Source organism: Skermanella mucosa (assembly GCF_016765655.2).
GTDB lineage: Bacteria > Pseudomonadota > Alphaproteobacteria > Azospirillales > Azospirillaceae > Skermanella > Skermanella mucosa.
The window spans coordinates 5,919,206-6,033,027 of sequence record NZ_CP086106.1; the positions used below are offsets into that span (position 1 = coordinate 5,919,206).

The 113,822-nt window shown below is 63.9% G+C and carries 109 protein-coding genes, 3 pseudogenes and 1 riboswitch (1 of these 113 cut by a window edge); of the genes and pseudogenes, 59 read left to right on the forward strand and 53 right to left on the reverse strand.

Translation table 11 applies throughout. The annotated features are described in order from the left end of the window. Both JL100_RS27435 and JL100_RS27440 read right to left on the reverse strand, forming a co-directional pair. Positions 1–297, reverse strand: partial view of an IS110 family RNA-guided transposase gene (locus JL100_RS27435; RefSeq protein WP_228420933.1) — the 5' end (the start) only. Its footprint begins 939 nt before the window's first position; only the first 297 of its 1,236 coding nucleotides appear in the window; its start codon is at positions 295–297; its stop codon lies off the left edge, out of view. 277 nt (positions 298–574) lie between these two features. Beyond that, the gene (locus JL100_RS27440) at positions 575–1,636 is read right to left on the reverse strand and encodes an IS110 family transposase (protein WP_202685510.1); all 1,062 of its coding nucleotides are present in this window, start codon (positions 1,634–1,636) and stop codon (positions 575–577) included. On the opposite strand from JL100_RS27440, the pseudogene JL100_RS36900 reads away from it, so the two are divergent. The 3 genes and pseudogenes from JL100_RS36900 to JL100_RS27450 form a co-directional block, all read left to right on the forward strand. Then, positions 1,611–1,742, forward strand: a pseudogene (locus tag JL100_RS36900) (IS6 family transposase); the annotation flags it as partial. The gene JL100_RS27440 and the pseudogene JL100_RS36900 sit on opposite strands and share 26 nt — an antisense overlap. A 407-nt stretch (positions 1,743–2,149) precedes the next feature. Continuing rightward, entirely contained in the window at positions 2,150–2,707 is a 558-nt protein-coding gene (locus tag JL100_RS27445) for a hypothetical protein (RefSeq protein WP_202685509.1), read from the forward strand. A gap of 3 nt (positions 2,708–2,710) precedes the next feature. Further along, entirely contained in the window at positions 2,711–4,954 is a 2,244-nt protein-coding gene (locus JL100_RS27450; protein WP_202685508.1) for an AAA family ATPase, read from the forward strand. Positions 4,955–5,713: 759 nt separating this feature from the next. Here JL100_RS27450 and JL100_RS27455 read toward each other — a convergent pair. Beyond that, positions 5,714–6,484, reverse strand: coding sequence for a DDE-type integrase/transposase/recombinase (locus JL100_RS27455; RefSeq protein ID WP_202685507.1), 771 nt, complete (start codon positions 6,482–6,484; stop codon positions 5,714–5,716). Positions 6,485–6,843: 359 nt separating this feature from the next. Then, positions 6,844–7,950: an ISL3 family transposase gene (locus JL100_RS27460; RefSeq protein ID WP_267133594.1), complete on the reverse strand. Its 1,107-nt coding sequence runs from the start codon at positions 7,948–7,950 to the stop codon at positions 6,844–6,846. Between the two features lie 88 nt (positions 7,951–8,038). Between JL100_RS27460 and JL100_RS27465 the strand changes: the two genes are divergently transcribed. From JL100_RS27465 to JL100_RS27485, 5 genes are all read left to right on the forward strand, one after another. Then, positions 8,039–9,643 (forward strand): ISL3 family transposase, encoded by a 1,605-nt coding sequence (locus tag JL100_RS27465; protein WP_228420934.1) that lies wholly within the window; start codon positions 8,039–8,041, stop codon positions 9,641–9,643. A 949-nt stretch (positions 9,644–10,592) separates the two neighbouring features. Then, positions 10,593–11,951, forward strand: coding sequence for an IS66 family transposase (gene tnpC, locus JL100_RS27470; protein WP_202685838.1), 1,359 nt, complete (start codon positions 10,593–10,595; stop codon positions 11,949–11,951). A 144-nt stretch (positions 11,952–12,095) separates the two neighbouring features. Then, complete coding sequence (locus JL100_RS27475; protein ID WP_202684796.1) at positions 12,096–12,341, forward strand: hypothetical protein; 246 nt, start codon at positions 12,096–12,098, stop codon at positions 12,339–12,341. A 124-nt stretch (positions 12,342–12,465) separates the two neighbouring features. Continuing rightward, complete coding sequence (locus JL100_RS27480; RefSeq protein ID WP_202684797.1) at positions 12,466–12,621, forward strand: hypothetical protein; 156 nt, start codon at positions 12,466–12,468, stop codon at positions 12,619–12,621. A 637-nt stretch (positions 12,622–13,258) separates the two neighbouring features. Next, complete coding sequence (locus JL100_RS27485) at positions 13,259–13,858, forward strand: DUF4142 domain-containing protein (RefSeq protein ID WP_202684798.1); 600 nt, start codon at positions 13,259–13,261, stop codon at positions 13,856–13,858. A 28-nt stretch (positions 13,859–13,886) separates the two neighbouring features. On the opposite strand, the gene JL100_RS27490 is transcribed toward JL100_RS27485, so the two are convergent. Genes JL100_RS27490 through JL100_RS36905 form a run of 6 tightly spaced genes read right to left on the reverse strand, consistent with a single transcriptional unit; the run spans position 13,887 to position 18,450 of the window. After that, positions 13,887–14,540, reverse strand: a complete 654-nt coding sequence (locus JL100_RS27490) for a NapC/NirT family cytochrome c (RefSeq protein WP_202684849.1) — start codon at positions 14,538–14,540, stop codon at positions 13,887–13,889. Positions 14,541–14,542: 2 nt separating this feature from the next. Further along, a complete protein-coding gene (locus tag JL100_RS27495) occupies positions 14,543–15,016 on the reverse strand; it encodes a nitrate reductase cytochrome c-type subunit (RefSeq protein WP_202684799.1) in 474 nt (157 codons plus the stop codon). A gap of 12 nt (positions 15,017–15,028) precedes the next feature. Then, positions 15,029–17,524: a periplasmic nitrate reductase subunit alpha gene (napA, locus tag JL100_RS27500; RefSeq protein WP_202684800.1), complete on the reverse strand. Its 2,496-nt coding sequence runs from the start codon at positions 17,522–17,524 to the stop codon at positions 15,029–15,031. A 16-nt stretch (positions 17,525–17,540) separates the two neighbouring features. Continuing rightward, positions 17,541–17,810, reverse strand: a complete 270-nt coding sequence (locus JL100_RS27505) for a chaperone NapD (RefSeq protein ID WP_202684801.1) — start codon at positions 17,808–17,810, stop codon at positions 17,541–17,543. Continuing rightward, positions 17,800–18,321, reverse strand: a complete 522-nt coding sequence (napF, locus tag JL100_RS27510) for a ferredoxin-type protein NapF (protein ID WP_202684802.1) — start codon at positions 18,319–18,321, stop codon at positions 17,800–17,802. The genes JL100_RS27505 and napF overlap by 11 nt, the downstream gene beginning before the upstream one ends. A gap of 6 nt (positions 18,322–18,327) precedes the next feature. Next, positions 18,328–18,450, reverse strand: a complete 123-nt coding sequence (locus JL100_RS36905) for a hypothetical protein (RefSeq protein WP_407696914.1) — start codon at positions 18,448–18,450, stop codon at positions 18,328–18,330. 518 nt (positions 18,451–18,968) lie between these two features. On the opposite strand from JL100_RS36905, the gene JL100_RS27520 reads away from it, so the two are divergent. The 3 genes from JL100_RS27520 to JL100_RS27530 all read left to right on the forward strand — a co-directional run bounded on the left by JL100_RS27520 (position 18,969) and on the right by JL100_RS27530 (position 21,823). After that, the gene (locus tag JL100_RS27520) at positions 18,969–19,604 is read left to right on the forward strand and encodes an NnrU family protein (protein ID WP_202684804.1); all 636 of its coding nucleotides are present in this window, start codon (positions 18,969–18,971) and stop codon (positions 19,602–19,604) included. 114 nt (positions 19,605–19,718) lie between these two features. Then, the gene (locus JL100_RS27525) at positions 19,719–20,546 is read left to right on the forward strand and encodes a DUF2249 domain-containing protein (RefSeq protein ID WP_202684805.1); all 828 of its coding nucleotides are present in this window, start codon (positions 19,719–19,721) and stop codon (positions 20,544–20,546) included. After that, complete coding sequence (locus tag JL100_RS27530; RefSeq protein ID WP_202684806.1) at positions 20,546–21,823, forward strand: hypothetical protein; 1,278 nt, start codon at positions 20,546–20,548, stop codon at positions 21,821–21,823. Before JL100_RS27525 ends, JL100_RS27530 begins: the two co-directional genes overlap by 1 nt. Positions 21,824–21,981: 158 nt before the next feature. Here the strand turns inward: JL100_RS27530 and JL100_RS27535 are convergent, their stop codons facing one another. Together JL100_RS27535 and JL100_RS27540 are read right to left on the reverse strand one after the other, a co-directional pair. Then, on the reverse strand, positions 21,982–22,860 hold the full coding sequence (locus tag JL100_RS27535; RefSeq protein WP_202684807.1) for a universal stress protein: 879 nt from the start codon (positions 22,858–22,860) through the stop codon (positions 21,982–21,984). A 135-nt stretch (positions 22,861–22,995) separates the two neighbouring features. Continuing rightward, a pseudogene (locus JL100_RS27540) lies at positions 22,996–23,585 on the reverse strand (IS630 family transposase); the annotation flags it as partial. Positions 23,586–23,736: 151 nt separating this feature from the next. Between JL100_RS27540 and JL100_RS27545 the strand changes: the two are divergent. Next, positions 23,737–25,238 (forward strand): ISNCY family transposase gene (locus tag JL100_RS27545; protein ID WP_202684850.1). Its coding sequence is split into 2 segments (ribosomal slippage): positions 23,737–24,634 and positions 24,634–25,238, totalling 1,503 coding nucleotides; the frame shifts between segments, so codons are not numbered across the junction. 13 nt (positions 25,239–25,251) lie between these two features. Here JL100_RS27545 and JL100_RS27550 read toward each other — a convergent pair. Next, a pseudogene (locus tag JL100_RS27550) lies at positions 25,252–25,599 on the reverse strand (helix-turn-helix domain-containing protein); the annotation flags it as partial. Positions 25,600–25,822: 223 nt separating this feature from the next. Further along, positions 25,823–25,913: riboswitch (glycine riboswitch) on the forward strand. A gap of 224 nt (positions 25,914–26,137) precedes the next feature. Here JL100_RS27550 and JL100_RS27555 point away from each other — a divergent pair. Next, positions 26,138–26,752, forward strand: coding sequence for a trimeric intracellular cation channel family protein (locus JL100_RS27555; protein WP_202684809.1), 615 nt, complete (start codon positions 26,138–26,140; stop codon positions 26,750–26,752). 160 nt (positions 26,753–26,912) lie between these two features. On the opposite strand, the gene JL100_RS27560 is transcribed toward JL100_RS27555, so the two are convergent. Next, positions 26,913–27,833: a LysR family transcriptional regulator gene (locus JL100_RS27560; protein WP_202684810.1), complete on the reverse strand. Its 921-nt coding sequence runs from the start codon at positions 27,831–27,833 to the stop codon at positions 26,913–26,915. Between the two features lie 102 nt (positions 27,834–27,935). On the opposite strand from JL100_RS27560, the gene JL100_RS27565 reads away from it, so the two are divergent. The 14 genes from JL100_RS27565 to JL100_RS27630 all read left to right on the forward strand — a co-directional run bounded on the left by JL100_RS27565 (position 27,936) and on the right by JL100_RS27630 (position 41,801). After that, positions 27,936–29,090 (forward strand): muconate/chloromuconate family cycloisomerase, encoded by a 1,155-nt coding sequence (locus JL100_RS27565; RefSeq protein ID WP_202684811.1) that lies wholly within the window; start codon positions 27,936–27,938, stop codon positions 29,088–29,090. An 83-nt stretch (positions 29,091–29,173) separates the two neighbouring features. Then, the gene (gene catC, locus JL100_RS27570) at positions 29,174–29,464 is read left to right on the forward strand and encodes a muconolactone Delta-isomerase (protein ID WP_202684812.1); all 291 of its coding nucleotides are present in this window, start codon (positions 29,174–29,176) and stop codon (positions 29,462–29,464) included. Between the two features lie 49 nt (positions 29,465–29,513). Further along, positions 29,514–30,428, forward strand: a complete 915-nt coding sequence (gene catA, locus JL100_RS27575; RefSeq protein WP_202684813.1) for a catechol 1,2-dioxygenase — start codon at positions 29,514–29,516, stop codon at positions 30,426–30,428. Positions 30,429–30,497: 69 nt separating this feature from the next. Continuing rightward, on the forward strand, positions 30,498–31,859 hold the full coding sequence (gene benA, locus JL100_RS27580) for a benzoate 1,2-dioxygenase large subunit (protein ID WP_202684814.1): 1,362 nt from the start codon (positions 30,498–30,500) through the stop codon (positions 31,857–31,859). Between the two features lie 11 nt (positions 31,860–31,870). Beyond that, on the forward strand, positions 31,871–32,362 hold the full coding sequence (benB, locus tag JL100_RS27585; protein ID WP_202684815.1) for a benzoate 1,2-dioxygenase small subunit: 492 nt from the start codon (positions 31,871–31,873) through the stop codon (positions 32,360–32,362). A 67-nt stretch (positions 32,363–32,429) separates the two neighbouring features. Beyond that, positions 32,430–33,449 carry a benzoate 1,2-dioxygenase electron transfer component BenC gene (gene benC, locus JL100_RS27590; protein ID WP_202684816.1) on the forward strand — a complete coding sequence of 340 codons (1,020 nt, stop codon included), beginning with the start codon at positions 32,430–32,432 and terminating at the stop codon, positions 33,447–33,449. After that, a complete protein-coding gene (locus JL100_RS27595; protein WP_202684817.1) occupies positions 33,446–34,255 on the forward strand; it encodes a 1,6-dihydroxycyclohexa-2,4-diene-1-carboxylate dehydrogenase in 810 nt (269 codons plus the stop codon). Before benC ends, JL100_RS27595 begins: the two co-directional genes overlap by 4 nt. Positions 34,256–34,458: 203 nt before the next feature. Next, a complete protein-coding gene (locus JL100_RS27600) occupies positions 34,459–35,838 on the forward strand; it encodes an MFS transporter (protein WP_202684818.1) in 1,380 nt (459 codons plus the stop codon). Positions 35,839–35,856: 18 nt separating this feature from the next. Further along, positions 35,857–36,747 (forward strand): BKACE family enzyme, encoded by an 891-nt coding sequence (locus JL100_RS27605; RefSeq protein WP_228420935.1) that lies wholly within the window; start codon positions 35,857–35,859, stop codon positions 36,745–36,747. Positions 36,748–36,849: 102 nt separating this feature from the next. Beyond that, a complete protein-coding gene (locus tag JL100_RS27610) occupies positions 36,850–37,551 on the forward strand; it encodes a CoA transferase subunit A (RefSeq protein WP_202684819.1) in 702 nt (233 codons plus the stop codon). A gap of 39 nt (positions 37,552–37,590) precedes the next feature. Then, on the forward strand, positions 37,591–38,232 hold the full coding sequence (locus JL100_RS27615; protein WP_202684820.1) for a CoA transferase subunit B: 642 nt from the start codon (positions 37,591–37,593) through the stop codon (positions 38,230–38,232). A 92-nt stretch (positions 38,233–38,324) separates the two neighbouring features. Continuing rightward, positions 38,325–39,119, forward strand: coding sequence for a 3-oxoadipate enol-lactonase (gene pcaD / locus JL100_RS27620; RefSeq protein WP_202684821.1), 795 nt, complete (start codon positions 38,325–38,327; stop codon positions 39,117–39,119). Between the two features lie 40 nt (positions 39,120–39,159). Continuing rightward, on the forward strand, positions 39,160–40,368 hold the full coding sequence (locus JL100_RS27625; protein WP_202684822.1) for a benzoate/H(+) symporter BenE family transporter: 1,209 nt from the start codon (positions 39,160–39,162) through the stop codon (positions 40,366–40,368). A gap of 98 nt (positions 40,369–40,466) precedes the next feature. Then, entirely contained in the window at positions 40,467–41,801 is a 1,335-nt protein-coding gene (locus JL100_RS27630) for an amidohydrolase (RefSeq protein ID WP_202684823.1), read from the forward strand. A 372-nt stretch (positions 41,802–42,173) separates the two neighbouring features. Here the strand turns inward: JL100_RS27630 and JL100_RS27635 are convergent, their stop codons facing one another. Continuing rightward, positions 42,174–42,401, reverse strand: a complete 228-nt coding sequence (locus JL100_RS27635) for a dodecin (protein WP_202684824.1) — start codon at positions 42,399–42,401, stop codon at positions 42,174–42,176. Between the two features lie 795 nt (positions 42,402–43,196). On the opposite strand from JL100_RS27635, the gene JL100_RS36910 reads away from it, so the two are divergent. The 3 genes from JL100_RS36910 to JL100_RS27645 all read left to right on the forward strand — a co-directional run bounded on the left by JL100_RS36910 (position 43,197) and on the right by JL100_RS27645 (position 45,243). After that, positions 43,197–43,421: a (2Fe-2S)-binding protein gene (locus JL100_RS36910; protein ID WP_202684825.1), complete on the forward strand. Its 225-nt coding sequence runs from the start codon at positions 43,197–43,199 to the stop codon at positions 43,419–43,421. A gap of 799 nt (positions 43,422–44,220) precedes the next feature. Continuing rightward, on the forward strand, positions 44,221–44,682 hold the full coding sequence (gene rnk / locus JL100_RS27640; RefSeq protein ID WP_202684826.1) for a nucleoside diphosphate kinase regulator: 462 nt from the start codon (positions 44,221–44,223) through the stop codon (positions 44,680–44,682). Between the two features lie 246 nt (positions 44,683–44,928). Continuing rightward, the gene (locus JL100_RS27645) at positions 44,929–45,243 is read left to right on the forward strand and encodes a metal-sulfur cluster assembly factor (RefSeq protein ID WP_202684827.1); all 315 of its coding nucleotides are present in this window, start codon (positions 44,929–44,931) and stop codon (positions 45,241–45,243) included. A gap of 35 nt (positions 45,244–45,278) precedes the next feature. On the opposite strand, the gene JL100_RS27650 is transcribed toward JL100_RS27645, so the two are convergent. From JL100_RS27650 to JL100_RS27660, 3 genes are all read right to left on the reverse strand, one after another. After that, entirely contained in the window at positions 45,279–45,995 is a 717-nt protein-coding gene (locus tag JL100_RS27650; protein WP_202684828.1) for a Crp/Fnr family transcriptional regulator, read from the reverse strand. Positions 45,996–46,091: 96 nt separating this feature from the next. After that, positions 46,092–47,285: an NnrS family protein gene (locus JL100_RS27655; protein WP_202684829.1), complete on the reverse strand. Its 1,194-nt coding sequence runs from the start codon at positions 47,283–47,285 to the stop codon at positions 46,092–46,094. 203 nt (positions 47,286–47,488) lie between these two features. Then, positions 47,489–47,761, reverse strand: coding sequence for a hypothetical protein (locus tag JL100_RS27660; protein ID WP_202684830.1), 273 nt, complete (start codon positions 47,759–47,761; stop codon positions 47,489–47,491). 624 nt (positions 47,762–48,385) lie between these two features. Between JL100_RS27660 and JL100_RS27665 the strand changes: the two genes are divergently transcribed. From JL100_RS27665 to JL100_RS27695, 7 genes are read left to right on the forward strand one after another with little or no spacing between them, the layout of a single operon-like run. Then, positions 48,386–48,838 carry a c-type cytochrome gene (locus JL100_RS27665; RefSeq protein ID WP_202684831.1) on the forward strand — a complete coding sequence of 151 codons (453 nt, stop codon included), beginning with the start codon at positions 48,386–48,388 and terminating at the stop codon, positions 48,836–48,838. A gap of 57 nt (positions 48,839–48,895) precedes the next feature. Next, positions 48,896–50,245 carry a cbb3-type cytochrome c oxidase subunit I gene (locus JL100_RS27670; protein WP_202684832.1) on the forward strand — a complete coding sequence of 450 codons (1,350 nt, stop codon included), beginning with the start codon at positions 48,896–48,898 and terminating at the stop codon, positions 50,243–50,245. Between the two features lie 23 nt (positions 50,246–50,268). Continuing rightward, entirely contained in the window at positions 50,269–51,066 is a 798-nt protein-coding gene (locus tag JL100_RS27675) for a CbbQ/NirQ/NorQ/GpvN family protein (RefSeq protein WP_228420936.1), read from the forward strand. A gap of 10 nt (positions 51,067–51,076) precedes the next feature. Then, positions 51,077–52,990 (forward strand): nitric oxide reductase activation protein NorD, encoded by a 1,914-nt coding sequence (locus tag JL100_RS27680; RefSeq protein WP_202684834.1) that lies wholly within the window; start codon positions 51,077–51,079, stop codon positions 52,988–52,990. 20 nt (positions 52,991–53,010) lie between these two features. After that, a complete protein-coding gene (locus JL100_RS27685; protein WP_202684835.1) occupies positions 53,011–53,685 on the forward strand; it encodes a DUF4142 domain-containing protein in 675 nt (224 codons plus the stop codon). A 39-nt stretch (positions 53,686–53,724) separates the two neighbouring features. Next, positions 53,725–54,582, forward strand: a complete 858-nt coding sequence (cobA, locus tag JL100_RS27690; protein WP_202684836.1) for a uroporphyrinogen-III C-methyltransferase — start codon at positions 53,725–53,727, stop codon at positions 54,580–54,582. Then, positions 54,558–55,331 (forward strand): CbiX/SirB N-terminal domain-containing protein, encoded by a 774-nt coding sequence (locus JL100_RS27695; RefSeq protein ID WP_202684837.1) that lies wholly within the window; start codon positions 54,558–54,560, stop codon positions 55,329–55,331. The genes cobA and JL100_RS27695 overlap by 25 nt, the downstream gene beginning before the upstream one ends. Before the next feature lie 101 nt (positions 55,332–55,432). Here JL100_RS27695 and JL100_RS27700 read toward each other — a convergent pair whose 3' ends face one another. From JL100_RS27700 to JL100_RS27710, 3 genes are all read right to left on the reverse strand, one after another. Further along, a complete protein-coding gene (locus JL100_RS27700) occupies positions 55,433–56,080 on the reverse strand; it encodes a hypothetical protein (RefSeq protein ID WP_202684838.1) in 648 nt (215 codons plus the stop codon). Positions 56,081–56,187: 107 nt separating this feature from the next. Then, the gene (locus JL100_RS27705) at positions 56,188–57,192 is read right to left on the reverse strand and encodes an FAD:protein FMN transferase (protein ID WP_202684839.1); all 1,005 of its coding nucleotides are present in this window, start codon (positions 57,190–57,192) and stop codon (positions 56,188–56,190) included. After that, positions 57,189–59,258 carry a NosR/NirI family protein gene (locus JL100_RS27710; RefSeq protein WP_202684840.1) on the reverse strand — a complete coding sequence of 690 codons (2,070 nt, stop codon included), beginning with the start codon at positions 59,256–59,258 and terminating at the stop codon, positions 57,189–57,191. Before JL100_RS27710 ends, JL100_RS27705 begins: the two co-directional genes overlap by 4 nt. A 445-nt stretch (positions 59,259–59,703) precedes the next feature. Here JL100_RS27710 and JL100_RS27715 point away from each other — a divergent pair, with 445 nt between their 5' ends. Genes JL100_RS27715 through JL100_RS27750 form a run of 8 tightly spaced genes read left to right on the forward strand, consistent with a single transcriptional unit; the run spans position 59,704 to position 67,729 of the window. Further along, entirely contained in the window at positions 59,704–61,386 is a 1,683-nt protein-coding gene (locus JL100_RS27715) for a cytochrome D1 domain-containing protein (protein WP_456115304.1), read from the forward strand. Between the two features lie 58 nt (positions 61,387–61,444). After that, complete coding sequence (locus JL100_RS27720) at positions 61,445–61,801, forward strand: c-type cytochrome (protein ID WP_228420937.1); 357 nt, start codon at positions 61,445–61,447, stop codon at positions 61,799–61,801. Then, positions 61,798–62,958 carry a cytochrome D1 domain-containing protein gene (locus JL100_RS27725; protein ID WP_323378337.1) on the forward strand — a complete coding sequence of 387 codons (1,161 nt, stop codon included), beginning with the start codon at positions 61,798–61,800 and terminating at the stop codon, positions 62,956–62,958. Before JL100_RS27720 ends, JL100_RS27725 begins: the two co-directional genes overlap by 4 nt. Before the next feature lie 3 nt (positions 62,959–62,961). Beyond that, the gene (ahbB, locus tag JL100_RS27730; RefSeq protein ID WP_228420938.1) at positions 62,962–63,987 is read left to right on the forward strand and encodes a siroheme decarboxylase subunit beta; all 1,026 of its coding nucleotides are present in this window, start codon (positions 62,962–62,964) and stop codon (positions 63,985–63,987) included. Further along, the gene (locus JL100_RS27735) at positions 63,987–64,430 is read left to right on the forward strand and encodes an Lrp/AsnC family transcriptional regulator (RefSeq protein ID WP_202684841.1); all 444 of its coding nucleotides are present in this window, start codon (positions 63,987–63,989) and stop codon (positions 64,428–64,430) included. Before ahbB (JL100_RS27730) ends, JL100_RS27735 begins: the two co-directional genes overlap by 1 nt. After that, positions 64,427–64,918 carry a siroheme decarboxylase subunit beta gene (gene ahbB / locus JL100_RS27740; protein WP_202684842.1) on the forward strand — a complete coding sequence of 164 codons (492 nt, stop codon included), beginning with the start codon at positions 64,427–64,429 and terminating at the stop codon, positions 64,916–64,918. The genes JL100_RS27735 and ahbB (JL100_RS27740) overlap by 4 nt, the downstream gene beginning before the upstream one ends. Before the next feature lie 11 nt (positions 64,919–64,929). Beyond that, the gene (gene nirJ, locus JL100_RS27745) at positions 64,930–66,138 is read left to right on the forward strand and encodes a heme d1 biosynthesis radical SAM protein NirJ (RefSeq protein ID WP_228420939.1); all 1,209 of its coding nucleotides are present in this window, start codon (positions 64,930–64,932) and stop codon (positions 66,136–66,138) included. Next, entirely contained in the window at positions 66,119–67,729 is a 1,611-nt protein-coding gene (locus JL100_RS27750) for a cytochrome D1 domain-containing protein (protein ID WP_202684843.1), read from the forward strand. The genes nirJ and JL100_RS27750 overlap by 20 nt, the downstream gene beginning before the upstream one ends. On the opposite strand, the gene JL100_RS27755 is transcribed toward JL100_RS27750, so the two are convergent. The 3 genes from JL100_RS27755 to JL100_RS27765 all read right to left on the reverse strand — a co-directional run bounded on the left by JL100_RS27755 (position 67,723) and on the right by JL100_RS27765 (position 71,193). After that, positions 67,723–68,466, reverse strand: a complete 744-nt coding sequence (locus JL100_RS27755) for a Crp/Fnr family transcriptional regulator (RefSeq protein WP_202684844.1) — start codon at positions 68,464–68,466, stop codon at positions 67,723–67,725. The genes JL100_RS27750 and JL100_RS27755 overlap by 7 nt on opposite strands. 146 nt (positions 68,467–68,612) lie before the next feature. Then, entirely contained in the window at positions 68,613–70,076 is a 1,464-nt protein-coding gene (ccoG, locus tag JL100_RS27760) for a cytochrome c oxidase accessory protein CcoG (protein WP_202684845.1), read from the reverse strand. A 364-nt stretch (positions 70,077–70,440) separates the two neighbouring features. Further along, the gene (locus tag JL100_RS27765) at positions 70,441–71,193 is read right to left on the reverse strand and encodes an SDR family NAD(P)-dependent oxidoreductase (protein WP_202684846.1); all 753 of its coding nucleotides are present in this window, start codon (positions 71,191–71,193) and stop codon (positions 70,441–70,443) included. Positions 71,194–71,418: 225 nt separating this feature from the next. Here JL100_RS27765 and JL100_RS27770 point away from each other — a divergent pair, with 225 nt between their 5' ends. Genes JL100_RS27770 through JL100_RS27780 form a run of 3 tightly spaced genes read left to right on the forward strand, consistent with a single transcriptional unit; the run spans position 71,419 to position 72,607 of the window. Then, positions 71,419–71,697, forward strand: a complete 279-nt coding sequence (locus JL100_RS27770) for a DUF6522 family protein (RefSeq protein WP_202684847.1) — start codon at positions 71,419–71,421, stop codon at positions 71,695–71,697. Continuing rightward, the gene (locus tag JL100_RS27775) at positions 71,672–72,322 is read left to right on the forward strand and encodes a cytochrome c oxidase subunit 3 family protein (protein WP_228420940.1); all 651 of its coding nucleotides are present in this window, start codon (positions 71,672–71,674) and stop codon (positions 72,320–72,322) included. The genes JL100_RS27770 and JL100_RS27775 overlap by 26 nt, the downstream gene beginning before the upstream one ends. A 3-nt stretch (positions 72,323–72,325) precedes the next feature. Continuing rightward, a complete protein-coding gene (locus JL100_RS27780; protein WP_202684848.1) occupies positions 72,326–72,607 on the forward strand; it encodes a cytochrome C oxidase subunit IV family protein in 282 nt (93 codons plus the stop codon). A gap of 162 nt (positions 72,608–72,769) precedes the next feature. On the opposite strand, the gene JL100_RS27785 is transcribed toward JL100_RS27780, so the two are convergent. The 16 genes from JL100_RS27785 to JL100_RS27860 form a co-directional block, all read right to left on the reverse strand. After that, the gene (locus JL100_RS27785; RefSeq protein ID WP_228420941.1) at positions 72,770–73,339 is read right to left on the reverse strand and encodes a YecA/YgfB family protein; all 570 of its coding nucleotides are present in this window, start codon (positions 73,337–73,339) and stop codon (positions 72,770–72,772) included. Next, the gene (tnpC, locus tag JL100_RS27790) at positions 73,336–74,238 is read right to left on the reverse strand and encodes an IS66 family transposase (RefSeq protein ID WP_407696918.1); all 903 of its coding nucleotides are present in this window, start codon (positions 74,236–74,238) and stop codon (positions 73,336–73,338) included. The genes JL100_RS27785 and tnpC (JL100_RS27790) overlap by 4 nt, the downstream gene beginning before the upstream one ends. Positions 74,239–74,331: 93 nt before the next feature. Further along, positions 74,332–75,165, reverse strand: a complete 834-nt coding sequence (gene istB / locus JL100_RS27795; RefSeq protein WP_202685797.1) for an IS21-like element helper ATPase IstB — start codon at positions 75,163–75,165, stop codon at positions 74,332–74,334. Then, positions 75,162–76,664, reverse strand: a complete 1,503-nt coding sequence (gene istA / locus JL100_RS27800; RefSeq protein ID WP_202685796.1) for an IS21 family transposase — start codon at positions 76,662–76,664, stop codon at positions 75,162–75,164. The genes istB and istA overlap by 4 nt, the downstream gene beginning before the upstream one ends. A 175-nt stretch (positions 76,665–76,839) precedes the next feature. Then, positions 76,840–77,535 (reverse strand): IS66 family transposase zinc-finger binding domain-containing protein, encoded by a 696-nt coding sequence (locus tag JL100_RS27805; protein WP_407696919.1) that lies wholly within the window; start codon positions 77,533–77,535, stop codon positions 76,840–76,842. 51 nt (positions 77,536–77,586) lie between these two features. Continuing rightward, positions 77,587–77,940 (reverse strand): IS66 family insertion sequence element accessory protein TnpB, encoded by a 354-nt coding sequence (gene tnpB, locus JL100_RS27810; RefSeq protein ID WP_228420942.1) that lies wholly within the window; start codon positions 77,938–77,940, stop codon positions 77,587–77,589. Continuing rightward, complete coding sequence (locus tag JL100_RS27815) at positions 77,937–78,257, reverse strand: transposase (RefSeq protein WP_407696921.1); 321 nt, start codon at positions 78,255–78,257, stop codon at positions 77,937–77,939. Before JL100_RS27815 ends, tnpB begins: the two co-directional genes overlap by 4 nt. A gap of 227 nt (positions 78,258–78,484) precedes the next feature. Then, positions 78,485–78,964: a pentapeptide repeat-containing protein gene (locus JL100_RS27820; RefSeq protein WP_202685607.1), complete on the reverse strand. Its 480-nt coding sequence runs from the start codon at positions 78,962–78,964 to the stop codon at positions 78,485–78,487. 672 nt (positions 78,965–79,636) lie between these two features. Next, on the reverse strand, positions 79,637–79,912 hold the full coding sequence (locus tag JL100_RS27825) for a hypothetical protein (RefSeq protein WP_202685606.1): 276 nt from the start codon (positions 79,910–79,912) through the stop codon (positions 79,637–79,639). Then, a complete protein-coding gene (locus JL100_RS27830; protein ID WP_202685605.1) occupies positions 79,909–80,922 on the reverse strand; it encodes an FAD:protein FMN transferase in 1,014 nt (337 codons plus the stop codon). Before JL100_RS27830 ends, JL100_RS27825 begins: the two co-directional genes overlap by 4 nt. Positions 80,923–80,937: 15 nt before the next feature. Next, the gene (locus JL100_RS27835; protein WP_202685604.1) at positions 80,938–81,471 is read right to left on the reverse strand and encodes a nitrous oxide reductase accessory protein NosL; all 534 of its coding nucleotides are present in this window, start codon (positions 81,469–81,471) and stop codon (positions 80,938–80,940) included. After that, positions 81,468–82,298, reverse strand: coding sequence for an ABC transporter permease subunit (locus JL100_RS27840; RefSeq protein ID WP_202685603.1), 831 nt, complete (start codon positions 82,296–82,298; stop codon positions 81,468–81,470). Before JL100_RS27840 ends, JL100_RS27835 begins: the two co-directional genes overlap by 4 nt. After that, entirely contained in the window at positions 82,295–83,233 is a 939-nt protein-coding gene (locus JL100_RS27845; RefSeq protein ID WP_202685602.1) for an ABC transporter ATP-binding protein, read from the reverse strand. Before JL100_RS27845 ends, JL100_RS27840 begins: the two co-directional genes overlap by 4 nt. Continuing rightward, the gene (locus tag JL100_RS27850; RefSeq protein WP_202685601.1) at positions 83,233–84,639 is read right to left on the reverse strand and encodes a nitrous oxide reductase family maturation protein NosD; all 1,407 of its coding nucleotides are present in this window, start codon (positions 84,637–84,639) and stop codon (positions 83,233–83,235) included. Before JL100_RS27850 ends, JL100_RS27845 begins: the two co-directional genes overlap by 1 nt. Further along, complete coding sequence (gene nosZ / locus JL100_RS27855; protein WP_202685600.1) at positions 84,636–86,588, reverse strand: TAT-dependent nitrous-oxide reductase; 1,953 nt, start codon at positions 86,586–86,588, stop codon at positions 84,636–84,638. The genes JL100_RS27850 and nosZ overlap by 4 nt, the downstream gene beginning before the upstream one ends. A gap of 16 nt (positions 86,589–86,604) precedes the next feature. Continuing rightward, the gene (locus tag JL100_RS27860; RefSeq protein ID WP_228420943.1) at positions 86,605–88,911 is read right to left on the reverse strand and encodes a NosR/NirI family protein; all 2,307 of its coding nucleotides are present in this window, start codon (positions 88,909–88,911) and stop codon (positions 86,605–86,607) included. 98 nt (positions 88,912–89,009) lie between these two features. On the opposite strand from JL100_RS27860, the gene JL100_RS27865 reads away from it, so the two are divergent. Next, positions 89,010–89,927, forward strand: a complete 918-nt coding sequence (locus tag JL100_RS27865) for a ferritin family protein (RefSeq protein WP_202685599.1) — start codon at positions 89,010–89,012, stop codon at positions 89,925–89,927. A 126-nt stretch (positions 89,928–90,053) separates the two neighbouring features. Here JL100_RS27865 and JL100_RS27870 read toward each other — a convergent pair whose 3' ends face one another. After that, positions 90,054–90,434, reverse strand: coding sequence for a c-type cytochrome (locus JL100_RS27870; RefSeq protein ID WP_228420944.1), 381 nt, complete (start codon positions 90,432–90,434; stop codon positions 90,054–90,056). 383 nt (positions 90,435–90,817) lie between these two features. On the opposite strand from JL100_RS27870, the gene JL100_RS27875 reads away from it, so the two are divergent. Together JL100_RS27875 and JL100_RS27880 are read left to right on the forward strand one after the other, a co-directional pair. After that, on the forward strand, positions 90,818–91,219 hold the full coding sequence (locus JL100_RS27875; protein WP_228421444.1) for a rhodanese-like domain-containing protein: 402 nt from the start codon (positions 90,818–90,820) through the stop codon (positions 91,217–91,219). Between the two features lie 272 nt (positions 91,220–91,491). Further along, complete coding sequence (locus tag JL100_RS27880; RefSeq protein WP_228420945.1) at positions 91,492–92,760, forward strand: IS256 family transposase; 1,269 nt, start codon at positions 91,492–91,494, stop codon at positions 92,758–92,760. A 425-nt stretch (positions 92,761–93,185) separates the two neighbouring features. Here JL100_RS27880 and JL100_RS27885 read toward each other — a convergent pair whose 3' ends face one another. The 9 genes from JL100_RS27885 to JL100_RS27920 all read right to left on the reverse strand — a co-directional run bounded on the left by JL100_RS27885 (position 93,186) and on the right by JL100_RS27920 (position 100,395). Continuing rightward, positions 93,186–93,683 (reverse strand): hypothetical protein, encoded by a 498-nt coding sequence (locus JL100_RS27885; RefSeq protein WP_202685746.1) that lies wholly within the window; start codon positions 93,681–93,683, stop codon positions 93,186–93,188. Between the two features lie 159 nt (positions 93,684–93,842). Further along, positions 93,843–93,995 carry an antitoxin MazE-like protein gene (locus JL100_RS36915; protein WP_407697033.1) on the reverse strand — a complete coding sequence of 51 codons (153 nt, stop codon included), beginning with the start codon at positions 93,993–93,995 and terminating at the stop codon, positions 93,843–93,845. Positions 93,996–94,182: 187 nt separating this feature from the next. Further along, positions 94,183–94,842: a 3'-5' exonuclease gene (locus JL100_RS27890; protein ID WP_202685748.1), complete on the reverse strand. Its 660-nt coding sequence runs from the start codon at positions 94,840–94,842 to the stop codon at positions 94,183–94,185. Positions 94,843–94,921: 79 nt separating this feature from the next. Continuing rightward, on the reverse strand, positions 94,922–95,287 hold the full coding sequence (locus tag JL100_RS27895) for a hypothetical protein (protein WP_202685749.1): 366 nt from the start codon (positions 95,285–95,287) through the stop codon (positions 94,922–94,924). Further along, positions 95,280–95,675, reverse strand: coding sequence for a hypothetical protein (locus JL100_RS27900; RefSeq protein ID WP_202685750.1), 396 nt, complete (start codon positions 95,673–95,675; stop codon positions 95,280–95,282). The genes JL100_RS27895 and JL100_RS27900 overlap by 8 nt, the downstream gene beginning before the upstream one ends. Then, positions 95,668–96,045 carry a hypothetical protein gene (locus JL100_RS27905; RefSeq protein WP_202685751.1) on the reverse strand — a complete coding sequence of 126 codons (378 nt, stop codon included), beginning with the start codon at positions 96,043–96,045 and terminating at the stop codon, positions 95,668–95,670. The genes JL100_RS27900 and JL100_RS27905 overlap by 8 nt, the downstream gene beginning before the upstream one ends. A gap of 19 nt (positions 96,046–96,064) precedes the next feature. Then, entirely contained in the window at positions 96,065–97,576 is a 1,512-nt protein-coding gene (locus JL100_RS27910) for an AAA family ATPase (protein ID WP_202685752.1), read from the reverse strand. Positions 97,577–98,247: 671 nt separating this feature from the next. Continuing rightward, positions 98,248–98,460 (reverse strand): hypothetical protein, encoded by a 213-nt coding sequence (locus tag JL100_RS27915; protein WP_228420946.1) that lies wholly within the window; start codon positions 98,458–98,460, stop codon positions 98,248–98,250. Between the two features lie 321 nt (positions 98,461–98,781). Further along, on the reverse strand, positions 98,782–100,395 hold the full coding sequence (locus JL100_RS27920) for an ISL3 family transposase (protein WP_202685818.1): 1,614 nt from the start codon (positions 100,393–100,395) through the stop codon (positions 98,782–98,784). Between the two features lie 266 nt (positions 100,396–100,661). Between JL100_RS27920 and JL100_RS27925 the strand changes: the two genes are divergently transcribed. From JL100_RS27925 to JL100_RS27950, 6 genes are all read left to right on the forward strand, one after another. Further along, on the forward strand, positions 100,662–100,835 hold the full coding sequence (locus JL100_RS27925) for an ATP-binding protein (protein WP_407696922.1): 174 nt from the start codon (positions 100,662–100,664) through the stop codon (positions 100,833–100,835). Between the two features lie 289 nt (positions 100,836–101,124). Beyond that, the gene (locus tag JL100_RS27930; protein WP_202685822.1) at positions 101,125–101,283 is read left to right on the forward strand and encodes a hypothetical protein; all 159 of its coding nucleotides are present in this window, start codon (positions 101,125–101,127) and stop codon (positions 101,281–101,283) included. A gap of 12 nt (positions 101,284–101,295) precedes the next feature. Continuing rightward, the gene (locus JL100_RS27935) at positions 101,296–101,469 is read left to right on the forward strand and encodes an IS66 family transposase (RefSeq protein WP_202685823.1); all 174 of its coding nucleotides are present in this window, start codon (positions 101,296–101,298) and stop codon (positions 101,467–101,469) included. Between the two features lie 878 nt (positions 101,470–102,347). Then, on the forward strand, positions 102,348–103,550 hold the full coding sequence (locus JL100_RS27940) for an IS256 family transposase (RefSeq protein WP_202685841.1): 1,203 nt from the start codon (positions 102,348–102,350) through the stop codon (positions 103,548–103,550). Positions 103,551–103,675: 125 nt separating this feature from the next. Beyond that, positions 103,676–104,845 (forward strand): tyrosine-type recombinase/integrase, encoded by a 1,170-nt coding sequence (locus JL100_RS27945; RefSeq protein ID WP_202684902.1) that lies wholly within the window; start codon positions 103,676–103,678, stop codon positions 104,843–104,845. A 543-nt stretch (positions 104,846–105,388) separates the two neighbouring features. Continuing rightward, positions 105,389–106,228, forward strand: a complete 840-nt coding sequence (locus tag JL100_RS27950; RefSeq protein ID WP_202684903.1) for a glutamine amidotransferase-related protein — start codon at positions 105,389–105,391, stop codon at positions 106,226–106,228. 39 nt (positions 106,229–106,267) lie between these two features. On the opposite strand, the gene JL100_RS27955 is transcribed toward JL100_RS27950, so the two are convergent. From JL100_RS27955 to JL100_RS27965, 3 genes are all read right to left on the reverse strand, one after another. Then, complete coding sequence (locus JL100_RS27955) at positions 106,268–107,287, reverse strand: hypothetical protein (RefSeq protein ID WP_202684904.1); 1,020 nt, start codon at positions 107,285–107,287, stop codon at positions 106,268–106,270. A gap of 94 nt (positions 107,288–107,381) precedes the next feature. Then, positions 107,382–108,878, reverse strand: a complete 1,497-nt coding sequence (locus tag JL100_RS27960) for a hypothetical protein (RefSeq protein ID WP_202684905.1) — start codon at positions 108,876–108,878, stop codon at positions 107,382–107,384. A 136-nt stretch (positions 108,879–109,014) separates the two neighbouring features. Next, the gene (locus JL100_RS27965; RefSeq protein WP_202684906.1) at positions 109,015–110,682 is read right to left on the reverse strand and encodes a sensor domain-containing phosphodiesterase; all 1,668 of its coding nucleotides are present in this window, start codon (positions 110,680–110,682) and stop codon (positions 109,015–109,017) included. A gap of 249 nt (positions 110,683–110,931) precedes the next feature. On the opposite strand from JL100_RS27965, the gene JL100_RS36590 reads away from it, so the two are divergent. Then, positions 110,932–112,620, forward strand: a complete 1,689-nt coding sequence (locus tag JL100_RS36590; protein ID WP_202684907.1) for a methyl-accepting chemotaxis protein — start codon at positions 110,932–110,934, stop codon at positions 112,618–112,620. A 150-nt stretch (positions 112,621–112,770) separates the two neighbouring features. After that, complete coding sequence (locus JL100_RS27980) at positions 112,771–113,781, forward strand: zinc-dependent alcohol dehydrogenase family protein (protein ID WP_202684908.1); 1,011 nt, start codon at positions 112,771–112,773, stop codon at positions 113,779–113,781. Positions 113,782–113,822 lie beyond the last annotated feature (41 nt).

Here is a 113,822-nt window from a genome sequence, read left to right on the forward strand (position 1 = left end):
GTCGGTCTTGCGCCCCGGCACGTTCTTGATGTGATGAGCGTTGGCGACAATCAGCTCGAAGTGGCCCTCCAGGATCGTATGGACCGGCTTCCAGTAAATCCCGGTGCTCTCCATGCCGACATGCGTCACGCCGTGGCCCTTCAGCCAATCCCGCATCGCCTCCAGATCCCGCGTCATCGTCGAAAACGTCCGGATCTCCTTGTGCGGCTTGCGGTCGGCCTCGCCGATCAGCACACAGGCGACCACCGTCGCCTGATGGACGTCGAGACCGGCACAGCGTTCGATGATTGCTTCCATCATCGCCTCCGTGAAGCTGTTGCCGTGGCGATCGCCGCACCGCAAGTCAAAGACAGAAGCTGTCCCCCGTGCTGGCCCGAACCGGGTCGCGACTCTCGGTGATGCCTGGATGCGGTGCCGGTCAATCTCCTATGCGGGATGGATCACCTATCAGAATCCAACCTCCCTGCGATCGCCGTCTCATAAATCGACACCGTCGGCGATCATCTCCAGCGGCTTCACCATATTTTCGTGAACCGGTGGTGCGCGCCCGCGCGCAGGGAATCTCCTATATATGTCAACCGGCATTTTGGTCAGATGGAGCGGGTTTGGATGAATGGCACAAATGGCCGAAGATTTCCCGCACCACGAAGCGCTTGAGACAGCGCATGATCTCGGGCTTGCTCTTTCCTTCCGCGATTCGGCGCCGGACGTAATCGATCGTAGGCTGGTGGCCGCGCATGCGCACGACGACCACGCGGTGAAGGGCGGCGTTGGCCTGCCGGTTGCCACCGCGGTTGAGCCTGTAGCGGGTGACCTTGCGGCTGGAGGCTGGGATCGGGCAGGCGCCGCAGAGCTTGGCAAGAGCGCCCTCGGAGTGGATCCGCTCCGAGTTGTCGCCGACCAGGATCAGCATTTCCGCGGCGGTACCTGACTTGATGCCATAGGCCTTCACCAGCGTCGGGGCGCAATGCTCGACCAAGGCCTCGAGGTGAGCGTCGTGGGCCTTGATCTCGGTGTCAAGGTCGAGCCATCGACGCGCGAGGGCGCGCAGGCTGGCCTTGGCCGAAGCGGTTGGGGACGTCATCGCCCCCGGACGCAGCGCGGCGAGATGACGGACCAGCGCCATCGTGCCCGTGATCGTCTCAAGCTTCTCGCGCAGGCCAGCCGGCACGACGATTATGACGGCCTTCAAGGTCAGCATGGCCTGGGTTCGTGCCTTGACGGCCGTGTCTCGGGCGACCTTCAGGTGGCGGATCATCTCGACCCCGCCAGTGGACGCCTTGTGCAGGCCGGTGGCTTGGCCACTGAGCACGGCGCGGGCGGCGCCCTCCACATCGAGATGATCGGTCTTGCCGTGCTGGCGCCGCAGCCGCCGGTCGGGGCGGCTGACCTCGTGAACGGTGTAGCCGCCGTCACGAAGGGCGCGGGCGAGACCGGCGCCGTACGAGCCAGTGCCCTCGATGCCGAAGGCGTGGATGGTTCCGAGCGACGCCGCCCAGGTTTCAAGCTGGCGGTAGCCATGACAGCCGACCTTGATCGTCAGCTCGGCCACCCGGGCGCCGAAGCCGGTAATCGCCACAGCGGCGTGGGTGTGCTTGTGGGTATCGACACGCTTCGTCTCAATGCATGCCGCCACCTACAATACCTTCAACCTGCAGCGCCATCTGATTTCCCGCCGCACCCTGCGCACCTTCCGGGCCCAGGCCATGGCCGATTGGAATGCTGCTGCCACTGCTGCATGAAAGTTGTCAAAGGTTCAGGGCTTCTGCGCGGTGGCCAAGTTCACGTGACAATGCTCCAATATGGTAAAACACTGCTTTGTTAACTTTTTCGAAAAACAACATTTGTCAAACGGATTATTATTTTTTTGAAGAATACCACCGGTTGTCCTTTTGCGAAATATTCTAATCGTTTTAGGAGATAAAGCGAGGCTCCGATCTCAAACCGTAATTAATAAAAAAAGGCCCCGGACTCCAAAAGATTGTACCGGCGCCGCTCTCTCCTGCTTTCCGCGATGCCCGCCACTTCTTAAAAAAACATGAGGTCTAATCACGGCTTAACCGGCCCTGGACATTTTGAGTCGTCCGACCCGCGGGTCTAAGCAGCCTGCGCGGGTGGACGGAGCAAAGCACTTTTCTCGAGGTCTGACATGTCTCTCGTTATTGATACCGGCTACCAGCAGTTCCGCAGCGCCGACGTTGGTCTCTCTTATTTCAGCGATGCCAGCAAGGACGGCGTCATCCCGGCGCAGAGCTATTCCTTGCGTACCCGTGACGGCCGCATCGTTTATGACGCCATCAGAACTGACGGCGTCGTCTTCGACATTTACGACGGCGGTCTAAAAACCGGTTGGTGCCGCAGCACCGGCGAAATCGGCCTACCGCCCGATTGGCGTTTCAATGCCAGCTTGGGCAAGTTCGAGCCGAAGCCCGAAGGCGAGGGCTGGAAGCGCGGCTTCTCGATCCCCGTCGCGATCACGAAAACCAACTTCGCGCTGTGGGAACAGGCCCAGACCGCCAGCTTCCAGGCGGTGTGCGACGTCGCCGTCAAGATCAGCCGCATGGAGAGGCCCGATGGCAAGCTGCCAGTCGTATGCCACACCGGATTCCGCGAGATCCGCCTAGCCAAAGGGCCGCTCCAGGTCCCGGTGCTGGAAGTGGTCAAGTGGACCCAGCGCCCGACTTGCCTGCCCCCGCTCGGCTACTGATCCATGAAGCCGTTCTGGACGATCCAGGCAAAGGAGCCGCGGGAAGCGGCTCCTTTGCTTGCTAAGATGGGTGTCTCGTTCATTCCACTGGGACACAACAAAAAGCCCCTGGGTCCTTGGAAGGAATACCAGAGCCGGCCACCGAGCGTCGCCGAGGCTCTGACCTGGGCAAAAAACCTGAGGTACATGCAGATCGGCCTGGTCACCGGCCGGGTCAACGACATCTCCGTCGTCGATTTCGATCATCCGCAGGCCGAACAGTGGTGGCTCGACCAGGGCTACCCACTGAGCGAGATCCAGCAGCAGACCAGACGCGGCCGGCATCAGATATTCCGTTTTTCCGAAAATACCCGGACCGGCAAGGGTTTTGGCCCGCCGTTCGAGGCCATCGATGAGGAGGGCGAGGTCACTGTCGCCGGCCGGCTCGACATCCGCTCCGAGGGCGGCTACATCGTGTGGGCGCCGTCGCACATCAACGGCCACACTTATAAGGTGATCACGCCGGATGATCTGCCGGAGGATTTCCAGCCGCGCGCGCTTGACTTCCTGCTGAAGGGATTTTTCCAGACGATTGCTCCGGAGCGGGCCCCGCCGCCTCAGGCCAGCCAAACCGCGGCGCCGCGCCAGGCCCATGCCCCCGGCGAGGTCGTCGAGGATGGTCTCGGCCGCGCCACGGAGGGCAGGGAGACCCGCCTGCGTGAGATCGTGCTCAGCCATTTCCGAAATTTTGTCGATCAGCACGGCCGCGCGCCGCTGTCCAACGAAGAGGTCGGGCAGGTCGCCGCCGATGTATGGGACGAGTTCCAGCTGCGCATGAAGCCGCGGCCGGGCGATGGCAACAAGTACACGCTTGACGGTGTCCGCCGAAAAATCCTCAGCACCCGGACACGCTATGAATCCGGTGCTTTGAAGTTCAGCCGCGACAAACAGGAAGTGCCGGCGGATCCGGCCCAGGCCCTGCTGGCCCTGGCCAATACCGTCCAGCAGCAGCCCTTCATTGCTTTCGATCCCGAAGCCGGCGACGACGGTGACGATGGCTGGACCGGCTCCGGCGCGCCTGCCCAGCGGACGGCGACAGCGACAGTGGCGCTGACGGCAAACTGGTTCGATCCAACCTACATCATTCCGCGACGTAGCTGGCTGATCAAAAATCTTGCCGCCAGGAAATACCTGACATTCATCTTGGCGCCTCCCGGCGTCGGAAAAACCACGATTAGCGCCGATCTGCTGGTGACCTACGTTTCCGGCGCCGAAGAGTGGTGTGGCTATGAGATCACGGCAACGCCCGAAGGCCGCAAGGCATGGTTGTATAATGGCGAGGATGAAAAGGACGAGTTGTATCGTCGCGTCGCCGCAGCCGCGCAAGCGCGCAAGGTCAAGCCGGAATATCTGGCCGGCCGGCTCGCGGTGGACAGCGGCGCCGATCGGCCGATCAAGATCGCCAATCTCGCCCAGGACAGCAAGGTCCGCAAGCTGGTCAAGACCGGCGACGTCGAGGCCCTGGTCAAGATCATCACCGATCTTGGCATCGACCTGGCAGTTTTCGATCCGCTCCAGGAGGCTCATGAAGCCAACGAAAATGACAACCTGGAAATGAAGTTTGTTGCAGCAACATTCCGTGAGGTTGCTCAGAAATCGGACTGCGCCATCGTAGTCATTCATCATACGCGCAAGATGAATGACGATGAAGGTGCCGGCAACTTCGATATTGGTCGCGGCGCATCGGCAATATCCGGCGTCGCCCGCTTTATTCTGACCTTGCTCAATGTCGCTCCCGATGCCGCCGCCATGGTCGGCATTCCTCTGGCAGAACAGCATAAATTCGTCAGACTCGATGAGGCCAAGTCAAATTTGTCAATGGTGACCAAGGATACCAGATGGTTCAAGCGCATCGGCATCGATATCGGCAATGGCGCCGACGGCGGCCTGCCGGATGAAGTCGGCTATCTGGAACAGTGGCACCCGCGGCCGGTCGGCGGCGAGCTGACGCCGGAGATCGTCACGCAGATGCTCGACGAGGTCCAAGCGGCGGCCCGGGAAAACGATCCCTACAGCGCACACCCGCAGGCAAAACGGAACATCATTGGCATGATGGTCTACCTGTCAAATGACCTGCTCGACAGCAAGCGGGCCAAGCTTTTGTTCCAGAAGTGGATCAAGGAAAAGGTCCTGCTTTCCGGCGAATCCTACTCGGCATCGAGGAAGTGCCGGGTGCCGGCGATCCTGGTTGGAAAACGCCCCGAGTAGGGGCGTTTTTCATGTCTGCCAGGCGCGGGTCTAGGCGCGGGTCAGGCGCGGACCGCGCGGCCCGCGGGTAGGATATATAGTAAACTATAAGCACCGTACGCAGGCCTTTAGGGCCCCGCGCCCCGTGCACTGGTCGGGGTTGGCAGTGGACGGTGCGGCAGCCAGGGATCGAGGCGGGACAAGCCCGCCACTGGCAGATACAAAAGACGACACCGCCTGTTTCAGCCATTCCATCAAGCGGAACAACCTCAGCGGACCCAACCCGGAAAAACCGATGCCTGTATAACAGGGAATCCGCCGCAAAAACGGGCATTCTATATATGTATGTGCAGGGGTAGCCGCGGAGCCGCCGACAATACTCTCAGAAAAGCCATTTAAAACGATCGGTGATTCCGGCCCTGGGATCTCGCCGGGAGCGATCTCACTACAATCGAGTCTCATCACATCGCACGCGATGATATGGTGCGATCGAATCCGGCTAAAGCGGGGCGAGGCGGGACATTTCCTGGATCAGGGCGAGTCTGCCCTGGCCTGTACCGCCACCAATAGATTGGACACCGGCGAAGGGTTACAGGGTGGTTGGTCTGGGTTGTGGGCTTCCGACCTGAAGGAAGGATGCCACCGTGCTCGGCCCGGTCAAGCACAAGCCGCTGTCGCGGGGGCCTGCGGCCCTGCTTGACCGGTCCTGCGTGCGGCGGCCTGCCGAGTGGCAGGTCGGGACGGCGGGATGGTCAGCCCTCGATCGAACATCGGGATGGATCATGCGGCAAGGCTTTCCGGCTGGCGGTATCGGTTCCGGTAGTCGCGCGGGCTGAGATAGCCCAGCCGCTCCAGCCGCCAGGCGGCGTTGTAGCGGGCCACGAAGTCGCTGACCGCCGCCCGGAACTCGGCGGCGGTGCGGAAGCTCCGGCCCCAGATCGCCTGCTCCTTGAGGGTCCGGAAGAACCGCTCGATGACGCCGTTGCCTTGTGGCTGGTGCGGGAAGGCGTAGCTCAGCGCCATGCCCCAGTGGCCGATCTGCTGGGAAAAGTGGTGGGATGTATACTGCGGCCCGTTGTCCAGCCGCAGCGACACGCCGCGGGCGGCATCGGCCGCGATCCCGCCGAACCGGGATGTCACCGCCTGGCTGATCGGCTCGAGCGCCGAGAAGCGGGAGCCGTCGGTCGAGACATGATGCCCGACGACCTCGGAGTTGAAGTGATCGATGGCGGCGAACACCCAGACCCGGCCCTCCTCGGATGTCTGCACCAGGGTGGCGTCGGTGCCCCACAGGACGTCCGGGGCCTTGGTCAAGATGGTGCCATCATGGTCGTTGGCCGGGCGCGGCGGCCGCCGGAACGGTGAAAGCAGCTGGTTATCGCGCATCAGGCGCAGCACACGGTTGCGGCCAACCGGCAGGCCCAGGCCGTAGTGCAGGCGCGCCCAGACCTTGCGGTGGCCCTCGCCGGAGAACGGCGAGGCGGCGAGGTGGGTGCATATTTCGGCTGAATCCGCCCTCTGAGAGGGTGTTGAGATGAATTTATCGTTCACTTAGCATAAGCTTTTAACCCGTTTTGAGTGAATATATGGCCAGCTAATGCTATGAAACCGAGATCTCTTGATCACGCCTCCACAATTTACATGTTTTGGTCGGATGTGCTGACCGAGAGACTACGCCTTATTCATGTATGATGTCTTTCGTTTTCTTCAGCGAGTTTGTGCCCGACAATGTACGACCACGTTTGCTGCACACATACATGTATGCACAACCGAGCTGTAGGTCGATAGACTTCAGCTCAACACCCTCTGATTTCGGGTTCTTCCGCACTTCCGGTGCACACGTAAAGAATGCAAATCGACCACAGCATTGCTGTGTGTTCTCTGCCGACTTCGTCCAGCAGTCGGCTTGATCATGCAGCGGCAAGGACCCGTTGCCGGAGAAGGTCGTATTTCGCCCGGCCGTACATCTGTCGCTTGATGGTTTTTACCCGGTTGATGTGCCCCTCGACCGGGCTGGTGCTCCATGGGTCGGTGAGCGCCATCCGAACCGCGGCAGCGTCGCGGTCAATTCCCTCAGCGAAGGACCGCAACTCGCCGGCGCGGGCGGCCTCGAGCCACGCCTCGAAGCCGGTGTCGTGGTGGTCGCCCACCATCGTCGTGAAGCTGTTCGCCAGGATGGCCGCCTGGATCAGGCTGGGAGCGGTCTGGCCAAGATGGTCGATGAACCTCCTCTCATTGGCGTCAAGCTTCTCCGGCGCTGTGGTCAGGAGCCGGGCACAGCGCCGGCTCGACGGCGCCTTCCACCGACCGGCTGTCGTGGCGGCAATCACCTCGGGCGTGCCGGCGCCGCGCAGCCGACGGGCCGTCGCCCAGCGTTTCACCGTGGTGACGCTGATTGCAACGCCCTGGTCGCGCAGTTCCCGCCACAGCCGCGTACCATTCCGGCATCCGTCAAGCCATCGCTGCTCCAGGATCCCGGACCAGGCGTCCAGCAGCTTGGGCTGGGCCGGTTTGTCGTGAGTGGCGGGGCCGCCGCTCTTCAGCCACCGCTCGACTTTCTGCCGGCTCACGGCCAGGGCACGGGCGATCGCGCTGATGGTCATGCCGTCGGCATGCAGCCGGCACATCTCATTGTACAGGTCCTGTCGGGTGGTCCGCTTCGCCGTCAACCGGGCCTGTTCGGATGTCGGCTTGATCTTCTGGTCACTCTGGTGCTCGGCCAAGCATCCGGCGACCTGCCGTGCCGCTGACCGAACCGCCCCGCGGTGCCGATCGACGGCGGACCGCATGGCGTCGCCAAGGTTACGAAGCAGATGCCACCGGTCGGCGGCTTGCCGTGCCGCCGGGGCACCCTGGCGGGCGCCGTCGGCATAAAGACCGCTTCGGTCGCGGACAACGATCTCGACGCCGGGGTGCTGGCGCAGCCAGGCCGCGAAGCTCCCGGCGCTGCGGTCGGGCAGGAGATCGACGACGCGGCCCAGTTCAAGGTTGTAAGTGCCGGGTGAATACTGGTCCATCCGCATTCCCGGTGCAGGGCGAGTGCGCCAGAGGGTGAGGATAACCATATGAGGAGAAACGCTTTTCCCCGAGAGTGCCGTCTTCTCCGTGTCCAATTCGTTGCTGTCCCTGCTCCCTGCCGGTCTCGCGGTTGAGCAGGTTGTCGTCCACCCTGATCGTGTCGTCGTCGCCGTTCGTGCTCGCGCCGCCACAGCGTCCTGTCCCTTGTGCCGGCGCCGCTCGCGTCGCGTCCACAGCCGCTACATCCGGCATCTTGGGGATCTCCCCTGGCAAGGCCGGATAGGCCATCTCGATCTTCAGGTCCGGCGCTTTCGCTGCTCCGCCCCCGGATGCCCGCGCCGGATCTTCGCCGAGCGCCTGCCGGAGGTGGCCCTGCCGAGGGTTCGGCGGACCGTCCGCCTCGCCGAGGCGCAGCGCCGCATCGCCCTGCATGCCGGAGGCGAGTCGGGCGCCCGCTTGGCGGACCGGCTCGCCATGCCGGTCAGCGGCGACACCCTGCTGCGCCTGATCCGGGCGGCTCCCCTCCCGGTGGCACCGTCCCCGCGCGTCGTCGGCATCGATGACTGGGCCTGGCGGCGTGGCCGGCGCTACGGCACCCTCATCGTCGATCTGGAGCGCAGCCGCCCCATTGACCTGCTGCCCGATCGCGACGGAGAAACAGTCGCCGCTTGGCTGAAGGCACACCCCGGCGTGGAGATCGTCGCCCGAGACCGGGCCGGTGCCTATGCCGACGGCGCCCGGACCGGCGCCCCGGACGCGGTCCAGGTGGCTGACCGTTGGCATCTTCTGCGCAATCTCGGCGACGCCCTGGCCGGCGTTCTCGACCGGCATCACCGGGCCATCCGCACTGCGACCAAGGCAGCCACGGCGGTGACGACGGTTCCGGTTCCCAACGCTCCGCCGGAGTCCCGGCCTCTGACCCGCAGCCAGCAGCGCACGCTGGACAAGCGGGCGGCGCGGCAGGCCCGTTTCGAGGAAGTTGCAGCACTGAACGCCCGCGGCTGGTCCCAGAGTGCTATCTCCCGCAGCACCGGCCTGGACCGTGCCACGATTCGGACATGGCTGCGGGCGGGCCGGCCTCCGTCGTGGAGCAAACCGGCTTATGGGAGCACAATCGACCGCCATGCCGAGTACCTGCGGCAGCGCTGGGCCGAGGGCTGCACCAACACCGCCCGGCTGTGGCGGGAAATCCGTGACCGGGGCTATTCGGGCCGGCCCAAGACCGTGCAGGAATGGGTTCGGCGCCGGTTGCGGGGCACCGGTGCGGGGTCTGCCGACGCGGCGTCGTCCGCGACCGCCTGGAAAGCACCCTCCGGCCGGCGCGCGGCGTGGCTGGTGGTGGCCGATGCCGACGAGATCGACGACACCGCAGGGAAGTTCGTCGAGGCGCTGCTTGCCGGATCGCCGGACCTGACCGCGGTGATCGCGCTGGCGCGGGAGTTCCGTACGATGGTGCGGGAGAGGCGGGCCGACGGATTAGATCCGTGGCTCGCGGCAGCGCAGGGAACGGCGCTGGCCGGGTTTGCCGGCGGCCTGAAACGGGACTTGGCGGCGGTTCGTGCCGGGCTGTCGCTGTCATGGAGCAGCGGCCCGGTGGAAGGTCAGGTCAGTCGGCTCAAGACGATCAAGCGTACCATGTGCGGGCGGGCTGGCTTCGACCTGTTGCGCTATCGGGTTCTGGAGGCCGCATGACATCGGAGAAAACATGATGTGGAAATGCACTTACCGCTGGTGCACCGGGAATGCGGATGGACCCCATCCTGACGTCGGTTGACAGTAGTCCAGGGCGCGCTGCCGTTCCTGCTGACGCGTCGTCTTCTGGTGCTGACGAATCGACCAAAGGATTGCGGCTAGGGCCGCTGGCACGGCGGCGGCGGTCGCGGTCACAGAGGCTCGGGCGTCTTCCTGCTGAAAAGACAGGACCCACATTCCCAATGCAACGGCAGCAAAGATCCACAGTACCGTATCAGCGCCCCAGCGTAATGCATTCCTGCCTATGCGGTACAGACAGATATTGGCTCTCCTGACCATTCGCTGTACAAGGCGTCGGCGCCGAGAAATCGGAGACGGCATCATCGATTATACACTTTGCTTCCGGGAGGACGATCGACACACTGCATTTCCCGGTGCTGAAACTCGAACTCAAGCATCATCCCTTCCGCATAGTAGCGTCGTTTGAGGTTTTCGCAGGCCCTACCGGATGAGCATGCGGCGTAACCTGGATCGCGGTATCGGGATCAAGACATCCGGAACGATCCCGATTTTCAGGTTCCAAGTCATGATCGGGTCGAAGGGTTCAACATCAATGACGCACGCAGCCCTAAAAAATTTACTAAAATTGGTATAGTCAGTACGCTCATGCTCTCGCGGCAAGCTGCTCGCATAAAGAGCGTACCTTTAGATTTAACCCGCTCACCACCGTCGCGCCGCGCGCGACCATCCGGTCCATGTAGCTTGCAAGCGACTTGGCCGAAAAGTCATCGAGCACGACGAGCCCTCTTATCCGACTGCCCGGGAACGGGGTCACCTCATACCATTGTAAATCCTTTTGACCCAAAGACATAAATCTATAATGGCGTGATTGCTCACGGGGTTGGCGAAAAGGGTTGCGCTGCGGCTTGGAATATGAGTCAAGGATGGGATGGAGAAACCGCCGCGTTACCGTCTGAGTGAGGCTGAGAAGGACGCCCTGCTGGTCGAGCAGGCGGCGCTGATCGAGCGTCTGGCGGCGCGGGTTGCCGAACTGGAAGCGCTGATCGGGAAGCCGCGGAAGACGTCGGCCAATTCGCACATTCCGCCGTCGCAGGACGGCCCCGGCGGTGCGTCGCGTACGGCGGACGCCAAGCGCCGGCGCAAGCCGCGGCCGTCGCGCCCCGGAGTATCGCGCCCGCTGGCCGACGATCCGGACCGGACCGAGCGCCGCCTGGTCGAGGGCTGCCCGCATTGCGGGACGGCGGTGCCCGAGAGCGCCCAGCGGTGCCGGCACCGCTACGACCACATCGACCTTCCGGTGATCCGCCCGGTGGTGACGCGGGTCGAGCTGTTCGGCGGCCGGTGCGGCGATTGCGGGCGGCGCTACCGGGCCGCCCCGCCCGCCGCCATGCCGCCGGGCACCCCGTTCGGACCGGGCATCCGGGCACTGCTGGCCTATCTGCACCACAGCCATCATGTCGGCTTCGAGCGGCTGTCGCGGATGCTGGAGGAGTTGTTCGGACTGACGATCTCAGAGGGCGCCATCGCCAATGCGTTGCGCCGCATGGGCACGGCGTTCGACACGGCCTGCGCGGCGATCAAGGCCAAACTCCTGGGGGCTTCCGTCATCGCCTCGGACGAGACCACGACGCGGGTCAACGGCGTGATCCACTGGCAATGGGTGTTCCATTCCGGGCAAGCCGTGCTGCACACCATCGCCCCCAGCCGCGCCCGGGCGGTGGCCGCCGGGATCCTGGGCGGGCATCGGCCCGAGGTCTGGATCTCCGACCGCTACGCCGGGCAGCAGGAACTGGGACGGGTCCACCAGGTCTGCCTGGCCCACGTTCTCAGGGACGTGCAGTACGCCATCGACTGCGGCGACACCATGGTCGCACCCAGGATCCGCGATCACCTGCTCTGGGCCATCCGCGTCGGCAAACGAAGACCGGGCCTGAAGGACAGCACGCTTGCCGCCTACGCCGCAAAGGCCGAGCGCGGCCTCGATGCCCTGGTCGGTACCCCCGCCGCCCATCCGGCCGGACGCGAGTTGCAGCGGCTGGTCAAGGCATGGCGCGGCAAGTTCTTCGTCTTCCTCGCCGACCGCCGCGTGCCGCCGACCAACAACGCCAGCGAGCAGGAAATTCGCCCGTCCGTGGTCTTCCGCAAGGTCACCAACGGCTTCCGATCCGACTGGGGACCCGGCATCCACGCCGGGTATCGATCCGTGACAGGAACGGCGCGTCGGCAAGGTCAATCCGCCTGGACCGCCGTACGCCACCTCGTCGGTGGAACCTTCGCCGTCACCTGACGGCTCGCGATCCGCCAACCCCGTGAGCAATTACATAATGGCAGCGTTAATCCCGTCGATGAGCTGCTCTCTCCAGAATGGAATAGTAAATTTCCCGAGCTTTTCCATTCATCGGAGAGGGCGTAGGTGAGTGCAGGCGAGCCGATGATCGAAGTAATCGCCCCAGCGGGCATTCGCGACTCCGTCGCCATTCCCATGCCAGGCGAGACCGAGGAGGAGCGCAAGCGCCGCGACGATCTGTTCTTCGCCGTCCTTGACGTGGCCGGCCATCGATGGAGCAGCCGTTCCAGCTCCACCAGTTCGTCTGGAGTCAATTCTCTGGCGGTGCGTGCAGCCAGGCTTCTGGCAGCGCTCGATTACAGCAGCCATGTCGGGATTTGTCGTGGATGATGATGGTCTCCGGGGGAGTTCTGCATGCGCTCGGTGACGCTTCGGGAGCTTCGAAGCCGCTCGACCCACCGCATCCCACCTCAACGAAGTTGATGATCATGGTTCACCAGGAAGGGGCATCGACGTGACAGAGGGGCAGATCGGTATTCTGGTATCGGCTGCTGCGATCCTCGCGGCCGCTGGAGTGCTTTGGCGCCAGCAGGCCCTGAGTTCGGTGCCGCTCGTCGTCGCCGTGGTTTGCGTGCTCGTCGTTGCCGGTTTTCTCTTTCTGAGCTTCTGATCGGCTGGCGCCGTAGCATGTCGGCCTATGGAATTTGTTGTATGTCATGGTCTGTTGAATGGCTCCGCCAACGACCCCGCGAACATCTTGACTATCGCAACGGCATCGGCCGGCACCTCGACTCTGTGGTCTGTCTTTCCCTGTACGGCCAACATGAACCGCTCCGCATTAGCCGGAGACTTGCCGGGACTTTGGGAGCGAGGATCATTCCCATCTCTTCTAGCTTTACCCTGGTCTCAACAGGTTATCCAATCGAAGGCGTCCTCGTCGGCTTCTCGACGACAGGCAAGCCTACCGATGCCCTAACGGAGCTCCTCAGCCATGGCGAGAGTCGCATCTTGCAAGATATCCTGATCTGAGGGTTTGGCGAATCGCTTTTTCTGGGACAGCCAAGGACCAAACGTAACTTTTCATGGTTGCTGGGAGGCATTCTCACTCGCTTCCTTTTCCCGGCGCCTGGGCACGAATTCCCTTCTGTTTATGGTGCACTCACTGATGCAACTCTCTGATGAGCGTGCTGTTACATAAGCAAGGGTGAGGCTTGGAATTTCAGGGGGGATGATATTCAATGTCAAACTCGATGCACCAGGGAAAGTTGAGCGCGTTTGCAGTAGCGATCACCGGTATGGGGCTCGTCATGAACTATCCGGTTCATGCCCAGGAATCCCCGCCTCAAGCGCAGGAGCAGGCCCTTCATCTCGACGAGATGCTGGTCCAGGAAGCCATCCAGCGGGGTCTGGCGGAGATCGAGATGGCCAGGCTCGCCGAGGAGCGCGCCGAGGCGGACGCGGTGCATTCCTTCGCCGAACTCATGCTGGAACACCATGGAAAGCTGAACGAACGGCTGATCCAGGCGGCACGCGAAATCGGCGCGGAGGTCCCCTCTGGCCCGAGCGAGAGCGAAGCGTCGGTCATCGAGCGGCTGAAGACGCTCCGAGGCGCCGCCTTCGACGAGGTCTATGCGGTGGGCGTCGCCCAGGACCACATGCGGCACCATAACCTGCACGCGCGCCTGGCGGGGTACGCTTCCGCCCCGGTCCTGCGGCGGATCGGCACGGAAGCGGTGTCTATGCTGGAAGAGCACCTGGCCGCGGCACAGGCGCTGCGGGTCGAGGTCCGGCCGATCGCCCAGGGTCCGCTCGGGGCGGTGCCCGACCAGGCTGCCGAGCCGAGCGAGGCGACCCCGCAACGGCAGCAGGCCCCCTATTCCGACGAGGCCGAAGGGGCCGAGCCCTGACGGCCGGCACTCGACCGGCGCGGCGGTCCTACCGTTCCGCTTCCGCCAGCCAGTGGCCCAGCGTTCCCTTGCCGGCGTCCACCTCGCTCCAGCCCGGCGGCACGCCGTCCATGTTGGGCAGCTGGTGCGCGATGCCCTTGTGGCAGTCGATGCAGGTGCGCTCGCCCGTGAACAGGTATGCCTGATGGACCCGGGCCGCCCTGGCGCCCTGCTTCGTGATGTCCATGGATTCCGCCGAGTGGCAGTTCCGGCACTCCAGCGAGTTGTTGGCCTTCAGCCTGGCCCACTCGTGCTCGGCCAGTTCGCGCCGCATGGCGACGAACTTGTCGCGCGTGTCGATGGTGCCGAAGATCTTTCCCCAGACCTCCTTGGACGCCTGCATCTTGCGGGCGATCTTGTCCGTCCATTCGTGCGGCACGTGGCAGTCGGGACAAGTCGCCCGCACGCCGGACCGGTTGGAGAAGTGGATCGTCGTCTTCAGCTCCTCGTAGACGTTGGCGTTCATCTCGTGGCAGCCGATGCAGAACGCCTCCCGGTTGGTCGCCTCCAGGGCCGTGTTGAAGCCGCCCCAGAAGATGACGCCGGCGGCGAACCCGCCGAGCGTCAGGAAACCGAGGCTGAGATACCGGCTGGGACTGGAGAAGGTGCGCCACGGATGCACCAGGAATCCCGGCAGCTTCATCCTCATTTGTGCTCACCCCCGCCGGACGGCCTGCTGATCAGGCTGTCGATATCCTTGAACTCGTTCGGCACGAAGGGCTGCGCCGCCGTCTGGGGGACGTGGCACTGCATGCAGAAATACCGGCGCGGCGACACCTGTCCCAGCATCTGGCCGTCGCGGTCCATGTAGTGGGTGATGCTGATCATCGGCGCCTGCACCGCCTCGGTGAACTGCCGGCTGTGGCAGGTCAGGCAGCGGTTGGTGTTCAGGTTGATCTGGTAGTCGCGCACATTGTGCGGGATCACCGGGGGCTGCTCCGGATAGTTCCTTGAAACCCTGCGGTCGTCGGTCACGTCCGCCGGGATCGGGGGTGCCGGCAGCTCGTCGGTGAACGCGACCGGCGGGCGGAACGGGGTCTGGATCGGCTGCTGGGCCGAGATGACGGCCGGCACCAGGACCGGGAGTGCCGCGAGGGCGGCGTAGAAGAGTATTCTCATGAATGCCGCCCCTTACACCGCGGTTATCCTGACCGCGCATTTCTTGAAGTCGGTCTGCTTGGAGATCGGATCGGTGGCATCGAGCGTCACCTTGTTGATCAGGCGGGTGCTGTCGAACCAGGGCACGAAGACCAGGCCGCGCGGCGGCTTGTTGCGTCCCCGGGTCTCGACGCGCAGGCGGACCTCGCCGCGCCGCGACTGGACCAGCACCTCGGAACCCCGGCGCAGCTTGCGGGCCGCGGCGTCGTCCGGGTGCATGTAGACCAGCGCCATGGGCACCGCCTTGTAGAGCTCCGGCACCCGCATGGTCATGGACCCGGAATGCCAGTGCTCCAGCACCCGGCCGGTGACCAGCCACATGTCGTATTCCGCATCCGGCGCCTCGGCCGGCGGCTCGTACGGGAAACCGAAGATGATCGCGCGGCCGTCGGGGTTGCCATAGAAGCGGATGCCCTCCCCCGGCTTCACGTAGGGGTCCAGGCCCTCCCGGTAGCGCCAGCGGGTCTCCTGGTTATCCACCACCGGCCAGCGCATGCCGCGGACCTTGTGGTACTCGTCGAAGTTGGCCAGGTCGTGCCCGTGATGGCGGCCGAACGAGGCGTATTCCTCGAACAGGCCCTTCTGGACATAGAACCCGAAGGCCCGGGCCTCCCGGTTCTCGTACTCGGGGTCCATGTCCTCCAGCGGGAACCTGTTTACCTCACCGTTGGCGAACAGCACGTCGAACAGCGTCTTTCCCCGGTATTCCGGGTTCCGGTCCAGCGTCTCGGCAGGCCACACCTCCTCGGTCGTGAACCTTTTCGAGAACTCCATCATCTGCCACAGGTCGGAGCGGGCCTCGCCCGGTGCCGGGACGAGCTGGTGCCAGAAATGGGTGCGCCGCTCGGCGTTGCCGTAGGCGCCTTCCTTCTCGACCCACATGGCCGCCGGCAGCACCAGGTCCGCCGCCATCGCGGTCACGGTCGGATAGGCGTCCGACACCACGATGAAGTTGTCCGGATTTCGGTAGCCGACATAGGTCTCGTTGTCGGAGTTGGGTGCCGCCTGGAGGTTGTTGTTGACCTGGATCCAGTAGGCGTTGAGCTTGCCGTCCTTCAGCATGCGGTCCTGCTGGACCGCGTGGTATCCCGGCTTGTCCGGCAGCAGCCCCGCCGGCAGCTTCCAGATCTCCTCGGCTTTCTTCCGGTGCTCCGGGTTGGTGACCTGCATGTCGGCCGGCAGGCGGTGCGAGAAGGTCCCGACCTCGCGGGCGGTGCCGCAGGCCGAGGGTTGGCCGGTCAGGGAGAACGGGCTGTTGCCCGGCTCGGAGATCTTCCCGGTCAGGAGATGGATGTTGTAGATCATGTGGTTGGCCCAGACGCCGCGGACGTGCTGGTTGAACCCCATGGTCCAGAACGACATGACCTTGGTCTTGGGATCGGCGTACAGCTCGGCCAGGGCCAGCAGGCGCTCCTTGGGAACGCCGGTCAGCTCCGCCGTGTAGTCCGCCGTATAGGTGCCGACCAGCTTGGCGAAATCGTCGAAGCTGCTGGGCGTCGAGGCGGTGGCCTCCTTGGCGCCGGTCGCCCGCACCTCCAGCACATGCTCCGGCCGCAGGCCGTAGCCGATGTCCGTCTGGCCCATGCGGAAGTTGCAGTGCTTGTCCACGAACTCCCGGTTGACCCGGCCGGTCCGGATGATGTGGTTGGCGATGAAGTTGAGGATCGCCAGGTCGGTGCCCGGCTTGAACACCATGGGCACGTCGGCCAGCTCGTAGCTGCGGTGCTCGAAGGTGGACAGCACGGCGACCTTGACGTGGGGGGCCGAGATCCGGCGGTCCGTCACCCGGGTCCACAGGATCGGATGCATCTCCGCCATGTTGGAGCCCCACAGGACGAAGGCGTCGGCCGACTCGATGTCGTCGTAGCAGCCCATCGGCTCGTCCATGCCGAAGGTCCGGATGAAGGCGACGGCGGCCGAGGCCATGCAGTGGCGGGCGTTGGGGTCCAGGTTGTTGGAACGGAAGCCGGCGCGCATGAACTTGCTCGCGGCATAGCCCTCCCAGATCGTCCACTGTCCCGAACCGAACATGCCGACCGCCGTCGGCCCCTTCTCCTTCAGCACGCGTTTCCACACCTTGGCCATCTCGTCGAAGGCGCGTTCCCAGGAAACCGGCTGGAACTCGCCGTCCTTGTGGTACTCGCCGTTCCGCATGCGCAGCATCGGCGTCGTCAGGCGGTCCTGCCCGTACATGATCTTGGACAGGAAATAACCCTTCACGCAGTTCAGGCCGCGGTTGACCTCGGCCTTGATGTCGCCGTGGGTGGCGACCACGCGGTCGTCCTTGACCGCGACCATGACGCCGCAGCCCGTGCCGCAGAACCGGCAGGGCGCCTTGGACCATTTGAGCTTCGCGTCCTGCCCGGCGACCAGGGACTGCTGGGCTGCGGCCGGAAGGCTGATCTGGGCCGCGGCCGCGGCCGTCGCGGCCGCGTTGGCCTTGATGTAGTCTCTTCTCGTCAGTTTCACGATTTCCCCCTGACTTTCAATCCGCCGCATCCGGCCCGTCCACCTGGTGCCCATCCACCTGATGGAAGACCATGTTGACCGCCATGACCCCGTCCAGCAGGTTGATCTCGCTAATCCGGGCGACGATTTCCCCCTCGTCGGCGGTCTCCAGCGTGACCACCATCTTCCCCGCCTCCGCGGCGTGGACCTCGATCCCGGGCATGGCCGAAACGGCTCCCCTTGCGGCATCCATGAACTCCGGGAGAGCCTGGACGACCAGGCTCGAGATATGGACCTCATCGGACATCGCTTGCTTCCTTATGATTCCCGGCGGAAACGACCGTCACCGCCCCGGCCGGACAGGGGGAAACGCACGCGCCGCATCCGGTGCAGGCATCCGTGTCCACGGCGGGCCGGGACGGGCCGCCGAACCCGATGGTGAAATTGATCGCGCCGGTCGGGCACGCGTCGCGGCAGCTCTGGCAGACGATCCCCATCCTGGCGAAGCAGGTATCGGCGATGGCTGCTGCCTGGAACCAGGGAGCTCCCTGCGTCAGGTCGAACACGGGGGCCGGGCAGGCCTCGGCGCAGTCGCCGCAGAAGGTGCATTCGCCGTTCCGGAAATCGACCTCCGGGTATCCCCCGTCGCCCGCCGCGACGATGCCTTCCGGACAGGCGTCGGCGCACGCTCCGCATCGAACGCAGGCGTCGAGCACGCGCGCATCGGAGGCGTAAGGCGGCCGAACGGGCACCGGCCCGCGCCGCAGCCGCCCTCTCAGCAGGCTGCGCCGCCCGGGATCGATCCTGGTGTCTCGCATGATGCTCTAGACCGGCGGCGGCCCCGGGGGCCCGGCGACCATCTGGTACATCCAGACGATGAAGCCGTAGCCCCCCACGACCGCCACGGCCACGAACGGCCAGATGACGAAGGCGAGAAGCAGGAACATGAGGATCTCCCGGCGCCTTGCCGCAGGATCGACCGATATCTCGACAGGCTGAGACTGTGGCGGCAACGCTGTGCCGGCGAGAGGAGAACCGGGTTGAGTGGAGCTCATGATCTGTTCCCGAACAGTGGAGGTACGTGCTGTCGTCCTAGAGAGACCTTCTTCGAGACAAATTACTCAATTTTTCAATGGCTAACCGGGTGGTTAGTACCTCCGTATATTCACTTCCCAGTATGTCGCGCAAGATATTTCTACGGGAAAAGCAATCATGCTACACGGCGCGGCCCTCCGACATCCCGGGCCAGTTCGATCTACCGCTATATGAAGCATCCCGCCACTCAAGATTGTCGGCTGTCCCGGCCACCTGATCTCAGCATAGCTGTTCTCCGCAGGACGGACATCATCCAATACTCTATCGCCTGCTCCGACTTGACCCAGGTCAATACGGCCTCTTCCGTTTTGGGTCCTTATGATGCCACTCCCTGTCGGTATTGTTGGCCGGCCAGTTCGATGCGATGACAATGGAACCCCTGATCCTCTCCACACTCTTTCTGATAAGCAGTCACGTCGTTCCCGGATTGCCGGGGGTTCGCTCCTCCCTAGTCCATGCGCTCGGACGCCGGCTGTTTCTCGCTTTCTATTCGGCGATCTCGCTGGCAGCTCTGGTCCTGGTAGTCTGGAGCTACCGGGCGGCCAATAGCGGGGAGTGGCTGTATCTTCCTCCCGTCGAGGTGAAGATGATCGCGGTACTTGCGATGCCGCTCGCTCTTTTCCTGCTGGTCGGCCGGCTCACCACGCCGGCCGGAACGCCGGAACCTGTAGGCATCTATCGCATCACCGCCGTTCCTGGCAGCCTGTCGGTCCTGCTCTGGACGCTGCTGCACCTGACGGTGCTGGGGGGAGCGCGACAGGTGATCGTCTTCACCGGGATGGCCATCATCGCCCTGTTTTCCCTGGTCAGGAACTGGCGAGCCGCCTCGGCCGCCCAGCACCGGGCCGGCATCCTGCCATTTTCCGGCATCATTCGGGGTAGCGAGAGGCTGGTCTGGAAGGAGATCGGTTGGGGCCGGCTGCTCCTGCCCCTCGCTTTATGGGCGGCGTTGCTTCTGTTCCATCCTGTTGTGATCGGTCCCGATCCTCTCGCCTATCTGTTCTGATCCATTTCGCAACAGCAATACTGTCTCAGCAAAGAATCTTCGAAAGCTTGATCGGCGTCAAGAATTGGCCCGGCCCCTGCGGCATTATTGCGATCAAATCACTTGGAGATGATGATGAGCTTGCTGCCCCATCCCCTCACCCCAGATATGCTGCTGGTCGATGTGATAACCGAGCACCCTGGGGCAATTGACAGGCTAACCGGCCTCAACCCAGCTTTCGCCGGTCTTCTGGACCAGCCCCGCAGGCACGCCATGACCGGCCAGATTAGGCTGGGCGAGGCGGCGCGGGTCGCCGGCGTATCGTTCGAAGCCCTGTGCAGGGTGTTGCAAGGAGAGCTGCCCACATCCGAAGTTGCTCACCCGCCTGGGACTGACCGTCCTGTTCCGATGGAGCGAAAGACCGTCGGCGACTGGTTCGAGCAGGCCGAGCGCCTGTCCGCACCTCACCTGGATGTGCGGCCTCTCCTGGCATCGGGACAGGATCCGTTCGCCCAGGTGATGTCCATGTCCGCCCGGGTGCCGGCGGGCGGTTTCATGGTGGTCGATGCGCCGTTCGACCCGGCGCCGCTCCGCCGGGTACTTGCCGGCAAGGGATTCACCTCGCAGGGTCGCCAGATCGGCCCCGCCCACTGGCGCATCTGCTGGCGACGCGAAGATCCGACCGAAACCGAGCCGGTGACCGACAAGCCTATGCCGCGGCACGGGTCCGAGCCGTGGAATGCCGCTGACGGTACCCATCTGGACGTACGCGGCCTGCAACCGCCGGAGCCGCTGACCCGGGTACTCGACCTGATTGACCGGGGCGGAATTGACAGGCTGGTGCTCCACCATGACCGCGAACCGGTCTTCCTCTACCCAATGCTGGCCGAGCGGGGATGGTCGTGCCTGTCGGTCGAGCATTTGCAGGGTGAAGTCCGGATTGAACTGGCGCGGGATGCGTGATGATCGCTCCAGGATCCAAGCTGCTGCCGGCATCCATTCCGTTCCGCTTTCTGGCGGCGGCCTTGCTGTTTCACCTCTTGGGCTGGACCGCGCTGGCAGCCGGGGCGCCGGTCGTGGCCGGTGCCGAGGGCGGGCTGGGCCTACCGGTCGCAGCCCTCCACCTGATCACGCTCGGCGTGCTGACCGTCACGGCCGTCGGAGCCGGGTTCCAGCTGCTGCCAGTGGCGATCCAGGCCGATTTGCCCGGCGTGTGGCCGTGCAGGATGACTGGGTGGTTACTGCTCCCGGGGGTCGTGGTGCTGACCTGGGGCATGATGACGGCCGACCTGTGGCTGCTCGGCATAGGAGGAATTTCCGTCGCACTGGCCCTGCTAGTGTTCGCGGTGGTGGTTGGTATGGCTCTGCTCCGCACCGACCAAACCAATCCGCAGGTCCGGCTGGTCGTCCGCCACTTGTGGGCGGCACTGGCCTGCCTGATGGCATTGGCCGTCCTGGGTCTTGCCCTGCTCGGAGACTTCGCGCACGGCTACCTGGATGACCACCGAACCGTGGCCGTAATCCACCTGGTGGTCGCCTGCTACGGCTTCCTGGGCTTGCTGGCCGCCGGGTTCGTACAGGTGCTGGTTCCCATGTTCGCCCTGGTGGCGCCGCAACGTGAACGCCCAGCCACACTCGTACTTGCTCTTGCTGTCGCTGCCCTCATCCTGGCCGGCGCCGGAGCCCTCATCGGCGCGGCTTCCATTGGTCTGGCCGCGGCGTGCCTTCATGTCCATGGCATGGCGGGATTGATGCGCCGGCGAAACCGCCGTGATCTCGGAACCTCATTCCTCCTCGTCCGGCTTTCCTGGGCCATGCTGCCTGCCAGTCTTTTGCTGGGGCTGCTCCTGATTCTGGATCTTCTGCCGGCCTGGGGCCCTGGGCTGTTCGTGCTGACGCTGGTGGGCGGCTGGCTGCTCAGCCTCGTGCTCGGCATGCTCCAGCGGATTCTGCCGTTCCTGAGTGCTATCCACGCGGCAAGGGCCGGCCGACGCATTCCCAAGGTGTCCGAGCTCAGCGACAGTCCGCTCCTGCAGATCCAGGCATCGTGCCACGTCGCCGCACTGGCGGCGGTCGGGATGGGAATGGTGCTCGATCTGGAGGTTTTGATCCGCGGAGGCGCCCTGACAGGAGCAGGGGGAGCCGTCGCCTTCATCATCTATGCGCTCGATCTTTACCTGCGGATCAGGGCTCTGCCCCAGGTCCGCCCCGTCGCGGCGAGAGGAAAAACCGCTCCTTGATCTTCAGCGGGTGATCGTGTTAGTTGTGACTCGGAAGGCTATGGCGTGGCACTCATGCAATCCCTCACTTTTCACGGGATTGGGAGTGTCGCTGGAGGCAGAGCCTGCTGCGAAAATTTTATCGATCCAGCAATGCCATTCGCGAAACCCCTCTCCCGTCAGTGGGCCAGCAGAACTGGGCAGTCGATCGGGTGATTGAGCATGTACCTCGTTGCTCCATCCAGGATGATTTCACGGAGGCGGCTATGACCGTATCCGCCCATTACCAATAATCCAGCATTCATTTCCATGGCTGTCGCGGCCAGCGCCTCGCCGACCGACCGGCCGTCCCGCTTGATGCTCAGAACCGAAGCTTGGACACCATGCCAGGCGAGATGCTTGACGAGACGTTCGGCGCGTGGGTGCTGATGTCGGGCGATTGCCGCAGGTGAAGGCGCCCTGCCCTCTTCCACGATCAGGATGGTGACCACGTCCGCGCGCGCGATGAAGTCCTGAGCGCCTGACACCGCCCGGGCCGCCGCCAAGCTGTCATCCCAGGCGATCACAACGGAACTGCTTAGCCTCGTCAGATCGCCTGCCCTCAGGAGTACGGGGCGCCCGGACTCGAACAGGGCAGCCTCAAATATTTCCAGGTCCGCGGACTTGTCGGTTGGACGGGACAGCAGCGTCAGATCAGCCGCACGGGCTTCCGCAACGAAAGCTCGCACCACTGATTGCGTGATCTGTCGCCATTCAGCCGTCACGCCCCCGGCTTCCGTGAGTCTGGTAGCGACCGGGACCGAAGCAGTGGCCGTGAACTCCTCGAATGTCCTTTTGGCCGCGGAGGCAATCGTGTCAGCTTCGTATTGCGCCTTGCGAAGCATGGTTTCGAGCGTATCTGGAGAAAAGCCCTTGTCATAGAGCGGCATCTCCTGTCTCGGCTCCCATCCCACGTGCAGAACATCGACATGCGCGGAGAGCGGGGTCGCAAGCTTGAAGGCGTCCTCCAGAAGGTTCGCTTCCAGGCCGTTCGACGGAACGAGAACATGCTTTATCATCTGCCCCTCCTTGGTGCTGCCAGGTTGGTAAGGGCAGCTGCTGCAGAGTATCCGAAGCGGCATGAAACCATGTCAAGGCGCTACGGAAAGTCTATCGAGCCGAACCGAGCCTGAGTGAACTAGAGCTGTGCCCGATCAGGTTGGATAGCCTGAATTCCGGATCATGTTTCGGCATTCGTCCGGGCGGAGTAGCGTGAGGGACTGCCCGATGGCGTTCCAGAGGCCGTCTCGGGTGCGCTCGCCGGCCTTTCGCAGCATCGCCTTGAGTTTGGCGAAGGCCTGTTCGATGGGATTGAGGTCGGGGCTGTAGGGCGGCAGGTAGATCAGCCGGGTGCCCCTGCTTTCGATCGCCTGCTGGATCCCGGCGACCTTGTGGCAGGCCAGATTGTCCATGACGACGATGTCGTCGGAGCGAGGATCTGCTCGACGTAGGCGCGGAAGACATCGCCGTTCAGGGCGCCGTCGAGCACATAGGGCGCGGTGATGCCGGTGGTGCGCAGGCCGGCCACGAGAGTGGTGGTCTTCCAATGGCCATGGGGCACCGGGGCCAGCAGGCGCAGGCCGCGGGAGCACCGGCCGAGCCGCCGGGTCATGTTGGTCGTCGCCGAGGTCTCGTCGAGGAACACCAGGCGTTCCGCCTCGAGGGCGGGCTGGCGCCGGATGAAGGCATGACGCGCCTCGGCCACGTCAGGACGCTGCTGCTCGGCGGCGTGGAGGCTTTTTTTCCAGAACGGCAAAGCTGGCTTTCTGTTGAGGACGCAGTGAGGTTGCGAGTGGGGAGGCGGGAGAATGGGCCGGCAGTCGATGCGGCCGCTGCCGACGCGGTGGCGGATCCTGGAGACGGTAACACGACAGTGCCCGGACTGCGGGGGTCGGCTGCACTGTCAATACATCAGCCGACGCGCCGTGGTGACCCTGGACGGGCTGCTCGGCCTGCAGCTCAGGGTCCGGCGCTGCGTCAATCCGGACTGCGCCCGCTTTCACCGGGCGTTCCGACCGGAGGCCGAAGGCGCCCTGGCGCTGCCCCAGCAGGAGTTCGGCCTGGACGTCATCGCCCTGGTCGGCCGGCAGCGCTACGGCGCCCGGGCCAGTGTGCCGGAGATCCATGCCGAGCTGGTCCGGCGCGGCGTGGCGATCTCCCAGCGCAGCGTCACCAACCTGCTCGACCGCTACGACGAACTGGTCGCCACTGCCGCCGGCGATCCCGACCGGCTGCGGGCCCGGTTCAAAGACCAGGGCCGGGTCATCCTGGCGATCGACGGCCTGCAGCCGCAGATGGGCCACGAGGTGCTGTGGGTGATCCGCGACTGCCTGTCCGGCACCGTCGTGCTGGCCAGGGCCCTGCTGTCGGCAACAGCCGCCGACCTGGAGCCGCTGCTGCGCCGGGCCGCCGAGCTCGCCGGCGTGCCGGTGGCCGGGGTGGTCAGCGACGGACAGCTCTCGATCCGCACTGCGGTCGCCCGGGCCCTGCCCGGCGTGCCGCACCAGCTATGCCACTTCCACTATCTGCGCGAGGCGGCGCGTCCGATCTTCGAGGCCGACCGGCACGCCAAAAAGGAGCTGAAGAAGCGGGTCCGCGGCATCCGGCCGATCGAACGCGCGGCCGAGGCCCGCCAGGACGCCGGGGGCGATCTGATCCGCGGCTACTGCGCTGCGGTGCGCAGCGCCCTGGGCGCCGACGGCCGGGCGCCGCTGGAGGCTGCCGGACTGACGCTGAAGGCGCGGCTGGAGGCGGTGTCGGACAGTCTGCAGCGGGTCGCGGCAAAGGGGGGGACGACCGGCAGGTCCAGGCGCTGAGCCGGCTGGTCGGCGGTGCCCTGAGCGACACCGAGCATCTGTGGCCGGACATCGCCCGGGCGTTCGGCTGGGTACACCGGGCGGCGCACATCATCAAGAACACCGGGGCGCTGCCGGCGCCGGCGGTGGCCCGGCGACTGGACGGCCTGTGCGGCGCGATGTCCCGGCACCGCGCGCGGGCCGGCGGGCTGTGCGAGGCGGTCGGTCACTTCCTCAAGGTGACCCGCAGCTATCGCCCCGGCCTGTTCCACTGCCATACCGTCGCTGATCTGCCGGGCACCAACAATGCGCTGGAAGGGCTGTTCGGCTCCTACCGCTACTGTCAGCGGCGCACGACCGGTCGGCGCGCGGCCTCATCGGCCACCGTGGTCAGCGGTCCCGCCCGTCTGGTCGCGTGGGTGGTCTCCCGCCTCGCGCCACTCGAAGCCGCTGATCTGGCCGGGGTCGATCGAACCCGCTGGCTCGCCCTGCGGGCCGATATCAGGGCTCGCCGTCTGCAGCGGACCAGAGGCAGCCGCTTCAGGCGCGATCCCCAGGCCTACCTGCGCAGTCTCGAGGCCCAGTATGCCGCCAAAAAGTGAGCTTTGCCGTTCTGGTTTTTTTGAGGGTGACGTCGTGCGCCTTGAGAAAGCGCGAAACGGTGCTCCGGCCAACGGTGATGCCGTGCCGCTCGACCAGTGCTCCGCGGATCTCCTCCAGCGTCAGGTCCGGCTGGTGGGCGATCAACGTCAGCTCCGCTTCCCGATGTTCCGTCAGCCGCGAGCGATGGTCGCCGCCCATGGCCCGAGCCTCGACATGGCCTTCGGTATGCAGGCGCTGCGCCCATCGGATCGCCGTGCCGATCCCGACCCCGAACCGGTCGGCCGCTTTCCGGGCGGACGAACCGCTCGAGATCGCCCAAGCAACACGGGCGCGAAGATCTTGGGAGTAGGGTGCCGGCATACGTCCTCCAAAATTCAGCTGGGCTTGGACTTGATCATGAAATCCGTCTTGAAAAACCCTCCTCACGAATCAACGCGGTCGGGTACGGCTCTAGGGCCGGCAGAGACCTAGCCGATCTCCATCGGCGCCAAACACAGCAGCAGGCATGCCACCTGTTCGAGCCGCAATTAGTCTCTTTTGAAACCTATTACTTGACAGCGGGCGAGCACTCCCGGATATTCCTGCGTATTCTGCGGGAGAGAGAGGCGATATCCGCCTCCGCCGAAGGCGCAAACTCCCATAATCGCTCAGGCATGCTGAACCGCAGAAACATTGTGCCGACTGGAGAGAGGCCAAGGTGCCGTACCATGCGCGCCCTGGCCCACCGAAGGGGCAGGCTCCGTCCGGAGCCGAAACTCTCAGGTAAAAGGACAGTGGGAGAGGCGTACAGGATCCGCAACAAAGCGTGCCCTGTCTCTATCAGGAGTCTCCCCCAAATGTATCCACTGTTACCCTCAGCATCCATTCCGCCGCCGCTTCCCATGCTCGGGGAATCGACATGCTGATCGTCGTCTACCTGATCGCCATCACCGTCGAGGCGATGTCCGGCGCCCTCGCGGCCGGGCGCCGCAACATGGATATTTTCGGCGTTGCCGTCATCGCCTTCGTCACTGCGCTGGGCGGCGGCACCATCCGTGACCTGATCCTCGGCCACTTCCCCATCCGCTGGACCCAGCACCCGGAATACATTGTCCTGGTGATCTCCGCCGGACTGCTGACCACCGTGCTCGCACGCTGCATGCATCATTTGAAGCGTGTCTTTCTCGTACTCGATGCAATGGGCCTGATCGCGTTCTCGCTGATCGGCTGCAGTGTCGCGCTGGCGATGGATTACTCCATCATCGTCGCCATCATGGCAGGGATGATGACCGGCATCTGCGGCGGCATGCTGCGTGACGTGCTGTGCAACCAGGTACCGCTGGTGCTCCGGCGTGAGCTCTATGCCAGCGTCTCACTGATCGTCTGCGCCCTCTTCATCGGCCTGCGCGAACTCGGCATCGACACCGACCTGAATACCGCAATCAGCTTCATCAGCGGCCTGACGCTCCGCCTGCTGGCCATCTGGGGCGGCTGGAAGCTGCCGACCTTCTCCTACCAGCAGCGCTGGGATTGATAGGCTGACCGGCATGATCGGTACCTCCGGTTGCCTGGCAATCCTGGTATCGGGAAACCGAAGTTCCTGGATCAGCAGCCTCACACAGACCGGAGAAGCCAAGCTACGATGGCACTGCTGCGTGGTTCCCATCCATGTCTGATTTCCGGCGCAGGTAAGATCAGGTCTCCAATCCTTCCGGTATCTTCCACCCCCATTCCCGATATGCCTCGATGATCACCCTCGCCATGACCATCGCTTCGTGCGACCGGTCATCGGCCCGGCGGCTCATGATGATCGGCGACGTGATGGTCTGCTCGATCAGCTCGCGGTAGACCACATCGTCCCGGCGCAGGCGCTGCACCGAAGTCGGGACGATGCAGATGCCGACCTCCGCCGCGACCAGGCCAATTGCCGTCTGAAGCTCGCGGGCCTCGTGGGCGATGTGCGGCTCCAGGCCGCGGTCGCGGAAGATCGAGATCACTTGATCGGCATAGCTCGGTCGCGGCACCCGGGGGTACAGGATCAGCGGCTCCCCGGCCAATTCCCCAAAGCTCAGCGGTCCCTCCCGCTGCAGAAGAGGATGGCTGAGCGGCAGGGCCACCACGAGCCGTTCCTCGCGAAGGACGTCCCGGCGCACCGCCGGATCGTCTAGGCGAATGCGGCCGAAACCGACATTGATCCGGCCATCCTTCAGGGCCGCGATCTGTTCCAGGCTGGCCATCTCGACGAGGCTGACGTCGAGCCCCGGCGTTTCCGCGCGGAAACGCCGGATCAGTTGCGGCAGGGCCGCGTAGATGGTCGAGGCGACGAAGCCGATGACGAACCGAGGTCGCTCCGCCTCGCGAAAGCGCCGCATCATCGTGCGCAGGTCGTCGAAGCGTTCAAGAACCAGGACGGCATGCTCGAAGAAAAGCCGGCCAGCCTCGGTCAGACGCAGCGGCCTGCTATCCCGGTCGAGAAGCATGATACCGACCTCATCCTCGAGCTGCTGGATCTGGCGGCTCAACGGCGGCTGGGCGATATGGAGCTTTTCGGCGGCCCGGGTGAAGTTCCGCTCCCGGGCGACGGTGACGAAGTAACGGAGATGGCGGATCTCCATTTCATACCTCCAGGGTATCGCTCAAGACCAATTTAGTATTTCCTTTTCCATAAGCCAAGACTTAGTTTTCTGGCCATAGGGAGCTCAGGGAGCATCAAAATAATGTTGCAGATCAAAGAGATCGAGACCTTTCTGGTCGATCTTCCGACCATCAGGCCTCATGTTCTCTCGATGGCGACGATGTATCGCCAGACGATCGTGATCGTTCGCCTCCACTGCTCGGACGGTATCGTCGGCATCGGCGAAGGCACGACCATCGGCGGCCTGAGCTACGGCGAGGAAAGCCCGGAGAGCATCAAGCTCGCCATCGATACCTACTTCGAACCCGTTCTCAGGACTTGCGACCCCTCCCGGGTCGGCCAGACCATGGCCAGGATCGGGCGTGTCGTCATCGGCAACCATTTCGCCAAGTCGGCGGTGGAAACGGCGCTGCTGGACGCCATGGGCAAGCGCGTCGGCCTGCCGGTCTCCGAACTGCTGGGCGGACGCCACCGCGATGAGTTGCCGGTCGCCTGGACGCTGGCCAGCGGCGACACCGCCAAGGACATTGAAGAGGCCGAGCATGTCCTGAGCCTGCGCCGCCACAACATCTTCAAGCTGAAGATCGGCAAGCGCGCGGTGGCCGATGACGTCTCTCATGTGGCATCGATCAAGAAGGCGCTCGGCGATAAAGCCAGCGTGCGGGTCGATGTCAACCAGGCCTGGGATGAGGCCAGTGCTTCCCGCGGGTTGGCGATGCTTGAAGATGCCGGTGTGGATCTGGTCGAGCAGCCGATCTCCAGGGCGAACCGCTCCGGGCTGGCGCGGCTTGCTGCCCGCTTCATCATCCCGATCATGGCCGACGAGTCCCTCCACGGACCGGACGACGCCTTCGACCTCGCGATCCAGGCAGCGGCGGATGTTTTCGCGGTTAAGATCGCGCAGTCGGGCGGTTTGCAGGCTGCCGGACGGGTGGGGGCCATCGCGGATGCCGCCAGCATCGGGCTTTATGGCGGCACGATGCTCGAGGCCGGCGTCGGCACGATCGCCTCGGCGCACCTGTTCGCGACGTTTCCCCAGCTTGCCTGGGGTACCGAACTCTTCGGACCACTTCTCCTCACCGAAGAGATTCTGACCGAGCCTTTGGGCTACGGCGATTTCGCCCTGAAGGTACCGGACAAGCCCGGCCTCGGCGTCGAGTTGGATCCGGACCGTATCGACTTCTTCCGCCGCGACCGGGCCGGCACACGGACGCACAGCTTTCCAGGAAAACTTTAAAAATACAGCGTTCTGGAGAAACAATAGAAGCGTATCTGCCCGGTGAAGTGTCAGCAGTCAACTATAACCATGGAGGAACAACAATGCTGTTCCAAGTCGAAATGGAAGTCCGCCTGCCGCACGACATGGCACCCAGCGCGGCGGACGAGTTGAAGCGCGTCGAGCGCGAGCGGGCCCAGCAGCTGATGCGGGACGGCAAGTGGCGCCATCTCTGGCGCGTGGTCGGTCACTACTCGAACACCAGCGTCTTCGACGTCGAGAGCCACGACGAGCTGCACGCGATCCTCACGTCGCTGCCGCTCTTCCCCTTCATGAAGATGAAGGTCACGCCTCTGTGCCGCCACCCCTCGTCCATCCGTGGGGACGACACCTGAGTTCGCAACCGGCGAGCAATCCAACAATCAATGCCAAGGGAGAGAAACCATGCAAAAGGAACAGATCAAGCAGCTCGTTGACCGCATCAGCGGCACCCAGATCAGGGAGCCCAACCCGCGGGTCAAGGCGATCGTCGATCGCATGCTGCTCGACCTCTTCAACGTCATCGACGACTTCGATGTCCAGCCGGAAGAGTTCTGGTCGGCACTGAGCTACCTGACCGAGCTCGGACAGCGCAACGAGTTCGCCCTGCTCTCGGCCGGTCTCGGCATCGATCACTATTTCGATGTCCGGCTCGACGAGAAGGAGGCGCGGGTCGGCATCGAGCCGGGCAGCACGCCGCGCACCATCGAGGGGCCGCTCTACGTCGCCGGCGCTCCGGTTTGCCAGGGCGAGGCCCGACTGGACGACGACACGGACACGGGCGAGATCCTGTTCATGGACGGCCAGGTGACCGACACGCAAGGCGCGCCGATCGCCAGCGCGCTGGTCGAAGTCTGGCACGCCAACTCGCTCGGCAACTACTCATACTTCGACAAGAGCCAGAGCGCCTTCAACCTGCGGCGCACCATCGTGACCGACGCCGAGGGACGCTACCGCTTCCGCAGCATCATGCCGTCCGGCTACGGCTGCCCGCCCGACGGTCCGACGCAGAAGCTCCTGAACCTGCTAGGCCGCCACGGCCAGCGCCCGGCGCACATCCATTTCTTCGTCTCGGCACCGGGATTTCGGCAGCTCACGACCCAGATCAACATCCAGGGCGACAAGTACATCCACGAGGACTTCGCTTTCGCCACGCGGGACGAACTGATCCCCGACGTGACGCACCACACCGACGAAGCGGCACTCCGCGACAAGGGCGTGGATCGCCCGTTCGCCACGATCACCTTCAACTTCGCGTTGCCGCATGCCGTCGAAGGCGTGCCCAGTACCCTGATCGACCGGCCCCGGGCCGCCGCCTGACCCTTGCACTGCCCCTCCCGCTTGTCGGCGAGAGGGGCGGGACTAACAAAGATCAACGGAGGAAGCACCATGGATACCCATCTCATGGAACGGATCGACGCGGCCATCGTCGAGGACAAGGAGAACGGCCTCTACCGCGCCAAGCGCGACATCTTCACCGATCCCGAGCTGTTCGAGCTGGAGATGAAGTACATCTTCGAGGGCAACTGGATCTATCTTGCTCACGAAAGCCAGATCCCCAACAAGAACGACTACTACACGACCCACATGGGCCGGCAACCGATCTTCATCGCCCGCAACAAGAACGGCGAACTGAACGCCTTCATCAACGCCTGCAGCCACCGCGGCGCCATGCTGTGCCGCCACAAGCGAGCCAACAAGGCGACATATACCTGCCCGTTCCACGGTTGGACCTTCAACAACTCCGGCAAGCTGCTGAAAGTGAAGGACCCCGAGGGCGCCGGCTACCCGAAGCAGTTCAACAAGGACGGCTCGCACGACCTGACCAAGGTGCCCCGGTTCGAGTCCTACCGCGGCTTCCTGTTCGGCAGCCTCAACCCAGACGTGCCGCCGCTGGCCGAGTACCTAGATGAATCGGCCAAGATCATCGACCTGATCGTGGACCAGTCGCCGGACGGGCTGGAAGTGTTGCGCGGCTCCTCGTCCTACATCTATGACGGCAACTGGAAGCTCCAGACCGAGAACGGCGCCGACGGCTACCACGTCAGCGCGGTCCACTGGAATTATGCGGCGACCACCAGCCGGCGCAAGACGGCGGTCAACCCGGACATGACCCGCGCCATGGATGCCGGCGGCTGGGCCAAGCAGGGCGGCGGCTTCTACTCGTTCGAGCACGGCCACCTGCTGCTGTGGACCCGCTGGTCTAATCCCGAGGACCGGCCGCTCTACGAGCGCCGTGACGAGCTGGTCGCCCAATACGGGCAGGCGCGGGCGGACTGGATGATCGGCATCTCGCGCAACCTGTGCCTCTACCCCAACGTCTACCTGATGGATCAGTTCGGCTCGCAGATCCGCACGTACCGGCCGATCAGCGTCGATAAGACGGAAGTCACCATCTACTGCATCGCGCCGAAGAACGAGAGCGCCTCGGCCCGGGCCCAGCGTATCCGGCAGTACGAGGATTTCTTCAACGCCAGCGGCATGGCGACCCCGGACGACCTGGAGGAATTCCGCTCCTGTCAGATCGGCTACATGGGCAAGGCGGCCCCCTGGAACGACCTGAGCCGCGGCGCCGAGCACTGGGTTCACGGCGCCGATGAGAACGCCAAGCAGATTGGCCTGCGGCCGCTGATGAGCGGCAAGCTGACCGAGGACGAGGGTTTGTTCGTCGTCCAGCACCAGTACTGGCAAGACACCATGCGGCGCGCCCTTGAGGCCGAAGCCGCTGAAAAGAACGCAAAGAAGTCGTAAGGGAGGCCGACATGACGATCACGTACGAAGACCTGCTGGCCTTCCTTTACCGCGAAGCCCGCCTGCTCGACGACAAGCAGTGGGAGGAGTGGCTTCAGCTCTACGCACCGGACGCCGAGTTCTGGATGCCGGCCTGGGACGACGACGGCACCCTGGTGACCGACCCGCAGCGCGAGATCTCGCTGATCTGGTACGGCAACCGCGGCGGCCTGGAGGACCGGGTATTCCGCATCAAGACCGAGCGATCCAGCGCCACGTCACTGCCGGAGCCGCGGACCTCGCACAACATCACCAATGTCGAGATCCTGGAGCAGCAGGATGGCGTCTGCAAGCTGCGCTTCAACTGGTTCACCCTGAACTTCAGGTACAAACTGACCGACACATATTTCGGAACCTCGTTCTACACGCTTGACACTTCGGGCGGGCGGCCGCTGATCAAGAACAAGAAGGTCGTGCTGAAGAACGACTACATCCATCACGTCATCGACATCTATCACATCTGATCGGGCATATCCGATTGGCCACATCTGATCAGCATTTTTTCGGATGCCGTGATCAGGGAGGATGACCATGAGCTTCAACATCGCGCTCAACTTCGAGGACGGGGTCACCCGCTTCATCGAGAGCAACCCCGGCGAGACGGTGGCGGACGCCGCCTACCGCCAGGGCATCAACATTCCGCTGGACTGCCGCGACGGCGCCTGCGGCACCTGCAAGAGCTTCTGCGAGTCCGGGCGCTACGACGGCGGCTCCTACATCGAGGACGCCCTGACCGACGAGGAGGCGGAAGAGGGCTACTGCCTGACCTGCCAGATGAAGCCACAGACCGATCTGGTCCTTCGCATCGACGCCGCCTCAGAGGTGTGCAAGACCCAGGTCACGGACTTCCAGGCCGAAGTCATCAGCGTTGAGCAACTGTCCGACAGCACGATCAGCCTGTCGCTCAAGGTCGAGGACGCCGGCCGGCTGCATTTCCTGCCGGGCCAGTATGTCAAGATACTGGTGCCGGGCGAGCTGGATAGCCGTTCCTACTCGTTCAGCTCACCGCCGGGCTCGGATGTCGCGACCTTCCTGATCCGCAACGTGCCGGGCGGGATGATGAGCGGCTACCTGACCGGGCGGGCCAAGCCGGGCGACAAGCTGACACTCAAGGGACCCTTGGGAAGCTTCTATCTCCGCGACACGAAGCGCCCGGTGCTGATGCTGGCGGGCGGCACCGGGCTGGCGCCGTTCCTGTCCATGCTGGGCAGGGTGGCGGAGACCGGCTGCGAGCAGCCGATCCACCTGGTCTACGGCGTCACCACCGACGGCGACCTGGTCGAGGTCGAGACGATCGCCGAGTACGTCAAGAAGATCCCGAACCTCACCTTCGCCACCTGCGTCGCCGACAAGGGCAGCAACCATCCGCTCAAGGGCTACGTCACCCATCACCTGGAGGCCAAGCACCTGAATGCCGGCGATGTGGACGTCTATCTCTGCGGTCCGCCGCCGATGGTCGAGGCGGTCCGGACCTTCTTCCGGGAGCAGGGCGTAAACCCGGTGAATTTCCACTACGAGAAGTTCACGCCGAGCGAAGGGGGTGCGTCATGACCGGCACAGGGCAAGTCAGGGGGCGTTCCGGCGGGCGTTTCCAGGGCAAGGTGATGGTCGTGACGGGTGCCGCACAGGGCATCGGTCGCACCGTGGCCCTGGGGGCCGCCCGCGAGGGCGCCTCCGTGGTGCTGGTGGATCGGGCGGAGATCGTCCACGAGGTCCGGGCGGAACTGGAGGGTCTCGGTGCGCCGGCGCTGTCGGTGACGACTGACCTGGAGAACTACTCCGGTGCCGACAGCGCCATGGGCCAGGCGCTGGACCGGTTCGGCCGGATCGACATCCTGGTCAACAATGTCGGCGGCACGATCTGGACCAAGCCCTATGGCGAGTACCGCGAGCCGGAGATCGAGGCCGAGGTCCGGCGCTCCCTGTTCCCGACGCTGTGGTGTTGCCGGGCGGTGCTTCCCGCCCTGCTCAAGCAGGGTGGCGGTGTGATCGTCAACGTCTCCTCGGTCGCCACCCGCGGCGTCAACCGGGTGCCCTATGCGGCGGCCAAGGGCGGCGTCAACGCGCTCACCGCCTCGCTCGCCTTCGAGTATGCCGAGCATGGCATTAGGGTCGTCGGCACGGCCCCCGGCGGCACCGAGGCTCCGCCCCGGCGCATCCCGCGCAACCCGACAGTCCAGGACGAGCGCGAGAAGGTCTGGTACCAGGGCATCGTCGATCAGACGATCTCATCCAGCCTGATGAAGCGCTACGGCACGCTGGAGGAGCAGGCGGCGCCCATCTTGTTCCTGGCCTCCGACGAGGCCTCGTACATCACCGGCACAACCCTGCCGGTCGCCGGCGGCGATCTCGGCTGAAGAAGCTGATCCGACTGTGACCTAAGGGGGCTCTCCAGCCACACGGATAAGAAGATCTACTAGAATAATAAAAACAAATATTGGATGGCGTCTGAGAATTCATCACGCCAGACAACGTCCAGGGTGAACAGAACCTTGGCGCACCGCCCGAGGTGCGCTCGCCCCCAAACTCACGACAACAAACACTTGCAGGGAGAAGGGATATGGCGCCAACACGCCCCATTGACGTCCAGGACTTCATGAACCACCACAAGCTGTCGTCCTACCAGATCAGGATCATCGCACTCTGCTTCCTGATCGTGGCGATCGACGGCTTCGACACCGCCGCAATCGGGTTCATTGCCCCGGCTCTCAGAGCTGAATGGGGTGTCACGGCGGCCCAGTTGGCGCCGCTGTTCGGCGCCGGGCTGTTCGGCCTGATGGTTGGAGCCTTCATCTTTGGCCCACTGGCCGACAAGATCGGGCGCAAGTACTCGCTCATCCTCACCGTGATCTTCTTCGGCGGCGCCAGCCTGGCTTCGGCCTGGTCCACCTCGATCACCGAGCTGACCATCCTGCGCTTCCTGACCGGCATGGGCCTGGGCGGTGCGATGCCCAACGCGATCACGCTGACCTCGGAGTTCTGCCCCGAGAAGCGTCGCTCGTTCCTGACCACCCTGATGTTCTGCGGCTTCACGCTGGGATCGGCATTCGGAGGCCTCGCCGCCGCCCAGCTGGTGGCGGGATATGGCTGGGAGTCGGTCCTGCTGATCGGCGGCATCCTGCCGCTGGCGCTGGCTCCGGTCCTGTGGCTGACGCTGCCTGAGTCAGTGCGCTTCCTGGTGCTGAAGAATGCGCCCGCCGAGCAGATCACGGCGGTGCTGCACAGGATAGCCCCCGAGGCCGATCTCACTGGTGTCGCCTATACCGGCGTTACCAAGCCCAAGGGCTCACCGGTGCGGCAGCTGTTCCAGCCGGGCCTGGTGACTGGCACTCTGCTGATCTGGCTCACCTTCTTCATGAGCCTGCTGGTCTTCTATCTCCTGGCGAGCTGGCTGCCGACCGTGATCAGCAGCGCCGGCATGACCCTCAAGGAAGCAGCACTGATGTCGATGATGCTGCAGCTCGGCGGCACCGCGGGGGCCCTACTGATCGGCGCCCTGATGGACCGGGTCAACCCGCACACCGTGCTCGGCTCCTTCTACGCCCTGGCTGCCCTGTTCATCGCGTTGATCGGAAGCTCGACGGCGTCGCCGTGGTTGCTGTCCTTTGCCGTCTTCGGGGCGGGGTTCTGCCTGGCGGGCTCGCAGGTCGGGGTCAATGCGCTGGCGGCCGGATACTACCCGACGGCCAGCCGCGCCACCGGTGTTGCCTGGGCGAACGCGGTCGGCCGCAGCGGCTCGGTGCTGGGCTCGATGTTCGGCGGCGCCGTCCTGGCCAGCGGCCTGGGCCTGCCCGTTGCCTTCGCGATCGTCGGCATCCCGGTCATCATCGCCGGCCTGTCCATGTTCCTCAAGGGCCAGCTGGCGCCGCAGCCGGTGCACCACACGGCACCAGGGGCTTCCGATGGCCTCGACACCGGGAAAGTCGCTTTGCAGCATTAAGGCGGTCCCCAGGAGGAAGTGCCGGGCACCTTCAAGGTGCCCGGGAATCCAGGGTTTCAATCAAGAAAGTGGAGGAAGATCATGAGGCCAGCCGTCATCACCGTCGCGATTACCGGATCGGTTCCGCGCAAGAAAGATAATCCCGCCTTGCCGGTGACCGTGTCCGAGCAGATCGAGTCAACCCACGAGGCCTTCGAGGCAGGCGCCTCGCTCGTTCATATCCACGTCCGTAATCCGGATGAAAGCTCTTCTTCGGACCCTGCCCTGTTCGCCCAAGTGCAGGATGGGATCTGCAAGCACTGCCCCGGCATGATCGTGCAATTCTCGACAGGCGGCCGGGGTCGCGATCAGGCGGCACGCGGCAGTGCGCTTTACCTGAAGCCCGACATGGCGTCGCTCTCGACCGGCTCGGTCAATTTCCCGACCATCGTGTACGAGAACTCGCCGGCCCTGGTGGTCGATCTGGCGACCCGCATGAAGGAGCATGCCATCCTGCCGGAGATCGAGGTCTTCGACCTGTCGCATCTCCATGGTGCTCGCCGGCTGGTCGATGCCGGGCTGATGAGTGAGCGTCCGCACGTCCAGTTCGTCATGGGCGTCAAGAACGCCATGCCGGCGGAGGAACATCTGCTGGACATCCTGCTCGCCGAACTGAAGCGCGTCCTTCCCAAGGCAACATGGACTGCCGCCGGCATCGGGCGCCATCAGAGCCAAGTCATGCGCTGGGTGCTGGAGCGCGGCGGTGATGGCGTCCGCACCGGTCTGGAAGACAACATCCGCATCACCAAGGACCGGCTGGCCGGCAGCAATGCCGAACTGGTCAGGATGGCCGTCGATCTCTGCGCCGAGTACGATGCCCGCCCGGCGACAGTCGCTGAAGCGCGGTCGATGCTGGGACTCGCAGCCTGACGGTGAGGTTGATAGCTGCGGATGAAGGGCAGGTGAGTTCGGAATCCGACCCCACCTGCCCTATCCTCCCAACCAAAAACGTAATCACGGGAGAAACCGGGAATGAAAAAAGTATGTCCTGACGCGGCCTCGGCACTGGCCGGGTTCCTGAAAGACGACATGACGATCATGGCCGGCGGCTTCGGCCTGTGCGGCATTCCGGAAACTCTGATCGAGGCGATCCGCGATTCTGGGGTGAAGGGCCTGACCGTGATCTCCAACAACGCGGGCATCGACAATGTCGGCCTGGGCATGCTGCTGGAAACCCGCCAGATCGCCAAAATGATCTCGTCCTATGTCGGCGAGAACAAGACCTTCGCCAGGCAGTACCTGGCCGGCGAACTGGAGATCGAGTTCAATCCCCAGGGCACCCTGGCCGAGCGCATCCGCGCAGGCGGCGCCGGCATCCCCGCCTTCTTCACCAGGACCGGCGTCGGCACCTCGGTCGCGGACGGCAAGGAAGTCCGCGAGTTCGACGGCGAGCAGTACGTGATGGAGACCGGGCTGGTCGCCGATCTGGCCGTGGTCCATGCCTGGAAGGGCGACACCGAAGGCAACCTCGTCTACCGCAAGACCGCGCGCAACTTCAACCCAATGATGGCGACCGCGGGCAAGGTCACCGTGGCCGAGGTCGAGCACCTCGTGCAGCCCGGCGAGATCGATCCGGATCACATCATCACCCCCGGCATCTTCGTCAAGCGCATCGTCCACGTGCCCGATGCCGAGAAGCGCATCGAGCAGCGCACCGTCCGCAAGCGCGCCTGAAGAGCCGAGCAACTGAAAATCAAGAAGAGGATAGAGATCATGGCATGGACACGTGAGGAAATGGCGGCGCGCGCTGCCAAGGAACTGCAGGACGGCTTCTATGTAAACTTAGGCATCGGCATCCCGACGCTGGTCGCCAACTACATCCCCGAAGGGATCGAGGTGACGCTGCAGAGCGAGAACGGCATGCTCGGCATGGGCCCGTTCCCCTACGAGGGGGAGGAGGACCCCGACCTGATCAACGCCGGCAAGCAGACGATCACGGAACTGTCGAAGACCAGCTACTTCAGCAGCGCGGACAGCTTCGGCATGATCCGCGGCGGCCATATCGACCTGTCGATCCTGGGCGCCATGCAGGTGGCGGCCAACGGCGACCTCGCGAACTGGATGATCCCGGGCAAGATGGTCAAGGGCATGGGCGGCGCCATGGACCTGGTCGCCGGGGTCAAGAAGGTGGTCGTGGTGATGGAGCACGCCTCCAAGGACGGCGAGCCGAAGATCCTGAACAAGTGCACCCTACCGCTGACCGGGGCCGGCGTGGTCGATCTGATCATCACCGACATGGGCGTATTCCAGGTCAATGAGACCGGCGGCGGCCTGACCCTGATCGAGATCGCTCCCGGCGTCACCGTGGACGACATCAAGGCCAGGACCGAGGCGGAGTTCAAGGTCGTGGTCTGACACCCGGTAGTTTTTTGAGAAGGCAGACCAACGGATCATCCAAGGTCTGTCCTTGCCGATATCCAGCAAATGCACCCGGGAAAGGTGGTTCCATGCCTTCGATCACCGTCAACGACGTCGATCTGCACTATGCGCTGAGTGGTCCCGAGGGAGCGCCCGTCGTGGCCTTTTCCAACTCGATCGGCACCACGCTGGAAATGTGGGATGCGCAGGCACAAGCGCTGTCCGGGCACTACCGCTGCCTGCGCTACGACACCCGCGGCCATGGCCGGTCCACGGCCGTTGACCGTTCCACCACCATCAACGATCTCGCCGATGATCTGGCCGGTCTGCTCGATGCTCTCGGTCTGCCCAAGGCGCACATCGTCGGCCTGTCGCTCGGTGGCATGACGGCGCAGGCCTTCACGCTGGGCTATCCGGAACGGACCACAAGTCTCACCCTGATGGCGACCGCGGCTTACCTGCCGCCGGCCGAGGCCTGGGAACAGCGTGCCGTGACGGTGTGCCGGGATGGCATGGCGGCGATCAGCGATGCCGTCATTGCCCGCTGGTTCACGCCTCCATACCCGCAGGCCTTCCCGCAAAAGGTGGCATCGGTGCGCGAGCGCTTCCTGCACATGGATCCGGGCGGCTACGCGGCCTGCTGCCGGGTCATCCGGGACATGGACCTGCGGCAGGATATCGGGCTGATCACCACACCGACCCTTATCATCGCCGGGGCCGATGACCTGGCAACGCCGGTCGCACTGATGGAGGATATCCGCGCGCGCATCGCTGGCTCGGAACTTGTGATCCTGCCGGATGCGGCGCACATCCTGGCGATCCAGCAGGCCGACCGTGTCAACCGGCACCTGCTCGGCTTCCTCGGTGCCGCCGTGTCAGCCTGATGCTTCCCGCGCCAGCGCGAACTCCTGCCAGAGGATGGTCATGCAAAAATCCGCCGCCGGTACCGAAAATACGGAAACTCCCGGAAAACCGACGCTGAGCCGGGACTGGTCGGTGTCCGCCATCGCGGCCGGGTTTCTCGCCGTGCTGATCTCATACTCAGGCCCGGCGGTGATCTTCTTCCAGGCGGCGGACGTCGCCCATGTGTCCGGCGACATGATTGCCTCCTGGATATGGGGCATCTCGATCGGAGCCGGAGTGTCGGGCATCCTCCTGAGCTGGGCCTTGAGGGTGCCGGTCATCACGGCGTGGTCGGCTCCGGGCACGGCATTGCTGATCACACTGTTTCCCGCCATCACGCTCAATCAGGCGGTCGGCGCCTATATCACCGCCGCGGTGATCATCTTCCTGATCGGCATCTCCGGCTCCTTCGACAGGATCATGCGGCGTATTCCGCCGGGCATCGCCGCGGGCATGATGGCCGGCATTCTGTTCCAGTTCGGGGTCAACGCCTTCAAGTCGGCGACCACCATGCCGACGCTGACATTTGGCATGGTGGTCGCCTATGTCGTGTTCCGCCGCCTGGTGCCGCGCTACTCCATCGTTCTGGTGCTCGCATCCGGCGTCATCCTGGCAATGCTGCTGGGCACCACCAACATCGGGGTCCTCGAACTGCAGCTGACGACACCGGTGTTCATCAATCCGGAATGGGCCTGGGGCACCACTCTGAGCCTCGCCCTTCCTCTGGTGCTGGTGAGTTTGACGGGGCAGTTTCTGCCCGGCATGGCGATCCTGCACCTTTCCGGCTACCGCACGCCGGCGCGGCCGATCATCACCGCCACCAGCCTGGCATCACTTGGAGTGGCGCTTTTCGGCGGCATCACCATCGTCGTTGCGGCCATCACCGCCGCGCTGTGTACAGGGAGGGATGCCCATGAGGACCCTGCCAGGCGCTATGTCGCGGGGATCGCCAATGGCGTGTTCTACCTGATCGGCGGGACCTTCGCCGGCACGATCGTGATGGTCTTCACCGCACTGCCCAGAGAGTTCATAGCCGTCCTCGCCGGGCTCGCTCTCACCGGCGCGATCGCCGCCAACTTCACCGCGGTGGTGCGGGAGGAGGACCATCGCGAGGCCTCCGTCATCACCTTCCTGGCAACGGCATCGGGCATGAGCTTTCTGGGCCTAGGTTCCGCTTTCTGGGGGGTAGTAATCGGCGGTTTTGCTTACTTGGTGCTCAATAAAGCTTAGCATTGCCGGCCACGGCACTTTGACCTTCGCGGACATCGGCTCCGGCATGTCATGGCGAACCTGTTCTTCAAAAACTACGAGCGAGGAGGAAACTTAATATGTACTGCGCGCAATATATCTCGACCTTCGCCCTGGCGGCGGCAGTGTTGCTCGTCTGCCCGCACGCCGGAAAGGCGGATTCCGTCTCCCTGGAGGCGGCTGTCAGGGACAAGACCGCCTCGATAGAGGGAAAGCTGATCGCTTGGCGCCGGGATATCCACCAGCATCCCGAACTCGGGGACCAGGAGACCAGGACCTCAGGTATCGTAGCCGATCACCTGCGGAGCCTCGGGCTTGATGTGCGGACCGGCGTCGCCCGGACCGGCGTGGTCGCCGTCCTGAAAGGGGCAAAGCCCGGCCCGACAGTGTCCCTGCGCGCCGACATGGATGCCCTGCCCGTCAAGGAGCCCGAAGGACTGCCTTTCGCCTCCCGGGCCAGGTCCCGATACCTGGGCAAGGAGGTCGATGTGATGCACGCCTGCGGGCACGACGCCCATACCGCCATGCTGATGGCGACGGCCGAGGTGCTTGCAAGTCTCAAAGACCAGCTTCCCGGCACCGTGCAGTTCATCTTCCAGCCGGCCGAGGAGGGCTCGAGCCTGCATCCACCTGGGTCGGACCAGATCTCGGGCGCCAAGCTGATGGTAAAGGAAGGGATATTCGCTGACACCAGACCGGATGCGGTTTTCGGTCTGCATGTCATGCTCGGAAAGTCAGGCGAGATCGCCTACCGCGCCGGTGCAGTCCTGGCCAGCAGCGACAATCTCGAAATCAAGGTGACCGGCAAACAGGGCCATGGCGGCATGCCCTGGCAGACGATAGACCCGATCACGACCTCGGCGCAGATCGTCAACGGCCTGCAGACCATCGTCAGCCGGAAGGTCGATCTGACGACTTCCCCTGCCGTGGTCACGATCGGCACCATCAATGGAGGGACCCGCGCCAATATCGTGCCTGAGACGGTGGCGATGACGGGCACGATCCGGACCTACGACGAAGCGATCCGCGATCAGGTGCACCGCGACATCACCACTGTCGCTGAAAAGATCGCCGAGAGCGCCGGCGCCACGGCGGAAGTGTCGATCAGCCGCGGTTACGACACCACCGTCAACAACGATGAGCTGACCGGGCGCATGCTGCCGGCGCTGGAACGTGCGGCCGATGGCAGGATCCGTCGCTCCCTGCCGGTTGGCGCGTCGGAGGATTTCTCGGTGTATGCGAGCGAGGCGCCCGGCCTCTTCGTCTTCCTGGGAGTAACGCCGGACGGTCAGGATCCCACAAAGGCCGCTCCCAACCACAGCCCCAACTTCTTCGTCGATGAGGCAGCGCTCGTGGTCGGCGCCCGGACTATGGCCTCACTGGCCGTCAACTATCTTGCATCACCGACCAAGTGACGACGACCTCAAAACAACAAAGCTGACAGGCAGACTTCCTTGACGCGATCATCGGTTTCCCGGCCGAACCTCGGCCGAGGAGGTCACCTTGTTCAAGAACGGCGGCGCCTATCCCGACCTGATAAGTCGCCGTCCCGGTTTTTGAGATCAGCAGGAGGGGCTGATTGCAGCCTTATGCAGCGGGCGCCGACTGTTTGGCGTCCAGTGACAGACTCCCGCCAGCTTCTGATGTTGGACTTCTAATGTTGGACGGGGTTTATGGTGACGGGCGTGCTAAAGAGACAGCATTGCCAGAGACAGCGCTGCCGAAGTCCAGAACCCCTGAGGAGTTTGGCCGAATGCCGCCAAATCGTAAATCGTCGTCTAGGACCTTCAGGCGCCAGGGTCAAGGGTGTCATCCAAGGTGAAACCGACCTTGAGAGTTACTTGATAGTGCGTCACCTTCCCTCCCTTGATCTGCCCGCGGGTTTCGAGAACTTCAAACCAGCGAAGATGTTTCAGATTCTTTGATGCCCGTGCGATCGCGTTCTGTATCGCGTCCTCTACGCTGCTCGGCGATGAACCAACGAGCTGAATGATCTTGTAGATGTGGTCGCTCAAATTGGACCTCCTGTTAATGAAGATTTCTTCAGGATGTTCTGGCTAATCCGCGCGTCAACCTGGGTAAAGTCAGAGGGGGATCGTGGGCAACGACCAGTAAATCCACACGCCGGGCACTGCCGTTCGACATACAGACTTGGGGGCCAGGAACTGTCACAAGGATAAATCCAGCCTGTAGACTTGGGGTAACTATAAGTTCGGTGTGAGAACAAGTCCGGAGAGAGCGGTGGTGGGCTCCCGCCTCACTGCCTATGAACCCTTTGGCTCTCTCCGGGCCGTATCCGTGTCATGCCGCTATTCCGTGATCCGGATCTGTATCGCGGAAGTCGAGGCGGCCTCCTGCTGGGGCTTATCCACCTAACCTCCTATGGGCTACGCTCATCCCGATTGCCGCTCCCCGGCCGGTCGGATGTTTGCCGACGGGATCTACGCGGCGTTCTGTCCGGGTGGGATCATCGAACCTCCTGCCACGGCGGACTGCTTCGGCAAGAAAACGTCCTGGGGATACGTGCCTGCGAGGGTCATGCCGCAGCCGTCAGGAATTATGTTTCCTATACCTACTGAAGTTTATAGTAGTATTTCTGATGTGGCCGTCAAGAGGATAGTTTCCACTGATTGCCGGCTTTCGGCCCTGCTGCGGGCTATACTGCGCTTCTGCAAAAGACCCTCAGCCTGCATACCTGGTAGGTATAAAGTTAAACGTATAAAGTATTGGCGTCTACTGGATACGAACTGCGATAGTTCCCTCAGGATACGAATAGATCTATCCAAGAAAAAAAGCTGAGGGAGAGAGCAGTGTACGTCTGCATCTGCAACGCTTTCACGGAAAAGCAAGTTTGCACGGCGATCCGCAAAGGAATATCAACACCGTCCGGCCTGTTTCGCCATCTCGGTTGCGTTCCGCAATGCGGGAAGTGCGTACCCACCGTGCGGCACATGGTCAAAGGTCCCGAAAGTCTTTTGAGCCCGCCGGCGCGTCATGACAATATCTATCATGTCGAGCTGCAGGCTACTGGATGATGGGGGCAGTCTCCTGGCAACTATCCCAGGCGCCGACGACACTCCCCGGGATGACTTAATTGGCTGGAGCGCTAGGCTCGATAATCATCCATACTTCCCCAATCTGAAACGGCTTAGCTGTAAGCGGTGATGACTCATTGAATACCTCCCTGTCCTGGACGGCTTCTGGACGGGCAACAAACCAAGATTTGCAAGGCGCCTCGGTATCGAAGGCGCTCCATTCCTTCATCACCGAGGATACACCATGTCTCAAGCGGCTCGTCGAGCCCACGGTGACGCAAAAAGTCCGGAGTCGGTTTTCAAGGTTTGACAAAACATGAAGATGAACTAAGATGATCGGTATGTTTATCATCGTGTCCTTTGATCGTCTCCTGCATCGCGCAGGTCACCTCATCGCGGGCAACTAGCCCCGGGCTCGACGCGTGCCGCCGGGTCGCGGGCCCGGGGGCACTTTCAGGACACTACAACTCATCCAGTCTTTTGGAAAAGCGGACGTTTAAGGCGTCCGAAGCGGCGGCGTTTCAAAATATTGTGTCTGTTCCGTCTGGCGGAGAGACGCCTTGCAGGCTGCTGAGCGCCTGCAAGTTCGGCATGCAATCGCGTATCGTCGAGAGGAGATCCCCGATGGCGTTGAAACCGAAGACCCCTGCTAGCGAGTGCAATTCCGACCCTGGAGTGGAGTTGCCCGATGCAAAGGTGGTGAGATTGGCGCCGAAACTTCGCCCCCGCTCGCAGGGCCAGCAGATTGCTCCACAGGGCAGTGGGGACGACCCGGGTCCTGCCGCTGCTTGATATTGAAATGCCGGAAAACCGCACGACGATGGAGGATAAATTGAGGAAGAACATACAGGTCGGATCGCCAGCTGGTCGAAAGCAGCCCCGCATCACGCTCACGGCGGATGACCATGACCGCCTTTCGGCCCTGGTGCGCGCCGCCACGGGAACGATGCCGGAAGTCGCCTCCTGCCTGGCCGAGGAACTGGATCGCGCTTCCATTCTCCCGAGGGGGCAGGCTGCCGAAGACATCGTGTGTATAGGCAGCCAATTGGAGTACCGGGACGAGGCGGCGGGAACCGTACGGACGGTGACGCTGGTTTATCCCGGAGAGGCCGACATCTCGCAGGGGAAAGTTTCAGTGCTCACGCCGATCGGGATCGCCCTGATCGGTCTCAAGGCAGGACAATCGATCACTTGGGAGACGCGGAACGGGACTGTGAGAGAACTGACCTTGCTTGGGGTGCGGCAGCCCCAGGACGCCTGACCGCCATAGGCCAGGGACGCTGCGGCGGATATTGTCTCTTTCGGGAACTCTCGCCGATCCGGGGCGGGTGGCTTATTGAGGTCACGCGCGGCGAAAGGATCCTGCCGATGAAACAGCTGGAAGCCTTGGCTGCAGCCACGCGAGCGGCTGCAGCCAAGGCTGCGTTCTTGTGCGGATGGTCCGCCGCAGTTATCTGTTGGATCTATTCAGGTCCAAACTGCTGAGGTGAAAGGAAAAAACCGCCCCATGAATTCCGAACAAGCCATTTCTGCCGCATGGGAAGCCCTGGGCCAAGTCCTCGATCCCGAAACCGAGCTTAGTGTGGTCGATATGGGCCTGGTGTATGGTATCGAGGAAACGGCCGATGGGTTGCGCGTCCTCCTGAGCCTGACGCATCCGAGCTGCCCGATGGGCGACCTGATCGTGGAGCAGGCCGAGGCCGCGCTGGCCGAGGTTGCTGATCCCGATTGCCCGATGCGGGTCGAATTGACTTTCGACCCGCCCTGGACCCCGGACCGGATTACCGCCGAGGGTCGCCGCCAGTTAGGCAGATCAGGATGAGTCTACCGCAAATTTACGTCAGCCCATACTCCTGATCAGTCCTCCTCGAGGTCCTCGTCCTCCAGGCAGAACTCCCGCAAGACATCGATGTTAGCGATTGACACCACGGAGCCATGAACCTCGACGCCGACCGGGCGCAATTTCGCGAGCGCGCGGGAGAAGGTTTCGGGCTGGATGCCGAGCCGCCTGGCGACCAGTGATTTTTCCAGCGGCAGCTTGAAGGAAGCGTTGCCCCCGCCGGGCGGGCACAGCTTCAGCAGGAAGCTGCCGACTCGCTGGGGAGCGGACTGGACCTGAAGTTGCTCGACCTGCTGGACCAGCATGCGCAGGCGCGTGGACAGGGAACCCAGCATCGCGAACGCCGTCCTGACGTCCGCCTGGACGCAGCGGGCGAATGCCTTGGATGTGATCGACAGCACGCGCAGGTCCGTCACCGCCTGGGCGCTGACAGGGAAATGGCCCCCCGCAAACATGGCCGCTTCGGCAAAGCTCTCGCCAGCATTCACCATCCGGATCACGGCCTCGGCCCCGTCACGGTTGACCCGGTACAGCTTCGCCCAGCCTTCCAGCACGACAAAGAACCGATCAGCCGGATCTCCCTGCAAGAACAGGTCGGCTCCCCGCTCCACCGTCCGCACCGTCGCGGTCGCCAGCAGCGAGGCGAGATCCTGTTCGGCGAGTTGTTCGAACATTGGCAATCCGCGCACGAGATCAGCATCCTGCGGGGACAGACCGGCAAGTAATGTGGACATGATCGGGCTGCTCCTTAATGGCCGACAATCGACATGGTCGGAACATCAATAAGCGGAATTTTGATAAAATGCGATCCAGAGGTCACGAAACTTACCTTATCCCGGCCGGCCATCGATCCGGGCGCCTATAAGGATTGGAACATACTCGACAAGGTAGAGCAGAAAAGCGACTGCCCACAGCAACCCGGACAATCCAATCACGGGGGCCTGGAACTCCGGCGCTGCGATCGGGCCGAAGACCCGGACCAGGGCGGCGAGGTTGATGATGGTGAAGGCGGCGGTCATGAGACGGGTCGCCTCAAGCGGGCGTCCGGTATGGCCGCGGGCGGTGCGGGCCATCATGCCCAGGGTCAGGACGCCGATGCCGCCGATGGTGAAGGCATGATCGGGCGTGCTGACCGGCAGATCGAGTCCGAGATCCAGCGCCGCGCGCAGGAACAGCGCCACCGCGATCCAGGCGTGGCCGGCGTGCAGCACCCAGAGCATTGGAACACTGCGCGTCGCCCACGGTTTCCAGGGCAGCGCGCGGACGACCAGCAGTGACGCCGAAGCGAGGGCCGCGACACCGCTCGCCGGTGTTAGCGGCGCCAGGACGGAAAGCACCGCGGCCAGTGCGGTCGCCGCCGTGGCGAGGGTATCCAGCCGCTCGCTGCGGTCGGCGCCTGCCACAGGCAGACGGTTCTTGGTGAAGAACGGGATCACCCGCCCGCCCATGATCACCAGGATCACCAGCAGGGCCGCGAGCACCGCGCGCGTGGCTTCCGCCCCGAGCGGGGCGATGCCGGCCGCGTCCAGATGCAGGGTGAGGTTCGCCAATGCCAGGAAGATCAGGACGAACGGAAAAGCGATGTTGCGCCGGTTCCGGGTCGCCACCAGGGGCGGCAGCATGGATGCGGCCGCCAGCGGCAGGAAGGCGATATCCACCGCGGCGACCACCTGCCAGGGCAGGCCAGCACCTGCCAGCATGACCATGCGGCCAGCCAACCAGAGGCCGGCCAGCCCGGCCAGCGGTAAACCGGCGACTGTCGGCCTTCCGGTCCAGTTGGGGATCGCGGTCAGCAGGAACCCCACCAGGACGGCCGAGGTGAACCCGAACAGCATCTCGTGGGTATGCCAGCCGACCGTGCTGAAGCCACTTGGGATGGTGAAATGCCCGTGCCAGACCATCACCCACAGCGGGATCCAGGCAGCGGCGAGGCCGGCTGCAAGCAGGTAGAATGGCCGGAAGCCCAGAGCGAATAGAACGTAGGGCCGGTGCTGAGCGGACGCGTTGGCGGTCGGATTGGTCACGGGTGGGGCCTCGGAAACGGTGACGGATGCGCGGCCGCATCATCTCCCGAGGCAGGAGCGCGGTGCTTGATCCTAGTCAAAACAGGAGGGCGGAGACGCAGACATGCCGGAACCCTCAGCCAGAGCCAACCAGAAGAACTCCTGTTGTCCGGTTCCGCAGGCCGACATGGTACTACTTGGCTGCTTCGGATATGCGGAGTCGCTCAGGCCTCAGAACTATCCCGGAGCAGGCAATGCTCGATATAGTGCTCCAAAGCCTGCACCGTGACCGCCGCCTCACGCCCCTCCCCGAGGATATGCCGCTGCGACTCTCCGGCGTCGGCGGGCTGGAAAGTCATGGTGTAAACGACGGTATTCTTGTGGGGGTGATCGGTCTGGCGTACATCCCGACGGCCGGTGGAGGAAGCGATGTAAGTTCCGATTTCGGTCAAGCCGACGAAGGTGTCGCGGTCCGGATCGTAAGTGAAATCAATCATACTCCGTTCCAATGTTCATCGACTTTGTACGTCGGCGGACCATAAACCACGCCCTCGCTCATGGACAATATTTTTCCGTCAGCGGATCAGCAGGGCCTGATAATCAGCAGCATTAGGCACATAACCGCCTCAGAAACCCGATAATTGGTTGAGACATGAGGCAAGCGAAGCCACGACGCGGAACAGTCCTATTTACTAGAACTTTAGTACCGGCTCGGTGGATGTCCCGAGGCACCAGCTATGACAGGCGATCTGCGGCCACCACCACTCTCTCCGCAAATAAGTATGAGATCGATCACCTCGGCATGATTGTAATCGCCTGCCCAGGGAAGAATCTGCGGAAATCTTTGGCAAAAAAGTGAAACCTTGCGTTGGAGCAAGGTTTCACATCCACGATGGTGGTTATGTACTCCCCTGAAGTTCATCAAAGGAGAACGGATATGCATCCGACGGGACGCGGATCACGTACATAAGAAGCAAGCAGGGTTCCTGCGGCACGCGAAACCAATCTGCCCTCACAAGAGCACAGCGAGCAGGCAATGCCCTGGGTGCGTGTTCAAAATCCCCATCCGGTGATAATCATCCCCGAGAAAGTGCCGGAGGGCGCTCAACTGAGGTTAGGTGATGACCGAACGGTTCACAAAATCAGCCGTCCGCAACATTTTCTACGGCGGTTCCGCATTCTTCTTCGTCACCTTCGTGGCGCTCACGCTCCACAGCCACTACTACATGGTGACGGTCAGCACTGATGAATCGACGCTGACCGAGGGCGTCGTGCGCGGTAAACATGTCTGGGAAAAGCACTCCTGCATCAACTGCCACTCGCTGCTTGGCGAGGGCGCCTACTTCGCGCCCGAACTCGGCAATGTCTGGGTCCGCTATGGCGGCCGGGAAGACCCGGAGGGTGCCCGGGCGGCCCTGGTCGCCTGGATGCAGTCCCAGCCCAGCGGCATCGAGGGCCGCCGCCAAATGCCGCAGTTCAACCTCACCGACCAGGAACTGAACGACCTTTCCGACTTCCTGGAGTGGACCAGCCGCATCAACACGCAGGGCTGGCCGCCGAACGACGCGGGCTGAGGTACGACTGGATATGAACCTGCGGAAAAACGACGCTGGCCGGAGGGGAGCCACCGAATGAAGTACGATACCCAACGAATCGCCTACTGGTATTTCGCCTGCGCGATGACGCTGTTCGTCGTCCAGGTGCTGGTCGGGGCGCTCGCGGCAACCGTCTACGCCGTACCCAATTTCCTGGCCGAGATCCTGCCTTTCAATATTTTGCGCATGATCCACACCAATGCGCTGATCGTCTGGCTCCTGCTGGGCTTCTTCGGCTCGGCCTACTACCTGATCCCGGAGGAGGCGGAGCGCGACATCGAGAGCCCGATGCTGGCCTATGTCCAGCTGGCGATCCTGATGGTGGGCGCCCTGGGTGCCGTGATCGGCTACACTTTCGGCATTCACGGCGGGCGTGAGTTCCTCGAGCAGCCGCTCTGGGTCAAGATCGGCATCGTCGTGGCAGCCCTGATCTTCCTCTACAACGTCTCCCTGACCGTGCTGAAGGGCCGCAAGACGGCGGTCGCCAATGTTCTGCTGCTGGGCCTGTGGGGGCTCGCGCTGTTTTTCCTGTTCGCCTTCTACAACCCGTCGAACCTTGCCGTTGACAAGATGTACTGGTGGTACGTCGTCCACCTCTGGGTCGAGGGCGTGTGGGAGCTCATCATGGCCTCCATCCTCGCCTTCCTGGTCATCAAGCTGACCGGCGTCGATCGCGAGGTGGTGGAGAAGTGGCTCTACGCCATCGTCGGCCTGGCGCTGTTCTCCGGCCTGCTCGGCACCGGCCACCACTACTACTGGATCGGCGCCCCGGGTTACTGGCAGTGGATCGGCTCGATCTTCTCGACGCTGGAAGTCGCCCCGTTCTTCGTCATGGTGCTGTTCGCCTTCACCATGGCCTGGAAAGGACGGCGCGACCACCCGAACAGGGCGGCCTTCCTGTGGACGCTGGGCACGCCGGTCTTCGCCTTCTTCGGCGCCGGCGTGTGGGGCTTCATGCACACCCTGTCCTTCGTCAACTACTACAGCCACGGCACCCAGGTTACCGCGGCGCACGGCCATCTCGCCTTCTTCGGCGCCTACGTGATGCTGGTCCTGTCGATCATCAGCTACGCCATGCCGCACCTGCGGGGCCGCGCACCCTACAACCAGGTGCTCAACATGTGGACGTTCTGGATCATGACCTCGGCGATGGCCTTCATGACCTTCGTGCTCACTTTCGGTGGCGTCGTGCAGATCCACCTCCAGCGCGTCATGGGGCTGACCTACATGGAGGTCCAGGAGCAGCTGGCGCTGTTCTACTGGATGCGCCTCGGGTCCGGCGTCTTCGTCGTGATCTCCGTGCTCCTGTTCGTCTATGCCATGTTTGGTCCGGCCCGCGAACAGGCGCCGGCGCGCATGCAGTCCTCCGTGGCGCCGGCCGAGTGATGGCCGCGGCTATGGACAATCCGATGGGAGGAACGGCGGCATCCGCCGCCGTTCCCTTCTACACGCCGACCGGCAACGAGGTGGCGCTGTTCGAGCATGCCTACCGCAACCGGCTGCCTCTGCTGCTCAAGGGGCCAACCGGCTGCGGCAAGACCCGCTTCGTGAGCCACATGGCGGCGCGACTCGGGCGCCCGATCCACACCGTCTCCTGCCACGACGATCTGACGGCCGCCGACCTGACCGGGCGTTACCTGCTCAAGGGCGGCGACACGGTCTGGACCGATGGGCCGCTGACCCGGGCCGTGCGCGAGGGCGCCGTCTGCTACCTGGACGAGGTCGTCGAGGCACGCAAGGACGTGACCGTCGTGCTGCACCCTTTGACCGACGACCGCCGCCTGCTGCCGCTGGAGCGCACCGGGGAGCTGCTGGAGGCCCCGCCCGAGTTCATGCTGATCGTCTCCTATAATCCGGGCTACCAAAACATCCTCAAATCGCTGAAGCCCTCGACTCGCCAACGATTCGTCGCCATCGAGTTCGGCTTTCCGCCTCCCGAGGCCGAGATCACGATCGTCGCCCAGGAGAGCGGCTTGCCGCGGGACCGGGTGACGCCGCTGGTTCGCCTCGGCAACGCGTTCCGGGATCTCAAGGGGCAGGATCTCGAGGAAGGGGTCTCGACCCGCCTGCTTGTCTATTGCGCGACGCTGATCCACTCCGGCATGAAGTCTGAGGAGGCCATCCTGGCCGCCATGATCGAGCCGCTGACCGACGACCCGGAAGTCAAGAAAGCCCTGTTGAGGGTCGTTGAGCTCACGTTGGGCTGAGGAGTGCTTCATGGCATCGTTCTGGGAGCCGGAAGAGTTCGTCGGCGGCATATGGCACCGTCTGGTGGGCAGTGTCTCGTCATACCAACGCCATCCCGAGGCGGCCATTCGCCTGGAAGAGATGCGCACCCAGCTCGGCGTGCTGTTCCGTGCACTGGGCGGCCCCGGTGCGGTCCGCCTCGCCGGTGGTGCGGCGGAGGTCTCAGAGCATCGCCTGGGCCTCATCCAGAGGCTCGGCCTGGGCACCGAGAAAGTGGAACGCGCCCGCTACGACGGCGCCACGCTCCAGCTCCCGGATCGTATCGACGTCTTCCCCGACCGCGCGGACAACGCAGCACTCTTCGAGTGGCTCGCCGCCTTCTTTGCCCATGCCGAGGCTGCGCCAGACGTTCCACCTGATGCACTGCAGGCCGACCTCGCGCGATTGCGCGCCGCCCGTCGAACGACAGAGCTTGCAATCGCTCAGTGGCCGGGCCTGCGTGCGCTTCACCAGCGCCTCTGCCGGGTACTCCTCATGGCCAGGCCCAGCCGCAGCCTGTCCGGGCAGGAAGCGGCCGTGGAAGCTCTGGTCATTAAGTTGATTGGTGGCGACGCCAGCCCGGATCCCGAGATGCTGGCCGCAGTGATGGACGCAACAGCCTCGCTCGACCGTTTCCGGGCAAAGGTGGGATACCACCCGTTCCTGCCGGTCCCGCTGTGGGGCGAGATCATCGAACCCCGGCCGGGAACCGCACCGGCAGAGGGTGACGAGGACGGCGGCGCCGGATCCGAGGGTGACGGCAAGCGCCGCAAAGCATCGCGCCGGGAGAACGACCAAACCCGACGCGACGACCCGCTGATGCTGAACCGCTTCGAGAAGATCCTGGGCCTTGCGGAGATGGTCAACCTGAACCGCAAGACGGAGGAGGACGACGAAGAAGATGCAAAGAAGGCAGCCGAGGATCTCGATGAGATCGCCCTCGGGCAGCACGAGCGCAAGGTCTCGACGCGGCTGAAGCTGGACCTGGATCTGAGTGCCGGCGAGGTTGATATCGAACCGATCCGGGCCGAGTTCACATATCCGGAGTGGGACTGGAAACGTCGCCGCCATCATCTCCACCACTGCCGGGTGATCGCCGAACCAGCATCTTTGGAAGGTAACGAGTGGCGACCCGATGAGGATGCGCTGCGCCGTATCCGCCTGGTGCGCCGCCAGTTCGAGGCGATGCGCCCGCGCCGGCAGGTGATGACCGGCCAACCCGATGGCGACGATCTGGATCTTTCGGCCCTGGTCCGCTCGGTCGCCGACCGGCGGGCCGGCGGCATCGGCTCGGAGCGGGTCTACACGGCCGTGCGCAACGTCGCCCGCGACCTCTCGGTCTGTGTCCTGGTGGATGTCTCCCTGTCCACCGATTCTTACGTTGAGGAGCGCCGGGTCCTCGACGTCGAGAAAGAGGCGCTGCTGGCGCTGACGCACGGTCTTTCCGCCTGCGGTGACGAGCACGCAATCCTGACCTTCACGTCCCACCGGCGCCAGCGCGTCGATATCAGGACCGTCAAGGATTTCGAGGAGCACCTCGGTGCGCGCGTGGTCCGCCGCATCCAGGCGCTGAAGCCCGGCAGCTACACCCGCATGGGGACCGCGATCCGCCACGCCACGGCACTGCTGGACAGGCGGCCGCACTCGCACCGGCTGCTGCTGGTCCTGACCGACGGCAAGCCGAACGACATCGACCACTACGAGGGCCGCTACGCCATCGAGGACACCCGCGTGGCCGTCCAGGAGGCACGGCGCGCCGGTCTCCGACTGTTCGGCGTCACCGTGGATGCCCAGGGCCGTGATTACCTGCCCTACATCTTCGGGCCGGGATCCTACGCCATCTTCCCGCATGTCGCCCGTCTTCCCGCGGCGCTGCCCGCAATCTACCGCCAGCTGACGGGGTGACAGGCCCCGGAGGAGTCATCATGCGCAAAATCATTACTTTAGCCCTGCTCGGCCTCACCGCGCTCTCCGGGCCGGCCTGGTCCCAGGCCAACATCAAGCCCGACCCCGACCCGCGGGTTCCGCCGCAGCAGGGCCAGTCACTCCCGCGCGAGGACGCCCTGTTCCTCAGGCAAGCGACCGCGGCCAGCCAGGGTCAGGTTGAACTGGGGCGCCTCGCGGCGGAGAAGGCGCCGGACGGCGAGCTTCGTTCGCTTGCCCAGCGAATCGCGGAAACCCACGTCAAGCTAACCGGCGACCTGACGCGCCTGACCGATACCCGCACTCTGCCGCCAGCCGATCAGCTGCAGCCCGAACGCACCGATGCCTTCGGCGCTGCGGGTGCTGTCAGCAACCCTGAGAACGCCCGCGAGGGCATGGCCCAGCAAGCCGTCCAGGCGCTGTCCAGCAAGAGCGGCGAAGAGTTCGGCAAGGGCTATGTCGAGGCCCAGCTGCGCCTTCACGACCGCCTGGTTGACCTGTACCAGACCCAGGCCTCGCACACGCCGGACCGCGAACTCGCCACCTTCGCGATCACCAGCCTGGTCGGGATACAGAAGGACCGGGATGCGCTTCGGCAGGCGGCCGACCGGTTTGGGATCGAGACCTCTCCGGGAGGCCAGGCGATCCAGTACGGCGATCCGACCAAGGCCCGTTGAGATTGAACGCAGGTATATGTCGTCCGGTGGAGATGTTGAATGGCAGTTGGAGCAGCAGCGGCGCCGTGCATTCATCTGGTCGGTGCCGGACCGGGAGATCCAGACCTGCTTACGGTCAAAGCATGGCGCCTGATCCACGATGCGGAAGTCGTCGTGCATGACCGGCTGGTATCCCGGGCCATTCTCGACGGCATACCGAGCCATGCGGCGCTGATCGACGTGGGCAAGACCCCGGGGCATCACCCGTTTTCCCAGGACAGGATCAATGAGATGCTGGTGGACCTGGCGCGGTCCGGCCGGCGTGTCGTGCGTCTCAAGGGCGGTGATCCGTTCATCTTCGGCCGCGGCGGCGAAGAGGTGGAGTATTTGGCGCGGCACGGGATCATTTGCGAGGTCGTGCCGGGCATCACGGCAGCCTCGGCCTGCGCCAGTTCGCTCGGGATCCCGCTGACCCACAGAGGGCTCGCCACCGGTGTCCGGTTCATCACCGGCCACTGCCAGAACGACGAATTGGACCACGACTGGCGGGGCCTGGCGGATCCCAACACCACCCTGGCCGTCTACATGGGTCTTGCGAACATCAGGGGCATCGCGGACCGGCTGATCGGGGCGGGATTGCCGGGATCAACCCCCGTGGCGATGATCTGCGACGGTACCCTGCCCAGCCAGACAAACCTGACCGCTTCGCTGGCGACGATCGGAGAGCTTGCGGCCGCGCAGCACCGGACCGGGCGGGCGCTGTTCGTCATCGGGAAGGTGGTCAGCCTCGCATGCCCCGCAAATCTTGCCGAAGACAACACCGCCTTGGCGCAACAAAGCTCTATCGAAAACTATGCGGCAATGAATTTAAGTGTAGCAAGGGGGCATGCTCCATGGAACAGCAACCCAGCATCCTGATCATCGGTCATGGATCGGAGCACAGCCCTGGCCCTCTCGTCTCCGCCTGCGGCCACGCTGACCGCCTGATGGCTAGCGGGCGTTTCGCGGAAGCCCGCGTCGCCTTCCTGATGGCGGGAGAGGATCCCCGCGACCAGCTGGAGGCGATGCGTGCGCGGACGATCCATGTCATCCCCCTGTTCATGTGCGACGGCTACTACACGCGCACCGTCATCCCGAAGACGCTGGGGCTCCAGGGACCCCGAACCTCTCGCGACGGCAGTCTCCTGATCTACCGGACGCCGATCGGCATGCATCCCGGCATGGCGGAGATCCTGAGGCTCAGAACTCTGGAAACATGTCACGCAGCCGGCTGGGAGCCGTTGGGTACGCGACTGATGGTGATCGGCCACGGCTCGCCGAAAAGCTCCGCATCCGCCGAAATCACCCGTCGCCACGCGGGCGAGATCAGGCGCCGGTCGGAGTTCCTCTCTATCGAGTGTGCCTTCATCGACGAGGCACCCAGGATTGAGGACTGGCTGCGCGACCTTCCTACGGAAGGACCGCCAGTAGCCCTAGCGGGTTTCTTCGCGGCTGACGGGCTGCACTCCTCCCTCGATATCCCTGGCTGGATCGAGGCATGGGAAAACCGGACTGGATCCCGGCCAGGTGCCCGGGTGCGGTATACTGGAGCCGTGGGCGCCGACAAAAGGGTAACGGCGCTGATAGCGGAAAGCATCGCGACCGAAATCGCCCTGCAGCTTCCATAGGTTCGAGCCTTGAGCGCAAGCAGGGTGCCAGATCCGCCGTTCCAATGACATATCCAAGCTCCACATGCCGGTCGGATCATCTCCGGAGATGCTGCCTGCCGTCAGTTCTGTTCGGAAGTACTTGGCAGAACTAACCTTTCGATGATGATTCCGGTCGATGGATGCTCCAGATGCCAGCGCAGAAAGACGAGCCTCTCTGAGCCGGGCGCCATCATTCCGCTGTCGCGTGCCGTATCCAGCATCTTTTCTATGCCCTCGGTCAGATCCGCCAAGCTGGGATTGTCTTCACTCAGGAGTCCGAACCCAACCACCAGTCGGTAGTATTGGGACGGCGGCAGATTATCGGCTAAACCGGCATAAACCTCGTCCAGTCCGAGTGTCGTTCCGAGAACATCGACTCTGATGGGCCGCTTGCTTCGAGCGCTGGCATACTGGTTCAGCGACGACCAACCCGGAGATCCTGAACTCTCTCGCGATAAATCGGCCTGCGGAACCATGAGGTGAAGGTGAGGCTCCAGGGGATGCGCCGTGATGCGAGGAAGAGTAGTCCTGAGATCAGCTAGCGCCGCCATATCTATGTGCTCGGCAATAACGACGGCCAGCACAGGGTCGGCACCGTTTATGACGAGCAGATCGGCCTTGACTCCTTCGTCGATGTGAACACCCTCGGCAACCGTGTAGCCCTTCCCGGCGCAGGCAGGGCTGATCAGTCGGCGGACATTCCCTACCAAGCAATCCCGGTGTCTCATGACTCGCTCTCCTCCCGTTATCTTGCTGTCCGAATCAACAGGAAGTTCGAAACTATTGATCCAACAGATGCGATGCTCTCCCGACACCCCGACCAAATGTCTGTCCGTCAATGAATACCCGGGCCATGTTCCACGAGGCGTATCCAGTCATTGCCGGCCAGCAGTACCGTGGCAGGGCCGACTTTTGCCACCAGCACCTCCACTTCGTCCTGCGGCGTCAAGCATAAGGCGGTTGACAGGGCATCGGCCGCTGTCGCACTCCCGATCACGACTGTGACGCTGGAGTATAGCGCTCCTCCCTTTCCTTTCCGGGGGTCGAGGATGTTGAGGTCGGCGCTTCCAGCCGATGTAGCAACCGCCCGGTTGATGACATCGAATTCCCGCAGCACATGGTCCGACTTACCGGGATCACGCACGCCGATGCGCCACGGCCGGCCGTCCGGCTTGGGCCCCAGGGCTCTCATCTCGCCGAGGTCCAGCAGGACATGCTCGATGCCTCTGGCGCGGAGAAGCTCGGCCACCCGGTCGGTCACATAACCCTGGGCTATGCCGTTCAAGGTTACCCCCATGCCGGGCTGACCGAAGCGGATCCGCCGGGAAGTGATTTCGATCCGGTGATAATCGATTAAAGCCAATGCTGCCCGAAGATCCTCACGCCGAGGTACGGTCCCCGCCTCCCTGTGCGTCGCCAGCAATCGCCAGAGCGGCTGGACCGTCACGTCGAAACGTCCGTCGCTGAGGTCGCCGAATCGCGCCGCTTCGGTCAACAGCCGGCGCATATCCAGGCTGGGTCTGAGCAGTTCGCCGTCACGGTTCAGCCGGCACAGGGCAGAGCCCGGCCGGAACAGGCTGAACTCACTCTCAAGACGATCGATCTCGGTAAGACAGGCCCCGATGATCGACCGGGCCTCTGCAGGATCGGGATGGAAAAGGGTGATGTTCGCCACCGCCCCCAGGGCAGTGCCTGTCCATTCATGGCGCAGAATGCCGGCATCCGCACCGCTGGCGACAGACTGGGGAACAAGCAGGCAGCCGGCCGCGGCGCCGAGGAGCTGAAGAACACGGCGCCGTGGCATCACGTCCCCTCTGGTCGTGTCCGAAACCGGGGTCATGGCTTCACCTCCGCAGTATCCTGGGTCGCCTTTGCGGGATTTTCACCGGAAGCGACGCCGCGCGCCGCCCCGGCGCCTGCCCTGCTCTCGCGCCGTCTGCGCCGGATGATCATGGGCGGGCAAGTATGGGTGTCGTAGTAGAGGGTCTGGCATTTCAGGCAGTAGATGCATTCGTTGGGATTGATCTCCCCGGTCGGGTGGATCGCCTCGACCGGGCAACGCTGCTCGCAGATCCGGCATTCCCGGCCGCACTGGGGATGCCGTTTCAGCCATCGGAACATGCGCAGCCGGGCCGGGATCGCCAGGGCAGCTCCGAGGGCGCAGAGATAGCGGCAGTAGAAGCGCTCGATGAACAGGCCGGCGGTCAGGAGGGCCACGGGATAAGCCACCCAAACCCAGTCGCGCATGAACCGCAGTGTGATCGCCGTCTTGAACGGCTCGACCTCCGCGTAGACGGCGGCACGCTCCATCGACGTGAGGGAGACGGCGAACAGCGAGATGAACAGGATGTACTTGATCGGCCAGAGCCGCTCGTGCAGCCCGAAGGGAACCCGGACCTGCGGTACCCGCAGCGCCCGGGCCGCCCGGTTGGTCAGTTCCTGCAGCGCCCCGAACGGGCAGAGCCAGCCGCAGAACACGCCGCGCGCCCAGAACAGCAGCGCCACCGCGACGAAGCTCCAGAGGATAAACAGCAGCGGATCGAGCAGGAAGAACGTCCAGTCGAATTCGGTGCGCAGGGCATTGGTGAAGGTCAGGACATTGATCACCGACAGCTGGGCGTGGGCGTACCAGCCGATCCAGACCAACGTGATCGTGAGCATCACGATGCGCAGGCGGTTCCACAGCAGCGGGCGCTTGGCGAGCGCGTCCTGGAATACCAGGATCCCGGTCAGCGTAACAAGAATGGAGGCCAGGATCCCGATATCTCCCCGGCGGCTCCACCAGACCTCGCGCCAATCGACGCTGACCAAATCGGCCTGCGCCACTGTCGGCTGCGCTGGAGCCGGTAGATAGCGCGCAGGCAGATCATATGGCAGGTTGAACACCTCCAAGACGGTTCCACGATCGGGGGAGGTTCGAGTCACCAGCAGCTCAAGGCGCCAGGGGGCTGCGGGATCGAAGCCGCTGTCCTCGGGCATCACGAACAGGGCCGTTTCGCGGAACTCCGGCGCACCCTGCAGCGGCATTTTCTCGATGATGCGCTGCTGATCGGGAGACAGCGTGAAGGTCCTGCTGCCCTGGACGATCTGCAACCGCTCGAACACGCCACTCCGCCGGTACTCGGTTCCCTTGAAGGAATAGAGGCCGGTAGCACCGACGAAGATCAGGGAACTTCCGGCACCGAGATTGGTGATCAGGTCCGCGTAAACACGGTCGCCGAGGAGATTGCGACCGATGCGGGCCGGCGATGCCAGTCCGGCATAGAGCGTGATGAAGTTGCTCTCCGCCGGACCGTCCAGGCCGGGCAGGTTCTCGGCTCCCTGCCGGCGAAAGGCTTCACGCACGACGCCGGTGGTGAGCGCCAGCTCGGCGATTGAGCCGTCGGTGCGCAGGTCGGCCCAGCTGGCCGATTGGAACTCATCCCGAAGCGCCGCCGCGGAACCAGGTCTATGGTCCCCGAGCAGTCCGAGCGCGTCCGCCACGATGCGGCTCGTTCCGACGATCAGGCTGTTCAGCGTCAGGGACGTTACCGTGGCGCCGCTGATGCCATCGACTACCCGTGAGACGCTGTCCGATCCCGAGACGGAGCGGAGCTTGACCGCTTCCCGGATGTCCGCATTGCGGTACTGCGCCACGAAGGCTCGGAGGTGCTCGTCGGTGATTCCGAGGATCAGGATCGGCTCATGATGCTCGACCAGATGGGCTCCGACAATCCGCCCCTGCAGGTCGATCCCGATCGCGACATTCATCGGCTTGGCCGAGTAGCCGGCACTGTCCATAATGTCGGCGCTGAAAAAGACATAACCCGCTATCGAGCCATTCCGGTAGGCCGGATACACAGGGATCTGCGGCATCCTTTCGCCGAAACCGTCCGCGTCGGCAAACACATGCACCAGTTCGCTCACGCGAGGTTCAGCCGCCTGGACAGCTGAACCGACAAAGATAAACCCCAGAAGCAGAAGCAGCAGCGGGAGCGTGGATAGCAGCGGGAGCGTCCTCGCAATTGCGGATATCTGGAGCAAAGCAATACCGGCTTTCACGTTCATTTGCAGCAGCCTGTGAATGGCCGAAAGTACGCTCCGAATTTACGGAGAAATCGGTTGATCCTGTTTCTTTTCCCAAAAAGCATTCTGGGCGTTTTTTCCCTTACATACCTTGCTCCCGAGCAAGTTCCCCCTCGAAAATTTGTGCTCTACTCAGACCGCTCGAACCTTATCGGGAGGATAGAGGATGCAGACCATGGTCAGGCAGCTTATGGCCGGAGCGGCAGTCACCACGATAATCGCGCTCGGGCCGACTGGCCTCATGGCGCAACAGCAGCAGGACAGACAGCATTCTGTCGATGAGCCGGTGCAGGGATCCAATACGGCGGAGAAGCCGAAGCCTGAAGATGTCCACAGGACCCAGCCGGGTGACCAGTACCAGCCGGAACACAATATCCTGTCGGACATCCCCACCGAGCAGCCCGGGGCGAAGCCCGGCGTGCCGCAGCTCAGTCAGGCGGAATTCGAGAAAGCCAAGAAAATCTACTTCGAGCGCTGCGCCGGGTGCCACGGCGTGCTGCGCGGCGGAGCAACCGGCAAGGCGCTGACACCCGACCTGACGCGTGAACTGGGCTTCGATTACCTGCGCGATTTCATCACCTACGGCTCGCCGGGCGGCATGCCGAACTGGGGCACCTCGGGAGATCTCTCGAAGGAAGACGTCGAGCTGATGGCGAAATACCTGCTCAACGATCCTCCGACGCCGCCCGAGTTCGGCATGAAGGAGATGCGGGAGACCTGGAAGGTTCTGGTTCCACCGGACCAGCGGCCGACCCGCAAGATGAACGACATCAACGTCGAGAACCTGTTCTCGGTGACGCTCCGCGACACCGGCGAGATCGCCCTGATCGACGGCGGATCCTACAAGATCGTCAGCGTTCTGCCGACCGGCTACGCTGTGCACATCTCGCGTATTTCGGCGTCGGGCCGCTATCTCTTCGTGATCGGCCGCGACGGCAAAATCAACCTGATCGACCTCTGGATGGAGAAGCCGGACACCGTCGCCGAAGTCAAGATCGGCCTCGAGGCGCGCTCGGTCGAAACCTCCAAGTTCAAGGGGTTCGAGGACAAGTACGCGATCGCCGGCGCCTACTGGCCGCCGCAGTTCGTGATCATGAACGGCGACACCCTCGAGCCGATGAAGATCACCTCGACCCGGGGCATGATCGTCGATACCCAGGACTACCATCCCGAGCCGCGGGTCGCCGCGATCGTGGCGTCGCACCACAACCCGAGCTTCATCGTCAACGTCAAGGAAACGGGCAAGATCATGGTCGTCAACTACGACGACCTGACCAACCTCAAGATCACCAACATCGAGGCCGAACGCTTCCTCCACGACGGCGGATTCGACCGCACCGGCCGGTACTTCCTGGTCGCGGCCAACGCCCGCAACAAGGTCGGCGTGATCGACACCAAGGAAAACAAGCTCGTGTCCCTGGTCGAGACCAGCACGACGCCGCATCCCGGCCGCGGCGCCAATTTCGTCCATCCCAAGTTCGGCCCGGTGTGGTCAACCAGCCATCTCGGCAGCGAGGCGATCAGCCTGATCGGCACCGATCCGGAAAAGCACCCCGACCAGGCCTGGAAAGTGGTGCAGGAGTTGGAGGGCCAGGGCGGCGGCTCGCTGTTCATCAAGACCCATCCCAAGTCCAAGAACCTTTGGGTTGACACTCCTCTCAATCCCGAAGCCGAGATCGCCGCTAGCGTGGCTGTGTTCGACATCGACAACCTCGACAAGGGATACGAGGTGCTGCCGATCGGCGAGTGGTCCGGCATCACCGAGGGCATGCGCCGGGTCGTGCAGCCGGAGTACAACAAGGACGGCACCGAGGTCTGGTTCTCGGTCTGGAACGCCAAGGACCAGCAGTCGGCCATCGTCATAGTCGATGATAAGACGCGCAAGCTGAAGCACGTCATCAAGGACCCGAGGCTGGTCACGCCGACCGGCAAGTTCAACGTCTACAATACCCAGAAGGACGTCTACTGAACCTGACCTCCTCCGGCGGGCGGCATCGCCCGCCGGCTGCCCCGACCAAAGGTGAGCCGTGGGTAAATTCCGGTATTTCCGATTTTTTCAGCCTAAATCGGCTCTTCTCGTGATGGTTTCCTCGGCGCTGTTAGCGTCCAGTGTGGTGTCGGGCGCCGAGCGCCCGACACCTGCCCGTCAAGTCGAGCTGATGACGCTTCTCAGGCATGACTGCGGCTCCTGTCATGGACTGACCATGAAGGGCGGCCTGGGCCCGCCCCTGCTACCCGACACCCTGGCGGGCAAAGACAAACCGACATTGGTCGGGATCATCCTCGACGGCGTGCCCGGAAAACCAATGCCGCCGTGGCGCTTCGAATTGCAGCCGGAAGAGGCCCGATGGCTGGTTGATCGACTGCGCGAGGGATTGAAATGAAGCATTTAGGCGTCCTGATGGGAGCCATCCTCCTGGCCGTTCCAGTATACGCTACGGCTGCGGATCAGCGCGGAACCGGCGATCTCGGCATCGTCGTGGAGCGCGCCGCGGGTCGTGTCCAGGTCATCGATTCAAGTCTCCGTACGAAACTCGCGAGCGTTCCCGAGCTTGGTGACCTCAGTCATGCCTCGGCCGTATTCTCGCGCGATGCGCGGTACGCCTACGTCTTCGGGCGTGATGGCGGCCTCAGCAAGGTTGATCTGCTTACCGGAAACCTGGAAAACCGCGTGGTTCAGGCCGGCAACAGCATCGGCGGTGCGATCTCTCAGGATGGAAGGCTGGTTGCCGTTTCCAATTACGAGCCGGGTGGCGTGCGGGTATTCGATGCCGGAACGCTGGAGCCGCTGGCCGACATTCCGACCGGATCCAAGGTGGTCGGCCTGGTCGATGCCCCGGACCAGCGATTCGTGTTCAGCCTGTACGATCTGGGGGAGATTTGGCTGGTGGACATGAGCGATCCGGCAGTCCCGGAAATCACGAAATACCCGAATGTGGGGCAGAATCCCTACGACGCCCTGATCACGCCGGATGGCCGCTACTACGTGGCGGGTCTGTTCGGCGAGGACGGGCTGGCGCTGCTCGATCTATGGCATCCCGAGAAGGGCGTACGGCGCATTCTCGACGGTTACGGTCGCGGCGAGGACCCCCTGCCCGTCTACAAGATGCCGCACCTCGAGGGTGTCGCGATTGCAGGGAAAAATGCCTTCCTCCCCGCCGTCGGTCGGCACGAAATCCTGGTCGTTGACATGGACAAGGATTGGCAGGAAATCGGCCGGATCCCGGTCCACGGCCAGCCGGTCTTCGCCGTGTCCCGGCCAGACGGCCGGCAGATCTGGGTCAACTTCGCTTATCCCCACAACGACACGGTCCAGGTGATCGACGCGGCCAGCCTGGAAGTGGTGCACAGCATCAAACCCGGCCCGGGGGTGCTTCACCTGGAGTTCACTCCGCGCGGCGAGCAGGTCTGGGTATCGGTGCGCGATGCCGATCGGGTTGATGTCTACGATACCCGCAGCTTCACGCTGCTCGGCTCCCTGCCGGCGGACAAGCCCAGCGGCATCTTCATGACCGCCCGCGCCCACCGCATCGGGTACTAAGCCATGGATCTGGACAATATTTGCGACGTGCCGCTACGACCACTCGAGCGCCGTCTGCTGGACGCATTCCAGCGCGATCTGCCCCTGGTTGAGCATCCCTATCAGGTCATGGCCGACGCGACAGGGAGCCGCGAGGGTGACGTTCTGGAGGCACTTGATCGGCTGCGTGAAACTGGCGTGCTGAGTCGCGTCGGGCTCGTCATCCGGCCCAATATGGCGGGCGCCAGCACCCTGGCGGCCATGGCCGTTCCAGATGGCGATTTGGCTGCGGTGGCGGCCAGGGTCAGCGCCCGGCCGGAGGTCAACCACAACTACGAGCGCGAGCACCGGCTGAACCTCTGGTTCGTCGTCGCGGCGGCGGATGCGCAGGCACTGCAGCAGACTCTGCGAGAGATCGAGCGGGAAACCGGGTACGCGGTGCTCAACCTGCCGCTGGAGGCTGCGTACCACATCGATCTTGGTTTTTCGCTGTCTCGCGATAGCGCGAGGAACCAGAGAAAATCAAAGAAGATGGACCCGGCAGGTGGTTGGGCAGTGCGTGTGACGGATCAGGATCGTCATATACTTGCGGCCTTACAGGATGGGCTGCCCCTGGTTCCCCGCCCCTTCGCCCAGCCGTCAGCTCGACTCGGCATCACGGAAGCGGAGTTGCTCAGCGAGCTCCGATGGCTTCTCGTCTGCGGCGTGATCAAACGGTGCGGCCTTATCGTCCGTCACCACGAACTGGGTTACCGGGCCAATGCCATGGTGGTCTGGAACGTTCCGGACCACTCGGTCGATGAGGTCGGTGCCAGGCTGGCCACCCTGCCCTTCGTCACCCTCTGCTACCGGCGCCCGCGCCGCCTGCCGGACTGGCCCTACAATCTGTTCTGCATGATCCATGGACGCGACCGCAACACCGTCGTGGAGCAAGTGGCCACCATTCGCGCCCTGCCCGGCCTTGCCGGGGTCCAACACACGATGTTGTTCAGCCGCCGGCGCTTCAAGCAGCGAGGCGCCACCCTTTCCCGGACCCCGGAGGCTGCCTGATGGACGATCTCGATCGCCGCATCATCAATAATCTGCAGGGCGGCTTTCCAGTTTCCGAGCGCCCGTTCCTCGATGCGGCCCAAACCCTGGGCATCGGGGAGCGAGATCTGATCAGCCGCATCGAGGACATGCTGGAGACGGGCGTGTTGTCCCGGTTCGGACCGATGTACCACGCCGAACGGCTGGGCGGCGGCCTGACGCTGGCAGCACTGGCAGCGCCGCCCGGACGCTTCGACGAAGTGGCGGCTCTGGTCAACGCCCATGCGGAAGTGGCGCACAATTACGAGCGCGATCACGAACTGAACATGTGGTTCGTCCTTGCTACGGAGCGGCCCGGCGACATCGACCGCATGCTCGCCGAGATATCTTCCGAAACCGGACTGGTGGTCCACGACATGCGCAAGTTGGAGGAATTCTTCGTCGGCCTGAGGTTTGAGGCATGAGCGACGATCCGCCCATCGATGCCCTTGACCGGCGTCTGATCCAAGCGACTCAGGCCGGACTGCCGCTTGTCGAACAGCCTTATCATCACCTAGCAGGCGAACTCGGCATTCCAGCCGAGGACGTGATTCGCCGGCTGAACCGGATGCTGAGTGCCGGGATCATCCGCCGGATCGGCGTCGTGCCGAACCACTATGCCCTGGGCTACCGCGCCAACGGCATGTCAGTCTGGGATGTGCCGGACGACGCTGTCAGTGCGATCGGCCGCCGGGTCGGCGCCCTGGATTTCGTCAGCCACGCCTACCACCGACCCCGCCACCTGCCGATGTGGCCCTTCAACCTCTTCGCCATGGTCCATGGCCGCACACGGGCCGAAGTCGAGGACAAGGTGGCGGCGATCGCAGACTTGATCGGCCCTGCCGACCGCGGCCATTCCATTCTCTACAGCACGCGCATCCTCAAGAAGACCGGATTGCGGATCGTCGGATAGGAGATCTCCCCTTGCTGCGAATCACCCAGTGCATGCACGAAATCCTGGACCCGACGCCGGTTCGCCCGAAGCGGAACCCGCCCGGCCCGGTCGTGATCTGGAACCTGATCCGACGCTGCAACCTGCGCTGCAAGCACTGCTACTCGATCTCGACGGACGTCGATTTTCCGGGCGAACTGAGCACGGCCGAGGTCTTCAAGGTCATGGACGACCTCAAGCACTTCCGGGTTCCGGTACTCATCCTGTCCGGCGGCGAGCCCCTGCTGCGCCCCGACATCTTCGAGGTCTCGCGCCGCGCCAAGTCCATGGGCTTCTATGTCGGCCTCTCCACCAACGGCACGCCGATCGACGAGACCAACATCGCCTCCATAGCCGAGGTCGGCTACAACTATGTCGGCATCAGCCTCGACGGGATCGGGCCGACGCACGACCGGTTCCGCCGGCGCGACGGTGCGTTCGACGCCTCGTTGCGCGGCATCCGTCTATGCCTCGAGAACGGCATCAAGGTCGGCCTGCGCTTCACCCTGACCCAGGACAATTTCCATGAACTGCCCGCCGTGCTGGATCTGATGGACCGGGAGGGTGCCGACAAATTCTACCTGTCGCACCTGAACTACGCCGGCCGCGGCAACAAGCATCGCACGGATGACGCCCATTTCGGGATGACCCGGGCGGCCATGGACTTGCTGTTCGAGAGAGCTTGGCGCAGCGTCGAAAGCGGTGACGGAAAAGAGTTCGTCACCGGTAACAATGATGCCGACGGCGTTTATCTACTGATGTGGGCGGCCGAGCGCTTCCCGGAGCGGCTGGATCACCTGCGTGCCAAACTCGTGCAGTGGGGCGGGAACTCGTCTGGTGTCAACGTCGCCAACATCGACAATCTCGGCAACGTCCATCCCGACACCTTTTGGTGGCACTACAATCTCGGCAATGTCCGCGACCGGCCGTTCTCGGAAATCTGGCCGGACGTATCCGACCCGATCATGGCCGGATTGAAGGCGGCATCTCGTCCGGTGGAAGGGCGCTGCGCCTCTTGCCGGCACCTCAAGATCTGCGGCGGCAACACACGGGTCAGGGCGCTTCAGCTCACCGGCAATGCCTGGGCCGAGGACCCCGGATGCTATCTTACCGATCAAGAAATCGGGGTCACGGACAGCCAGCCCCGCGTACAGCTGACACCCTACCGGAGCAGGAAGTCCCATGAAGTCGCGGCGAATTAGTCTCTGCGCCATCGCGGCGCTTCTGGTCGGAACCGGCGGACCGCTCCACGCTGCGGAACAGACCCCTGCTCCCGTCTTACGGGAGCGGCAGGCCGACAATCATGCGGCTGCCCTCTACCAGGAGCACTGCTCCTCGTGTCACGGCGCTGGGCGGCTGGGCGGCCAGGGACCTGCCCTCCTGCCGGAAAATCTCGGCCGACTCGGCAAGAAAGCGGCCGAGGATATCATAGCCCAGGGCCGGGCCGCCACCCAGATGCCAGGCTTTGCCGACCGGCTGAGCGCGGAACAGATCACCGCCCTGGCGGAACTGGTCTATACGCCGCTTCCATCCCTGCCCGATTGGACCCTGGCCGACATCGAGGCGTCACGCGCCTTCGATGCCGCCAAAGCGGCTTTGCCAAACAAGCCGGTCTTCTCGGCGGACCCGCTGAACCTGTTCGTCGTCGTCGAGAGCGGCGACCACCACGTCACCATCCTCGACGGCGACCGGTTCGAGCCGATCCACCGCTTCCCCAGCCGCTTCGCCCTGCATGGCGGCCCGAAGTTTTCGGCGAACGGCCGCTACGTGTTCTTCGGATCTCGGGACGGCTGGATCACCAAGTACGACCTCTACAACCTGGCGACCGTCGCCGAAGTGCGCGCCGGCATCAATCTGCGCAACATCGCGCTGTCCAGCGACGGACGCTACGTCGCCGCGGCCAACTACCTGCCGCACAGCCTGGTCATCCTGGATGCCGCCGACCTGAAACCATTGAAGGTGATCCCGACCACGGACCGTGCGGGCAAGGCAACCTCACGGGTCAGCGCCGTCTACGATGCCCGTCCCCGCGGCAGCTTCATCGTCGCCCTCAAGGACATCCCGGAGCTCTGGGAGGTCGCTTACCGGGACGATGCCAAGCCGATCTACCGCGGCTTCGTCCACAGCTACGAGACCGGCATGGTCGAGGGAGTGGCCGAGCCCGGCAAGTTCGGCGCCCGCCGCATCGCCCTTGACCAGCCGCTCGACGACTTCTTCTTCGACCCGGACTACCGCCACCTGCTGGGATCGGGACGCGATGCCGGCAAGGCGGTGGTCGTTCACCTCGATGTCGGCCGGCCGATCGCGACGATCGACATTCCGGGATTGCCCCACCTCGGCTCCGGCATTACCTGGACCTGGCAGGATCGCCCCGTCATGGCGACGCCGAACCTGAAGGAAGGATCTCTCAGCATCATCGACATGAAGGACTGGAGCGTCATCAAGCGGATAGAAACGGCGGGTCCGGGGTTCTTCCTGCGCAGCCACGAGAACACCCCCTATGCCTGGGCCGACGTGTTCTTCGGCCCGAACAAAGATGTCATGCATGTGATCGACAAGGGCACGCTGGAGGTAGTGGCGACACTCAAGCCCGAACCCGGAAAGACTTTCGCCCATGCCGAGTTCACCCGCGACGGCCGCTTCGTCCTGGTCAGCCTGTGGGAGAATGATGGCGCCGTGATCGTTTACGACGCCTCGACGTTCGAGGAAGTCAAGCGCCTGCCCATGGTCAAGCCTTCCGGAAAATACAACGTCTACAACAAAATCAATCTGTCGGATGGAACCAGTCACTGAAGCCGGGAGTCAGGATAATCGATAGGTAGTCTCGGGCGCGACTTTAGCTCCCCGGTCTTCTCCGCAATGGCGACAAGCGCATGCAACTGCCGGACGATGATCCGGCGGCGGCTCGCATCGACGATGCCCCGGGCCTCCCAATCGTTCAGGACCCGGCTGACCGTGAACATCGACGTCCCTGCCAGTTCAGCCATGTCCTGGCGCAGCAGCGGGATCTCGATTTCGATATAGTGACCCACGCGGCGCCCGGCATACTGCACAAGCCGCAACACTGCGTGCGCGATGCGGCGTTCGACCGACTGATGAGCTATTTCCCGCAGGCGGTGCTGGGCATCCTGGTAGCGGGCAGCGACGATACCGAGAGCGTTGAGGCCGACACGCGGATGCGCCAACATCAGCTCCTTGATCGTCCTGGCCGGCCATCGCAGGTCCGTGCAGTCGGTGATCGCGAAGGCATCGGCTGGATATCCTGTGCTCAGGAACACCGCCGCGATGCCGTACATCTCGCCCGGGCCTACGAGATGGATCAGCACCTGTTCGCCATCGGGGCCAGATTGAACGATCTTTGTCCGGCCCTCGATCAGAAGATGGCAATTTCTGGCGGGCGCTCCCTGGTTGAAGATGCGTGTTCTCTTTTTTATCTGCCGAATCTGTCCGGCGTTGAAGATCGTATCCAGTGCGTCCGGTTCCAGGCCTTGGAACAGTTCCGCGTCTTTGAGAATCGAGGAGCCAATCACTGCTTACATTCCCCCAGGAGGGCGGCGGGCCAGTATTGGTTCTTTGTGGCCTGCCGCTTCGGTTCTTGTTCAGGGTGATGCTGGAGCCGGCGCGATACGGTCTTGGACATCCTTGAAGGGCACATATCTGCCGATCGCACTGCAGCTCATTGCATCGATTCAGGTGCCAGGAAGACGCTGTCGTAGACCGCCTTCTCGCCGGGGGTTTGCCCTGCCAGATTGAAGGCTATGTCGGTGGAAGCGGCCTTAAGCGCGTCACGCGGAGCCCTGATGGTGACGCGGAATGTGGCGATGGAGTCGGAACGGACCTCGAGTTCAACCGGTCCCTCCTGTTCGTCCCGCCCGACCACGTGCACGACAGCCTCCGGGATACCCGTGACGCTCAAGGCGTAGTTATGGGCGTGGCGGGTCATGTTGCTGATCTTGACCGTGTAGCCGTTGCGGATCGCACCGTCGGAAAGCTCGACGTAGAGCGGTGCGCGGTCTCGCTCGACCGAGACGTCGAGCCTAGGCCGGAGCAGCAGCGTGCCGGCCATGATTGCTCCCACTACCAGCAGGATCAGCGCGTAGACGATCGTCCGCGGGCGGATGGCGGTCCAGTGCGTGGGCCGATCCTCGGCGCGTGCCGCCGAGTTGGCGAGCGTGTCGTAGGAGATCAGCCCGCGCGGACGGCCGACCGTGTCCATGATCGGTGCGCAGGCGTCCACGCACAGGCCGCAATTGATGCAGTCGCCGTTCCAGCCATCCCGGATGTCAATCCCCATCGGACAGACCTGGACGCACTGCGAACAGTCGATGCAGTCGCCGAGACCCTTGACAGTCCGATCGTCCCAGCTCTCTGACTTGCGCTTGGCCCCGCGCCGGTCGCCGCGCCAAGCCTGGTAGGTCACCACAAGGCTGTGCTCGTCGAGCATGGCCGACTGGATGCGCGGCCAGGGACACATATAGGCGCACACCTGCTCGCGCGCCCAGCCGGCCAGCAGATAGGTCGTCGCGGTGAACAGGCCGACGAAGGTCAGGACCGTGACCGACACGTCGAACCTGAGCGCGTCGGACAGGAGCGTCGGCGCGTCCGTGAAGTACATGACCCAGGCGCCGCCGGTCACGAGGCTGATCAGAACCCAGGCAGTGTGCTTGGCGGTCCGGCGGGCCAGCTTGGCCAGAGTCCAGGGGGCCTTGTCGAGACGGATCCGCTCGGCCCGGTCGCCCTCGATCCGGCGCTCGACCCAGATGAAGAGGTCGGTCCACACCGTCTGCGGGCAGGCATACCCGCACCAGACACGCCCTGCCAGCGAGGTCGCGAGGAACAGGCCGATCGCGGCCATGATCAGCAATCCGGTCAGGTAATAGACTTCCTGCGGCCAGATCTCGATCATGAAGAAGTACAGCCGGCCCTGCCCGGCATCGACCAGGATGGCTTGGTCCGGCGCCCCGGGCCCACGGTCCCAGCGAAGCCACGGCGCCACGTAGTAGATGGCCAGGAGAAGCCACAACATCTGCCACTTGAGCCGCCGGTAGAAACCGGAAACTGACTTGGGGAAGACCTTGATTCGGCTGGCATAGAGCTGGGGCTTGGCCTCGGCCTTCAGCGTCGGCGATCCGTCCGGCATGTCACCGGCCTCCCGTGAAATATGCGGGGCTGCCTTTGTCTGTGAAGCTCATCCCGAAGTAGGTCTCTACACACCGAACCTTCCGGCAGGCAGCAGGTCTACGGCCAGACTGCCCCTCGCCGTCCTGTGCCGTATAGCTGACCGATTCTAAGCGGACAGGGGTGTCCATAGGCGTCACTTTCTTCAGGCGGTACGGAACGCATCCCGCAGCCTGTAAAGGCCACGGGTTTGCACAAGAAAATTGCAATCGATAGTTAACGCTGGGCTGGTTAACGTAATATTAACCTAGGCGAGGATCAGGATCGATGTTTAAGACGGCCGGCTCCAGGGCTGCGAAGCTGCCGGGACCGACCGCTATTGCCGATCATCCGACGGTGTAGCCGCCGTCGATCACGATCTCCTGGCCGTAGATGTTGCGGGCAGCGTCGGAGGCCAGGAAGACGGCCATCTCGGCGATATCCTCGGGCTTGCCGAACTGGCCGGGCATCAGCCTGGCGTTGATCTGTTCCGCAACAGCCTGCAGCGTGTCCGGCTGAAGTCCGACCTTGCCCCACAGAGGGGTGGCGATCGGGCCGGGTGCGATCGCGTTGACGCGGATACCCTGCGGCGCCAGTTCGGCCGCCAGCGTCTGGGTAACCGATTTCAGAGCCGCCTTGCTGGCGCTGTAGATGGCGAGCCCGGGAAAGCCGACCTGGGTCAGGAAGCTGGTGTTGAACAGGATCGAGCCGCCCCGGTTGATATGCGGCAGGAAGAGCCGGGCGGTCTGCACGGCGCCTACGAAGTTGACGCTGAATTGCTCCTGGATCGCCTCCTCCGTGCTGTCCGCGAAGGACACCACTTTGGCCATACCGGCGTTCGGGACGACGATATCGACACTGCCGTAGTGTAGAGCGGTGTCCTCCACTAACCTCTGCAGGTCGGCAGATTTTGTGACGTCGCCGGCGACAGCGAGTACGGCATCCGGGGCGGACGCGCGGATCACCTCCAACCCTTCCCGGTCCCGGGCAAAGACAACCAGACGCGCGCCAGCATCCAGGTAACGCTCGGAAACTGCCCGGCCTATCCCGGTACTGGCACCGGTGATGACGGCGACTTTTCCCTCGAGCACCCTCGGCATTTCCAGACTCCTGTCCTTCGATGATAGGTTCGGTTGAACCAACTTCGGAGCCGAATTCATAGCAGGTATAGCGGCCTGGGATTTGACTACGGTCAAATCTACCAATCAAATTCCAGTTTATTGTTCCGGTCAGCCCAAAGAGCGGTGTGAATTATCATTCATCAAGTGGAAGACCGCCTGAATGAGGGATCCCCAGACCATCCCATGTCTATCGAGGAGCATCACATGACAATTCTGCGCACCAGCCCGATTGGCATTATCGGCAGCAAGGTGGCCGAAGTGCACGCGGCCGGGGATCTCGTCTTCGACGCGGAGGCTGTTGCTCCTCTCCTGGGGCTGACAGCCAAAACCTTCATGGATGACCTCAGGAAAGGCATCCTCTACCAGATGTTCGAGCGGGGAACGGAGGAGGATCTGGGTAAAAGCAGGGTGACGTTTCGCCACAGGGCGCGGCAAGCCATTCTGACCATAGACGATCATGGACGTGTGCTCGATGTCACCTGAGGAGAACCCAGACACCTGGCCGCGGGAGCAGATCACATCCTTCGAAGACACCGATTCGCCTGACCGGAACGGGCCAGCCGAGGGCGCGGACTGGGGTCCGCTGTCCAGCCTGCCCGGCAATCCCATGATGTGGATCCTAATCCTGGGCGAACTGGCGGTTTTCGGGGCATTGTTCGTCGGGTTCGCAACGGCGCGCGCTCTCGATCCCAACACCTTCAACACCTCGCAGGCCCATCTCGACGGCCTCCTCGGCGGGCTGAACACCATGGTCCTCGTAACCAGCGGCTGGCTCGTCGCCGTCGCCGTCCAGCGCAAGGCGTCGAACCGCAGCCACCGGGCGGCCATGCTGGGCGCCATGGCATTTGGCTGGATGTTCCTCGCGATCAAGGTCGTTGAATACGCCGATAAGATCGGCCAGGGCTTCACGCCCGAAACAGACATGTTTTTCCAACTCTACTACCTGATGACCGGTTTCCATGCACTGCACGTCGTCATGGGCCTGATCATCCTGGGCATCGTCACTTGGCATGACAGCTTGGAGAACATGGAAACCGGTGCGGCGTTCTGGCACATGGTTGACCTGATCTGGGTGCTGCTTTACCCCATCGTCTATCTGCTGCGGTGAGACATGACTGTCCTGACACGCACCTGGATCCTTCTGATAGCGCTAACCTCGCTTTCCCTTCTGGCGGGTAGACCCGGCGGCGAGGGCAGCATCGGCCTGTTTGGTGTCGGCCTAGTGCTGATGGCTGCCAACTTCAAGGCCGACCAGATCCTCACCCATTTCCTAGGCCTCCAGCGCGCCGGATCGGGCTGGCGCATGCTGTTCCGGGTCATGCTCACGTTGCTGGGAGTGACGATATTCGCGATCTATGCGCTCACGCCCATGATCACGGATGCCTCCCGCTGAGGTCGATCCGGGCTGTAGCTTTTGAGGACAATAGCTGGATTCGCCCAGCTCCAGTTACTATCGGCGCTGGCATTGGACGGCAAATGTAGGAAACGGACTCTCGCCCCCTCACCTGATCAATCGTAAGCGATGCGAGCGGACCCTTGGCCTTTGGCTGCGCGATCACCGCATGGATCTGTTGCGGCGGGCCTTGAAGTGTTCGCGCAAGTCCAGGATGGCCTTGGCTACGGCCGGGACGTCGGCCTCGGCGATGGCCGCCGTGCCGAACAGCACGGGGCCCAGGGCCTGGAACGGAGCGTGTTCCGGTTTGCCCGGGTTGGTCACGCTCTTCCACGCGCGCGGCGCCAGCCGGGTGGCCACCAGGAACCCAAGCGACCAGAAGATCGGGTCCAGCCCTCCTGCGTGGTGCGGCGCCAGGTGCGGCCGGTACAGGCCGGGGAACTGCGCCATCGTCTCCGACAGGCGGTTATGGTGGTCCGCCACGGCCTGGACGGCCCGGTGTTCCCGAGTGCTCTCCGCGGCGAGCAGGGCGTGGTCGCCCAGCAGGTCGCCGAGCCAGATCCGCGGATCGAGGAACTTCGGCCCGATCAGCACGGCGGTCAGGTAGCCGTCGAGGCCGTCCAGGCGCGACACCGGCGCCGCCCGGCCCCGCAGGTACGCTTCGAGCTCCTCCGCGTCCAGCATCGTCCTGGGCGCCGCCGGCCCGGTCTGCGCAGCGGGCTCGGCCGTCATGCCGCCCGGACCGTCCCGGCATCGGCGTCCCGCTCGGCTTTCCATGCCCACGGCAGCAGGCGGTCGAGGTCGTTGGCCTTCACGGCACCCGACACGATGCGCTCCAGCACGTCGGCCAGGTAGGAGAACGGGTCGAGGCCGTTCAGCCTGGCGCTGTTGATCAGCGAGGCGAGGATCGCCCAGTCCCGGCCGCCCGCCGCGGAGCCGGCGAACAGGGCGTTCTTGCGGCCCAACCCGATCGGGCGCATCAGTCTCTCCACGGTGTTGGTGTCCACCTCGATGCGGCCGTCCTCGAGGAAGGCGACCAGCCCGTCCCAGTGACCCAGGGTGTAGGCGATCGCCTTGGCCAGGCTCGACTGGCCGGAGATCTCCGCCCGCACCGCCATCAGCCGGACCTTCAGCGCCTCCAGGATCGGCCGGGACCGGTCCTGCCGGACCCGCAGGCGGGTCTCCGCCGTCGTGCCGCGGATGCGTGCCTCGATGGCGTAGACCTCGCCGATGCGCCCGATCACCTCCCGCGCCACCTCCGACCGGGTCGTCCTGAACACCGCCACGAACTTGCGGCGGGCATGGCTCAGGCAGAAGACGAGCCGGATCGTCGCCCGCTTCCGGCGGCGGACGAGCGCCTTGTAGGCCGCATAGCCGTCCACCTGGAGAAGCCCGTCGAAGCCCGCCAGCTGGTCCTGGATCGCCGCCGTGTCCCGCCCCTCGGCGAACACGTAGCCGACTGCGGGCCGGGCCGGTCCCTGCCAGGGGCGGTCATCCACCGCCTGGGCCCACAGCTGGCAGATCCTGGTGCGGCCCCGTCCGGGATCCAGCCGGGGCAACGGCGTCTCGTCGCAGAACACCCGCTCCTGGGATCGGATGTAGAGCAGCAGCCGCTCGTACAGTGGCTTCATGTAGCGCGACAATCTGGATGGAGAGAGCGGCGATCAGGATAAGAATGCCTAAGGTCGCGGCGTCAGGATGATTGACGCTGATCGGGCTGGATTTCAAGTGTCCTGTCGTGGAGCGTCAATCAAGTTCGCGTTGATTGTCGCTCGGGACGGCGGCCGTCCAGGTCCGCGTTTTCGTTCCAGTGCGACCCTTCGACGATAGCTCTCCACGTTCATCTCGAAGATGGTGGCGTGGTGGACGAGCCGGTCGATGGCGGCCAGGGTCATGGCTTGGTTGGGGAAGATGCCGCCCCAGTCGCCGAACGGCTGGTTCGCCGTGATCAGCAATGACCGCCGCTCGTACCGGGTTCCAATCAGTTCAAACAGGACGCTTGTTTCCGCCTGGTCCTTGGCAACGTAGGCGAAGTCATCGAGGATCAGGAGGTGATACTTGTCCAGCTTGGCGAGGGCGGACTCCAGAGCCAGATCCCGCCTGGCGACCTGAAGCTTCTGGACCAGGTCGGTGGTTCGGGCGAACAGGACGCGCCAGCCATTCTCCACCAGGGCGTAGCCGATCGCGGCCGCCAAGTGCGACTTGCCGCCGCCGGCCGGACCGAACAGGATCAGGTTGGCGCCTTTTTCCAGCCAGCTGTCGCCGGCGACGAGGGCCATCACCTGGGCCTTGCCGACCATGGGGACCGCCTCGAACTCGAAGCTCTCCAGGGTCTTGCCCGGAGGCAGCCTGGCCTCGTCGAGATGACGCTCGATCCGGCGGCGGGAGCGCTCGGCGATCTCGTGCTCGGTCAGGGCGGCCAGGAACCGGGCGGCGGGCCAGCCTTCCTTGTCGGCCCGGTCGGCGAAGTCCGGCCAGATCACCTTGATGGCCGGCAGGCGCAGGTCGCCCAGGGCCAGCGACAGGCGGGCGGTGTCGATGGGATCGGTCGCACTCATGCCGCGGCTCCATGCACGAGTTCGTCGTAGACGCTCAGCGGCACGAGATCGACGACGACACCGGTGACCGGCGCCCCGGTGCGCTGGAAGCGTTCGCGCAGGGCCGGAAGGTCGGGCAGCCGTCCCGCTTCCAGGTCGGCATCGAGGACTTCGGCCAGTTCGGCCTCGCAGCCGCGCTCGTGGGCCAGCGACAGCAGGGCGACGGCCGTGGTGCAGGCCTGGCGGTCACTGCCGGCGGCGAGCAGCGCCTCGAAGGTGCGCTCGAAGGCCCGGCGGGGGAACAGCTGGTCCCGGTAGACGAGGTTGAGCAGGGCCATCGGCTTGCGTCGCAGGGCATGGATGACGTGACGGTAATCGACGACATGGCCGTGCCGGCCGTTGCCGCGCGGACGGCCGCGGGCCAGGGTGAGGACGCGCGTGCCGCCCAGGAAGCAGTCCAGGCGATCGTCGAACAGGTGGACCCGCAGGCGGTGGCCGATCAGCCGGGAGGGCACGGTGTAGAACACCTTGCGCAGGGTGAAGCCGCCACTGGAGGTGACGTGGACGAGGGTCTGCTCGAAGTCGGCGGTCCTGTCGGGCGGCAATGGCTTGAGGGTGCCGCGCTCCACCTCGATCGCCTTGGCCCGGCGGGCGTTCTGCTGGCCGACCACCTCGTCGATGAAGCGGCGGTAGTCCGGCAGGTCGGGGAAGTCCCGGCTGCCGCGGAGCAGCAGCGCATCGTCGATGGCGCGCTTGAGATGGCCGTGCGGGCTCTCGATGGAGCCGTTCTCGTGGGCGAGGCCGCGGTTGTTGCGGCTCGGCACCATGCCGTAATGGCGGCACAGGTCCTCATAGCGGCGGGTCAGATCCTCGGCGGCATCGCGGTCCAGGTTGCGGAACGCCGCCGACAGGCTGTCGCTGCGATGGTCCGCCGGCGCCCCGCCGAGCGACCAGAGCGCGTTCTGCAGCCCTTCGGCCAGGGCGACGAAGCTCTCGCCGCCCAGGATGACATGGGCGTGCTGCCAGCCGGAATAGGCCAGGCGGAAGTGGAAGAGACGGTGATCGAGCGGCTGCCCGGCAACGGACACGGCGGCGTCGCCCATGTCCGTGAAGTCCGACAAGCCCATCTTGCCCGGCTCATGATGCTGCCGGAAGATGACGTCCTGGTCCGGACCGTTGACGGCTCGCCAGGCCCGGATGCGGCGCTCCAGCGTTCGGCGGACCTTCTCGCTCAGGTCCGGATGCCGCCGGCGCATCTCGGCGAACACGGCGATCGAGCGCAGGCCCGGAGCGGCTTTGAGCATCGGCACCACCTCGCTGTCCCAGATCCCGGCCAGCGGATCCGGGCGGCGCCGGCCGCGGGGTAGGATCTTCTGCGAGGGTGGTCGGGGGTCCTGCTCGATGCGGTAGGCGGTTGACGTGCTGAACCCGGCTTTGGCCGCAGCGACGGCGGGAGTGTTGGTTTGTCGGTTTTTCATGTAAAGGCTCACTTGGCGGTCGGTGATGTGTGTGCCCGGCAAGATCGCGGTTCCTCATTGGCGTGAAGATCCTCGATCCTGGCCGCATTCACCGCTTCCGTCAGCGACGTCCTTTTCCAGGAAAGGATGTCGGTGTCGCGGTCGTGACTACGGTCAGGCTACGCCCGCCCTCCGTCACGACCGCGACATTCCATTCCGACCCTGATTGACGCTCTTCCTATCCTGATTGTCGGGCCATAGGCTTCAGCCACCACGCCGCCCGGCGGACCCAGAACACCAGCGTTGTCCGGTCCAGCGCGATGCCCTGGCCGGCGAACATCTGGGCCTGCCGGTACAGCGGCAGGTGCCAGGCGAACTTCGCCACCACCACGTGGGCGACCAGCGCGGTGGTGGCCATGCCGCCGTCCACCACGCGCGGCCTGGCGGCGGCCTGGACCAGGGTGCCGTGGCAGCATCGGCAGGCATACTTCGGCCGGATGGTGCGCAGGACGCGCACAAGGGCCGGGATCACGTCCAACGCCTCGGCGACGTCCTCGCCGATCCGGTGCATCGGCCCGGCGCAGCACGGGCACGCGGTGCTCTCCGGCTCGATGGTCGTCTCGACCCGCGGCAGATGCCGGGGCAGAGCGCCGACATTCCGGTTCGCCGGACGGCGCGGGTGTCGCCCCGGCTTACCGGACGTGCGGTCCGCGTTGTCGTTGGCGGCTGGGGTCGCCTCGACGGCGAGGTCGCCGAGATCGAGGACGCCCTGGTCCGGGTCGATCACCGCGGTCCTCTCCGACTTCGCCCCGAAGATCAGCGCCTTCAGGGTCTTCACCTGCGCTTGCAGGTCCGCGTTCCTGGCCTCCAGATCACGGATGCTCCGGACCAGTTCGGCGGGGTCTGCGGAGAGCGGGTCGGGAGGCTCGGCCATGCCCCGGAGCATACCGCAAAAGCCGACAACACCCCAGACGGATCAACGCCTTCAGCCCATCCACCGGGGCGTCTTCACGGGTGGCGGTGCGGCCGCGCGCCACTCCAGTCCGTCGAGTAGCAGCGCGAACTGGACCGCGCTCAGCCGGACCGCGCCGTCCTGGACCGGCGGCCAGGGGAATCCGCCGTCCTCCAGCCACTTTGTTGCGAGGATCAATCCGCTGCCGTCCCAGATCAAAAGTTTAAGCCGGTCCTTGCGCTTGGAGCGGAAGACGAAGACGTCGCCGCAGTAGGGATCCGCCTTCAGCGCCTCGGCCACCAGGGCGACCAGGCCGTGGACCCCTTTGCGGAAATCGATCGGCTGCGTGGCGAGCACGACCTTGAGGCCGGGACGCGGCGTGATCATCCCCGCCCTCGGGCGGCCGCGACGACCGCCGCGGCGAGGCCGGGATCGACGGCGCCGTGGAACACCAGCCGCCCGCTGCGCAGATCCATCTCGATCCGGCCCGGCACCGTCTCCCGGGATGCTTGACGCCGGTCCCGCGGAGGAGCGGGCGCAGGCTCCTCGACCACGGTGACCGGGACGAACAGCGGCGTCTGCGCCGGCATCGCTTCCGGGACGGCACCTGCCTCCCGGCGCCAGACCGTGAGCAGGCCGCGGTTCACTCCGTTCCGCCGCGCGATCTCGGAGATGTTGGCGCCCGGTACCGCGCTCTCCGCCACGATGCGCGCCTTCTCCTGCGCCGTCCCACGCGCCGTTGACGCCGTCCCGTGATCACCTCGACCCGCCGATACGGCCTGTCTTCATCCTTGGCTTCAAGCCTGGGATGAAGCCTGACGCCATCCTCCATCGCCCCCTCCGTGCCCCGTGAACCCGCGCGTAATCTCGCTCACAGACCCGGTTCCGGGAAGAAGGGTGCACTCGCATCGCTTACGATCAATCTACTGAATCACTTGCAATCACCGCTTGATCCTTCCGCGCAGGTGCGTCCATCAACCCAAGTGACACCTGCCAGGTTGGTATAAGTCAACTCGATGCGCTTGAGATCGGCGCCGGTGAGGTTTGCCCGACCCATATCGGCGGCGCGGATCTGAGCTGCGGTAAGATCAGCGCCCGAAAGGTTCGCGCCGGACAAGTCAGAGCGATTGAGTATCGCATTGGACAGGTTCGCATTCGAAAGATCGGCACCTGACAAGTCCGCCCGGTACAGATCCGCCCCGCGGAGATCGGCTCCAGATAAGTTCGCATTCGACAAATCGGCGCCGGCCAAGTCGGCATTCAACAGATTTTGGCCAGACAGATCGGCTCCCGCACAACCTGTGCGAGGCTTTATTTCACAGCCTCGTATGGTCTGCTGCGCCGAAGCGGTTCCGGCGCTGAAAACCACGAAGGCGGAAAGGCCAAAGCCCAGGTAAGTCGATGCTCGCATCTCTTTCAGCTCCTTCAGCTACGCGGGGCTTATCATTGACACCTCCATCAAACAGCTGGAGGCACGAATGCAACTGTCCAGCCTTGCAGATTCGTTTTTGAAGAATCATGCATGAGGCGCTGACTTCAGGGAAGCCTGCCCAGTCTCAGCAATTCATGGTTGCATGGCAGTGAAGTGGTTCCGTCTATGTACAACTTCGCCTGGAACAGAGATGGTCATTCTACTTCGGCATGATACCGGACACTGTTCGCAAGCCTCCGGATCGTCGCAAGTCCTGTCGCGGACTGCACTGAGCCGGAGGATCAAGTCACGCAACCCTGGTGAGCTTAAGTCAGCAAGCGAACTCAGGTGGAAGATGGCTTCATCGAGACGATCGCGATAACCAAGCATGACGCCAGTTTGTCTTTCCGGAAGCAATAAGTTGAGTGACATAGCCTGTCACGGTTAATGCCGGTCGCCTCGCGCTTCTGAGCGCTTCATACGCGGCCGCGAGAAGATACAGCCTTAAGTCCTGGAGCTCTTGACCAGGGTCAAGGCATCGGTTTTTTCTATTTTTCTGAAGTATCAACGGCTTCATCCGGCCAGAGGAGACGGCGGGATGAAGCTGCACGCGGCGGACGAATCAGGCGAACTTCCAGGGATCAGCGGACCGGTGTTGCCCGTTCTACAGCGTCACTCTTCTCCAGCGAGTTTCTCATGAGCGGCTCGGGGAGCGTCCTGGAGATCCGCATTGACCTCGTTGAGGCGGGCGGCGAAGCGGTTGATGTCGGGATCCGTTCCCTTGCCCGAGGCGAGAACGCCTAGCCGGTGCGAGGCCAAGACCTGTCGCGCCGCCTCTCCGGTGAACTGTTTGTCGGGCGGCATGTTCGAATCGGCCGTTACCTGGTTCTGCTGGGCCGAGGCTGCGCCGGTTGCTCCGAACACGGTCAGCAGATCGGCTACGATCAAGTATTTCCTGACAGGTCTCCTTTGCGGATTTGTGTTGTTCCGACGGGGTCGGTGAACAGAGCCATAGAGCCGCCGGCAGCACTCAGCACCCTGTCAGCCTCAGTCATGGGCATCAGGGTCAGGGCCGTCGAAAGGGCATCGGCCGTGGTGGCATCGCGCGCGACCACGGAAACGCCGGCATACCGCCCGGCGCTTGTTCCGGTCGCGGGGTCGAGGAGATGGTGAAAGCGCCCGGAGGAGCCGAACTGGAACCCGGTTGCCGCTGATGTCGCAACCGCCTGGTTCCTTATGTCCAGCGTGCGTGCGATCTGGTCGGTCGCCCGCGGGTCGGCCAGACCGATCTGCCACGCCCGCCCATTCGGATGAGTGCCGAAAGCCCGGATCTCGCCGAGATCGGCCAACACGCTGTCGCATCCGCCCGACTGAAGGATTTCAGCAATACGATCGGTGATGAAACCCTGAGCGATGCCGTTGAGTGTGATAGCCATGCCTTTTTTCGCGAAGGCCACGCGGTCCGCTTCGATCAGCAATCCGTCATATCCGACTAGGTCAAGGACGCGTTCGACGGCATCCCGGCCAGGACCTTCGGCAGGCGCGTCGGTCCTGGAAAAATGGTCGGCATAGAGGCGCCACAGCGGCTGAACCGTGACATCGAAAGCGCCGCCGGTTAGCTGGCTGAACCGGACGCAGTCGCTCAGCAGCACCACCAGATCCGACGGCGGACCGTCCAGATGTCCGTCACGGTTCAGCCTGCACAATGCCGAGCCCGGGCGGTAAAGGCTGAAGATGCTTTCCAGACGGCCGATCTCGGCGAGGCACCGCTCGATCAGGTGGGCGGCAGTGCCCGGGTCGGGATGGTGGATCGCGATCGACGCCGGCCCGCCGAGTGCTGCGCCGCTCCAGCGGTGCAGCAGAGGGGATGCGGCCGATGCCGGCAGCGGCATCAGGCCCATCGTGGTGACGCCCGCGGCGAGGTTCAGAAAGCGGCGGCGCGAGAGGATCCGTCCCATCGGTGGCATCTCCGCTCAATGACCCGAATGATCCGAACTGCCCAGCACATAGCTCTCGGGCACCGCGTCGAAGGCGACGACCTGACCGCCATGGATCTCGGCAAACTGCCGGGCGGCCTGCTCCTGGCCGAAGGGAACCGCCTCGTCGCCGCCCATGCCGCCCTTCCTGGTGCTGCCGATCACGTACCAGGCATGGCGCGCATCGACCCAGGTCCCGGGTTCGGGATGATCCCAGTCCTTCACCGCGGCCATGTCCGTCACGTAGATCGCGGCGATGTCCTTAGGCTCCTCGGGCAGTTTAGTGAAGGCGATGGCATCACGGGCGGAGGAGAACCAGACCGGCTCGTCCCGGCTGCGCAGGATCGCCTGCCCCTTGGGGCCGGGATGCTCGGCGAGCGCCATCCCGCAATAGTGCCCTATTGCCTCGTCTGTCACCTCGTACGGAGTTGGGGGAGCCGACGCCTGCTGTTCCTCCCCGCAGGCCCCGAGCAGCAGGAGCACTGCTCCCAGGATGGTCGATACCAGGAAGGTTGGTGCAGGGCGCGTCATACTTGCCTCTTCTGAAAAAGCAGGGTCGCCAGGACCAGCGGTACGGCGATCCAGGCCGCCAGCGCGGTCAGCAGGAGTGCCGGCGGCAGACGCAGGGTCTCGGCCAGGCCGGCCACGCCTGCGAAGACGCTGACATTGGCGAAACCAGTAAGATTGAACAGGCGATACGCATCCGCCGGGTTCAGCAGCAGCAGCACGTTGACGATCTCGGGGGTCATGATCCGCCCACCGTCCGCGACGAGAACACCCAGAAGCGCCATGTCGTAGAGCAGGACGAACAACAGCCAGGCTCCGACCGCAAGCCCCGCCGCCGTGCCGCGGTTGCCAACCGCGGCGCTGATCAGGTAGCCGAGGGCTACGAATGCGGCGCCGAGCAGGACGGAGGATCCGATCATGGCAACGAACGGCCGCCAGACGGCGAGATTGCCCCCACTCCCCCCTGCCGCCAGTGCCAGGCCGGCGGCCCCGTAGCCGAGCACCGTGGCAAAGGCGAGGATCGACACGTGCCCCAGGAACTTGCCGATGATGATCTGCAGGCGGGAAACCGGATATGTCAGCAGCAGCAGCATCGTGCCGCGCTCGAATTCCCCGACCAGCGCATCGTAGGACAGCAGCAGGGCTATCAATGGCAGCAGGAAGATCGTCAGGCTGGACAGGCTGACGACGGTCACCTCGACCGGGCCGACACCGACGGTTCCTGTCGGAGCACTACCGAGGAAGGACAGGGTCAGGGCGAGGGCCGCCATCAGCACCGTAATCGCCAGAACCCAGCGATTGCGGAGACCGTCACGGATCTCCCGGCCGGCAAGGGTCAGGATGTGCCTCATCCCGCGTGCCCTCCATCGAGGAACTGCGCATACAACTCATCGAGCGTCGGTGGAAAAATCTCGATGTCGCGGACGGCCGGCCCGAAGGCGGCGGCCCGCCGAACGACCTCCATCTTGCTGTCGCCGCCGCAGGTGAGATCCACAGCGAAGCCGTTCATTTCCCCGCCGCTGATGCTGGGGGTGTTGAGGGCGGTGCCATTGAGCTGTCGGATCAGGTCCTCTGCAGAACCCGCAACCGAGATCCGCATGCGCACCGGCAGGCGCGCGATGGAGCGAAGCTTCTCGATGGTCCCGAGCGCGATCAGGCGGCCCCGGTCCATGATCGCGACGCGATCAGTCTGTCCTTCGAGTTCAGTCAAGGCGTGGGAGGACAGAAGGACGGTAGCGCCCGCATCACGCAGATCCGACACGATGGCATAGAAGTGCTGGCGAAGCTGCGGGTCGAGGCCGGTCGTCGGCTCGTCGAGCAGCAGCACGCGGGGCGAGCCGAGCAGTGCCTGGGCAAGGCCGAGACGCTGGCGCATGCCCTTGGAATAACTCCCGACCCGTTTCCCTGCCGCATCGGCGAGACCGACCCGTGCCAGCAGATCACGTCCTTCTACCCTCGTCACGCCCTTCAACTTGGCGAAGAAGGTGATCACTTCCGCGCCGGTCATCGACGCGTTGAAGGCGATGGTTTCGGGCAGGAAGCCGACGCCGTTGCGGGCCCGCACCGCGGAAGATGCCGCGGGATCCTCGCCCAGCACGCGCACGATTCCGGCCGAGGGACGGATCAGCCCCAGCATCAGCTTCATCAGCGTGGTCTTGCCGGCGCCGTTGTGGCCGACCAGGGCCACGCTCTCACCCGGATTGAGATCGAGATCAACGCCCTGGACTGCCATTTGGGATCCATAGCACTTCTCGATTCCCAGCATTTTGATCGACGGGTTGGTCATCAGCCCGCCTTCGCGCTCTGAAGCGACAAGCTCAACTCCTCCGGAGGTGCTGGCATGACCGGCCGTGGGGTCGGCGGCCGGATCAGGGGGCGGGTATCGACGACGCCGCCCGGCGTGAGAGCGGGAAACTGCTTCTGGACCCACCGGATGACCTGGATGCCGGGGCTGTTCAGGAGCAGCTTGGCGGCAGGATAGGTCCAGACAATGCGGTCGATGATGTCGTTGGGGCGGTATGCCTCGTCCGCGATACCGTCGCCGCTCAGGTCGAACGCGGCGTTGTCGCTCCAGTAGTTTCCCCGGCCCTCGGCCGACCAGTCCAGGGAGCGCGTTCCGACGTACTTGACCTGGGTGCGGTTGTTGACGAAAGCGTTTTCGGAGAGCTGGTTACGTTCAGAGCCGGCGGTGAAGTGAATGCCGATCGCGCAATCCTCGAACCAGTTGTCCCGGAAGAAATTCCGGTTGGCGTTGTAGATAAAAACGCACTTTCCGGTCCCGCTGCCTGGATCCACTGAACCAGACATTTCCTTCGGAACATGGGATTCCGTATCTGATCCGTTGTCGGCAACCGCACCTGGGTCTTCCGTCCGCCGGCCCAGGACCACGTTGCCCTCTATCCGGGAGTTGTTGGCTGCGTTGAACAGGAGGCCGTGATCGCGGCTGCCGATCGACCAATTGTCCAGGACCCTCAGGCGATCCGAGAACATGATGGCCAGGGCCGCGTGACTGCCGACCGACACGTTGCCGGACACCTCGCTGTCGTTGGTGTACATGTAGTGGACCGCAAAGCGCACCCCCTCGAACCAGTTGCCCTGGAACAGATTGCGCCGGCTGGTCACAACGTAAATGCCGTCGCGGCCATATCGGATGCGGTTGCCCACCACCTTGGCGTCAGGCGCATTCCAGACCGAGATACCATTGCCGGCTTCGGCGGTCCGGACATCCCGCAGGCCGGTGATCAGATTGTGCCGGACCTCGGAGCCCACAGCTCCATGCAGGTAGACACCGTAGAGATTGTTCTCGAGACGGTTGGCCTCGATAACCGACCGGGTCGCCGTCCGTTCAATGAAAATGCCGGCATCCATGGCCTGGAGGTCGCGTCCGGAGCCGCGAACCTCCAGTCCTGAAACGACTGTCCCGGCGGCCTGGATCGTCACGACGCTGCCGGTACCGTTTCCTTCCACAACAGCACCCGGCATGCCCTGCAGGGTGATGCGCTTGTCCAGCCTGACCGGCCCGGCATGAATGCCGGGCCGGAGAACCAGGACATCGCCCTCGGCCGCTTCCGCGACCGCGGTCTGAAGATCGCCACCGGCCGGCACCGACCTCTCAGCCGCTGGTGCGGGACTCGCCGCGGCGAGAGCCACGGCGAGTCCGACCCATACCCGGCAGGTCACGCGGGCGATCATGTTGACCGCGGTTCAACAAGCAGGCGACCGCGCATTTCCATGTGCATGGCGTGGCAGAACCAGGTGCAGAAATACCAGTGAACCCCCGGACGCTGGGCGATGAAGGTGACCGACGCCGTCGCCTGGGGCGCTATCTCCATGTTGATGCCGTAGTTGATCAGGCAGAAGCCGTGGGTGAGGTCCTCCACCTCGTCCATGTTGGTGATGAAGATCGTCACCTCGTCGCCCTGCTTGACCTCGATCTTCTCCATGCTGAATGCGGGTGCGACCGAGTGCATGTAAACCCGCACCTTGTTGCCGTCGCGCACGATCTCGTTCGCGTATTCCAGTTCGATGCCGTCCTGGGCGGCTTGCCTGCGGGCATCCTCCCAGAACGGATCCTGGCGATTCCAGATGTGCACCGGGTTGATCTTGGACGCGTGGACGATGGTGGCGTCGTGCGGTTCGGCGAAGCTGGGGCTGTCGTGAACGAGGCGCATCTGCTCGCCCGAGATGTCGATCAGCTGATCGCATTCCGGCTTCATGGGGCCGACATTGATGAAGCGGTCCTTGGAGAACTTGTTCAGGGACAGCAGCCACTTGCCGTCGGCCTCCTTGGTCTGGCCCATGGAGGTGTGGTTGTGGCCCGGCTGGTAATGGACGTCGATCTTCTGGATGATAGGATCGACCCTCTCGCCCTTGTAGGCGCGGATCGCCCGGTCGATGTTCCACTTGACCACCTGGCTGTCGATGAACAGGGTGGTGAAGGCGTTGCCCTTGCCGTCATAGGCGGTGTGGAGCGGCCCGAGACCCAGCTCCGGCTCGGCCACGATGCAGGCGCGCGGGTCGATTTTGTCATCGAACAGGGCGTCGAACTGGCGGACGTCAAGCACCGAAACGGTCGGCGCCAGCTTTCCATTGACCACGACATGGACGCCGTCGGGCGCCGTGTTGATGCCGTGCGGGCTGTTCGAGATCGGGATGTACCGGGTGTAGCGCGAGCCATGCCGGCCGTCGATCACCGGCACGCCATTGATTTCCTTGTAATCCTTGTTGCGGACGGCTTCCTCGATCCTGGCCAGGTTGAAGACCACCGCCCAGTCCTGCTCCTTCGCCATCATGTCGGCGAGGACCACGCCTTTTTCCGAATTGTAGCAGGTCGAGAAGGCGTACTTGCCCTGGTAGTCGGCATCGGTGTTGTCGAGGTTGCCATCGACCATCACCTGCCAGGCGACCTTCATGGTATCGCCGTCGATCGCGGAGAAAATTGACCAGTACTTGTCCGGTTCGTCCAGGATCTTGCCGTCGTTGGGGACCGGCACTTCGTACTCGCCGTTGCAGAAGACATAGCCAGTCCGCGGGAATTTCTGCACCCGCATGCCATGGACCGTGTTCTGGTTCGGCAGCTCGATGATTTTGTCGCAGCGCATGACGTCCAGGCGGATCCGGGCGACGCGGGTGTTGGCCTTGTCGTTGATGAAGAGGTATCGACCGTCATAGGTCCCGTCGGTGAACGACAGGTGCGGATGGTGGGTGTCGCCGTTCGTGTAGATGCCTCCCTTGTCCGCAAGAAACTCCCGGGATTCGGGGCGCAGCCCCTCGGTCAGGATCTTGCGGCTCTCGTTTGTCTGTCCCCATCCCGTGGCGCTGCAGCGGTTGAACACCGGGATCCGGGTCATCTCACGCATGGACGGCAGGCCGAACACACGGATTTCGCCGCTCTGGCCACCGCTGAAGAAAACGTAGTAATCGTCGAGCTGGCCAGGTTCCAGGTGTGAGGTGGCACCGCCCTGCTCCGCGGCGGCGACCGGGGTTGGCGCCAGGAGGGACTGGCCGACCAGGGTTGCCGCGGCCCCCCCTCCGGCGCCGGTCAGCCCAGCCAGGGTCGCCAGCCTCGCGGTGCCGCCGAGCAGTTCGCGCCGATCGATCGACATTGCCTGTTCGACAGTTTTCTTCGTTTCGTCGGACATTTTCCCATTCCTTCGTTTATTTTAGGGGGTCAGCGCCCCTCGCGGGAACCGCCTGCAGCCGGCCGTCCGGAAGGTCGGTGATTTCCGCCTTCCGGCCGCCCGACCGCATCGTCGGAGATGACATTGCCTGGCGTTTCTCACGTTTGAGGCGCTTCTGGATCACCACCGGGCATTTATGATCATGGTGATAGAGCATCTGGCAGTGCATGCAGTAGATGCACTCGTTGACATTGATGTGCCCTTCCGGGTGGATGGACTGGACCGGGCACTCGGTTGCGCATCGCTGGCAGGGGCTGCCGCATTCGCGATAGCGGCGCAGCCAGTCGAACATGCGCAGGCGCGCGGGGATCGCCAGTGCGGCCCCGAGCGGGCACAGGTAGCGGCAGAAGAAGCGCTCGATGAACAGGTTCGCGACCAGCAGCGCGATTGCGAAGGTGACAAACGGCCACTCTCGCACGAAGCGCAGCACGATCGCCGTTTTGAACGGCTCCACCTCGGATACCTGCTCGGCGAGCGTGAGCGAGTAGAGCGACAGGCCGAACAGCGCCAGGAAAATGACGTACTTGATCGGCCACAGCCGCTCGTGCAGGCCCCACGGCACCCGGATCTGAGGCACCCTGAAGAAGGTGCGCCCGATGCGGTTGGTCAATTCCTGCAGCGCCCCGAACGGGCAGAGCCAGCCGCAGAATGCGCCGCGCGCCCAGAACAGCATCGCCGCGGCGACCGCGGTCCACAGGATGAAGACCAGTGGGGACAGCAGGAAATAGTCCCAGCTGAAGCCGGTGATCAGCGCATTCGTGAAGGTCAGGACGTTGACCACGGAAAGCTGCGCCGTCACCCACCAGCCGAGCCAGAGCAGCGTGAAGGACAGGAACGCCAACCGGACGCGGTCATACAGTTTGGGCCGCCTCACCAGCTGATGCTGGAAAAAGAAGATGCCGGTCAGGATGCCAAGCGACGTCCCGAGGATCGCGATATCGACAGTTGAGCTCCGCCAGATCCGTTGCCATAGGGGCTCCTCAGGGAGTCCTGCAGTCTCTATGTTGCGCGGACGTTCCTGAGCGGCTGTCCCTTCCGGAGATGAAATTTCCTCGGCGAGGACGTCCGGCGTGTCTGCCACCACGGCGCGCTGCTCGGTCCGGACATAACGCTCGGGAAGCTCGTAAGCGACATCGAAGGTCAGGAATGCCTTGTCCCGTGCGCCGATGGAACGCTGAACCAGCAGCTGAAGACGCCACGATTCGACGGGGTTCAGTTCAGTCCCCTCCGGGACGGCAAAAATGGAGATTTCCCGGAAACGGGGGGCACCGTCGGCGCCGAGCTGGTTGATCCGCTCGTGGTTGCGATCCCGGAAGCGGATCGTCTCCTGGTCCTGGATGATCTCTATCCGATCGAAGATACCGCCCCGGACGTAGCCTGATCCCTTGAAGCTGTAAGTGCCATTGCCGGCGACCAGGATTGCCTGCTGACCCGACTTGAGACGTTGCCGCAGACGGTCGTAAGCCGCCTCGCCCAGGAGTGAGCGTCCGATCGTCGGCACGCTCACCGGGGCCGTGTAGAGATCGATGAAGGTGTCGTCCGCCTGGCCCGGCTCCGGGCGCGCGGCCGCGGCCTCGTTGCCGGATCGAACGAAGGCTTCGTTGATGTCGCCGACGGTCAGGTGAAGGCGGCGGATCGAGCCGTCCCCGACCAGGCTTTCCCAGTCGCGGTTTTCCGCTGCAGTCATGTCGATGGTTCGCATGGCCGGCGGAATGGCGGCTGTGACCTCCGGCTGCGCACTGCCAAGGCCGCGCATCTGGGCGACACGGCCGGCGGAGCGCATGATGCTGTCGCCCATCACCATCACGGTGACAGTGGCGCCGCTCACGATGTCAACCGACGTTCCAGACTCGGTCACGGAAGCGGGACGCAGCACGTTCCGGCCGACATATCCTCCGATGAAAGCGGTGATCTTCTCCTCGGGTATGCCGATCAGGACGATCGGCTCCTTGTGCTCGACAAGCCTGGCCCCCGCGATCGTGCCGTCCAGCGCGAGGCCGACGACGATGTGGATCGGCTTGCCCGAGTAACCGACGGCGTTGACGAAGTCGGAGTTCAGAAAGGCGTAGCCGAGCAGACGGTCACGCTGGTAGGCCGGCGCCACGGGCGGCGATCCCTGCAGCGGACCGAACCGATCGGCCTCGGGAAAAACCTGTGCCGGTTCCACCATCCCGAGGAAGTTTGCCAAGCCGGCCGCCTGCTGCGCCGATGGCGGTGTCGGCGATAGGCAGACCGCGGCGATCACCGCTGACATGAACAGGAGAAACCTGATTGCCTTCGTCATGCCGTCACCTTGAGGTGGGGCAATACTGCAGACACGCGGCCCTTGCGGAGAGTCTGCCGGTTGATCAGTATCGACGCACCGAACGGGGAGACTTCGTCATGGCATCGTCCTTCAACCCGAATTCCTGGCATATTTCCTCGGTGGAGGAACTCATGGCGCTGGCCGAAGCGCAGGAGCATCGGGCTGCCGCGCGCTACGATCAGCTTGCCGCGCGCATGGACCGCTTCGGCAGCCTGGAGACGGCCGCCCTGTTCCGGCGGTTGGCGGCCATGGAGCGGGAGCACGTCGAGGCCCTGTCCGACTGGGGTGGATCCGCAGCCCCTCACGGGAAGCTCCCGGACGAACTGGGAGAGGGAACGGCCACTGACACGGACGAGGTTCCTGCGTCGCTGACCCCTTACCGGGCGCTGGCGATCGCGGTCCGGAATGAGGAGCGGGCCTTCAGCCTGCTGACCTATATCGCCGCCCATGCGCAGACATCCGAGATAAGCGCACGGGCCGAGGCGCTGGCTATCGAGGAACTCCACCATGTGGCGCTTCTGCGCGCCCAACGGCGCAAGGCATACCACGCAGAGCGCCACGGCGCGCGGGATCATGAGCGCGAGATCGACATCGCCACACGGTCCGTTGCCGACCTGCGGATTGTCGCCGGGAGGCTGCTGTCCCGCGCGCTCGAAACCCATCAAGCCCTTGCCCAGGAACTGCGGGCTGCCGGCGACCAGGAAGGAGCGAATCTTCTGTTCCACCTCATTGCCAAGGAACTGGCCGAAGCCCGGCGGCTTGGTATCCGTGGCTTCGGAAACTCCGGAGAGGAAGCTGCCGAAGCGCACGGTTCGGCAACATCGGCCGGCCTGGATTCCGGCGCTATGTGGCCGGTCGAAAACATGGTTGATATTTTCCTGGCTGCCGCGGAGCGGAGCCGGGACGAGAAGGTGGTGCTTGAAGCGCAGCGGCTGGGGGGCGTGGCAATCACCTGGCTGGCGGAGTTGCGCGCCGACCTGGAAGCGACTGCTTGATGCCCGAAAGGTGATCATTCTTCACTCATTCAATCCCGTCGGGATTGCCTGCACATACTGGGCACGCTCCTTCGATGGGAGGCAGATGCGCCTCCCATCGAAGGAGCGTGCCGTGACCGCGGAGGCTCAGGAATTCTGTTTCAGGTAGGCAATGATGTTTTGCCGCTCCGATTCGTTCTTGATGCCCGGGAAGGCCATTTTATTGCCCGGGATGAAGCCTTTGGGATCGGCGAGGTACTTGTCGAGATTGTCCTCGGTCCACGACACATCAGTCTCCTGGATCGGCTTGGAGTATGAGAAACCTTGCACAGCACCGGCTTCGCGGCCAACGACGCCATGGAGGTTGGGACCTACCCGGTTCGCTCCCCCCTGCTCGATCGTGTGACAAGCTTTGCACTTGTTGAAAGCCTTTTCTCCGGCTGCCGCATCGCCTTGAGCCGACGCGATGGAAACCGGTGTCATTGCGAGTGCTGCTGCGATAGCCAACAGAGTCTTATAGATCGTCATTCCCACTCTCCTCCTGACACTCTTCGGCATGATCAGCGTTGTCTTCTGTACCTAGACAGGTTCTTTCATTGAGTTTTTGGTTGGCATTGCAATGGACTCATTTTTCTAAAAAATAAATAATATTTATTTGACTTGTAGAAGAAATAATCAACGCTAGCTCAAGGATTTTTGACATTCCGTTACTCCAATAGTAGAAATAACCGATGCTAACAGCTTCCTTATAGGGGCCAGCTGAGTAGCTGTCCTTGCGCTAGAGCAAACTTTCCGGAAAAAATACAGGCGGGTTATTGGGTGTTAACATAGGTCCATGGCCTGTTGCCCGACACCGTGGTCCTGCCCAACGACGCGGGGCAGTTCGCCGTCGGACGTTACGCCATGTGCTGATGTATCGGCTTGGCACTGGGCCGGTCCTCGAGGTCTTGGCGGCGTTCCGGCGGCTGGCCGAGCACAACGTCGCCGAGGTGCGTGAGATCGTGGCGAACTGCTTTACCCGGCTCGATAGCCTGGAGGCGGTCTCGCGCGAGGAGTTGTCCCAACGCCCCCAGGAGAGCAGCGTTACCGTGCTCGATGTCCGCTCCGAGGACGAGTTCGCGTTGGGTCAACTGCCAGGCGCCGTGAATATCCCGCTGGCCGACCTCGAGCGGCGCCTCGCCGATCTCTCGTCCAATCACGGAGTGGCCGCCTACCGTCGCGGGCTGTACTGCGTGTTGTCCTTCGAGGCAGTCGCCGAGTTCCGGCGTCACGTTTACCGGGTCTGCCGCCCCAAGGACGGCTATCCGGAGTAAAAGGCTGCCGGCTTGCCAGTCGAAGCCCTTTTCTGAGCGCTCCTCTGACCTGGGTGTCCGAGGACGCAATATGACGGCGACCGCACATCGCCCATCCTGCGCGACAAGTCCTGCGACAGCGTTTTTGGTGACAATCCCTATCAGGCTCTGTGAGCAGAGCCCGAAGGATCAAGGAGCTATGGGGGAAACTGGGTGATGACGAGGTGAGGAAGGTGGCGTAACGAGGTAGGTGCTTGACGCCTGCCAGAACCTCCACGAGGGAGCGCTACGCCATGAACGAAGATACCAGCATTGTCCGGCTTCGCCAGCCCGAAGAGATCGATGATCCCCTGACGGCCCTTCTCCGATCGGGAGCCCGCCAGTTGTTGGAGCAGGCCATCGAAGCCGAGGTGGCGGCTTTCCTGGCTGCCAGCAAAGACCTGAAGCTGGCCGACGGCCGGGACCGGTTGGTCCGGCATGGCCATGGACCGGAGCGCATGATCCAGACCGGGATTGGGCCGGTCGAGGTCCAGCGGATCAAGGTCCGTGATCGCGCTCCCGGTCCGGCAGCCGAGCGCATCCGGTTCAGCTCAGCCTTGCTGCCGCGCTGGGCGCGCCGGACGACCAGTCTCGACGCCCTGCTGCCAATCCTGTATCTGCGCGGCGTTTCAGCCGGTGATTTCCAGGAGGCGCTGAGCGTTCTGCTCGGCAAGGACGCGCCCAACCTGTCACCGGCGGTCATCGCGCGGCTGAAGGAGAGCTGGGCGGACGACTACGCGCGCTGGCAGCGGCGGGACCTGTCGGCCCGGCGCTACGTCTATGTCTGGGCCGACGGCGTCTACCTCCAGGCCCGCATGGAGCCTGCCGCCGAGTGCATGCTGGTGATGATCGGCGCCACGCCGGAGGGTAAAAAGGAACTGCTCGGCTTCCAGGTCGGCGTCCGCGAAAGCGCCCAGAGCTGGCGCGAACTGCTGATCGACCTGAAGGCCCGCGGGCTGGGAATCGCCCCGGAACTGGCGGTCGCCGATGGTGCTTTGGGCTTCTGGAAGGCGCTCGACGAGGTCTTCCCCGGCACGCGTCATCAGCGCTGCTGGTTTCATAAAAGTTCTAATGTTCTCAACAAGGTGGCGAAATCGCTCCAGCCCGCGGTCAAGCAGGACCTGCGGGAGATCTGGATGGCGCCCGACCTCAAGGCGGCGGAGCATGCCCTTGATACCTTCGAGAAGAAGTACGGCGCCAAGTACTCCGGTGCCGTCGAATGCCTGACCAAAGATCGTGATGCCCTGCTGGCCTTCTACAGCTTCCCGGCCGAGCATTGGGATCACGTGCGGACCACAAACCCTATAGAAAGCGTCTTCGCCACAGTCCGGCACCGGACGGTCCGCACCAAGGGGGCGCTTTCCCAGGACACTGCCAAGCTCATGGTCTTCAAGCTGATCTCGGCAGCATCCAGAACTTGGCGGCGACTTCAGGGCGAAAACCAGTTGCCCAAGATCATCCAAGGCGTCAAATTCCGCGACGGCATCGAGGTCAGCGTGCCGACATCACACAGCGCCGCCTGAACACCTCGTCACCCAAATTCCGCTATAGCTCAGGATCAAGGCTGATCGGTCGTGTTCTATATCACATGCCGGATCCAGGGTTCTGAAAACATAATCTTAATGATCCAAAAATCCTTCGCATCTGCGACCACTCTGGCCAATCGTTCCTCGTCAACAATATTATATGCGGCCTTCAGCTTCGCCCAATCGTCTGGTGGATTGCCGTCATACACGACGGCTTATTGTCGCCCGGCCACAAAGGCCCGTTACGAGGCATGGGGCAGCTGGACGGCGAATCCGAGCAGGGCATCGAGATGCAACGCCGGTGTGGTGGCTGCGGTTCCAGCGGAACATGAGTTCCTGGAGATAGCGCTCCCGGCACGCCTTGCGGAAGCTGTGGAAGACGCCAGTCCCTCAGCACTTGAGTTCGCGAAGAAGCTGTAAATTCACGGCAGCAGGTGTACCGGGGGTTTACGGGACGCCACCGCGACGATACCGGGATCCAGGTTCGGCGGAACCGGCAGAGGCTCCTCCGGGTCGGGCTCGGGAATGGGTTGTTCGGGCTCAGGTTTGGACTCGGGTTCGTCCTCCGGGGGCAGCCCTGATGCCCTGATGATCGCCGTGGACGCCTCTTTATCGATCTCGGCGAGAGCCTCAGCGGCTTCGGTAACACCCACCCTGGTCCGCTCGTGAGCCGTCGGCCATCTCGCAGATTTGAGGTCGCTCTCGCAGAGCGGGACCTCCGGCCGCTTCCACGGAGGGATACGCGTCGGGCTATATTCAAACATTTCGATGATTTCCTTTTCCGCGCAGCCTCTCTGCCGCACCAGGTCGGCGAGCGCCCAGTCCTCGATGATTTGGTCGCCGGGCTGCTTGCGGCAGTCATGCTCTTCAAAATCATGAAGCAGATCTTCGCTGATATCGATGTGGCGTTCGTCCGTCATTTCGACCTCCACCCCCTGAACATGCCCCCTATAAGACACATTAGACAGAACAATGATCCTTGAAGGGGTCAGGCGGATCACCAAATTGCTCGCACGATCCGCTCAGTCACGTAGATCCGGGACTGATCTTCCAGGATAGTCTGATAGCGACGATCATGATCAGACCCACCCCTCTGTGTCCGCCACGCCTTCATCAAGTCGTTCCTGAGTTTCACTCTCCGACGGATCGTCCCGCAGCAGGAGCGACTGTCGCCTGCATTCGTCAGACAGACGAGCAGATGCTTCCAGCTCGACACTCACGACGCCCGCCACCGCCCGCAGCGCCGGGATCAATGCCGGATCCGCTTGACCACCAACGATGCCAGCGCGGGGAAGAACGCGGCTGATCCTCAGCCCCGTCGCCCGCAGATCCTATGCGATCTGGTTGATCCGCCCTAGCGCGGCTTCTTCGATGATCACGATGAGGGACTGCACTTAAGCTCTCCGAAACGGGTGGGAGTTAACATCTCCCCTTGGGATCGGTCAGCGCAAGAATGACATGTACCCATCTGGCCGAGTCTGACCATGCCCGGTGACGAACCGGATGCACGCGTTCCGCATCGTCGAGCGCCTCGGCAATAGCAGCGTCATTGCCGCCGGCGAGCAGCTCGACGATGTTCCAAACGCTCCAAACCCTGAATCCAAGCGCTTCCTGGCCTGCCGCACGGAACAGCGCCGTCAGCCAGACTTCGTCTGCCGGTGAGTCCGTGAGGACCTCGTGACCTGCAATTGCTCCAACCAGTTCATGATAAACCTGGACGGAGGGAAGGCCGCTCTTCTCAATTTCGTCGAGCGAAATGCCGTGGATTGCTTCCGCCGCAGGATCCCACCGCCAGGAGCGCCATTCCTCGGACGGCCGGATCAGCCAGGTCCTGGTTTCGCCGGTCTCAACGAACGTGATCCCGATCTCGATCGGAAACGTGTTCGGCGGCAGGCCGGAGGCTTCGACATCGAGCACGACAAGAGGTCGAACTTCCTCCTGCAAGAAAGGCGAGCAGTTCTCGCTCAGCTTGGACGGACTGTTCCCGTGCCGCCACCAGCCGACGATGCACACAGCAATGATCGTCGCCAGCGTCGCGACGATCACTTCTCTTAATAGATCTTCAGAGAAAAGCACCATTATCGTATTTCTGACTTTACAAAGGGAAATCCCATTGGGAATTTACGGCATCGAGCAAAGCCTCAAGATATGATCCTGCCTACCAGTCGAAATCATGTTCGGAGCCGAGCTCGCCATGGCTGTCGCGCATCACGTCGGCAACCGGGTCCGTCTTCTGAACGTCCATCGGTTTCATTCCGAGGAGCTCCCTCAAGACCCAGTACGTCGGAGCATCTTCCTGCCGCACATTGAGCGACTGTTGGAACATCGCCAGGGCTTCTCCGATAATCTCCGGCTGCTTGGAGGCGTCCAGGATAGTCCAGCCTACTACCCGGCCCATCTCGTCAAGATCGATGGAATGATTGCCCTGGGAATGGCATATCAGCGTGTAGCTCCGCACGACCGGCCTGATCCGAATTTTCAGGATGTCGAGCGAGACATCATATTGAACGCAGTCATTACTCATCCCGCACAGTCCTTCTCCTGAGTGCCCGAAGCTCATCCTCCGTCGCGGCGCAGCAGGGATGGGCAAGGGCGACGATCTCGATGAGCGAAGTCACGGCTTCAGCCGGCGATCCGAATACCGTATTCCCGGTGATGCACTGGATCATCACGGCGTCGATGGCTGCCGGGTGCATGTAATCGTCGGTTGGCCAAGGCGTCATGATCCGGTAGCGTGCCCCATACACCGTCTCGATCATTCGACCCTCTATGCGGGCGATCCGGGATGACATGTGCCACTCACCGTCAGGTACGCCGTCGATGCCGTAACCCCGCCCCACGACCACGAAGCCGATCGTCGGGACACCGATCATGCGATATTCGTCGATGCGCGGTACATCACCATCAATCATCGCTCGCCGCCCTGCGCCTCAAAGCAGCCAGCTCCTCTTCGGTCGCAATGTATATCGGGTTTGTCAGTGAGACGGTATCGATGATCGTCGCGATGCTGTGCGCTGCGGATCCGAACCCGGTCTGCTTGAACAGGTCCTCGGCGGCTTCGGCGAGCGCATCGTCGGCGTGGAACCGATTGCTCGGGCAAGGCTCGAGCGTTCGATAAACCTCGCCGGTCACCGTGTGGATATGGGTATCAGTCAACCCGGAGAGCAGCGGGGTTATGTGCCATATGCCGTCAGGCACGCCCTCCAGGCCGTAGATGCGACCGAGAGCGGCGCAGCCCGTCAGCGGAATATGGATGATGCGGTACTCGTCGATCACTGCCATTTCCATTCCCTCCGCACGGTCAATTGCGCGTAAGCTTCTCCGCCCGCGTGGCGGCAATGAGGGCGCGCCGGTGCAGTGCTGCGAGTTGCCGGGCATTGAGTTCGCCGGCGGCAAAACCCGAACGCATCGCCTCGACGACCTCTCCCGGCAGCTCCGGCAGATCCGAGACTGCAACGCCGAACTCGTCGGCGACATCCTCGGTCAGTCCGGCCATGATCACGCCGAAATGCTCCGGCCGCGGGCGCGGCACCTGAAGAACGCGGCAGCGGGCTCGAAGCAGCGGATCGACGCGGTCGGCATGGTTGGCCGTCAGGACCCAGGACACCGCAGACAGGTCCGCCGGCATTTGCAGGCATTCGTCGTAGTATTGCCGCGCCGTCGCGGGTTCCACCATTGTCAGAAGCACGTCGGAAATCCGGCCGTTGTGCCGGCTGTCTGCCGCCTTGTCGATCTCCTCGACGCAGAGCAAGGGGTTTGCGACGCCATGCGTCCACATGACCATCAGGGGAAGGCACGGATGAGCCGAGGCCCACCCCCTGGAAGTTCCGGCAAGAGCGCGGCTGTCGGAAGCACCTCCGGCACTGACCTGGGTGAACGGCACTCCGGCATAGCCGGCGATGGAGCGCGCAAGCCTCGACTTGCCTACGCCGGAGTGCCCGGTAAGAAGAAGCGGCGGCAGGGCGAAATACGGACGGCCGAGACGTGCGGCCAGCGCCAACTCGCCCGTGATAATGTCGATGATCTCTATGCACCACGGAAACGATGATACCAGATCGCTGCGGTACTCGTCCGGGTCAGGCATAGCGGCAAGGTAAGTCAGACCGGACAGCGCCTCGTAGCCCTCGAATTCCTTCCATGTCTTCTTTGCCCCGGCCTCGTCGGCCCGCAATGAAGGGCGCAGCACGATCATCGACGGCGGCGGCTTCGGCGGGGCGAGCAGCAGCGAATCGATCACCTCGGCCGGTTCGGGCGGCAACCAGCCGGCATCCTCCAGCTTCGCGACCACGGCCGCGTTCTCGGGATTCAGCGGATCCGCGATGGCCTGTATGAGGTCCAGCTCAATGGCGACCCTGGCCGGCGTATCCGCCCGGAGAATCAAAGCGAACAGCGTGCGGAACCGTCCGATTCGGATGCGGAGATCATACTCGTTCACGGTACAGGGATGGGCCAGCCACCAATCGAGGTGCGCGCATGCGAGACGCAGTTCGACGATATCCTCGTCCTTGTTTTCCAGGAAATACAGAAAAAGACATGTTGCCCGGAGATCGCGCACGAGATCGCCCCCGGACTGGCCGAACAGGTCGCCGACCTTGCCCGCGATCCGCAGAAGCGGCAGATCACCATGCTCATCCGCCAGCCTGCTCCGTCCGAGATCCAGGACGTCCGGGAAGTCCGGCACATCCTCGACTGTTATCCTGATCGCGGCGCGCGCTCCGGCCAAATGCTCGGGCGTCATCTCTGCCGGGGGAAGTCGCCAAACGGACAGGAATGCGCGCACATCTTCCGGCGATAGAGCGTCGTCCCCGGACATCCGTTCCCCCTGAGAGTCGATGACTTTGATTCTTCTGCCGGAACAAAGCGGGAACGTCAAGTGAAAAGAAGCCTATTGTGTGGTCTAATTTCCACGCATTTCAGGCAAGCCGGAGATCCTCCAAGACCTGTCTGTTGATAGGGGTAGATCCTGGAGTATATGGGAGATGGATTAGCCGTTGACCGCATTCGCGGTCCGACGACAACATGGGCATTGCGCGCCCCAGGTAACTACTCACCCCCCTGGCTTTAGCCGGTAACATGCTGAAACTATGCTGGTTTTCGGGTTCTGCAGCCATACCCCATAGTGAAGTAACGGCTCGCGGCTGGTCTCGCCACAAGTATTTGTTTTACTTGATCAGCTGATCCGCCGAAGAGCAGGGCAAATCGTTATTTGATACCGCTTATGCGGAGCGTCGCCCAAATCCAGCGGTATCAATGCGTTACCGGTTGTCAGGGAGGTGAGCAATCACCGCCCCAGAGGAGCGTCGGGGATTATGGACTTGGACTTTCCATCTTTGGTCGCGTTAGTACTTGGCATCCCCATGATTACCTTGGGTGGGGCCGGCTGTGTGTACTACGGCATCGGCTGCTGGCGCATGGCTCGGATCCTTCGGGAGCAGAACCGGCGCTGACCTGCCGGCAGCCCGTGTTGCCGCAGGAACAGCCACTTCAGGCGGGATTGTCGCGTTCGCGTTGTTGTCTGGACGCGACCCGAGTTTGAGCATGGGGGTCAATACGCTCTCCCCGCTGAGCAATTTCACATATCGCCACCTGTTCACCGCACAAGTCATCGCGCTGATCGGCACCAGGCTCCTGACCGTGGCGCTTGGGAACCAGGGCAAAGACCTCCCACACCTGAAAAGCTCGGTGGCGGTCGATCATCAATCTTCCACCATCTGTCCTGGAGCCGATACTTTCCCAATGCGACCTCATAGCCTTGCCTGAATGCGCCTCATTGGGTAGTTGATTGTCCGTGCATTGGTATTCTACTCGAGCGATATGCAGTGCGTGACGTGAGTGGCGCCACCTAAGTTAAACCAGGGAGGAGATCGTGCGGTATTTCTTGATTGGCATCACCCTTGTGCTTGTATCTGGCTGCGCATCGGACGCGCCACCCAACACGCCCAAAGAGTGTCAGGCGACGTGAGAAAGTGGTCCATCCGCATTCCCGGTGCAGCAGTATCGGGCTGGAGCACGACCATTTCAGGCCGCTTCGAGAACACGGTGGCGCAGTAGATCGAACTTGGCACGACCGGACATGGTCCGCTTGATCGTCTTCAGGTAGCTGATCTGCCCCTCGACAGGACCGGTACTCCACGGCAGCGACAGAGCTGCCCGGATTGCCGCAAGATCGCGGACAAGACCATCGGCGAACCCGGCCAGGGCAGTGTCCTTCGCCGCTGCCAGCCAGGAATCCAGCCGCTCCGCTTGTTGGTATCGCACCATGCCGTTGAACGCGCGCGCCAGTGCGATGATCCGGCCAAGTTCCGGCGACGCGGCAATCAGGGCTTCGACAAACCGCTGCTCCGTCGTGTCGATCGTCTCGTAATCGGCCACCACGAACCACGCGGCCCGGCGTTTCGACGGCATCTTCCACAGCCTCCCGCAAGGCTCCGTTCCGGATGATGACGGGTCGGCACCCCGGAGGCGTCTGACCCAGCGCTGCACTGTCCGGAGCTGCCCTCGAAAGCCGCGCCTGCGGATTTCTTCCCACAGCTGTGCCGCGTTGCGGCAGCCCTCGTTCCAGCGTTGGTGCAGATACTCGGCGTGAACATCGACCGCACTGCCGCGGGACCGCTGGTCCCAGGTCGGCAGCTGACCCGATCGCAGCCATCGGCGCACCGTCTTCGGATTGAGGCCGAGCGTTCGGGCGATGCGTTTGATCGGCCAGTTCCTCTGATGCAGCGCCATCACCTCGTCAAAGCGAGCTCGCCGGATGGCATGCCGATCCGGGTGCGACGGCTCGGGAACGGGCATGACGGACGGCTCGGACGCCGACGGTGTCGATGGCGGCACGTCCGAAGCCTTGCTTGTTGCGGTCGCTGCCGCCGTTGCCGCACGCAGGTCACGATGATGCCGATCGAGAACTCGGGCCACGGCATCGTTGAGGTTGCGCAGGAGATGCCACCGATCGCTGACCTGGAGGGCATCCGGAGCGCCGGTTCGGATGCCGTCGGCATAGCTGCCGGCGCGATCACGGGCAACGATCTCGGTGCCGGGATGATCCTTCAGCCAGGCCGCGACCGTGTCACCTTGGCGGTCGGGCAGCAGGTCGATCGGTCGGTTGCGCTCCAGATCGACGATGATCGTGCCGTAGCGCTGGCCCCGCCGCCACGCCCAGTCATCGATGCCGATGACGCGTGCCGGCGGGGCTGGTTCGATCGGCACGGCCCGGATCAGGCGTAGCAGCGTGTCGCCGCTGACCGGCATGGCGAGCCGATCCGCCAGGCGGGCGCCCGACTCCCCTCCCGCATGCAGGGCGATGCGGCGTTGCGCCTCGGCGAGGCGGACGGTCCGCCGAACCCTCGGTAGGACCACCTCCGGCAGGCGCTCGGCGAAGATCCGGCGCGGGCACCTGGGGGTCGAGCAGCGAAAGCGACGGACTCGGAGATCGAGCCGACCGATCCTCCCCTGCCAGGGGAGATCCCCAAGGTGCCGGGTGTAGCGGCTGTGGACGCGATGCGAGCGGCGCTTGCACAAGGGACAGGGCGCCGTGGCGGCGCGAGCGCGGACGGCGAAGACGACACGATCCGGGTGGACGACGACCCGCTCAACCGCGAGACCGGCGGGGAGCAGGGACAACAGCGAATTGGACACGGAGAAGGCGGCACTCTCGGAGAAAAAGCGTTTCTCCTCATATAATTACTTCCACCATTCGGCGCACTCGCCCTGCACCGGGAATGCGGATGGACCCCATCCTGACGTCGGTTGACACCGTCCATCGGGCAGGATCACCGTTACCCAGTCCGGACCGCGGCACGACGCTTCGGGAGCGACATCAAGCCGCTGACCGAAAAGGGAATGGCGTCGCTCGGTGATCGAGACTTCAGTGATCAGCCGTTCGAAAACAGCGGCAGTCTGTGATGATCGGGGATTCCACTTACTCCGAGGCGATACTGGACCGCATTGTTCACGCCGCCTACCGGGTTGAACTTCAGGGCGACTCCCTGCGCAAACCCGCTCGTGGTGGCACCGCCCCTTCCGCCAGCGCCATCGATCAACCCGCTTCCAACCTCGAGAAAACAACCGTAAAGTGAACTTACGTCAAACGCCCACGGCTGGCCCCGCCCCATGGGGCGGGGCCAGCCGTCGCCCTCGCGAAGTGCCTGCCATGGTTGAAGCGCAGGTGGCCGGATTGATGAAAATGCCGTTCGGATTCGTGAACATATGCACTGGAGGGGCACCGGCCGCGCTGCTGGATATCAAATCGCTGGGGCGCTCAGCAGGAGCGCGCCGAAACCCATCAAGTTCGCTTGGCGCAGGTCATGCTCGACGTCCAGTATCGAGCCGTGCTTCGCGCCTTCCCTGCACCGCCTGCTGTGTTGGGTGATCGTCGTCGCTCGGCGGCGGAAGACCTTGAAGGACGGCACCCTGGCCCAGTACCGCGCCACGGCAGACCGCCGCCTCGACCGTCTGCTGGCGATGCCGGCGGTGACCGCGGCCAACGCAGAACTGCAGCAGCGGGCCAAACGCTGGCGCGCCTAGTTCTTCGCCTTCATGACCGACCGCGACGTGCCGCCAACCAATAACACGGCCGAGCGGGCACTCCGCCACAGCGTCATCTTCCGAAAGGTGACCAACGGCTTCCGCTCGATCTGGGGTGCCGACATCCACGCCCTAGTCCGATCGGTCATCGGAATCAACCACCTCAACGGCTTCTCGGCCCATTAAGCAATCGCTGCCACTTGATAGGCCAGAACATCCTCGCTGTCTGACCAGCCCCGTTAGCAATAGTAACCGGTATACAAATTGTCCAATTTGAAATTCTAAAATGTTTATTATTCCAAATATTTCAGATTTGGAAATTTGATATATATAATTTCGGGAGCAATAAATAAAGCAGCCCAATTGTTGATTACAATTTTTGCCATTACTGTCAAGACTTTCTTTTGTACAAGACCGGTTAACAGTTTTTTAACAGGTTTTTGGTCACATCGCTTAACACGTTACCATGAACCTTGAATGAGTCTTCAGTGAGTGCAAAAAATCGTGTCCCAATGACCTTCGGCACCGGCCTTGTTCACACGTGAGCAGCCGTCGGCCTATAGTGGCCTTTCACCCAAACTTCTGATGATTGAGCGGAGAATACAATGTGGACACAGCCGTCCGACATTAAGGTCAAAACAGACCGATCGGAATGCGATTTAAGAAGCTGCTCGCTGTATGAAGGCATCGAGATCAATCCTCATATCATGAGCAACCTCAAAGCACGTCTTATAGTGGTAGGGGAGATGTCCTGATGGCTACGCAGATTGATCCGGATCGTATCTACAGCCTAGCCGAAGCAGCGCCTTTGATTCACTCCAGCATCAAAACGCGCTCTTTGCGGGAGGCTATCGCCACAGGCAGACTCAGGGGGCATGGTAACGTCCAACGGAGTGGTGGAAATTGGCCCTTGAAGGGTTGAGGCGGCCCGGGTGGAGCTCGCAGAGCGGAGCCCGGGCCGCCTCAACCCTCCGCCGCTGGGGCCGCAACGACGTGGAGGTGGTCATCACGCTCTTCAGGTAAGGTCGAGTTGCGACACGAGACCAGACCCCGAGAGAGGCATGATGACCAAGGATACGATGACACTTCTGCTCGACCAGATCCAGGCCAGTACCGATGGCGACTTCCTGCGCGCCATCGCCGCTCACACGCTCCAGCGACTGATGGAGTTCGAGGTCGACGGCCTGATCGGCGCCGGGCGCCATGAGCGGTCCGACGAGCGCACCACATACCGCAACGGACATCGGGATCGTCAGCTGGAAACCCGGCTCGGCACGCTCGACCTGAAGATCCCGAAGCTGCGCCAGGGCACCTACTTTCCGGCCTTCCTGGAGCCCCGCAAGACCGCCGAGAAGGCGCTGACGGCCGTGATCCAGGAAGCGTGGATCCAGGGCGTGTCCACCCGCAAGGTCGATGACCTGGTCCAGGCGCTGGGCATGACCGGCATCTCCAAGTCGCAGGTCTCGGCCCTGTGCCAGGACATCGACACCCGCGTGCTGTCCTTCCTCGAGCGGCCGCTGGACGGCGAGTGGCCCTACCTCTGGCTCGATGCGACCTACATCAAGGTCCGCCAGAATGGCCGCATCGTGTCGATCGCGGCGATAATCGCCACCGGTGTCAACCAGGACGGCCGCCGCGAGATCCTCGGGCTCGGCCTGGGCCAGTCGGAAGCCGCCACCTTCTGGATCGAGTTTCTGCGGGGGCTGGTCCGTCGCGGTCTGAAGGGCGTGAAGCTGGTGATCTCCGACGCCCACGAAGGTCTCAAGGCGGCTATCACCCAGGTCCTGAGCGCCACTTGGCAGAGGTGCCGGGTTCATTTCATGAGATCGCTCTTGGCCCATGTGCCGAAAAGCCAGCAGTCGGTCGTCTCGGCCGCTGTCCGGCAGGTCTTCGTCCAGCCCGATCGCGAGACTGCCGGACAAGCCTGGCGCCACGTCGCCGATCAGCTCCGCCCACGCTTTCCCAAGGTCGCCGCCCTGCTTGACGATGCCGAACACGACGTGCTCGCCTACATGGACTATCCTGAACCCCATCGTAGCAAATTGCACTCGACCAATCCGATCGAACGCCTGAACAAGGAAGTAAAGCGCCGGACCAATGTCGTCGGGATCTTCCCGAACGAGGCCAGTGTTCGCAGGCTTGTTGGTGCTGTACTTCTCGAGCAAAACGACGAGTGGCAACTACAACATCGTTACCTGACGCTTGAGACCATGACCGGCATGGTCGCCAGTGATGAAGCAGCCCTCGCCGCGCTGACCAAGACCTGACCTACGGTGCTGATGGCCTCCTCCCAATTTACACCAGCTTGACGGACGCAATCCAGGGCATCCAAGATCGGTCGTACTGTGCTGGTGACTGGCGCTGATATCATCACTTATCTGGAGCGAGCAAAATGCCCCGCGCCTACAAGGGCCCGCGTCTCGAACTTTACGGCCCAGACACCCGGTTCGGTGCCAAAGCCAAACGTGGCTTCACCGAATACCGTTTCTACATCGTCTGGTCAGACGCCGGCAGAAAGTGCGAGCGCAGCACGGGCACGTCAGACATCGGCGTTGCTGAAAGGTGTTTCCGCACCTTCCTCGAAGCACGCGCCGACGCTGCCAGAGTCGCCAACCAAATTGATGGCCCCCGCCGTCCTGACCAAATGAGTGTTGCCGATGTGCTCGACATTTACGGCCGCGAGCATGCTCCGCAAACGGCGGCCCCAGCCCGCATCGGCTATGCAATCGACGCGCTTCTGCCATTCTGGGCGGAGCTAGCGGTCAGCGACATCAAAGGTGAGACCGTGCGCCGGTACATGCAATTCCGCCGCGACCGGTTTGCGGCGCGTGAGGCCGAACGTGTCACCGAGCAGACCGCTCGCGGTAGGCTCCCACCACCTGCCCGCACCCTTTCGGACAATACTGTACGGCGCGAGCTAGTGATGCTTAGTGCCGCCTTGAAGTATTGCAATGAAGAAGGTTATCTGATCAACCCGCCGACGGTCTGGCTGCCGGAGAAGGGCGTGCCACGTGACAGACATCTATCCCGATCGGACATAGCTCGGCTTCTGTGGGCAGCTCGGAAATCCGCGCGCAGCCGCACGCATCTGACGCTCTATATCTTAGTCGCGTTCTACACGGGTGCACGCCGGAGTGCGATCTTGGAACTACAGTGGCAGCCGAACTCCTTAGGCGGGTGGGTAGACTTGGAGCGCGGCATAATTGACTTCCAAGGGAGCGCGCGGCGCACCAAGAAGCGCCGGAGTGCGATCCCAATTCCGGGTCGGCTGATGACGTTTCTGAAGCTGGCGCGGCGTAGGACCATGCGATACGTGATCGAGTTTGAAGGTCGTCCGGTGCGCGATCCGAAAAAGGCTTTGGCGACGGCCGGCCGTGCCGCCGGGCTCGGAAACGTGTTCAGCCACCTGCTGAAGCATTCGGCCATCACGTACCTTTTGGGCGCTGGAGTGCCGCTGTGGGAAGTCGCCGGCTGGACCGGGACCAGCGAGGAGACAATCAGGCGCGTCTACGGCCATCACTCGCCAGACTATCTGTCGAGTGTAGTGAAGGCGCTAAGATAGCACCCGTCAATCCCCGTAACATCCCGCAACGAACGCAATTTAATCATTCCGAACTTCATCCATCCACGAACAGAAAGTGAAAATTTGCAGAATGCCATGCGAACATCAACATGCATCCTGCCCTCCGAAGGCAGAGGTCGTACGTTCGAATCGTATCGGGTCCGCCATCGAATTCAAGGGCTTAGCTGGCAACCAGCTAAGCCCTTTTGATTTTCAGCAAGCGCATGATCATTTATGGATACGCGCGACCAGCGGTGTCGCGGGTCGCGTGGAACCGAGGCTGAGGACACCTCAGCCCAAAGCGCGACATTGATTTGAGTTTCATGCCCGCCGCTCCAGATCGTTAGCCGAGACGCCTGTCCGGCATTCCGGGGAAACAAACCCGCTTGTCCAGCATCCGAACCACGGCCTCCCGCAGGATCATCCGGAAGGCCGCCACGGATAGCCCGGTTCAGCGTTCCGTAACAACCAGTGCCGGCGCACCTTTTGGCATGGCGTCTGTTTGCTGTTCAAAAGTCCGCCGTAGCCAGAGATTGGATATCCGTGTCCCTTCACCTCCTGATCGTCGCCAGCGAAACGCCGGATCAAGCCGAAGCGCGCCGCCAATCCGTTGGGGCTGCGTCGCACGAGACCTATGCATCGACCGTGCGCTCGCTCGCCGAGGACGCTTCCATCGATTTCGCGTCCTGTGTCGACGGATCGAGAACGCCTTCGATCCCCGAGTTTCGTCGATATGATGGAATCTTCTTCGCCGGCTCTCCGATCCAGATGCACGAGGATACCGGGGAAAGCCGTTCGGCCGCCCGTTTCGCGGCTGATGTGTTCGAGTCCGGAACGGCCGCGTTCGGATCATGCGCCGGTCTGCAGATCGCGGCCGTCGCGGCGGGAGGGACGTGCAAGCCGCGCGAATCGATGATGGAGGCCGGATTCGCGCGAGGGATCACGGCGACGGAAGCCGGGCGTGATCATCCGCTCCTGCAGGGGCGGCCGATCGTCTGGGACGCCCCGGCCATGCATTTCAGCGTCATCGATACGATGCCGGAAGGCGGTGTCGTCCTGGCAAGGACGAAGAGCACGCCGATCGAAGCCGCGGAGATCAGGTCGCAGAACGGGATTTTCTGGGGCGTGCAGTATCATCCCGAGCTGACGATCGCCGAGATCGCCGCATCCCTTCGCCGGCAGACGGACGATCTCATCGCGCAGGACATGGCAAGGGATCGCGTGGCCATCGAGTATTACGCAGCTTTGCTCGACGACCTTCACTGCGACGCTACGCGCAGGGACATTGCCTGGCGGATCGGAATCGACGACGAGATCATCGATGAGAAAAAGCGCACGAGCGAGCTGCGCAGCTTTCTGCGTCTGCTGGAGCGGCGAGCGTGAACCCGCTTCCGCTCAGGACATCGTCCGCCACCTCTCCCTTCACCCCTCCTCCTGCAAGGCGTTGAAGACGGTGGTCTGGCGGCGGTAGAGGCTGGCGGCGTCGGCGTGGAAGCGGCCGCATTCGTCCCTCGGCACCAGGGGGAGGATGCGGAGCGTGGTCAGCGCCAGCGTGGGGTCGGCGGTGCTGCCCGGCCAGTTGCCCCAGAGATCGCATACCGGCTGCCAGCCGTCGAGCAGCCAAGCAAGGCGGTCGACCGCCTGCTTGAGGGTCGGGCCGCGGGAGTCCCAGTCTTCCAGGAGGGGGCCGGGTTCCGCCATCGCGGCATCGACCTGACGGACAAGGTCGTCGCCGATCGCCACGGTCAGCCGGGCCACGTCGGCGATCAACGCGGTCGCGTCGCCGCCGGCGCCCTCGACGCGGGCGGCGAAACCGCGGACCCGGGCGAACAGGGTGCGCAGCGGCCCCCGGCCGTCGTCGGCGTCGACGCCGAGCGGGAGGGCGACGGACGCGGCCTTCTGGATCCGGTCGAACAGGTTCTCCGGCTGCAGCGCGGCGCGGGCGGCGGCCTTGCCCGCCGGCGTCGCCAGCAGCAGCGGCGTCATGGGATAGCCGTTGACGGTCAGGCCGGGGGACGGGATCAGGCGGCGCAGCAGGTGGAACGCGGTCACCGTGGCGACCTGGGCGCGGTCGGCCAGCAGGTCGTCGGCATCCTGGAGCATGGCTTCGCCGGCGAGGCCGCTGCGGGCGACACGGTAAGCCGCGACCTGGATGCGCTCGGGCGTGACCGCCAGGGTCGTCAGGACTTCGGCATGCAGCGTCAGGTCGTGCAGGTTCAGGCGCAGCATGTCGGGAAGCGCGCGCCACGGCAGGATATAGACGCCGCGTCCGCCCGAGAACCCGTAGACCAGCGCTTCCAGCTCGCCCTGGGCCGCCCGCCTGACGCGGGCATTGGCGAGGTCGGGCTTCTGGAACGGCACCGTGGCGCCGCGCTCCTCGAAGGTGGCGGGCACATGGTCGCCGGACAGGCGGGTCGCGAACGGCGGCAGGGTCTCGTTCATGGTGGGCGACTCTTGGGAAAGGGATGCCGGACGATGATGCGCCCGAGGAATTGAAGAATTGCTTGCCGACGGGCAACCCCACGTGGAAGGCCGCTCACCCGCCCCGGGCCGGGGCGCAGCAGGACCGGACGATCTCCGACAGGAAGGCCTCCCGGGTCTTGGGGGCCGGCCGGCCGGTCGCGTCGACGAAGGCGGTCTGGAGGAAAGTCAGGACGCTTTCCTGCGGGCAGAGCTGCTCGAAGGCGTGTGCCGCCCGCGCCGCGACGCGCAGCGCGCGGTCGGCCAGCGCCGGGTCGGGAGCAGGGTCGGGCGGCGATCCGGGCGCAGGCGCGGCGCCGGCGAGGATACCTGATCCGGTATCGGGGTCGGGACGCGCCAGGGCGGCGATCCGCCGCCGGGTCGCGGCCATCAGGCGCTCGACCGAGGCGGCGGTCATGTCCGCGAAACCGGCTCCGGCGCAGACCTCGCGGCCGACCGACAGCATCTCGACCGCCGCCGACAGGGCGGCGACGAACTCCGATTCGTCCCGGGTCCGGGGCATCGCGGGGAGGCGTTCGATCATCCCGTCCACGTTGGGCATCAGCCGGTCGCGGACCGTCGCCTTGAGGTCTTCGCCCAGGCGCTCGGCGGCGGCCGTCCCGGCGCGGCCCATGGGCTGGGCGCGCAGCACGGCCAGCCGTTCGGCGGCCGGGCGGAGCCCGCGCGCCAGCGACGGGGGGTCCAGGTCGCGCGCCGCTTCCTCGGCGGTCTCCAGCCCGATGTCCTGGCGGGCGTCGTCGGCGGTGCAGCGCACGATGTCGGACAGGATGCGGACGACCTCCTTGGACCGGTGGCGGCCGAGTGCCGTGGCGAAGTCGGGGAAGGCGCCGCGCGACAGGGGGGAACGCGCCAGGGAGAGCAGCAGGACATGCATGGCGAGGGCATCGTCCGCGGCGGCGCGCAGGAATTCCGACACCGCCGGGTCGGTCCGGCCCCGGGCGAGGTCCTGGCGGATGCGCCAGAGATCGAAGCGCAGTCCGATCGCCAGGTCCATTTCCGGAACGATGTCCCAGATGTCGGGATGGATGCGCTTGCCCACGTTGGCGATGGCGGGGTTTCCCACCGCCGCGGAGCGCATGGCCGACAGGGTCCCCCGGCCCGCCTCGAACAGGGGATGGTCGAGGGCGTCGCGGTCCGGCCGGAGCGGCAGCGGAAACTCCTCGGTCGGGCCGCGCAGCAGGCCGGGCACGGTCGCGGGCCTGGTCAGCAGCCGCCAGAACGGCATCAGGATACGGCGGGGGATCAGCCCAGCCGGCCGCACCCGGGGGTTCCGGTCGGTAAGAAGGTCCTCGAACGGCAGGCAGAACAGCCGCATGGGCGTGAGCACCTTGGGCGGCCGGGTCGCCCGCAGGCGGGGACGAAGCGCGTCCTCCAGCGCCGCGCGGGCGGGGGATGGCGGCAGTTCCGCCGAATAGCGGTGGATCCGCTCGATGGTCCGAGCCGGCAGGGTCGCGATCTCCTCCGCCGTCGGCAGCACCATGCCGGGGGCCATCCCGGCAACCACGTCCGCGGACCCGGCGTGCATCTTCAGGTCAAGGGCGGGGGCCGGCATGGAACCGCCCTTTCGACTGGACTCGGATCATTCCCCGCCGGCTCCCCCTCTCAGCATGGTCTTGCGCAGCATTTCCTTAGAAACCGTAGCTTGCATATTATTATATTCAGGTTAAGGGAAATGCCGCCGTTCGCCTTCAGCTCCAGCTTTCCACGGCGCCCTGGCGCCGGCCGCGCAGCCGGGACGGCGCCACCGGCTCCAGTTGCTTCGGCGTCGAGACCGGCGTCCAGACCGGAACCGGCGTGGCCTTGCCGAACAGCCATCCCTGGCCCAGGGTGACGCCGATTCCGCGGAGGAAATCGCTTTGGGCGGCGGTTTCCACCATTTCACCGACGGTCCTGATCTCCAGGTCGCCGCACAGCCGGGCGAGCCCGCGCAGCAGGGTGTCGTCCCGCCGCGATCCGCCGATCCGCCTGATGTAGGAACCGTCGATCTTCACCCCGTCTATGGCCAACGCCTGGAGATATTGGAAAGACGCCGCACCGGCCCCGAAATCGTCGAGATACACGGCGAAGCCGCGCCGCCTCACCTGCTGGATCACCTGGTCGGCCCGGGCCAAGTCGCGCAGCCGGGCGCTTTCGGTGATCTCCAGCGACAGCCGGCCGGCAAGGTCCCGGTTCTCGTCCAGCAGCGCCAGCAGCAGCCGGATGAACACGGCGTTCTCCAGCGACTGGCCGGAAAGGTTGACCGCGAGGCGGAGCGGCCCGGCCCCGCGCTCCCGGTCCCGGGACCGCATCGCCGAGATCGACCGCGTGCAGACGGCGAAGTCGAACTTCTCGATGACGCCGATCTCCTCCGCGAACTGGACCTTCTCGAAGGGGCTGCTGCCGTCCTTGAAGCGGGCCAGGACCTCGAAATGGTGAAGCGCCCCGGTCGCGAGCTCAACGATCGGCTGGAAGGACAGGTCGAACTTCTCTTCCCGAATGACCTCCGCGAAGTCGTTCATGCGCCGGATCGCGGTATCGACCATCTGCTCGAACGCCTGGGTCATCGATCCGGGCAGCGCCGCCGCCGGACCCTGGGTGGAGAACCGGTTGACCGCGAAGCGGACCGCCTGCAGCAGTTCGTCCTGTCCCAGCCCGCCGGAGTCGAGCGCCATGTCGTGGGCGCTGAGCCCGAGGTCGATGCCGTTGCGGGCTCCCTCCTCCGTGATGTCGGCCAGGCCCTGGCGCAGGATGGAGTCGCCGCCCCTGTGGGTGACGCCGAAGCGCGCCTCGCCCAGCCGGGCAGCGGCGTTGCCGTCGACCGCCGAATTCCGCAGCAGGGTACTGATCCGCTGCACCAGGGTGTTGCACATGGCCGGATCGCTTTGCGCCAGGCCGAGCAGCCCCGGCGCCTCGACGAGCGTCATGTTGGCGCCGGCCCCGCCCGCCCGGCTCGCGGCCTCGACGAAGTCCTCGATGCCGACGAGTCCGGCCCCGGGATCGGCCCCGGTCTCGCCGGCGGCGGGAAGGGCCGTCAGCACGCAGGACAGCCACTCCTGCGGTCCCGCCAGCCGGCAGGCGCTGAGCGACGCGCGCCGGGCCGGTTCGCCGATGCCCAAGCCGGCGGGCGCCATGCGAACCTCCAGCGGCCCGGATCGCCCCTGCGGCCCGAGGGTCGCCGCAAGGCCGCGGACCGCCTTCCGGTCCGCCGGGTCGAACAGGTCGAGCCAATCCCTGCCGATCAACTCATCGTCGCGCCGATCCGTCAGCGTCGAGGCCGCGCCGATGGCAAACCGGATTTCGCCGCCAGGACCGACCTCGATCAGCAGATCGGCTGCCGCGAAGGCGAAGGAGATGAACCTCTGAAGTTGGCTTTTCATTGATCGGTCTCGATGAAACGATTTTAGCTTTCCCCTTCCCAATCCTACTTGGAGGTTACTTCGAAAGGTAAAAACCTTAGTTATACATTTGGTTATAGGCAGATCCGGAGCATTGAAATAATCAACTTATGAATCCCGGCATAAATCCAAATTTTGCAACATAAAGTAATCATATCAAGAAATAATTCATTGCTTGAACATATCCTGGCTTCGGCAGGGGAAAGCTTCTCATCGATTCCAGAGGACTTTATGAGTGTAGACGACAATAATCCTTCATGGCTCGCGTCGGACAGCCAGTCGCGGCGCCTGGCCGTGTTCCGCCTGACCGACGCCGACATCGACCTGGTCCGAGAGCAGAGATCCTTTGCCGAACAGCGTCTCCCGGCTCTGCTGGAACAGTGGCAGTCCCGTTTCGCCGCCTGGCCCGAGATCCAGTCGGCGCTGGCCAACCCCGCCGTCCATGCCGTCCGGGTGCGGCACTGGGTCCGTGCCGTGTCCGGCCGGATCGACGACGATTTCATGCGGTCGGCGACCCAGCTCGCCCGGACCTTCTATGAGAACGGCGTGCCCGGCTATGCGGTCGCGGTCTGCCACAACGTCGTGGTCACCGGCATCGTCGAGGAGTTGGGGCTGGAGGCCGGGGGGAACGGTCTCGGCTCGCTGCTCCGGTCCGGCGACGCGGCCCGGAAGCTGGCGCTGCGCAACGCGCTGACCAAGCTGGCCTGGCTCGACCTGGAGCTGCTGCTGGAGACCTACGCCGAGGCCGAGGCGGAAACCAGGACCGCGGCGCTCCAGGCGATGGCGGAGACGGTGGAGCGGGAAGCCCGCTCGGCGGTCGAACGGGTCGCCGTCCATACCGACGGCATGGCCCGTGAAGCCGAGGGCATGGCGGAGTCGGCGGAGCGGGTCGGCGCCAGCTCCCGCACCGTGGCCGCTGCGGCCAACCAGGCGCTCGCCAATGCCCAGACGGTCGCGGCCGCGACCGAGCAGCTGGCGGCCTCGATCCGCGAGATCACCGCCCAGGTGGCCCATTCGGGCGCGGTGACCCGCCGCGCCGTGGAGAGCGGCGAGCGCACCCAGGCGACCATCGGCTCGCTGTCCCTGGCGGTCGGCAAGATCGACGAGGTCGCCAAGCTGATCAGCGCCATCGCGGGCCAGACCAACCTGCTGGCGCTGAACGCGACGATCGAGGCGGCACGGGCCGGGGAGGCCGGCAAGGGCTTCGCCGTGGTGGCCCAGGAGGTCAAGAACCTGGCCAACCAGACGGCTCGCTCGACCGAGGAGATCACCCGCCAGATCAGCGAGATCCAGAGCGTGACCGCGACCGCCGTCGGCGCCGTCGCGGAGATCGGCCAGACCATCGGCGAGATCGACCGGGTGTCCGGGGCGATCGCCGCGGCCATGGAGGAACAGGCCGCCGCGACCCACGAGATCAGCCGCAACGTCGCCGAGACCACGGTGGCCGCGCAGGAGGTTTCGATCCGCATCTCCGAGGTGTCGAGCGAGGCGGTCCAGACCGGCGAGCAGGCGGCCCAGGTGAAGGCCGGCTCCAGCGGGGTGGCGGTCAGCATCGACGAGCTCCGCCGGGTCCTGGTCCGGGTCGTCCGCACCTCCACCGCCGAGGCGAACCGGCGGCGCGACGAACGCTTCGAAGTGGACGAACCCTGCTCGGTCGAGTTCGGGTCGGACCGGCGGACCGCCAGGATCGCGAACCTGTCGGAAGGCGGGGCGATGATCACCGGCGTTTCCGGCATCCGCGTCGGCGCCCAGGGGGTCCTGGCGCTGGACCGCCGCGGCGTCCGGGTACGCTTCGACGTGCTGGACGGCGACGGCGGCGCGCTGCATGTCCGTTTCACCGCGCAGGACATGGAGAATCCGCGTTTCGCGGCGGCGTTCGACGCGATCACGGGCGGGCTGCGGCCGGCGGTGGCCGCGTAGGGGGGCGGCACGGGGGGGCGGCACGGGGGGACGGTACCGGGGGGACGGTGCCGGGGGAACGGGGGGCCGTCTTGACGCAGGTTAAGGGACGGTCCCCGGCGATCGGGCAGGATCGCGTCCGACAGGACACGAGCCACGAAAGCACCCCCCATGAAGGCAATGGTTCTGCAGCGCCCCGGCGGCCTGCTGGTTCCGACGGATCGGCCCGACCCTATCCCCGGGCCGGGCCGGATCCTGATCCGGGTGCATGCCTGCGCGGTCTGCCGCACGGACCTGCACGTGATCGACGGGGAGCTGCCCGACCCCGTCCTGCCCCTCATCCCCGGCCATGAGATCATCGGCTCCGTGGTGGAGGCCGGGCCCGGAGCGGAGCGGTTCGCCCCGGGCGACCGGGTCGGGGTGCCGTGGCTCGGCTGGAGCTGCGGCACCTGCGCCTGGTGCCTGTCCGGCCGCGAGAACCTGTGCGACCGGGCCCGCTACACCGGATACCAGATCGACGGCGGCTATGCCGAGCTGACGGTGGCCGACGCCCGCTACTGCTTCCCGATCGACCCCTCCTATACGGACGCGGAGGCGGCGCCGCTGATGTGCGCCGGCCTGATCGGCTACCGGGCTCTCCGCATGGCCGGCGATGCGGCCCGCCTGGGGCTCTACGGTTTCGGCGCCGCGGCCCACATCGTGGCGCAGGTCGCCCGCCACCAGGGGCGAGAGGTCTTCGCCTTCACCCGGCCGGGCGACCGGGGCGCCCAGGACCTCGCCCGCGAGCTGGGGGCGGCCTGGGCCGGCGGGTCCGACGAGCCGGCGCCCGAGCCGCTCGACGCCGCGATCCTGTTCGCCCCCGCCGGGCCACTGGTGCCGCTGGCGCTTCGGGCCGTGACCAAGGGCGGGACGGTGGTGTGCGCCGGCATCCACATGAGCGACATCCCGTCGTTTCCCTACGAGATCCTGTGGGGCGAACGGGTCGTCCGGTCCGTCGCCAACCTGACCCGGCGCGACGGCGAGGAGTTCCTGGCGCTGGCCCCCCGGGTGCCGGTCCGGACGCGGGTGACGGAGTATCCGCTGGAGCGGGCCAACGAGGCCGTGGCGGCGCTCCGGTCCGGCGCCATCACGGGGGCCGCCGTGCTGACGGTGGGGAAAACAGGCAGTCTTGATCCAGGTTAAGGCACGCCGGCCGGCGCCGCGGCAGTCTTTTCCGTGCGGCG

Excerpts from the sequence above, each read along its gene's own strand:
- JL100_RS27445 (WP_202685509.1), top strand. The coding sequence starts at position 2,150 with ATGTCTCTCGTTATTGATACCGGCTACCAGCAGTTCCGCAGCGCCGAC.
- JL100_RS27450 (WP_202685508.1), top strand. The coding sequence starts at position 2,711 with ATGAAGCCGTTCTGGACGATCCAGGCAAAGGAGCCGCGGGAAGCGGCT.
- JL100_RS27460 (WP_267133594.1), bottom strand. The coding sequence starts at position 7,950 with ATGGACCAGTATTCACCCGGCACTTACAACCTTGAACTGGGCCGCGTC.
- tnpC (WP_202685838.1), top strand. The coding sequence starts at position 10,593 with ATGGAGAAACCGCCGCGTTACCGTCTGAGTGAGGCTGAGAAGGACGCC.
- JL100_RS27475 (WP_202684796.1), top strand. The coding sequence starts at position 12,096 with ATGATCGAAGTAATCGCCCCAGCGGGCATTCGCGACTCCGTCGCCATT.
- JL100_RS27485 (WP_202684798.1), top strand. The coding sequence starts at position 13,259 with ATGAACTATCCGGTTCATGCCCAGGAATCCCCGCCTCAAGCGCAGGAG.
- JL100_RS27490 (WP_202684849.1), bottom strand. The coding sequence starts at position 14,540 with ATGAAGCTGCCGGGATTCCTGGTGCATCCGTGGCGCACCTTCTCCAGT.
- JL100_RS27495 (WP_202684799.1), bottom strand. The coding sequence starts at position 15,016 with ATGAGAATACTCTTCTACGCCGCCCTCGCGGCACTCCCGGTCCTGGTG.
- JL100_RS27505 (WP_202684801.1), bottom strand. The coding sequence starts at position 17,810 with ATGTCCGATGAGGTCCATATCTCGAGCCTGGTCGTCCAGGCTCTCCCG.
- napF (WP_202684802.1), bottom strand. The coding sequence starts at position 18,321 with ATGCGAGACACCAGGATCGATCCCGGGCGGCGCAGCCTGCTGAGAGGG.
- JL100_RS36905 (WP_407696914.1), bottom strand. The coding sequence starts at position 18,450 with ATGTTCCTGCTTCTCGCCTTCGTCATCTGGCCGTTCGTGGCCGTGGCG.
- JL100_RS27520 (WP_202684804.1), top strand. The coding sequence starts at position 18,969 with ATGGAACCCCTGATCCTCTCCACACTCTTTCTGATAAGCAGTCACGTC.
- JL100_RS27525 (WP_202684805.1), top strand. The coding sequence starts at position 19,719 with ATGAGCTTGCTGCCCCATCCCCTCACCCCAGATATGCTGCTGGTCGAT.
- JL100_RS27530 (WP_202684806.1), top strand. The coding sequence starts at position 20,546 with ATGATCGCTCCAGGATCCAAGCTGCTGCCGGCATCCATTCCGTTCCGC.
- JL100_RS27535 (WP_202684807.1), bottom strand. The coding sequence starts at position 22,860 with ATGATAAAGCATGTTCTCGTTCCGTCGAACGGCCTGGAAGCGAACCTT.
- JL100_RS27555 (WP_202684809.1), top strand. The coding sequence starts at position 26,138 with ATGCTGATCGTCGTCTACCTGATCGCCATCACCGTCGAGGCGATGTCC.
- JL100_RS27560 (WP_202684810.1), bottom strand. The coding sequence starts at position 27,833 with ATGGAGATCCGCCATCTCCGTTACTTCGTCACCGTCGCCCGGGAGCGG.
- JL100_RS27565 (WP_202684811.1), top strand. The coding sequence starts at position 27,936 with ATGTTGCAGATCAAAGAGATCGAGACCTTTCTGGTCGATCTTCCGACC.
- catC (WP_202684812.1), top strand. The coding sequence starts at position 29,174 with ATGCTGTTCCAAGTCGAAATGGAAGTCCGCCTGCCGCACGACATGGCA.
- catA (WP_202684813.1), top strand. The coding sequence starts at position 29,514 with ATGCAAAAGGAACAGATCAAGCAGCTCGTTGACCGCATCAGCGGCACC.
- benA (WP_202684814.1), top strand. The coding sequence starts at position 30,498 with ATGGATACCCATCTCATGGAACGGATCGACGCGGCCATCGTCGAGGAC.
- benB (WP_202684815.1), top strand. The coding sequence starts at position 31,871 with ATGACGATCACGTACGAAGACCTGCTGGCCTTCCTTTACCGCGAAGCC.
- benC (WP_202684816.1), top strand. The coding sequence starts at position 32,430 with ATGAGCTTCAACATCGCGCTCAACTTCGAGGACGGGGTCACCCGCTTC.
- JL100_RS27595 (WP_202684817.1), top strand. The coding sequence starts at position 33,446 with ATGACCGGCACAGGGCAAGTCAGGGGGCGTTCCGGCGGGCGTTTCCAG.
- JL100_RS27600 (WP_202684818.1), top strand. The coding sequence starts at position 34,459 with ATGGCGCCAACACGCCCCATTGACGTCCAGGACTTCATGAACCACCAC.
- JL100_RS27610 (WP_202684819.1), top strand. The coding sequence starts at position 36,850 with ATGAAAAAAGTATGTCCTGACGCGGCCTCGGCACTGGCCGGGTTCCTG.
- JL100_RS27615 (WP_202684820.1), top strand. The coding sequence starts at position 37,591 with ATGGCATGGACACGTGAGGAAATGGCGGCGCGCGCTGCCAAGGAACTG.
- pcaD (WP_202684821.1), top strand. The coding sequence starts at position 38,325 with ATGCCTTCGATCACCGTCAACGACGTCGATCTGCACTATGCGCTGAGT.
- JL100_RS27625 (WP_202684822.1), top strand. The coding sequence starts at position 39,160 with ATGCAAAAATCCGCCGCCGGTACCGAAAATACGGAAACTCCCGGAAAA.
- JL100_RS27630 (WP_202684823.1), top strand. The coding sequence starts at position 40,467 with ATGTACTGCGCGCAATATATCTCGACCTTCGCCCTGGCGGCGGCAGTG.
- rnk (WP_202684826.1), top strand. The coding sequence starts at position 44,221 with ATGCCGGAAAACCGCACGACGATGGAGGATAAATTGAGGAAGAACATA.
- JL100_RS27645 (WP_202684827.1), top strand. The coding sequence starts at position 44,929 with ATGAATTCCGAACAAGCCATTTCTGCCGCATGGGAAGCCCTGGGCCAA.
- JL100_RS27650 (WP_202684828.1), bottom strand. The coding sequence starts at position 45,995 with ATGTCCACATTACTTGCCGGTCTGTCCCCGCAGGATGCTGATCTCGTG.
- JL100_RS27660 (WP_202684830.1), bottom strand. The coding sequence starts at position 47,761 with ATGATTGATTTCACTTACGATCCGGACCGCGACACCTTCGTCGGCTTG.
- JL100_RS27665 (WP_202684831.1), top strand. The coding sequence starts at position 48,386 with ATGACCGAACGGTTCACAAAATCAGCCGTCCGCAACATTTTCTACGGC.
- JL100_RS27670 (WP_202684832.1), top strand. The coding sequence starts at position 48,896 with ATGAAGTACGATACCCAACGAATCGCCTACTGGTATTTCGCCTGCGCG.
- JL100_RS27675 (WP_228420936.1), top strand. The coding sequence starts at position 50,269 with ATGGGAGGAACGGCGGCATCCGCCGCCGTTCCCTTCTACACGCCGACC.
- JL100_RS27680 (WP_202684834.1), top strand. The coding sequence starts at position 51,077 with ATGGCATCGTTCTGGGAGCCGGAAGAGTTCGTCGGCGGCATATGGCAC.
- JL100_RS27685 (WP_202684835.1), top strand. The coding sequence starts at position 53,011 with ATGCGCAAAATCATTACTTTAGCCCTGCTCGGCCTCACCGCGCTCTCC.
- cobA (WP_202684836.1), top strand. The coding sequence starts at position 53,725 with ATGGCAGTTGGAGCAGCAGCGGCGCCGTGCATTCATCTGGTCGGTGCC.
- JL100_RS27695 (WP_202684837.1), top strand. The coding sequence starts at position 54,558 with ATGGAACAGCAACCCAGCATCCTGATCATCGGTCATGGATCGGAGCAC.
- JL100_RS27700 (WP_202684838.1), bottom strand. The coding sequence starts at position 56,080 with ATGAGACACCGGGATTGCTTGGTAGGGAATGTCCGCCGACTGATCAGC.
- JL100_RS27705 (WP_202684839.1), bottom strand. The coding sequence starts at position 57,192 with ATGACCCCGGTTTCGGACACGACCAGAGGGGACGTGATGCCACGGCGC.
- JL100_RS27725 (WP_323378337.1), top strand. The coding sequence starts at position 61,798 with ATGAAGCATTTAGGCGTCCTGATGGGAGCCATCCTCCTGGCCGTTCCA.
- ahbB (WP_228420938.1), top strand. The coding sequence starts at position 62,962 with ATGGATCTGGACAATATTTGCGACGTGCCGCTACGACCACTCGAGCGC.
- JL100_RS27735 (WP_202684841.1), top strand. The coding sequence starts at position 63,987 with ATGGACGATCTCGATCGCCGCATCATCAATAATCTGCAGGGCGGCTTT.
- ahbB (WP_202684842.1), top strand. The coding sequence starts at position 64,427 with ATGAGCGACGATCCGCCCATCGATGCCCTTGACCGGCGTCTGATCCAA.
- JL100_RS27750 (WP_202684843.1), top strand. The coding sequence starts at position 66,119 with ATGAAGTCGCGGCGAATTAGTCTCTGCGCCATCGCGGCGCTTCTGGTC.
- ccoG (WP_202684845.1), bottom strand. The coding sequence starts at position 70,076 with ATGCCGGACGGATCGCCGACGCTGAAGGCCGAGGCCAAGCCCCAGCTC.
- JL100_RS27765 (WP_202684846.1), bottom strand. The coding sequence starts at position 71,193 with ATGCCGAGGGTGCTCGAGGGAAAAGTCGCCGTCATCACCGGTGCCAGT.
- JL100_RS27770 (WP_202684847.1), top strand. The coding sequence starts at position 71,419 with ATGACAATTCTGCGCACCAGCCCGATTGGCATTATCGGCAGCAAGGTG.
- JL100_RS27775 (WP_228420940.1), top strand. The coding sequence starts at position 71,672 with ATGGACGTGTGCTCGATGTCACCTGAGGAGAACCCAGACACCTGGCCG.
- JL100_RS27780 (WP_202684848.1), top strand. The coding sequence starts at position 72,326 with ATGACTGTCCTGACACGCACCTGGATCCTTCTGATAGCGCTAACCTCG.
- JL100_RS27785 (WP_228420941.1), bottom strand. The coding sequence starts at position 73,339 with ATGACGGCCGAGCCCGCTGCGCAGACCGGGCCGGCGGCGCCCAGGACG.
- tnpC (WP_407696918.1), bottom strand. The coding sequence starts at position 74,238 with ATGAAGCCACTGTACGAGCGGCTGCTGCTCTACATCCGATCCCAGGAG.
- istB (WP_202685797.1), bottom strand. The coding sequence starts at position 75,165 with ATGAGTGCGACCGATCCCATCGACACCGCCCGCCTGTCGCTGGCCCTG.
- JL100_RS27805 (WP_407696919.1), bottom strand. The coding sequence starts at position 77,535 with ATGGCCGAGCCTCCCGACCCGCTCTCCGCAGACCCCGCCGAACTGGTC.
- tnpB (WP_228420942.1), bottom strand. The coding sequence starts at position 77,940 with ATGATCACGCCGCGTCCCGGCCTCAAGGTCGTGCTCGCCACGCAGCCG.
- JL100_RS27820 (WP_202685607.1), bottom strand. The coding sequence starts at position 78,964 with ATGCGAGCATCGACTTACCTGGGCTTTGGCCTTTCCGCCTTCGTGGTT.
- JL100_RS27830 (WP_202685605.1), bottom strand. The coding sequence starts at position 80,922 with ATGGGACGGATCCTCTCGCGCCGCCGCTTTCTGAACCTCGCCGCGGGC.
- JL100_RS27835 (WP_202685604.1), bottom strand. The coding sequence starts at position 81,471 with ATGACGCGCCCTGCACCAACCTTCCTGGTATCGACCATCCTGGGAGCA.
- JL100_RS27840 (WP_202685603.1), bottom strand. The coding sequence starts at position 82,298 with ATGAGGCACATCCTGACCCTTGCCGGCCGGGAGATCCGTGACGGTCTC.
- JL100_RS27845 (WP_202685602.1), bottom strand. The coding sequence starts at position 83,233 with ATGACCAACCCGTCGATCAAAATGCTGGGAATCGAGAAGTGCTATGGA.
- JL100_RS27850 (WP_202685601.1), bottom strand. The coding sequence starts at position 84,639 with ATGATCGCCCGCGTGACCTGCCGGGTATGGGTCGGACTCGCCGTGGCT.
- nosZ (WP_202685600.1), bottom strand. The coding sequence starts at position 86,588 with ATGTCCGACGAAACGAAGAAAACTGTCGAACAGGCAATGTCGATCGAT.
- JL100_RS27860 (WP_228420943.1), bottom strand. The coding sequence starts at position 88,911 with ATGACGAAGGCAATCAGGTTTCTCCTGTTCATGTCAGCGGTGATCGCC.
- JL100_RS27865 (WP_202685599.1), top strand. The coding sequence starts at position 89,010 with ATGGCATCGTCCTTCAACCCGAATTCCTGGCATATTTCCTCGGTGGAG.
- JL100_RS27870 (WP_228420944.1), bottom strand. The coding sequence starts at position 90,434 with ATGACGATCTATAAGACTCTGTTGGCTATCGCAGCAGCACTCGCAATG.
- JL100_RS27875 (WP_228421444.1), top strand. The coding sequence starts at position 90,818 with ATGTATCGGCTTGGCACTGGGCCGGTCCTCGAGGTCTTGGCGGCGTTC.
- JL100_RS27880 (WP_228420945.1), top strand. The coding sequence starts at position 91,492 with ATGAACGAAGATACCAGCATTGTCCGGCTTCGCCAGCCCGAAGAGATC.
- JL100_RS27885 (WP_202685746.1), bottom strand. The coding sequence starts at position 93,683 with ATGACGGACGAACGCCACATCGATATCAGCGAAGATCTGCTTCATGAT.
- JL100_RS27890 (WP_202685748.1), bottom strand. The coding sequence starts at position 94,842 with ATGGTGCTTTTCTCTGAAGATCTATTAAGAGAAGTGATCGTCGCGACG.
- JL100_RS27895 (WP_202685749.1), bottom strand. The coding sequence starts at position 95,287 with ATGAGTAATGACTGCGTTCAATATGATGTCTCGCTCGACATCCTGAAA.
- JL100_RS27900 (WP_202685750.1), bottom strand. The coding sequence starts at position 95,675 with ATGATTGATGGTGATGTACCGCGCATCGACGAATATCGCATGATCGGT.
- JL100_RS27905 (WP_202685751.1), bottom strand. The coding sequence starts at position 96,045 with ATGGCAGTGATCGACGAGTACCGCATCATCCATATTCCGCTGACGGGC.
- JL100_RS27910 (WP_202685752.1), bottom strand. The coding sequence starts at position 97,576 with ATGTCCGGGGACGACGCTCTATCGCCGGAAGATGTGCGCGCATTCCTG.
- JL100_RS27915 (WP_228420946.1), bottom strand. The coding sequence starts at position 98,460 with ATGATCGACCGCCACCGAGCTTTTCAGGTGTGGGAGGTCTTTGCCCTG.
- JL100_RS27925 (WP_407696922.1), top strand. The coding sequence starts at position 100,662 with ATGATCGGGGATTCCACTTACTCCGAGGCGATACTGGACCGCATTGTT.
- JL100_RS27935 (WP_202685823.1), top strand. The coding sequence starts at position 101,296 with ATGACCGACCGCGACGTGCCGCCAACCAATAACACGGCCGAGCGGGCA.
- JL100_RS27940 (WP_202685841.1), top strand. The coding sequence starts at position 102,348 with ATGACCAAGGATACGATGACACTTCTGCTCGACCAGATCCAGGCCAGT.
- JL100_RS27945 (WP_202684902.1), top strand. The coding sequence starts at position 103,676 with ATGCCCCGCGCCTACAAGGGCCCGCGTCTCGAACTTTACGGCCCAGAC.
- JL100_RS27955 (WP_202684904.1), bottom strand. The coding sequence starts at position 107,287 with ATGAACGAGACCCTGCCGCCGTTCGCGACCCGCCTGTCCGGCGACCAT.
- JL100_RS27960 (WP_202684905.1), bottom strand. The coding sequence starts at position 108,878 with ATGCCGGCCCCCGCCCTTGACCTGAAGATGCACGCCGGGTCCGCGGAC.
- JL100_RS27965 (WP_202684906.1), bottom strand. The coding sequence starts at position 110,682 with ATGAAAAGCCAACTTCAGAGGTTCATCTCCTTCGCCTTCGCGGCAGCC.
- JL100_RS36590 (WP_202684907.1), top strand. The coding sequence starts at position 110,932 with ATGAGTGTAGACGACAATAATCCTTCATGGCTCGCGTCGGACAGCCAG.
- JL100_RS27980 (WP_202684908.1), top strand. The coding sequence starts at position 112,771 with ATGAAGGCAATGGTTCTGCAGCGCCCCGGCGGCCTGCTGGTTCCGACG.